The sequence below is a fragment of the Rhodococcus sp. IEGM 1406 genome (genome assembly GCF_030056745.1).
In the GTDB taxonomy this organism is placed as follows: Bacteria; Actinomycetota; Actinomycetes; order Mycobacteriales; family Mycobacteriaceae; genus Rhodococcus_F; species Rhodococcus_F erythropolis.
In genome coordinates this window covers 1-115,343 of the sequence record NZ_JASHKO010000002.1, presented here as the reverse complement: position 1 = coordinate 115,343, position 115,343 = coordinate 1, and the positions used below count along the sequence as shown (strand labels likewise).

Below are 115,343 nucleotides of genomic sequence, written 5' to 3'. Positions count from 1 at the left end.
CCGCTTCGAGCGCAACGCATGCCTTCACCTGGAATGGATCGAGTTCGAACTTCAGGCTGGACGCAAACGTGCTCAGTTCACTCTTGTTCATAACCACCTCGTCAGGGTTTCACACGCCGCCGACGTGGTGGCACGGCGCTCAGAGGGTGTCAGTGAAATCCTGACCGGGCGCGTTGTCGCCGCCGGTGTCGGATTTCTCCGCAACCGGAGCCTTGGACTTGGACTTACGTCCGAACAATCCACTCGATTCGGCCTTGGGTTTGGTCGGATTGTCGAAAGCCTCGTTCAGATCGGACGGAGACGAGATGGAGGACGCTTCCTCGTCGGACAGTGCGCCCCAGTCTTCACCGGCTCGCTTGGCCTTACGTTTGTCGTTGAGGCGAGCGATCTGAACAGCGACCTCGAAGAGAAGCGTCAGGGCCAGCGCGAGCGCCAGCATCGAGAACGGATCCGAACCCGGCGTGGCGACTGCAGCAAATACGAAAAGCCCGAAGATCAATCCTCGACGCCAGGCCTTCAAACGCTCGTACGTCAGAATGCCGGCAAAGTTCAGCACGACGACGAGCAGTGGAATTTCGAAGCTGACACCGAAGATGAGCAGCAGGTTGATGATGAAGCCGAAGTACTCCGAACCACTGAGCGCGGTGATCTGGACGTTGTCACCGATGGTCAGGAGGAAGTGCAAAGCCTTCGCCACGACGAGGTACGCCAGGATCGCGCCGAGAATGAAGAGTGCGGCACCGGCGGTGACGAATCCGACCGCGTATCGACGTTCTTTGGCGTAGAGGCCCGGGGTGATGAATGCCCACAATTGGTAAAGCCACACTGGGCAGGCAAGAACGATGCCGGCGGTGAGCGCCACTTTGAATCGCAGCATGAACTGCTCGAACGGCCCGGTCGCCAGCAATCGGCACGCGTCGTCGGTGCTGAGGTTGGCGCGACTCTCGGACGGAAGCTCGCAGTACGGTCCACGAAGCAGATCGCCCAGACTCTCGAGACCGAGTATCGAGTGTGAGTACCAGAAGAAGCCGAACGCCGTGGTGATGATCACGCCGAGGAATGCGAACAACAAACGAGTCCGCAATTCGTACAGGTGGTCGACCAACGACATGGTGCCGTCTGGGTTGACCTTCCGCTTGCGGTTACGCGGATCTAACGGAATACGCACTGTGCATCCTGGTCTTGGTCAGCAGACAACCGGGGTGAACGAATATTTCACCCCGGCTAGAACGCAGTGTGTACTAGAGCGGCTTGACTTCGGTCGGCTGCGCAACAGGTGCTGCTGCACCGTTTGCGACCACCGCGGTGTTGGCCGTCGGCAACTGTGCCGGAGCAGGCTGTGCGACCGGCGCGCTTGCGGGCGCCGCATCGTCGTTCTGCATTTCCTTGACTTCGCTCTTGAAGATGCGGAGTGAACGACCCAGACCGCGTGCTGCATCGGGAAGCTTCTTCGACCCGAACAGAATTACGACGACAACAGCGACAATCAGCCAATGCATCGGCTGCATTGCACCCATAACGACCTCCCATGATCAGATTCCTCGATGCTACCGGACACAACCGGCGCTCGGAGGTGTCAAAGCACTTACTTCAGCTACCTTTTACCTGTTTGTTTCCTGCGAACCCACTGAACGCGGAGTTTCCCCAACTTTTACGAACCGATTACGTCGTAGGCGTCGAGTGCCGCAACGGCCCGATCATGGACTTCAGAGACCAGTTCCGGCGGATGAAGGACCCGAACTCCCTCACCGAATCCCAACACCAGCCTTGCCATCCATTCGAGTGTTCCGAAACTCATCGTCGCCTCGACCGACCCGTCACCGTTCACGTGCTCGACGTCCATCGGGTAGTAGTCGAGCATCCACACCCACTCTTTGGTGATGAACAACCGTGCTTCCGGAAGGGAACCGTCGCCGCTGAACAACTCGAGATTCGAATCCTCCTCGAGGGCCTGCGGCGGCGGGTCGGCCGGCTCGTCGAGTTGGACGGCGGCATCGATCCGATCGAATCGGAACAACCGCACACCCTCGGCCTGACGGCACCAGGCCTGGAGGTAGCTGTAGTTGTCGACCAACACGATACGAACGGGATCGACGATGCGCTCGGAGACCGCGTCACGCGAGGCCGAGTAATACGTCAATCGCAGGGCGGTCTTGTCTGCGAGCGCGGCTCTGACCGTCGCGGCGATCGGGTCTTCGGCGATGTCCGGCGCCGGCGATGTATCCCGGTCCTGACCGATAGCTCGTGCCGCGGCCGAGCCTGCTGCGTCCTCGATCTTCGCGATAGCGCGCTGGGCCGACGACGGATCGACCATGCCCGGCATTTCCACCAACGACCGAAGGGCGATCAGCAATGCCGTCGCTTCGGTAGAGGTGAGGCGCAGCGGGCGATCGATCCCGGCCGAGAACGTGACCTCGATACTTTCCTCGGAGAAGGACAGGTCGATGAGATCGCCGGGACCGTACCCGGGCAGTCCGCACACCCACAGCTGATTCAGATCGGTCATCAGTTGAGTCGTGCTGACGCCGAGTTCCTCGGCCGCCTCGGCGGGACTGATGCCCGGATTCGCGATGAAGTACGGCACGAGGTTGAGCAGCCGTGCCAACCGCGATGACAGTCGATTGCTCATCAGTTGTCCCCCTGTCCGTCATTGCTGGTGGCCGGGCTCGCCGCGGCGGCGCGAAGCTTCGCGACGACCTCAGCACGCAAATCCGGTGGGTCCAACACCAGTGCATCCAAACCGTGACCGGCGATCAACCGAGCGGTCCATTCCCAGGATCGGACGGGAATGGCCAGCACGCTGCCATCACGATCGGTCAGCCGCCGATCGGACGACGACGTCGCAAGCCGCCGAAGCTCATGTGCGCGGCCGTCTGCGACCCAGACCGTGGCGATTCCGGTGACGACTCCCGATCCGGTCACGCGGTCGACGACCTCGCGAAGATCAACACCTTCGGGTTTGTGAACCGAACCGGCCGGGCCGAACTCCCTGACATCGTCACCGATCCGGGAAAGCCGGAAGGTCCTCACCGCATCACGGTCGACGTCGTGCCCGACCAGATACCACTTGCCGTTGTGCGTGACTACGCCCCACGGCTCGACGGTGCGCTCGGTGAACGGTTCGTTCAACGCGCCGCGGTGCTGAAAATGAACTGCTCGTCCGGCGTCGACGGCTGCAAGCAGCTTGCCGAGCGCGGGCTCCGAACCGCGGGTGCGCGCGGGAATCGCCGTGACCGGCGCGGCACTGACTTCTGAGTCGACCTGGACGCCGGCCGCTCGGAGTTTGAGTAGTGCACTCTGGGCTGCCGAAATCAGTTCCGGCGACTCCCACAACTGCACGGCGACAGCAACCGCAGCAGATTCCTCGCTGGTGAGGTCAACGTCCGGAAGCTCATAAGCGTTGCGATTGATCCGATAACCCTCGACCGTCGAGAACCGTCCTGCCAGACCGGTTTCCAACGGGACACCCAGGTCACGAAGTTCGTTCTTGTCGCGTTCGAACATGCGACTGAACGCTTCGTAGTTCGCGGAATCGTTGTACCCGGCCACACTGTCGCGGATTTTCTCCGCCGTGAGGAACTGTCTGGTGGACAGCAATGCGATCACCAGGTTCATCAACCGCTCGATTTTTGATGTCGCCACGCCGAAATCCTAGTGGCTATCCGATAACCGAACGCGCGCCGGACACTTTCGTGCCCGGCGCGTCGCCGCAAAACAGACCTGCCGTGTTGTCAATCGTGAAAATGGGTGACCTACATCGAAGCGATCAACCGCTCGACACGCTCGTCGACGGAACGGAACGGATCCTTGCACAGCACCGTTCTCTGCGCCTGGTCGTTGAGCTTGAGGTGAACCCAGTCGACCGTGAAGTCCCTGCCTGCGGCCTGGGCTGCAGTGATGAAGTCGCCTCGCAATTTGGCGCGCGTGGTCTGCGGCGGATTCTCGACGGCATCGTCGATCGTCTCGTCCTCGGTGACCCGCTTGACCAAGCCCTTGCGCTGCAGCACGTCGAAGACACCCCGGCCGCGTTTGATGTCGTGGTACGCCAAGTCGAGCTGCGCGATCTTGGGATCGGAGAGGTCGAAACCGTGACGGTCCTGGTAACGCTGGAACAGCTTGCGCTTGATGACCCAGTCGATCTCCGTGTCGACCTTCGCAAAATCCTGAGCTTCGACGGCATCGAGGGTGCGACCCCACAGGTCGACTACCTGCTCGACCTGCGGGTCCGGTTCGCGGTTACGCAGGTGTTCGACTGCCTTGGCGTGGTATTCGCGTTGAATGTCGAGGGCACTGGCCTGACGACCACCAGCTAGACGGACAGGCTTTTTACCCGTCACGTCGTGACTCACCTCGCGGATGGCACGAATCGGGTTGTCCAAAGCGAAATCGCGGAACGAAACCCCGGCTTCGATCATCTCGAGCACGAGTGCTGCAGAACCGACCTTGAGCATCGTCGTTGTTTCGGCCATGTTCGAATCGCCGACGATCACGTGCAGTCGGCGGTACTTCTCGGCGTCGGCATGCGGTTCGTCGCGGGTGTTGATGATCGGGCGCGAGCGAGTGGTCGCCGACGAGACACCTTCCCAGATGTGTTCCGCACGCTGCGAGAGGCAGAACGTCGCGGCCTTGGGTGTCTGCAGCACCTTGCCGGCGCCGCAGATCAACTGGCGCGTGACGAGGAACGGCAACAAGACATCCGAAATGCGGGAAAACTCACCGGCGCGCGCGACGAGAAAGTTCTCGTGGCATCCGTACGAGTTTCCGGCCGAGTCGGTGTTGTTCTTGAAGAGGTAGATGTCGCCACCGATCCCCTCCTCGGCGAGTCTCGCCTCGGCGTCGATCAGCAGTTCTTCGAGCACTCGCTCACCGGCACGGTCGTGATTGACCAACTGGATGAGGCTGTCGCACTCTGCGGTCGCGTACTCCGGGTGCGAACCCACATCCAGGTACAAGCGGGCTCCGTTACGGAGGAAGACATTGGAGCTGCGACCCCACGACACGACACGACGGAAGAGGTAACGAGCAACCTCGTCGGGGCTCAGTCGCCTGTGCCCGTGAAAGGTGCAGGTAACGCCGAATTCTGTCTCGATACCCATGATTCGTCTCTGCACACTTCGACACTACAACCAGAATGCGAGGTTCACCCGTGTACTTCGATCGCGTCGTAAGTCACGACTCGACAACGTCGGGCGGCGGCATAGTGTGACGGTGTGAGCCTTATTCGCCGAAAAGTTGTCCGAAGCGACGTCAAAGTCATGGAAAGCACTGGAGCACTGCGCCCTTCCGTGCTCGACCCGACCATGCGGTTTCTCTCCAGAGCTGCCGATCACGGCGTTTTGTGGATGGTTGTCGCAGCCTTGCTCGCGATGATCGGTGGCCGCCCCAGGAGGGCAGCGGCACGTGGGATGCTCGCGCTGGCAGGTTCGAGCGCGCTGGCCAACGGCATACTCAAGCCCCTCTTCCCCCGCCGGCGCCCACCGGCGCGTGTCTGGCTGAGCCCGAAGCGAGGCGTCGACATTCCGACGTCGTCCTCGTTCCCCTCCGGGCATTCGTCTTCGGCCGCGGCATTCACCGCGGCAGTGGCCATGGAGTCCCCGGCGGCGGGCGCCGCACTCGCACCACTGGCCGCAGCAGTGGCGTACTCACGCGTTCACAACGGAGTGCACTGGCCGTCCGACGTCTTCGCAGGCCTCGCGGTCGGCGGCGCAATCGCTGCCGGCACGCGTCGTTGGTGGGCGGTGCGGGACGAAGAACCCGCCGAACTCGGACCCGAGTGCGTGGTTCCCGCGCTCGCGCGCGGAGAAGGCTTGTTGGTCTTCACCAATCCTGGTTCAGGCTCCGAGGACGACGGGATCGTGGAATCGATTCGAGAACTGCTACCGGAGGCCATCGTCTACGAGTTCGACGCGGACATCGACTTCGACATGCAGATCGATGCCAAGATCCCCGAACTCTCGCCGAAAGCGTTAGGAGTATGCGGCGGCGACGGAACAGTGGTCACGGTCGCGACCGCGGCGACAAAGCACGAGCTACCACTTGCCGTCTTTCCCGGCGGAACGTTGAACCATTTCGCCCGCGACGTCGGGGCGGTGAATGTCGAGGAGACCGCACAGGCAGTCGAGTCCGGTCAGGCGGCATTTGTCGACCACGCGGTGGTGCGCACGGATTCCGGAGTGACTGCACGGTTTCTCAACACAGCCAGCCTGGGCGGATACCCGGACGCTGTGCGTCTGAGGGAAAAGTGGGAACCGCGTTTCGGTAAGTGGCCGGCCGCTGGTGCTGCAATGATCCGGGTTCTCGCAGCGGCAGAGCCGATGACTGTCACCATCGACGGGAAGCGGACCACCATCTGGATGCTGTTCGTCGGAAACGGGCGATACTCCCCCGCTGATCAGGTGCCGATGTCGCGTCCGGAGATGAACCGTGGACTGCTGGACGTCCGCTACTTGCGCGCGGACAAGAAGTTCTCGCGTTCACGCCTGCTGTTTGCTGCTGCCACAGGAACATTGGGCAGCTCGCGGGTCTACGTTCGCGAACTCGTATCCTCGATGTCGGTTCGAGTGGCCGATTCACCGGTAGCCATCGCCACCGACGGTGAAGTGGTGGCAGACGCGCGCCGGTTCGATTTCGACACCGAACCGGGCGCGGTGGCCGTCTACAGAATCACGCAGTAACTCCCAGACCGACGCAGCAACTACGAGGGTGCGTCGCCGTTTGCCGGCGGCGCGTCCTCAGTTGCTGCCGGAGTTGGAAGCATCTCTTCCAATGCCGAACCAGCGATTCTTTTGAACGCACGGCGTGGACGGTTGCTGTCGAGAACGGCAACCTCGAGTGCACTCACATCGAGTGTTCGCGGTTCCGCCTCAGTAGTTCCGGCCGGCGCCGGACCGCCCTTTTGAAGCGCCCCAACCGCGAGCCGCACCGCGGATTCGAGGTCGAGGTCTCGCTGGTAGGACTCGCGCATCGCCGTCACGATCGGTTCGGTTGTACCGCCCATGACCACGAATTCCTGCTCGTCCGCGATGGAACCGTCGTACGTGATCCGGTAGAGCTGAGCCGGCGTACTACTCCCGAAACGGCCGATCTCGGCAACGCAGATCTCGACCTCGTACGGCTTGGGCTGCTCGGTGAAGATCGTTCCCAAGGTCTGCGCGTACGCATTGGCGAGGGAACGCCCCGTGACGTCCCGACGGTCGTACGAGTACCCACGCATGTCGGCGTGGACGATGCCCGCGCGGCGCAGATTCTCGAACTCGTTGTACTTGCCCACTGCCGCAAATCCGAGACGGTCGTACAGTTCACTGACCTTGTGCAGCGCCCTCGACGGGTTCTCGGCGACAAAGAGCACTCCGTCGCGGTAGGTGAGAACGACGACGCTGCGTCCGCGGGCAATTCCCTTGCGCGCCAATTCCGAACGATCGCGCATGATCTGTTCGGCTGATGCGTAGTACGGCATCGTCATAGCGCAGACTCCCCTTCCGGACTCGCTGTCGCAGTACGAGCCGCGACGATCTCCCTTGCGATCTCGGCCGCCTTGGCCGTCGACAACTCCACGGCACCGGCCGAGGTGATGGTGACCGCTGTCGGATAGATCCCGCGTGTCAGATCAGGACCACCGGTAGCCGAATCGTCATCTGCCGCGTCGTACAGCGCCTCGACTGCGAACCGAAGCGCGGTGTCCTCGTCGATTCCCGGGGAATACAGCTTCTTGAGCGCCGATTTCGCGAACAGGGAACCGGATCCGACTGCGTGATAGCCCGCGCGCTCCTCGTATCGCCCACCGACGACGTCGTAGGAGACGATGCGACCTGCCCTCGACGGATCGACCGCGTCCAGGTCGTAACCCACGAGCAATGGCACGACCGCCAAACCTTGCATCGCTGCTCCGAGATTTCCTCGAACCATCGACGAAAGTCGATTAGCCTTGCCGTCGAACGTGAGTGGGACGCCTTCGATCTTCTCGTAATGTTCGAGCTCGACCGCGAAGAGCCGGACCAGTTCGATTGCGATCCCGGCCGTACCGGCGATACCCGCAGCCGAGTAGTCGTCCGTGACGTACACCTTCTGCACGTCACGGCTGGCGATGAGGTTGCCCATCGTCGCTCGGCGATCACCCGCGAGCAGAACTCCACCCGCATAGCTGATCGCGACGATGGTGGTGCCGTGCGGAGCTACGTCTCCCCCGCCCATGACAACACCTCCTGTGTCGGCGAAGCGGTTCTGCGGAAGATGCTCCGGTGCATGCACCCGAAGGTATTCCGAGAATGACGACAGATTCGAGCCGAAGCTCAACCGTGTGTCCCCGTCGGTGATCCGGGGCGCGCGATCCACCGTCACTGGCCGCCCTTCTGGACATAGGCACGGACGAAGTCCTCGGCGTTCTCTTCCAACACGTCGTCGATCTCGTCGAGCAGGTCGTCGGTTTCTGCAGCGAGCTTCTCACGACGTTCCTGGCCGGCACTGCCGTCGCCACCAGTGGTTTCGTCGTCTTCGCCGCCACCGGCACGCTGCGTCTGTTCTTGAGCCATCGCCGTCGACCTCCTTGTGTGAAGGGAGCTCTCGCGAGCATCCTGTTCGGCCCAGCAGAGTCGGTAACTGATCCCGCTCGGACCTTCACCCTACCGAGCGGCACCGTCAGGTGTGGAGAGACGCGACGGCGAGCCGCATCAGCTGTTTCAGTGAGTGAGCTGATCAACCAGTTCCGCGGCGCTGTCAACGGAGTCGAGCAACGCTCCGACGTGCGCTTTGGTACCTCGAAGCGGCTCGAGGGTGGGGATGCGGATCAACGACTCGCCGCCGAGATCGAAGATGACCGAATCCCAGCTCGCGGCCGCGATATCGGCACCGAATCGGCGTAAGCACTCGCCACGGAAGTATGCGCGAGTGTCGGTGGGAGGGTTCGTGACCGCGTCGAGAACCTGCTGTTCGGTGACAAGCCGCTCCATGGAGCCGCGAGCAACCAGACGGTTGTAGAGGCCCTTGTCGAGTCGCACGTCGGAGTACTGCAGATCCACCAGATGCAATCGCGGAGCCGACCACGCGAGTCCCTCACGATTGCGGAAACCTTCGAGCAGGCGCAGTTTGGCCGGCCAGTCGAGGATGTTCGCGCACTCCATGGGATCGCGCTCGAGGAGATCGAGAACCATCGCCCACTTGGCGACGATATCGTCCGCTCGCGGATCACGATCCGCCTCGCGATCGAGGAACTTCGAGACACGTTCGAGGTAAATACGTTGCAGCGCAAGCCCCGTCAGTTCGCGACCGTCGGCCAGCGCAACGGTCTTGCGAAGGGTGGGGTCGTGGCTGATGTGGTGGACGGCGGTGACCGGACGTGCCAGTTGCAGATCGGTGAGGTCGACGCCCGCCTCGATCAGGTCGAGTACCAGCGCGGTTGTTCCCACCTTGAGGTAGGTCGACATCTCCGCGAGGTTCGCGTCACCGATGATGACGTGCAGCCGGCGGTACTTGTCCGCATCCGCGTGCGGTTCGTCGCGGGTGTTGATGATTCCGCGCTTGAGCGTGGTCTCGAGGCCTACTTCGACCTCGATGTAGTCGGATCGCTGCGAAAGCTGGAATCCGGCCTCGTCGCCGGACTGACCGAGACCCACACGACCGGAACCGCAGATCACCTGCCGCGACGCGAAGAACGGCGTCAAGCCGGTCACGATCGAGGCGAACGGGGTGTCACGCGAGCAGAGGTAGTTCTCGTGCGTGCCGTACGACGCACCCTTGCCGTCGACGTTGTTCTTGTACAACTGCAACCGTGGGGCACCCGGCACGCTGGAGGCGTGCCGCGCAGCTGCCTCCATCACTCGTTCGCCGGCCTTGTCCCAGATCACGGCATCGAGCGGGTCGGCGACCTCGGGGGCCGAATACTCCGGATGGGCGTGGTCGACGTACAACCGTGCCCCGTTGGTGAGAATCATGTTCGCGGCGCCGATCTCGTCCGCGTCGATGACCGGTGCGGGCCCGCTCATTCGCCCCAGATCGAAGCCTCGGGCATCTCGCAGCGGAGATTCGACCTCGTAATCCCAGCGTGTGCGCTTGGCCCGTGGCACGCCCGCTGCGGCGGCGTAGGCAAGCACCGCCTGGGTTGAAGTGAGAATCGGATTCGCCGACGGCTCACTGGGTGAAGATATTCCGTATTCGACCTCGACACCGATGATCCGCTGCATGACACAAGAGCCTATGTGATTGCGGCGCGGCACCCACAGGCGTGGCACAGTTGGAGGAATGCACCAACCTCTCACCGCAGACCTGAATCCCGCGGACGAGGTAGTCGCCGTGTACGACCGGACGGGTAATCCGATCGGCCGAGCACCACGTTCCGTCGTCTACTCGGGTGGGCTCTGGCACGCGAGTGCGGGGGTCCTGGTTCGCACCGGGGACGGCTCCCGCATCTACGTCCATCGCCGAACTGATACAAAAGCGGTGTTCGGGGGCTATCACGACTGTCTTGCCGGAGGTGTCGTTGATCCAGGTGAGACGCCGCAGGAAACCGCGATCCGTGAAGTCGGTGAAGAACTCGGAATCTTCGGAACAGCAGATCAGCCACTCCAACTGACGGAGATCGCTCGAATCTCCTGGGACGGCGAGTGGAACAACTCTCCGTTGCGCTGTCACCTGTTTGCGTTCGAACTCAGATACGACGGGCCGATGGCACATCAACCCAGCGAGATCGCCGAAGGTTGGTGGTGGACGCCGAAAGAACTCGGCGCCCACCTGCAGGACCCGTCGTGGCCGTTCGTTCCGGACTCACGCGCGCTGCTGGCCGACTATTGCTGGAGCTGAACACCGCTGGAGTTGAACACCGCTGGAGTTGAACACCGCTGCGACTGAACACTGCCGCGACCGTGATCAGCCCGGGGTGATCGCCGAGAGCCAAGCAGCAAACGCGCTGGGGTTGCGGGTCTGCGCGAGAACGCGTCCTGGGCCGGTGAAGTCGAAGACAAATCCTTCACCGGACTTCATCGACTGAATGGTGCGCCCCTGAACGGCGCGCCGCATGTTGAAGTTCATCCCGAGGTCGTAGGCGACCACGTGACCGGTATCGATCGTGACCGTCTCGCCTGGCTGCAAGTCGATGACGTCGATCGCGCCGTAGACGGCCAGCACTACTTCACCGTCGCCACTTGCCCGCAAACCGAATCCACCCTCACCGCCGAAGAGGTTGGACATGCCTCCCCATTTGGACTCGACGGTCACGCCGTAGGAGTTGGCCAACCAGGTTCCACGGTTGAGGAAGAACGGGCGATCGGACGTGATGGTCAGTGGGATCAGATCGCCGGGAAGCACGCCGGTCACGTCGACCCAACCACCTTGCGGCGGAGCGGTATACGTCGTGACGAAAAACGACTCCCCACTGAGCATCGACCGCTTGAGTCCCTGCAGGACGCCGCCCTGCGCCTTCGCTTCGAGAACTACGCCGGCGGAATGCGCGAGCATTGCCCCGCTCTCCACGCGCAGCGGTTCGCCGGGCGCGAGGTAGCAGCGAGCGACAGTGGACGACGGATTGTGTCGAAGATGTATCTGCACGGCGGGACTCTAAACCAGCGCGACCGACCGGTCCAATCGCAACGGAGGGAACGGCAGCGACGCACAGATCGGGCCGACGACTCCCGTGGAGTGGCCGGCCCGATCGGTGTTCGTTTCGCTACAGGTACTGGCCCGTGTTCGACTCTGTGTCGATCGCGCGGCTGGCACTGGCGTTCTTACCGGTGACGAGAGTGCGGATGTAGACGATCCGTTCACCCTTCTTGCCCGAAATACGTGCCCAGTCATCAGGATTGGTGGTGTTGGGCAGATCCTCGTTCTCGGCGAACTCGTCGACGATGGAATCGAAGAGGTGCTGCACACGCAAGCCAGGAGCACCGGTGTCGAGTACCGACTTGATCGCGTACTTCTTGGCGCGGTCGACGATGTTCTGGATCATCGCACCCGAGTTGAAGTCCTTGAAGAACAGAACTTCCTTGTCGCCGTTGGCGTAGGTGACCTCGAGGAAACGATTCTCTTCGCTCTCCGCGTACATGCGATCGACGACGCGAACGATCATCGCCTTCAGGCATGCGGTGCGATCGCCACCGAACTCGGCGAGGTCGTCCGCATTGATCGGCAGACCGTCCACCAGGTACTTCGAGAAGATGTCCTGAGCGGATTCCGCGTCGGGGCGCTCGATCTTGATCTTCACGTCCAGTCGGCCCGGACGCAGGATGGCCGGGTCGATCATGTCCTCACGGTTGGAGGCGCCGATGACGATGACGTTCTCGAGCCCTTCCACGCCGTCGATCTCGCTGAGCAGCTGCGGAACGACCGTTGTCTCCACGTCGGAAGAGACTCCCGAACCACGGGTACGGAAGATCGAGTCCATCTCGTCGAAGAAGACGATCACCGGTGTCCCCTCGGACGCCTTCTCACGAGCACGCTGGAAGATCATCCGGATGTGACGCTCGGTTTCGCCGACGAACTTGTTGAGAAGTTCCGGGCCCTTGATGTTCAGGAAGTAGGACTTGGCGTCCTTGCTGTCCTGACCGCGAGCTTCGGCGATCTTCTTCGCCAACGAGTTGGCGACGGCCTTGGCGATGAGCGTCTTACCGCAACCAGGCGGACCGTAGAGCAGTACGCCCTTCGGCGGCCTCAGCGAGTACTCGTGGAACAGGTCCTTGTGGAGGAACGGGAGTTCGACGGCATCACGGATCTGTTCGATCTGACGCCCGAGACCACCGATGTCGTCGTAGTGAACATCCGGAACTTCCTCGAGAACCAGATCTTCGACCTCGGCCTTCGGGATGCGCTCGAAGGCGTACCCGGCCTTGGTGTCGACGAGCAACGAGTCGCCCGGACGCAGTTTCCTGGTCGGAGAATCGGCGTCGTACGCGATGATGTCGGCTTCGGGGTCGGCGAAGACGGCTGCCAACGGCGCTGCGAGCCAGACGATGCGCTCTTCGTCGGCATGACCGACCACCAGTGCGCGCAGTCCGTCGTCGAGTACCTCACGGAGCGTGCTGATCTCGCCGACCTGCTCGTAGGTGCCGGCCTCGACGATGGTGAGTGCCTCGTTGAGGCGCACCGTCTGTCCGAGGGCGAGGGTGTCCGTGTCGATGTTCGGTGAGCACGTCAATCGCATCTTGCGACCCGACGTGAACACGTCGACGGTCTTGTCCTCGTGTACCGAGAGAAGGACTCCGTAACCGCTCGGCGGCTGACCGAGTCTGTCGACTTCTTCACGAAGTGCGATGAGCTGCTGACGGGCCTCCTTGAGGGTGTCCATCAACTTGCTGTTTCGGATGGACAGCGAGTCCACCTTCGACTCCAGCTCACGCACCTGCTCCGGCGATTGTGCAAGTTGTCGGCGCAGTACTTGTGCTTCCACTCGTAGCGCGTGGAGTTCTTCTGCTGCCGCAACCGAATCCGGGTTCTCTGTCGAGCTCATGTGCGTCTCCTCCCAGTGCGATCCATCAACGCTACCGGCATAAGGCCCCAAGTGTCGCCAGACACGGTGCGCGAGTGCGAATTCACACCGGCGTACGGACCGTGCCGACTGGTCTCGAGCCAGGTTTTGGTCATGTTAGCCTTGCCTACAAGATGGAGACAGCGCCTGTCTCTCTTTACAACGAAAGGTAACGCTGTGATCATCCGCAAGACTCTCATCAGCGCTTGTGCCGTCGCTGCCGTCCTGACCATGGGCGCATGCAGCTCGGACGACAACAAGGATTCGACGGCTGCCAGCTCGACTTCGGTCGCCGCCTCGAGCACCACGGCCAAGGCTTCGGCTTCCGCTACGACGCCTGCTGCCGCTGCCGCAACGGCTCCGACGGCCGAGGAGCTCAACGCTTCGCTCGTCGCTCTGATCGATCCGGCCAAGCCGATCGAGGAGAAGACCGCTCTGGTGGTCGACGGAACCAAGCGTCAGGCCAACATCGAGACGATGAGTGCTGCGCTGGGCGGTAACCCGGCCTACGCGATCACGTTCAACGTGGACAACGTCAAGGTCGACGGTCAGACCGCAACCGCCGACGTCGCCGTCGTCAGCCCGCACGGCGCCGCACCGGCCACCCCGTGGACCTGGGAGCTCGAAGACGGCTCCTGGAAGCTGTCCGACACCTCGGCATGCGTGCTCCTGGAAATGGGCCGCGCTTCCTGCACCGCATAACTTCCAGCTACGACAAGAGCGGCGATCCGGAATCCGGATCGCCGCTCTTGTCGTTTTCGTGTGACTACTTGGCTGCCGTGTTCGAGCCCTTGCCCGCGCGCCGCTGCGGCTTCGGGGTGACCGTTCCTTCGGCCAGACGACGAGCGCTCACGAGGAACGCGGTGTGGCCCTGCATCCGATGCTCGGGACGCACCGCCAAACCGACGACGTGCCAACCACGCACGATCGATTCCCACGACCGTGGCTCGGTCCAGCATTCCTGCTCACGCATCGCTTCGACGACTTTCGAGAGCTGAGTAACGGTCGCGACGTAGACGATCAACACGCCGCCTGGCACGAGCGCCTTCGAGACGGCGGGCAGGACGTCCCATGGAGCCAGCATGTCGAGTACGACGCGATCGACCTTGCCGCCGTGCGCTTCCGGATCGAACTCCGCCAGATCGGCGATGGTCAGTTCCCAGTTCGGCGGACGTTCACCGAAGAAGGTCTCGACGTTGCGAACCGCGTGTTCGGCATGATCGTCGCGGACCTCGTAGGAGATGACCTTGCCCTCGGGTCCGACGGCACGCAGTAGTGAACACGTCAGTGCGCCGGAGCCGGCTCCGGCTTCGAGCACGCGTGCTCCTGGAAACACGTCGCCTTCGTGGACGATCTGAGCTGCGTCCTTCGGGTAGATGACCTGTGCACCGCGCGGCATGGACAGCACGTAGTCGACCAGTAGCGGGCGCAGGGCGAGGTAGGGCGTGCCGTTGACCGACTTGACGACGCTGCCCTCGTCGGCACCGATCAGATCGTTGTGAACGATTCCGCCCTTGTGGGTGTGGTACTCGCGGTTCGCCTCGAGAACGATCGTGTAGTGGCGTCCCTTGCCGTCGGTCAGCTGGACTCGGTCGCCGACGCGAAACGGCCCCGACGGCCGCTTGCCCGGCGCAGTGAGATCAGCTTCTGGAAGCTCTTGTTCGGGAATCTCGGCGACAGCGGACTGCACAACCTCATCCACTTCGGTCGTGCCTTCTTCTGGTTGCAGCTCGTTCGCCATGCGCAGATGATCCCTGTTCGCTTGTTTCCGGTGTCCTCGCCACCGGCTCCGACGGAGTTGTCGGACCAACCGCATAGCCTGCCAGGTGTGAGCTCTGTCGAATTGCCAACCCCCACTCCAACGGGTGCAACATCACAGGAGCGCCCGCGTAGTCGGCCGGCGCTCTCTCCGTCGCGTGCGGGTGACTACAAGCAATGCCCCCTGCTCTACCGGTTCCGAGCGGTCGACAGAATTCCGGAAACACCTACCAGAGCCCAGGTCAGAGGCACCGTCGTCCACGCGGCCTTGGAAGCGCTGTTTGCACTCCCGACCGGTCACCGGGTTCCCGATCGCGCAGCCGAACTCGTCCGTCCCGCGTGGGAACGTGTCAGTGCCGAGTCTCCCGAGGCAGCTGATCTGATTCCGGAAGACGAGCTGGACGCGTTTCTCGGCGAAGTCGGCAAGCTCGTCGCGACGTACTACACGCTCGAAGATCCCACTCGATTCGATGCCGAGGCGTGCGAGGTCTACGTCGAGACCGAGTTGGAGAACGGCGTTCGACTCCGCGGCTTCGTCGACCGGATAGACGTTGCACCGACCGGTGAGGTGCGGGTGGTCGACTACAAGACCGGAAAGGCACCCCGCGAGTTCACCGAGTCCAAAGCGCTCTTCCAGATGAAGTTCTACGCGCTCGTACTACTGCGCACTCGCGGAATCGTTCCCGCGCAACTGCGCCTGATCTATCTGGCCTCCGGCTCGATTCTCACGTACGCCCCGGATCACGACGAGCTCATTCGATTCGAGCGGACCCTCTCCGCCATTTGGAAGGCGATCCTCGCGGCAGGTGCGACCGGAGACTTCAGACCCAAGCCTGGCAAACTGTGCGACTGGTGCGATCACAAGTCACTGTGCCCCTCGTTCGGCGGAACACCACCGCCGTATCCAGGTTGGCCGGACCTGCTGAGCACCGAACCTGTTGCTGCAAAGGAGAATTCATAACATGACGGACAGTTCGTACTACCGCTACCTCGGAACCACGGAGGAAGGGCACGAGCGGTTCGCGAGCACGCAGGCGACTGTCAGCATCTGGGGCCCGACACTGCAGCACGGTGCTCCCCCGTCGGCGCTGTTGGTACGAGCCCTCGAGCGGTGCGGTGCGCGCGACGAAACCCGTCTGACGCGCGTCGTCGTCGAGATTCTCGGGCCCATTCCGATTGCCGACCTCGAAGTCCGGTCGTGGATCGAACGCCCCGGTCGCCGAATCGAATTGATCGTCGCCGAGCTGTGGGCAACCACCGCCGACGGATCTGCCCGCGCGGTTGCGCGCGGTACGGCATGGCGGATGGAGACCGTCGATACCGGCGAGGTCGTCCACGTAGTCGATCCCCCGCTCGAACCCCGTGACAGCGGCACCCCGGGCGTTCTCGAGGGTCTCTGGAGCGTCGGCTACCTCAAGACCCTCGACTGGTCCTGGATTGCTCCGATCGGGTGCGCGGGAACCGGGAAGGTATGGGCGCGCCCCAAGCCCGAGCTGGTCGAGGGCGAGAAGATGTCTGCCCTCGAGCGTTTGTTCGCGGTGGCCGACATCTCCAACGGCGTCGGCGCCAAGCTCGACCCGGAGCACTGGACGTTCCTCAACACCGATCTCACGGTGCATATCTTCCGTGTGCCCGAGGGCGAGTGGGTCGGTGTTGCCGCCGAAACCACGACCGGTCCGGATGGCGTCGGCATGTGTGCGGGAGTGCTCTACGACGAGCAGGGCGCCGTCGGCCGAATCGCCCAGACTTTGCAGATTCGCGCCCGTTCCTGATTTCCGGGAACGGGCGCGAATGCGCGTAAATCTATTCAGACAGTGATCAGAAAGCGCGTACCGAGCGGATGTTCGACGCGAGGATGGCCTTGGCGCCGAGTTCCGCCAAGGCATCCATCACCTGGTTGTGTCCCTTGATCGGTACCATCGCGCGAACCGCGACCCAGTCGGGGTCAGCCAACGGCGAGAGGGTCGGCGACTCCATACCCGGAGTCATCTTGATGGCGTCGTCGAGGATGGTGCGCGGGCAGTCGTAGTCGATCATCAGATTCTGCTGCGCGAAGACAATTCCGCGTACGCGTTCGATGAGCTGATTGCGTGCCGGATCGTCTTGCGGAGCGCCGGTGCGCTCGATCAGGACACCTTCGGAATCGCAGAGCGATTCACCGAAAGCAACGAGGTTGTGTTGGCGGAGAGTACGACCCGACCCGACCACGTCGGCGATCGCATCGGCGACACCGAGCTGAATCGAAATCTCCACTGCTCCGTCGAGACGGATGACGGTGGCGTCGAGTCCACGATCGGTGAGGTCCTTGCGGACAAGGTTCGGGTACGACGTCGCAATGCGCAGGCCGGACAGATCCTCAACGGCCCAGTCCTTGCCTGCCGGTGCTGCGTAGCGGAACGACGAACGGCCGAAGCCCAGTGACAGACGCTCGGATACGGGAGCGCCCGAGTCGCCGGCGAGATCACGACCAGTGATGCCGAGATCCAGCTCACCGGAGCCGACGTAGATCGCAATGTCCTTGGGACGCAAGAAGAAGAACTCGACCTGGTTGGCAGGATCGAGGACCGTCAGATCACGGGAATCGGTGCGTCGACGGTAGCCGGCCTCGCTGAGAATTTCGGCGGCGGACTCGGACAGTGAGCCTTTGTTGGGAACTGCTACGCGCAGCATGGTGGATGTCCTTTCGGAAGGTGTGGGTGACGGGAGACGACATGAATCGGAAGCCCTGGACGAGCGAGATGGCGAACATCTCGCTGGTCAGCTCCGATCACAGATGTCGGTACACGTCCTCGAGGGTCAGTCCGCGACCGACCATCAACACCTGCGTCCAGTACAGCAGCTGGGAAATTTCCTCGGCTAGCTGCTCATCGCTCTGGTATTCCGCAGCGATCCACACTTCACCGGCTTCCTCGATGACCTTTTTGCCCTGAGCATGCACACCGGCGTCGAGGGCGGCGACAGTGCCGGACCCCTCGGGGCGAGTAGCAGCACGCTCGGTCAATTCGGCGAACAAGGATTCGAAGGTCTTCACGGGTACACATTCTTTCACGAGGACGGAAGCGGTTTGCACACGCCCACTAACAGCGGTGTTCACAGGCCTGCGTCGAGGCTGCGCGAACTCACGAACCTGCGAGTCTGCCCGGTGATCGGATCCGGGTATTCCAACGCCCGCGCCAACAATCGCAACGGAGTCGAGAAGTCGCCGGGCACCGCGGGAAGGTACTCGGGGTAGTAATTGTCACCGATGATCGGGACGCCCAGCGAGTTGAGGTGCAGCCGAAGCTGATGGGTACGGCCGGTCCGTGGGAGCAACCTGTATCGACCGAGAGTCCGGCCGGCCGAGTCGGTGATCGTCTCGATCAGTTCGATCGAAGTCTCACTGTTCGGCTCGCCATCGATCTCGGTAGCCGTCATCTCGCCGTGAACTTTGTTGATGCGGCTACGCACCGTGCGAGGGAAAGTCAGTTCCGGATCGAACCCTGCAATCGCCTCGTATTCCTTGACGATCCGCTGCTCGGCAAAAAGTTCCTGGTACGGCCGTCGTAGGTCCGGTGTCACCGTGAACACGATGACACCCGCCGTCATTCGGTCGAGGCGATGAACGGGCGCAAGGTCCGGAAGATCCAGATCACGACGCAGTCGCACGACGGCGCTTTCGACGATGTGCGCTCCCCGTGGAATGGTCGCCAGGAAGTGCGGTTTGTCGATCACGAGAATGGAGTCGTCGCGGTACAAGATCTCGATCTCGTGCGGAACCGGAATCTCGGGGGCCGGTTCGCGGTAGAAGTACACGAAGCGGGTCGGCTGATAGGGCGTTCGGCTCGTGATCTTCCGCCCGTGCTCGTCGACGACGTCTCCGGCATTCACGAGGTCCGCCCACAGGTCCCGCTCCCCCGGGTGCTCGCCGATCAGATGCTCGAGGACGGTATGCGCCGACGACTCCGCCGGCATCCGCAGCCGGTCGGGTCCGAGACCGTTTCGGATCGGCAACGGAGCCTTGGGCACTGCTCAGTCCTGCTCGAGGTCTGGTGAACAACTCTCGCAGAGCAATTCGAGGGTGCGGCCGTCGCCGTCGATCCGATTGCGGTACCGCGGTGTCGGAGTACCACAATCGACACACACGCCGAGTGTCTTGGCTTCGGATGAGAACTCGATGTTCATCCGCTTGTCGAACACGTACAGGGAGCCGTCCCAGAGGCCCCGGTCGCCGAAAGTCTCGCCGTAACGGACGATTCCGCCGTCCAACTGGTAGACCTCGTCGAAGCCACGTGAGCGCATCAGCGAAGACAACACCTCACACCGCACTCCGCCAGTACAGTACGTGACTACGGCTTTGCCCTTGAGATGGTCGTATTTTCCACTGTCGAGTTCGTCGACGAAATCGCGGGTGGTGGCGACGTCCGGAACTACCGCATCCCGGAAGCGGCCGATCTCGGCTTCGAAGGCGTTGCGGCCGTCGAAAAACACGACGTCGTCACCGCGACTGTCGACGAGTTCGTGTAGTTCCTTGGGCGCCAAGTGAACTCCGCCACCGACAACACCGTTCTCGTCGACTTTCAGCTCGTCGGGGGCTCCGAACGTCACGATCTCCGAGCGAGCCTTGACGCTGAGTCGAGGGAAGTCGTTTCCGAGTCCGTCCGACCACTTGATGTCAGCGGTACGGAACGGCTCGTAGCCACGCGTTCCGCGGACGTATCGCTTGACATCCTCGATGTCTCCGCCGACCGTCGCATTGATTCCGTGAGGCGAGACGATGATTCGGCCCGTCAGGTTGTTGGACTCGGCCAGGCTGTGCTGCCACAGCTTGATAGCTTCCGGGTCCGCCAATGGCGTGAACTGGTAGAACAGAACAATTTTCGGAATAGCCACAGCAAATCCCGCCTAACGTGCCGCGCTCGAGTGAACGTCGTGAAGATCGTGAATGGACAAGTCCACCAGAGACTCTCGAAACACGCGTCCAGGCCCCTCCGGGACATCGACCTCACACGGAACGACGAGCACCGCGCAACCCGCGGCGCTTGCCGACGCAGTACCGGTCGGCGAGTCCTCGATGGCGAGGCACTGCGCCGGCTCGAGTCCGAGCAGATGCGCTCCGCGCAGGTACGGATCCGCCGCCGGTTTTCCGTTGGGAACCTCGTCGCCGCACACCGAGTGGTCGAAGAATTCACGGCCGAGCATGCCGAGTGCCCGATCGACCAGTACTCGCTCGGTGTTGGTGACCAGTGCAGAACGCAGACCACCGTCACGCACGGTCGCCAGTGCATCGCGAGCACCCGGCCGCCAGGTCACGCCGTCCTCGAACAGATCGCCGACGCGAGTGTACATCCAGTCCTTCGCCTCGGCGACGGCATCGGGATGCTTCTCCAGGCCGAGCGCGTCGAACACCGTCGCCAGAGCGAAGGGGCTCGACGCACCGATGACGGCGATGCGTGTCGCTTCCGTCATCGGTCCGCCCAGGCGTAGGGACAACTCACGAAGCGCGATGTCCCACAGCTTCTCCGAATCGAGCAGGGTGCCGTCCATGTCCCACAGGACACCACCGAGGGTCGATTCGGATACCTCGGTCAACAACTCAGACATTGAAATACTTTGCTTCCGGGTGGTGCAGGACAAAAGCGTCCGTGGACTGCTCGGGATGCAGCTGCAGTTCTTCGGACAATTCGACGCCGATTCGCTCGGGTTCGAGCAACGCCACCAACTTGGCACGATCCTCGAGGTCCGGGCACGCGCCGTATCCGAACGAGTAACGAGCGCCCCGGTACTCGAGATCGAAGTAGCCGGCAACCTCGGTCGGGTCCTGCTCCGCGACGGTATGCCCCTCGGGAAGCACAAGCTCTTCACGAACGCGTCGATGCCAGTACTCGGCCAGAGATTCCGTGAGCTGGACGCCGATTCCGTGAACTTCGAGGTAATCACGGTACGAGTTCGACGCGAACAATTCGTTTGCGAAGTCCGCGATCGGCTGACCCATCGTCACCAACTGGAACGGAAGAACGTCCACCTGGCCGGTCGCTTCTGCTTTCTTACGCGAGCGCACGAAGTCAGCGATGCACAGGAAACGGTCGCGATGCTGACGCGGGTAGGTGAACCGGAACCGTTCAGGTGCATCCGGTTTCGGTTCGGTGAGCACGATGACGTCATCGCCCTCCGAGATCGCCGGGAAGTAGCCGTACACAACCGCGGCGTGCGCGAGAATGCCCTCGGACGTCAGCCGATCGAGCCAGTACCGGAGCCGCGGACGGCCTTCCGACTCGACCAGTTCCTCGTACGTCGGACCGTCGCCCTTGCGCTGACCGCGAAGGCCCCACTGGCCGAGGAAGAGAGCGCGCTCGTCGAGCAGCCCCGAGTACTCGGACAGAGAGATTCCCTTGACGATGCGCGAGCCCCAGAACGGCGGTGTCGGCACCGCAATGTCGGTAGCGACATCGGAACGCTCCGGCAGGACGACGGGAACCGCTGCAGCTTTACGCTTTTCGGCGATGCGCTTGGAACGCTCGTGACGAGCCTTACGCTCGGCAGCCTTCTCGCGAGCAGCGATGGCCTCCGGGCTGTCCGGCGCCGGGCCGCCGCCGCGCTTGGTCGTCATGATCTGGTCCATCAAGTTCAGACCCTCGAAAGCGTCGCGGGCATAGCTGACGTCGCCCTCGTACACCTCCTGCAGATCGTTCTCGACGTACGAACGCGTCAGCGCGGCACCACCCAGCAAAACCGGGAACTGTTCCGAGACACCGCGAGAGTTCAGTTCCTTGAGGTTGTCCTTCATGACCACTGTCGACTTCACGAGCAGTCCGGACATGCCGATGACATCGGCCTTGTGCTCGATCGCAGCATCGAGAATGGTCGCGATGGGCTGCTTGATGCCGAGGTTCACGACGTCGTAACCGTTGTTACTCAAGATGATGTCGACAAGGTTCTTGCCGATATCGTGGACGTCGCCCTTGACCGTCGCAATGACGAGGCGGCCCTTGCCGTCGTCGTCCGTCGCTTCCATGTGCGGCTCGAGGAACGCAACTGCTGCCTTCATGACCTCGGCGGACTGCAGAACGAACGGCAACTGCATCTGTCCGGAACCGAACAATTCACCGACGGTCTTCATGCCCGAAAGCAGTGTCTCGTTGATGATTTCGATCGGGGACTTGACCGTCATTGCTTCGGTGAGATCGTCGTCGAGGCCGTTGCGCTCGCCGTCGACGATGCGACGCTCGAGCCGGTCGAACAACGGAAGTCCGGCGAGTTCCTGCGCACGGGACTCGCGCGCCGACGCAGCCGAGACACCCTCGAACAGAGCCATCAGCTTCTGCAGCGGGTCGTAGCCCTCGCTACGACGGTCGTAGACCAGGTCGAGTGCGGTTTCACGCTGCTCGTCCGGAATTCGCGCCATCGGCAAAATCTTGGACGCGTGAACGATCGCCGTGTCCAGACCGGCCTCGGTGCACTCGTGCAGGAACACCGAGTTGAGGACCTGACGTGCCGCCGGGTTCAAACCGAACGAAATGTTCGAGATACCCAGGGTGAAGTGCAGTTCCGGGTACGCAGCCTTGAGCTGACGGATGGCTTCGATGGTCTCGATGCCGTCGCGTCGCACCTCTTCCTGACCGGTGGAGATGGGGAAGGTCAAGGCGTCGACGATGATGTCGGACTCGGCGAGTCCCCAGTTTCCCTTGATGTCCTCGATCAGACGCTTGGCGATGGCGACCTTGGTCTCGGCGGTGCGAGCCTGGCCCTCTTCGTCGATGGTCAGGGCGACGACTGCCGCGCCGTGCTCCTTGACCAACGTCATGATCTTGTGAAAACGCGATTCGGGGCCGGCGCCGTCCTCGTAGTTGACGGAGTTGACAGCGCAGCGGCCACCGAGGTGTTCGAGACCGGCCTGCAACACGGCAGGCTCGGTGGAGTCGAGCATGATCGGCAGCGTCGAGGACGTCGCCAGACGGCTGGCCAGTTCCGACATGTCGGCGGCACCGTCGCGGCCCACGTAGTCGACGTTGAGGTCGAGCATGTGTGCGCCGTCGCGGGTCTGGTCCTTGGCGATGTCCAGGCACTTCTGGTAGTCCGCGGAGAGCATTGCCTCGCGGAAAGCCTTGGAGCCGTTGGAGTTCGTGCGTTCACCGATCATCAGGATGCTGGCGTCCTGCTCGAACGGCACCGCCGAGTACAGCGAAGAGGTACTCGGCTCGTGGATCGGGGTGCGCTGGGCCTTCTCGACCTGACGGACCGCGTCGGCGACCGCGCTGATGTGCTCGGGTGTCGTACCGCAGCAGCCGCCTACGAGGCCGAGTCCGAACTCGGAAACGAAACCACTGAGGGCTTCGGCCAATTCGTCGGCGGTCAGCGGGTACTCGGCGCCCTTGGGGCCGAGCTGCGGCAGACCGGCATTGGGCATGACCGACACCGGCAGCGTCGAGTACTTGGACAGGTGCCGGAGATGTTCGCTCATCTCGGCCGGCCCGGTGGCACAGTTCAGGCCGATCATGTCGATACCGAGTGGCTCGAGTGCCGTCAGCGCCGCACCGATCTCACTGCCCAGGAGCATCGTTCCAGTTGTCTCTACCGTCACGTGCGTGATGATCGGCAACCGCAGTCCGAGTTGCTCCATCGCGCGCTGACTGCCGAGAATGGCCGCCTTCACCTGAAGCAGGTCCTGGCAGGTTTCGACGAGGATGGCGTCGGCGCCACCGTCGATCATGCCGAGCGCAGCTTCGGTGTACGCGTCACGAAGGACTGCGTACGGTGCGTGCCCGAGGCTGGGGAGCTTGGTTCCCGGTCCCATCGAGCCGAGTACGAATCGGGCCATGCCGTCGCGGCCTGGTCCCATCTCGTCCGCTACTTCACGGGCGAGAGCAGTGCCTTTTTCCGCGAGTTCGCGGATCCGGTGAGAGATGTCGTAGTCGGCGAGGTTGGGCAGGTTGCAACCGAAGGTGTTGGTCTCGACGGCATCGGCACCAGCGGCGAAGTACGCACGGTGGATGTCTTTGAGCACGTCGGGACGGGTGTCGTTGAGGATCTCATTGCACCCCTCGAGGCCGAGGAAGTCGTCCAGGGTGAGGTCCGCGGCCTGCAACATGGTGCCCATCGCTCCGTCGCCGATGACAACGCGCTGTTTCAGCGCATCAAGCAGGGCAGAGTTAAATGGGGCAGACATGCCGTCCAGAGTAGTGGGCGCACCGACAAGCTCTGGCCGTAGGCTGGGTGGGTGAGTCCAAGTGAGTTCCCCGTCACTCCCGACGGCCCGGTCGATTTCGACGATTCCGCGGCCTTCGAGAGCCCTGACGGCTTTGCCGTCGACAGCAGCGACCGCCTCGAGGGCGACATCCCTGTCCTACGTGATCCCATCCTCGTTGCAGCTTTCGAGGGCTGGAACGACGCCGGTGACGCAGCCAGCGGTGCGGTCGAACATCTCGAGCTGATCTGGGATGCCCAGCCGCTCGCCGAACTCGATTCCGAGGACTACTACGACTACCAGGTCAACCGTCCCACGGTCCGTCAGGTCGACGGTGTCACTCGCGAAATCGTTTGGCCGGCAACACGTTTGTCGGTCTGTTCGCCTCCCGGCAGTGAGAGCGACATCGTCCTTCTTCGCGGGATCGAACCCAACATGCGGTGGCGCAGTTTCTGCGAGGATCTGCTCGAGTTGATCGACCAACTGAACGTCAAGACCGTGGTCATCCTCGGAGCCCTGCTCGCCGATACTCCGCACACCCGCCCGGTGCCGGTCACGGGCACGGCGTACAGCAGCGAATCCGCGGCACGATTCAACCTCGAACAGACCCGATACGAAGGCCCGACAGGCATCACCGGAGTTCTTCAGGACGAGTGCGTTCGTGCTGGTGTACCCGCTATTTCGTTCTGGGCAGCGGTTCCGCACTACGTCTCGCAGCCACCCAACCCGAAGGCCACAGTGGCCCTCCTTCAACGAGTCGAGGATGTTCTCGACATCGAGGTCCCCCTCGGTGAACTCCCAGCTCAGTCGGAGGATTGGGAGGAAGCGGTCAACGAAATGACCGCGGACGACGAGGAAATCGGCGAATACGTGCGCACCCTGGAAGAGCGGGGAGACGCCGAAACCGACATCAGCGAAGCAATCTCCAAGATCGACGGCGACGCCATCGCGGCGGAATTCGAGCGCTACCTCAGACGGCGAGGCCCCGGCAGCTTCGGACTGTGAGCAAGAACACTCCAGAAGAAGGTGGAAGTACGCAGCGCCCACTGCGCCTCCGGCTTCAACTGATCGCGCTGTACGCCGGCGGGTTCCTCGGCCCGTTCGGCGGCGGCGTGGTTGCTTCGATCCTCCCCGAGATCGGTGACGATCTAGGGGTCGGACCGTCGGCGGCCGCCTCCTCCCTCACCGCGTACCTGCTCCCCTTCGCCGCACTGATGTTGGTGTCGGGGACGCTCGGGACACGGTGGGGCAAGGTCCGGACGGTGCGGATCGCATACGGCGTCTACGTCTTCGCGTCGTTGGCATGCTTCCTCGCCCCGACACTCGAGATCTTCCTGGCCGCCCGGGTACTGCAGGGATCCGCGAACGCATTCACCACGCCGCTGCTGCTTGCTTCGTTGGCGGCCGCAACTCCGCAGGCTCGATTGGGTCGAGCCCTTGGCGCCTTCGGCGCATTCCAGGCTGCAGGGCAGTCGTCGGCTCCGTTGATCGGCGGACTGGCGGCCGAATTCGACTGGCGTCTGGCCTTTCTCGTCATCGCAGTGGTCGCGGGCATCCTGGGAGCCGTCGGACTCCCGAAGTCCGAAGCACCGGCAGCGACCACTCCCGCCCGTCTCCGCGATGCATTACGCCCCGAAGTGCTCCGCATCGGTATCGCTGCATTGCTCGGCTGGGGCGCCCTCGGTGGACTGAGCTTCCTGCTCGCCTTCCGCTTCGAAGACGAGTTCGGGCTGTCCCCCACCGTCCGCGGCCTACTGCTCACCGTCTTCGGCGTGGCCGGCATCCTCTCGGCCCGGCGCATCGGAATCCTCATCGATCGCATCGGCGCACGCTCCTCCGTGATGATCGGTGCACTGGGCGGAGCAGTTCTGGTCTCCGTCGTCGGCCTTGCCGGCTTGGTGCCGGTGATCGCGATCGCATGGTTTGTCGCAGGTGTCGCGAGCCAGTTCGTCCTTGTCGGCGTCAACGCGGCGGTGCTCGGATCCGCGGGGCCCAATCGCGGAGGCGCCGTGTCGGTCGTCCAAGCGATGCGCTTCGGCGGCGCCGCTCTTGCTCCCCTGGCCCTGACACCGATCTACGACTCTTCGCCTGCCGCGAGCTTCCTGATCCCCGCAGTATTGCTCGCCGTCGTCGCTCCCCTGATCATGCCGAAGCAACGCTGATCGGTCTCGGCAGTTTCGAATTTGAAGTTGTGTAGGTAGTGAGTTTGTCGGCGAAAGCGACCACCGTTGTCGCGAGGCTGTCAGGGCGAATATTATTCGGAAAATCTTGTGTTTCCGTCGTCGACAGATATTGATACCATTGGAACATGAGCGAATCTGAGTCGGAACCGGAACGGCCGATCGACATTTTTCGGCGATCAGTTGCCGTCATCGAAGAAAATTTGCCTCCTACCTGGTCTTTGTCGACACAGCGCTCCCCCGACCTGTCCGAGGCGCCACTCCGACTCGACCTCCGCTCCCCTGACGGCGCGGTGGCCAAATTCGGCGTCTACGCCGCTCACGGTGTCCTGAGCAGCGACGTTCCCGGTATCGCCGATCGCTTCCCCACCGGTCAACCCGGCTTCGTGTGCGCAAAATATCTGTCCGAGCCGGTCCGCCGGCAGCTCGATTCCCACGCGATCTCGTACGCAGACGCCACGGGCAATGTGTCGTTGACCGCTGATCGACCCGCCGTCTGGGTGCGTGGACGCGGAGCCGACGCCGATCCGTGGCGGGGGCCCGGACGTCCTTCCGGACAACTGACGGGCGATCCGTCAGCTCGGGTCGTGCGTGCACTTGCCGATTTCGCGGCGCCACTGGCGATCACTGCCTTGGTGCGCCTGGCCGGTGCGTCGACGGGAGCAACCTATCGGGTGGTTCAGACACTGTCGGATCGTGAATTGGTGACCAGGCTCCCCCGCGGCGGGATCGGTGACGTCCGCTGGCCGAAGATGCTTCGTGAATGGGCGGCTGAAGCCGGCGCCAAAGCGCCGACGCCTCACGGCTTTCACGCGCCGGACGGGTTGGAAGCACTCTTCGATCAACTGCGTCAGCTCAGCGGTCACATCTACGCCGGTACCGCATCGGTAGCGGCGGCACCCTTTGCTCGGTACGCGCCCACTCGACGTGCCCACTTCCATGCCGACAACGTCGATCAGTTCGCCGACGCTCTCGGACTACGGCGTGTGGAATCCGGCGGTGACGTGTGGATCACCGCTCCCCTCTCACCGTCTGCCTTCGACCGATTGCTCACCCGCGACGGCATCCGCATCGTCGCCCCCAGCCAAGCGTTCGCCGATCTGCTGGTCGGCCCGGACTCCGACGAGGCGGCGGCCGAGCACCTGCTCACATGGATGATCGAGAACGAATCGCAGTGGCGACGCGCCGCATCCCCTGCTACGGATCGCCCGTAGGAAAAAGAGGGGGCGTCTCTCGCCTACCCTGTCATGGTGGAAGAAACGAGTGCGCCCGATTACGCCGCGTACGCCGACACCAATCGACTGAAGCTGTTTTCGTTCACGATCGCGGAAAAACGGGCCGAGTACCTCTGGGTACTTCGTGCCTTCGACCATGCTCGCGCCAACTACACCGTCCTGCTGCATGCCGGAGCCGTCGCGCAAATCCTCGAGAAGATCGGTGGATCGGATCCGGCGGCCGATCTGTCGGCAGCAGAGGTCACTCCCCTGTTGGATCAGCTCCATGTGTGGGAGATCCTCGAGCGCAGCTACGACGGCACCCGCGCGGCCACGCTGGCCGAGTACCGCAATCGCCACTTCGTCTACCAGTTCGGTCAGGCCGGATACCAGGTCTATCGATCAGTCGAGGACGTTCTCGCCGCACGCCTGGACTCGGCCTCGCTCTCGCGTCTCGCTCTGCCGGACCTGCTCGCAGACATGTCCGAACTCGCCGAGGCCAACCGAAGCTCCGACGGCGACCTGATCTTCCGCAAGCTCAAGCGCCTCGACTCGACACTCTCCGACATGGCCGATCGAGCCGCGCACTTCTATCTGACCCTCGGGGACCTCGTACGGACCACGGAGATCACTCCGCAGGCTTTCCTCACGCACAAGGACGCTCTGCTCACGCACATGCGGGAGTTCAGCTCCGATCTGGCGCGCTACGCCCCCAAGCTCAAGGAAGCGATCGAGCACGTCGAATCCACCGGGGTCGATCGCATGATCCGCCTCGCCGCCGCCAGTGACGAACGGGTGTTCGTCCCGATCACCGAACGCGAAGACGACTGGGCTGCGCGTTGGCGAGGATTGACCGCCTGGTTCGTCTCCGCGGAATCGGGGATCAGCGAGTCCGAGCGTCTACGTGAGGGCACGATGAGCGCGATCGCCGCGGTTCTGGCGCTCCTTCGCCGCGTCACGGAAACCCGTCGCGGCGGCGTCAGCCGCGAGAGCCAGCTCCGGCACCTCGCCGGCTGGTTCGCCGCCACGCCGTCCGAAGACGCAGCTCATGCTCTGTTCCAGGCAGTGTTCGACCTCGGCCGTCCACGCCACCTCTCGATGGTGCATCCGGACGCCGACATCATTTCTCACTCACGTTCGTGGTGGGAGGCACCGCCGGTCGAAATCGCGCGAACACTCGCCGAAACCGGCCGCCCACCCTCACCAGGATTGCCGAGCAAGGTCGCCCGCAACGACGGCAGCATCCGCCGCCTACGCGAAGAGCAGTTGGCAGCGCAACGTACCCGCAGCGCCGCGGCGCAATCACTCGCGTCGAACGGCGTCTATCAGCGTGAACTCAACGAGCAGGAGACCGAAGTTTTGCTGAGTCTGCTCAATGCAGCACTGACCGCGCGCGTTCCGGTAGTGGGACGCGTCAAGAGTTCCACCGGTAGTGAGAACGGGGTGAAGCTGACGCTCAGTCCCTCGGACGGTTCGACCACCATCAAGACCGCCCGCGGGCGTATGCACCTCGACGGCATCGAGGTCAGTGTTCGATGAGAGCTCGCGAGATCACGCCCCTTGCCCTCGACTCGTATCAACGCGCGGCGCGAGTGATCCTGTCCAACCACCTGATCACCTCGACGTACCCGGATCGAATTGCATTGCCGCTCTTGCGCCGTTGGGCCACCGAGCTGCGTGACGACCTACTCGAACTGTTCGGCTACCGCCTCGAGGTGACGGAGACCACCGCGCGCCTGTTCACGGTGTCGGATCGACTCAACCCGTCGGCACCGGCCCGAACTGCCTCCGAGCGAACCTTCGATCGCACGCGTTACGCCTACCTGGCACTGTGCCTGGCCGCGTTGGGCCGCGCCGGGAACCAGATCACGTTGTCGGAGTTGGCCGATCACGTCGCGGCCGACGCTGCACAAGTCGACGGCGTCGAACTCTCCACCGATCGTGCGTCGGACCGCGACGCCTTCGTCGACGCAGTGGGCTGGCTCGGCGTCAGAGGCGCCATCGCACTCGCCGACGGTGACGCAAACGGCTGGGCGTCCAATCCCGAAGCGGGAGAAGCGCTCTACGACATCGACCGTTCCGTCGTCGTAGCCCTGTTCCGTCCGCCGCGCGCACTGCAGCACCTGCACTCCATCCGCGGACTCCTGGCCACGGAGACCTCGAGCGCTGCCGAGGACGACGGAATTCCTGTGGACGCGAAAGAGATCGGACGCCGAGTGCGTCGGGCTCTGGTCGAGCGGCCGGTCGTACTGGCGGGTGAACTCGATCAGCACGAATTGATCGCCTTGGCGCAGCCCAAGACCGCGTCGGAAGTCGAACTACTGACGGGGTTGGTGGCCGAGCGTCGCGCCGAGGGAATCGCGATGATCGATCCCACCGGTCGCCTCTCCGACGTCCGCTTCCCGAGCACCGGAACGATCGCCCAGGTAGCGCTACTCCTCGCCGGCGAGATTGCCGACCGCGTACTCGACGTCGACGCGACGGAGCTGCCGAAACTTCCGATCCCGCACGTGTCGGACGATCACCTGATCGAACAACTCGATGCCGCCATCCCCGAGGCCGGGATCTTCGAGGACCTCGCCGACGAGGACGACGATTTCGTGCTGCCCGCCGGCGAACCGGCCGAGCCCCCGGAACCCGTCACGTACCCGATGATCGGCGACGACTGGCTCGCCGACAAGGTCACCGAGTTGGTGGACCAGTTCGGTCGCACGTTTGCAGCGCAATGGCAGGCCGATCACAACGGGCTGCGCAAGCAGGCGCTCGGGTTGCTGCAACGTCTGCGCCTGACGCATGCGGTCGACGGCGGCGTACTGGTGTTGCCCGTCCTTGCCCGGTACCGCGACGTCGTGGTCTCCGTACGCGAACGCGATCCTCAGATCGACTTCGCGGTAGACAACTCCGCACCGGATCCGGTCGACGAATTCGGCCCCGAATCTTCCACCAACGGCGAACTATCAGAGGTAGAGAACGTATGAGCAACGCCCGCTTCCGACCTACTCGGGCTGGAATCATCAACCTCTGGGATTACCGAGACCAGGAGTTCTCGTTCGCCGACGGTCGACTGGTCCTACGAGGGCCAAACGGATCCGGTAAGACCAAGGCCCTCGAGGTCTTGTTCCCGTTCGTTTTCGACGGCCGCATCGAACCGCGGCGCCTCAACCCCTTCGCCGGTGAAGAGCGCACGATGAAGTCCAACCTGCTCTACCGGGGCCAGGACAGCGCGCACTCCTACGTGTGGATGGAGTTCTGCCGCGGCTCCCTCGAAGATCCCGAGTCGGTGACCGTGGGCATCGGCATGCGGGCAACCCGCACCAACGACAAGGTCACCCGCTGGTACTTCGTCGCCGACGGCCGCGTCGGAGTCGACTTCTCGCTGATCGGCAACGACGATCGTCCTCTCACCAAGAAGCAGTTGGCCGAACAACTCGGCAGCGATTCCATCACCGACCGTCCCCTCGACTACCGCACCGCGATCGACGCGCGAATGTTCGGTCTCGGAGTGCAGCGCTACGACCAGCTGATCAATCTCATTCTCACGCTTCGCCGTCCCCAGCTCGCGAAGAACCTTGATCCGAAGGGCCTTTCGCAAGCGCTCACCGACGGCCTCCGTCCACTCGACGACCAACTCGTCCTCGAAGCTGCGCGTTCGTTCAGCGATATGGAAGAGGTCGGCCGCGCGCTCGAGGGGCTCGCAGCCGCCGATCAGGCAGCGCAGAGTTTCATCGGCGTCTACACCAAGTACCTGCGTCAGCAGTCGCGCGGAGAGATCGAACAGGTCAGCACCCGCCTCGCAGCGGTCACCAGAGGCGTTGCCGCCATGGACGAGTCGTCGCTAGCCCAGACCCGCAGCCGTGAAGCCCGGGCAGCAGCCGAGGAGCGCTTCAACCAGGCCGAGCAGGCACTCGAGAACGCGCGCGCCAATGTCGAGGCGTTGCAACGCTCGAGCGCCTACGAAGGCAAACAGCAGCTCGACGATCTCGCCCAGGCCGTCTCGACGCTCAAGCTCTCGACCGAGCAACAGGCAGACAAGTCGAGGAAGGCGCAGGCTGCACTCGCGCAGCGCGGCGACGAAGCCGACAAGGCTGCATCGTCGGTCAAGCGTGCAGCCGAGGCACTCTCACGTGCCGAGGACGAACTGCAGGCAGCCGCCGAGGACGCCGGCATCGTCTGGACTCCCCTGCCCGACGGCTCACGCAGCGACCAGATCACCGCAGCAGTGCGTGGCCATGCCGAGGAGCGTGACGGCGACGTACGCGTCGTCCGCACTGCGCTCGCGACCGTCGAGAAGGCCGCTACCGAACGAACCCGGGCCGAAAACAGCTCGCGCCGTGGACAAGAGCTGCTCGAAGCGTCCAAGGCCGCTGTGCTCGAGGGCGAAGCTGCCGTGGAACTCGCACGCAGTCAGTGCGCCAGTGGGCTGCGCGCGTGGTGGACCGATCACTCCTCCCTGTTTTCGGCTGTCGGCGCGGACACGTCGCTGTTCGAGGCTCTCGACGCGGCGCTCGCCGAGGTCGGCGACGAGGACGCTCCGGCGCTGTCCGCAGTTCTCACCGAGCACACCGAGGCAGGCACCGAGACGCTGCGCGAGCGACGTCGTGAGGCCGAAGCTGAAATATCTGCATCACACGCCTCCATCGCAGCTCTGAAATCCGAGCGCAAGGCCGTCTCGGCGGAACACGACGACGCTCCGCCGGCCTTCCACGCACGCACCGACAACCGCAGCGATCTGGGTGGGGCACCGCTGTGGCAGCTGGTGCGCTTCGCCGATTCCGTCGAACCAGACGTGGCCACGGGAATCGAATCCGCACTCCAGGCGGCAAATCTGCTGGACGGCTGGGTCTGCCCCGACGAAACGATTCCCGATCACGTCAGTGAGCAGTTCCTGACCGCTCTGCCGGTCAAGCAGCGCCCGAAGGGACGAACGCTGGCCGACGTCCTCGAGGTCGAAGGCAATGCCGACGTACCCGACGCTCGGGTACAGGACATTCTCGCGTCGATCAGTCTCGTCGAGGCACCGGGCGACTCCGATGCCAGCGTCGCGATCAGCGTCGACGGGCGCTTCTGGCAGGGCGTCGCGCGTGGCCGGCACGTCAAGGCCGACGCCGAGTACATCGGCACGACAGCGCGGGCGCGTCGACGCGAAGCTCGGATCACCGAGATCGACGCGGCTCTGGAAGAACTTGCCGCGGCAGTCGATGCAGCCAAGGCACTGGTGACGCAGACCAACGAGCAGCTGAGCCGAATCAACTCTGCGGCAAAGGAATTGCCGAAGACAGGGTCGATCCTCCGCGCACTCAAAACTGTCACCGAATCCGCCGGTGCACTCCGCACTCGCTCGGAGGCCACGGAAACGGCACAACGCGAACTCGATGCGGCGATCGCCGATCTCGCGGCGAAGGAAAAGCAACTCCGGGCGACGGCGTCGCAGCACCGGACCCCGCACGTCGGCCGTGAACTCGACTCCCTCGCGGCGGCGATCCGTCATTTCGAGAAGCAGGGCGAACTGGCGCTGCGCTGCCGACGCGAACATGCCAAGGAAGTCGAACTCGAACGCGAGTCTCGCGACCGTCTCGACGAATCACGCGCCAATGCGGAGGAATTCGCTGAGGAAGCCGCCATCGCCGAGGAGAGTCTGCTTCAGCAGGTCCAGCGCCTCGAGACACTGCGCGATACCCTCGGGGCCAGCGCCGAGCAGATCGACCTCGACCTGGCAAAAGCCCGCGCGAAGATCGAAGAATGCAAGGTCGAACAGCGTGCTGCGCGAAAGGCGTACGACGCTGCGGTCCTCCAGATCGGCACGGCAGAGGGTGCGTACAACACCGCCGTCGAGACGTTGCGTCACACCCTGACCGAAACCCGCAGTGATGCAGAGCGACTCGCACCCTATGCTCGCCGGGACCTTCTCGAGTTGTTGGGCGTCAAGGAACATCTGAGCTGGCCGGCAAGTTCAGCGGCGTGGATGAGCCCCGATCAGTTGGTCTACCGCATCCAGAACGAAGACCGCAGCGAGGACGCGGCCCACCCGCCCGTCCTCCCCGAAGACGTCGACAAGTTGTACCGAGCGCTCGAGGCTGCGACCTCGGCGGTACGCGTCACCGACGGTGCCCGCAAGGCAACCCGCACGGCACTGACCTCGGCGTTGCAGGACTTCGACGCCCAACTCGCAGCGGCCGGGCAGGACTACCGCCTGCAGTGGGATGCACCGGACGGACTGACCGTCGTACGAGTGCAGGACGATCAGGGCTATTCGTCGATCGGTGAATTCGCAACGCGGATCCACGATGCTCGCGGCGATCAGGAGCAGTTGCTCACCGAATCCGAGCGTCGCATTCTCGAAGATGCCCTGCTGACCGGATTGGCTCAGCAGATCCACGAGCGCACGGTCGACGCACGCGTGTTGATCGCACAGATGGGCACAGAGATGCGTGAGCGTCGGATGTCCTCGGGCAACACCATCGGCGTTCACTGGGTGCTCGCCGACAACCTCGACGACAGCTCGCGAGCGATCTCCAAGCTGCTGGATCGAGATGCGTCGGCCCTCGGCGTCGATGAACTCGCTACTCTGCGAGCTCATTTCGCGACCCAGATCCGTACTGCCCGTGCGGCGCACCCCGAACGCTCGTACCCGGAAATCCTGTCCTCGGCGCTCGACTACAGGCAGTGGCGCGTGTTCTCGTTCACCCTCATCAGCGGTGAGGGCAAGGAAGACCGCCTTACCGTCGCGCGGCACAGCGCACTGTCCGGTGGCGAGCAGTCGGTTTCGCTGCACCTTCCTTTGTTCGCCGCGGCGCACGTCATGTTGGACTCGGCCGACCCGCACGCCCCACGTCTGCTGGCACTGGACGAGGCCTTCGCCGGTGTCGACGACAACGGTCGCAGCGAGCTACTCGGCTTGAGCGTTCAATTCGACCTGGATCTCTTCATGACCGGCTACGACCTGTGGATCACGTACGCAGACGTCCCCGGCTGTGCGCACTACGACCTCGCGCACTCCACGGCCGAACAAGCGGTCAGCGCCGCGCTGCTGGTGTGGTCGAACGGTGAGCTGCTCGCCGAGCATGACGGAACGGATCTGGCGCGGGCATTGGGCTCGCCGCTACGGCGCCGGGTGCCGACACCAGCCGAAGGTGCGTTGGACTACGCCTAGAAACCACTGTGCGCCTTTATTAACCGCCCGGGGTTAATAAAGGCGCACAGCAGGGGTTCAGCGAAGCGAAATACCCAGCAGAGCGTCGACGGCATCGGCGAACTCGCCGGGTGCCTGCGTGTCGGATCCGCCGCCCTCGATGGCGCGGCGTGCCCAACCGTCGAGCGCGTCGAGCGCCTTCGGAGTGTCGAGATCGTCGGCCAAATGCTGACGCAAACGCGCAACAGTGTCGGTGGCTGACGGCGCGGAATCGAGAGCCGCTGCCTCGCGCCATACCTTCAGACGCGACTGAGCATCCTCGAGGACCTGATCGGTCCACGCGCGATCCTGGCGGTAGTGGCCGGAGAGCAATCCGAGACGAATTGCTGCGGGATCGATCCCTTCACCGCGCAGTTTCGAGACGAAGACGAGGTTTCCGCGACTCTTCGACATCTTCTCGCCGTCGAGGCCGATCATGCCGGTGTGCACGTAGTGCCGCGCGAAACGGCGATCACCCGTTGCCGATTCGGCATGTGCTGCCGAGAACTCGTGGTGCGGGAAGATCAGGTCGCTGCCACCGCCCTGGACGTCGAAGCCGGAGCCGATGCGGTTGAGCGCAATGGCCGCGCACTCGATGTGCCAACCGGGGCGTCCCGGTCCGAAGGGCGACGGCCAAGAAGGCTCGCCCGCACGCTCCGCCCGCCAGACGAGTGCGTCGAGCGGATTGCGCTTTCCGACGCGATCGGGATCTCCGCCACGTTCGGCAAAGAACTTCTCCATCGTCGCGCGGTCGTAGCCCGACTCGTAGCCGAACTGCTCGGTCGCGTCGGCGCGGAAGTAGACGTCGGGGAACTCCGCGTCGTCGACGATGTACGCGGCGCCGGACGCCACGAATTTCTCCACCAACTCGACTACTTCGTTCACCGATTCGACGGCGCCGATGTAGTCCTTCGGCGGAAGCACGCGCAGCGCTTCCATGTCCTCCCGGAAGAGCGCGGTCTCACGCATGCCGAGGACGATCCAGTCCTCGCCGTCGCGATTGGCGCGCTCGAACAGCGGGTCGTCCACGTCGGTCACGTTCTGGACGTAATGGACGTCGTGTCCGGCGTCGCGCCAGATGCGGTTCACGAGGTCGAACGTGAGGTAGGTGGCCGCGTGACCGAGGTGGGTGGCGTCGTACGGGGTGATGCCGCAGACGTACATCGTCGCTTTCTTGCCCGGGGTGACGGGGCGAACCTGACGGTCGGCTGTGTCGTACAGCCGCAACGGCGGCCCCTGACCGGGAACGGACGGGAGTGCGGTATCGGACCAAGACTGCATGCTGCCGAGCCTAGTGGAGACTGCTCTGAGGCTGGGAAGGTGCTGGCTGATCCTGCTCCGGTTCGGGCATCGACGCGAGCTTGCTCGGCCACCAGATCTTCTGACCGATGTCGTAGGTCAGGGCCGGGACCAGCAAGGATCGGACGATCAGAGCGTCGAGCAGGACACCGAACGCCACGATGAACGCGATCTGCGCGAGGAACAACAGCGGGATCACCGCCAACGCCGAGAAGGTTGCTGCCAGAACAACTCCGGCAGACGTGATCACCCCGCCGGTCACGGTGAGTCCCCGCAGCGCACCCGCCCGAGTGCCGATCTTCAGCGCTTCCTCACGCACCCTCGTCATGAGGAAGATGTTGTAGTCGATTCCCAGAGCCACGAGGAACACGAACGCAAACAGCGGGACCACTGGATCCGCGCCGGGGAACCCGAAGACGTGGTCGAACACCAGCGACGAAATGCCCAGTGTCGCAGCAAACGAGAGCACAACGGTGCCCATGAGAAGCAGCGGTGCGAGAAGCGAACGCAGCAACAGGGAGAGAATCACGAACACCACGATGATCACCACGGGAATGATGAGTGTCCGGTCCCGTGTCGAGGTGGTCTTCGTGTCGAGGTCGGTCGCAGTGACGCCACCGACCAACGCGTCGGCGCCGTCCACGGAGTGAACTGCATCACGTAGTCGCACGATGGTGTCTTCGGCCTCGAGTGAGTCGGCAGCGTCAGTCAACGTCGCCTGCAGGGAGACTCGTCCGTCGACAACCAGTGGGGCTCCCCCGTTCTGTACGACGCTTACGTCGCTGACGCCCTCCACGCGACTGGCTGCCGCAACGGCGTCCACCTGGTCCGCATTCGCGATGACCACGGCCGGTGAACCCGAACCCGCGTCGAAGTGCTCGCCGAGAATCTCCTGGCCTGCAACCGAATCGACGTCGAGCAAGAAGATGTCGGACGAAGAGACGCCGCTGGCTTTGAACTGCGGCATCATCAGCGCGAAGATCACAAGCACCAGCGTCGACGCCACCCAGAAGCGGCGCGGGTGCCGTCCGATTCGAGCAGCGAGCCCGGCCCAGAACCGGTGATCGTTCGCCTCGTCGTGGTGCTCGCGGTCGGCGTCGAACTTCGGCTTGGTCGGCCAGTACGCAGTCCGCCCGAACAGAACGAGGACTGCAGGTAGGAACGTCATCGATGCGAGGAAGGACGCGGCGATACCGATGGCGGCCACCGGGCCCAGCCCGCGGTTCGAGTTCAGGTCGGAGAGCAACAGGCACAGAACGCCCGCGATGACCGTTCCGGCAGACGCCGCGACGGGTTCGAGCGTCGCGCGCCACGCAGTCCGCATTGCTGCGTACTTGTCCTTCTCGATCCGCAATTCCTCACGGTAGCGAGAGACCAGAAGCAGCGCGTAGTCGGTGGCGGCACCGAACACGAGGATGAACAGGATGCCCTGGCTCTGACCGTTCAGTGCGATGACGTCCGCGTCGGCGAGCAGATACACGAGCAAGCTCGACAATCCGAGTGCGAAGATCGCCGAAAAGATCACCACGAACGGCAGGATCGGGCTCCGGTAGACGATGATCAGGATCAGGATCACGACGGATCCGGCTACCAACAACAGCAGTCCGTCGATACCGGCGAATGCTGCCGACAGATCCGCAACCTGCCCAGCGGGGCCGGTGACCTTGACTGTCAGTCCGTCAGGGCTCGACTCCAGCGCCGCGCGCAGCGCTTTCACGCTGTCCTTGACCTCGAGGGTGCTGTCGACCGGCAGGAACATCTGCAACGCCTGGCCGTCGGCCGACGGGATCGGCGGCGATGACGCGTCACCGAATCCCTCGGTACCGACAAACGAATCGACGGTCTGGGACAGGAAGGTGGAGTCGGTGGGCTCGAGGCCACCTGGTCGTTCCGCCACGACGATGGCCGGCACGAAGCGGGTGTCCGTGAAGCTCTCTTGAAGCTTTGCCACCTCGGTGGCTTCGGCCGACGCCGGCAGGAACGACGTGTTGTCGTTCTGCTGCACCGTGCTGAGCTTTCCGGCGAACGGGCCGCCGAATCCTCCGATTGCCAGCCAGCCGATCACAAGGAGAGCTGGCACAATCCATCGAAGGCGACGAACAGGACGATTTTGTACTGGTGTGCTCACTGGGTCTCCAGGGATCGGCAGCAGAGAGGACTTGCCGACTATTTTGTTCAGCATGCTGAGTAATTGCAAACGGAAGGCAAAAACATGAGCAGCGACGGCCTGGACGACTGGCCAACCGGCCGGCTGTTGTCCACCGCTGCGCGCCTGGTAGAGCACTCGTGGGAGAAGGTTCTGCGGTCTCAGGACATGACGCACGCGGGCCTGATCGTGCTCCACTCGATCGCCGGTGGGGCGGCGTCTCAACGCGACATCGCGAAGAACGCCCGCGTCACCGATCAGACGATGAGCCGCACGATCGACCGTCTCGAACGAGCGGGTTACGTCACGCGTGACACCGATCCGCGGGACGAGCGTCGGCGCGTGATCGCGATAACCGACGCCGGAAGACTGACGTACGAGCGACTACTGACGCTCGAGAAGGAAGATGCGGCGTTGACCGTCGGGGTCGGGGACGTCGCCGCGCTGCGCGAACAACTACTGCGATTGGTTCGCTCACCCGGATTGAAGACGGCAACTCGCGAACAGCAGGAAACGTCTCGAGACTAGAAAGCCGGCCAGGGAATCGTTCGATGGCCGTTCGGTTCGGGCATCACGGCCGACTCTGCGAACTGCATCGCCCGGACCGCCAAGGCCACGATTTCCTCTTCCGTGATCAGTTCGGACAACTCGTCCCCGAGATCTCCATCGAGCGTTGTCGCGAATTCGGCGACGTCGGCGATCAAGGCACCGGGTACGGGCTGCCCCGCCCACCCCCACAACACGGTCCGCAGCTTGTTCTCCGAATGAAGACAGATTCCGTGATCAACGCCGTACACCGAGCCGTCGACGCCTTCGAGGGCGTGACCACCTTTGCGGTCGGCGTTGTTGATGAGGACGTCCAGAACGGCCATTCGCTGCAGCCGTGGATCGTCCGCATGGATCAGAGAGACTGGTTCGCCCTCCGAGTCGAAGGCCTGCAGGACCTCGAACCACCCTGGCGGAACATTGCCGGGACTGCACAGGTCGACCATCTCGAGTCCGCCGGATCCATCCGCGCGGCGATCGACGGTGTCAATCCAGCGCTGCACCATGCCTGTCCCGAAAGGGCCGTCCCGCAACACTGTTCGCGGAATCACTCCCCAGCCCAGCGCCTCGGACACGCGGTACGACGCAACCTCACGCCCGGCCAGAGTGCCGTCCGGGAAATCCCACAGTGGGCGTTCACCCCGCACCGGTTTGTAGACCACACGGGTGGACTGCTCCCCCAGAGTCGACTCGCACACCAGCGTGGCGTTGCTTGCCGTGGTGATCTGGCCGATCAGGGTCAGATCTCCCTCGAGCAGAACGTCCGGCACTCCAGGTTCGGACACGACGTCAGACCTCGTCGTCGTCTGCGTCGTCGATCGCAAAACCGAAGGACTCGCCGCGCCGGTATCCGTTGGTTCGGATGCACACGTGCCCCTCGGGCGCCAGCGGCTCACCACACAGAGGGCATGGCGCGCGTCCCGCCGCGATGACGCGTTCGGATCGGAGCGAGAATTCGCGCGCTTGTTCCGGGGTCAGGAACACACGGACCGCGTCCGGACCGTCGTCGGCGTCGTCGAGGACAACCGATTCGTCGAACTCCGTCTCGCTGACGGCAAGCAACTCCACGACGACCGCACCGGCATCGGCGTCCCAACCGAGCCCCATCGTGCCGACCCGGAACTCCGCGTCGAGCGGTGTGACCAGCGGGCTGAGATCGGATACATCGTCGGCCTGCGGCGGAACCTCGGTTCCGAAGCGTCGATGTACCTCTTCGAGGAGAAGGCCCATGCGATCGGCGAGGACCTGAACCTGCTGCTTCTCGAGCAGCACACTCACCACCCGTGAATCGTGCACGGCTTGGAGATAGAAAGACCTGTCACCGGGCTCGCCCACCGTTCCTGCGACAAATCGGTCAGGAGTGCGAAATACGTGAATCGCGCGCGACATTGCACCTCCTCGAGTTCGAGCAGAACATCACTGAATACCCATTATCCGTCACAGCTCACGCACCGACCTCTCCACCGGGGACGGACTCCTGCGCGGGAGCCGAACCGTTGGTCGCGGTCTTCGCTGCACTGATCGCTGCGAGCACGTCTCCGGTGTCGTTGACTCGAAGAACGAACGGCAGTGTGGCCGTGTAGCGAATCACGCTGACCGAGGCCGGCTCGGCGACGATCCGCTGGAACGAATCGAGGTGCATCGCAAACGCGTCGGCGAGAACCGATTTGATGACGTCACCGTGTGTGCAGGCGATCCAGACGACGTCCTTGCCGTGCTCTTCGGCCAGCCGTGCATCGTGCTCTCGGATCGCGGCAACGGCTCGCGCCTGTACCTGGGCCAGCCCTTCACCGCCGGGAAAGACCGCGCCGGAAGCGTGGCGCTGCACCACTTTCCAGAGTGGTTCTTCCAACAGCTCCTTGAGCGGGCGACCCGTCCAGTCGCCGTAATCGACCTCGATCAGGCGATCCTCGACCACCGGCGTCAGACCACGGTCGACGGCAATGGGGCCGACCGTCTGCTCGCACCGCAACAGCGGCGAGCGGACGATCTCCGCGATGTCCAGACCGACCAGCCGATCGACGACGCCTTCGGCCTGTTTCCGGCCGTGGTCGTCGAGTTCCACACCCGGCGTTCGACCGGCCAGGGTATGGGCAGTGTTGGACGTCGACCGCCCGTGCCGCAGTAGGACAACTGTCATTCCACAACCCTAATGGGGCGGTGGCCGCACGGACGGGTGGTCGACGTCGAAACGGGCTCTATGTCGCGGACACGACCCCTGTGGCCAGCAGCGCAAGGACGACTACGCCGAGAGCGATTCTGTATCCCACGAACCAGTACATGGAGTGATCTACAACAAATCGAAGCAGCCAGGCGATCGCTGCGTAACCGACCGCGAAGGCGATGACGGTTGCCACCAGCAACTGCGGACCGCTCGCGTTCAGACCCTCACCGGCCGGCTCGAAGGCATCCGGGAGGCTGAACAAACCGGAGGCGAGAACCGCCGGGATCGCCAGCAGGAACGAGTAACGAGCTGCGGCCTCACGGGTGAGTCCGAGGAAAAGACCTGCACTGATCGTGCCACCCGAACGTGAGACACCCGGGATGAGCGCGAGCGCCTGAGCCGAACCCATGATGATGCCGTCGCGCGCTGTGAGCGATTCGATCGGGCGCGTCTTGCGTCCGTAGTACTCGGCAGCGGCGATGACGAGCGCGAACACGATCAACATCGTGGCAATCAGCCACAGATTGCGTGCGCCGGTACGGATCTGGTCTTTGAACAGAAACCCGAGGATGCCGACCGGAATGGTACCGATGATGACGTACCAGCCCATCCGGTAATCGAGATCGCCCCGGTGCTCGGCATTGAACACACCCCGGAACCAGGCAGTGATGATCCTCACGATGTCGCGCGCGAAGTAGATCAACACAGCCAGTTCGGTGCCGAGCTGCGTCACCGCGGTGAACGACGCACCGGCGTCACTGCCGAAGAATATCTCCGACACGATTCGCAAATGTCCGGAAGACGAGATGGGCAAGAACTCGGTCAATCCCTGCACGAGGCCCAGGATCACGGCCTGGAGCCAGGTCATCGCTTCGCCCATCACTCACCGATCCCGGCTGATTCGAATGGGGTTACTGCACACAGGTTTCGTGTGTCGGGTTCACGTTTCACCGGCGCCACGCTACCGGGGCCCACGACGCCGCGCCGCGCCCGGCACGTCCGTGTCCGAATACCCCGACTCGAGGCGAGCGCCTACTAGTCTGCACGTGGTGAGATCTCTCGGGTGCCGCACTTGCGCACACGAGTCGGGCGCGAGATGCAGGCGGTTATGAAGCACAGATCTGTCGGAACGAGCGGACTTCGGGTCTCGCGACTGGGGCTCGGCACACTGACATGGGGGCGCGACACGGACGGCGACGAGGCTGCGGCGCAGCTGCTCGCCTTCGCCGAGGCCGGCGGAACCTTGGTCGACACCTCGCCCGCATACGGCGCCGGTGCGGCGCAACGGATCCTCGCCGAGTTGCTCGACGACGTCGTTCCACGTGACGAACTCATCATCAGCTCGAGCGCCGGCATCGATCCCACTCCGATCGGCACCGACCGCGTCGACTGCTCGCGGCGCGGATTGCTTCGCCAGCTCGACGCGACTCTTCGTGAACTCGGAACCGACTTCCTCGACATGTGGCAGGTCGCAACCTGGGATCCGCTCACGCCCGTCGACGAGGTTGCAGCAACCCTCGACTACGCGGTCTCGAGCGGCAAGGTGCGGTATGTGGGCGTGCGCGGCTACCTCGGCTGGCAGCTCGCGACGGCCGTCGGAGCCGGTGGCGCAACAACACTCGCCGCGACGCAGGCCGAGTACTCGTTGCTCGCGCGCGGCGTCGAGGAAGAATTGTTCGCAGCGGCGGCCCACCACGGCGTCGGAGTGTTCGCCGCAGTACCCCTGGCGGGCGGTGTTCTGACCGGCAAGTACCGCGACGGCATTCCCGTCGATTCCCGCGGCGCCGACGAAGCACATTCGCAAGATGTACAGAGCTATCTGACCGATTCCTCGATCCGGGTGGTCGACGCCGTCGTTACCGCCGCCGACGGTCTGGGTACTTCCCCACTGGCGGTGGCACTGGCCTGGGCGCGCGATCGCGCCGGGGTGGCCAGCGCCGTCGTCGGCACGCGGGATCTCGCCCAGTTGACAGGAGTACTGGCAACCGAAGAATTGGAACTTCCGAAAGCGATTGCCGCGGCTCTCGACGATGTGAGCGCTTGATCTGTCCCGCTGATCGAAATACCGAAGGTATCGTGTTGGCGAGGGCAGGCTAACCTAGTAGGCAACGCTTGACTACAGCCTCAGGAGAATCAATGACCACGCTCGACGTAGACAGCCTTTCCGCAGACGCAGGCCCCGCCTTCTCCGAACGAATCAAGACCGAGACGGACGCAGCACACCGCGAGACGGAGCAGTCCCGATTCGTAGGCGCGCTTCTCGGCGGTGAGCTGACCACGGCTGGCTACGCCGCTCTTCTGGGACAGACGTACCTCGTCTACACGAGCCTCGAAGAGGCCGGCCGCACACACGCCGACAACGAGTTGGTCGCTCCGTTCCTGTCCGAGGATCTGTTGCGGGTGGCTTCGCTCGAAGCCGATCTCGAGTTCCTCGGCGGACCGAACTGGCGCGACGAACTCGTGGCCTTGCCGGCAACCGAGCGTTACATCGCCCGCCTGAAGGAAGTGGCGTTCGACTGGCCCGCCGGCTTCGTCGCACATCACTACCTGCGATACATGGGTGACCTCTCGGGCGGACAGATCATCCGCCGGATGCTCGAGCGCGCCTACGGATTCGAGACCGACGGACTTCGCTTCTACATCTTCGAAGGCATCCCCAAGCCGAAGCCTTTCAAGGACGACTACCGCTCGAATCTGGATGCGCTGCAGATTCCGGCCGAAGAACAGCAGCGTTTCATCGACGAGGTGAATCTGGCGTACCGCCTCAACGGTGACCTGTTCGCCGACCTCGAAGGCGACATCGAGAGCTACCTCGTCAAATGAAGAAGCGCTTGGCCGCGGCGGCACTGGTCGCAGCAGCCGGTTTCGGTCTGGTGGCTTGCGGATCCAGCGACAACTCCACGACATCTCAGGGTGCCCGGACCGCAGTACTCGAAGATTCCAGCCCGGTTCCCGTGTCCGACAACCCGACCGCAACGCTGCCCGTGACGGTGAAGAGCTTCGACGGCGTCGACGTGACCATCACCGACAACAGCCGGATCGTTGCGGCCGACCGCTACGGGACGCTCGCAACGACAACGGTGGCGCTCGGCCTCGGTGACAACCTTGTCGGCCGCGACACCGCCGCCAAGTTCCCCGCGGTCGCGGACGTACCGGTTGTCACGGTCGGCGGCCAATCGCTCAATACCGAAGCCATCCTCGATTTGAATCCCACCGTGGTTCTCACTGACACGAGCATCGGGCCCAAGAGCGTCCAGGATCAGTTGCGCGCCGCCGGTGTTCCCGTGGTGTTCTTCGACCCGACCCGAACCCTCGAAGGTGTGCCGGGGCAGATCCAAGCAGTCGCCGACGCGCTCGGCGTTCCGGCCCAGGGCGCAGCGCTGATCGATCGAACCGAATCGGAGATCGCTGCTGCGCGCGATCTGGTTCCCAACGACGGCGATCCACTGAAGATCGCGTTCCTCTACATGCGCGGATCGGCCATCACCATGATCGGCGGTGAAGGTTCGGGTGCCGATTCCTTGATCGAGGCCCTCGGCGCCACAGATGCGGGTACCGCCTCGGGCATCACACAACAGTTCGTACCCATCACCAGCGAAGCGCTCATCGCCGCAGCGCCTGACGCCCTGCTGATGATGACGGACGGATTGGCATCGATCGGCGGAATCGACGGCCTCGAAAAGGTCCCTGGCATCGCTCAGACGCCGGCCGGAAAGAACAAACGAGTAGTCGACATGGAGGACGGTGTCCTGCTCAGCTTCGGGCCGAACACCGGACGCGTCATGGCGGCACTCGCCGAAGCGATCTACGAGCCCGGTGGATCGTGAGCAAAGATTTGTGAGTGCTGATTCGTGAGTACAGAAACAGGTAGTTCCGAAGCAGGTAAGTCTGTGTCCGCAGCCGAGGATTCACATGACGTCGGGGGCGCCGACAAGTCGGCGTCTGGCCCCGCGTCGCGGTCGCGGGTGAGTGCGGTACTGGTCAGCTTGACTCTCGCCCTGGTGATCGTCGCAGTGCTGTCGGCGTGCATCGGTCAAGTTCCGACATCGCCTCTCGAGGTTTTGGGCAGCATCCTGCACCGCATCGGGCTCGATCTCGGTCCGATGCCCGCCCATCCCAGCGGTGAAGTAACTTTGTGGGAGGTTCGCTTCCCCCGCGTCGTGCTCGCCATCTGTGTCGGCGCGGCGTTGGGATGTTCCGGTGCGCTCCTGCAGGGTGTGTTCTCCAATCCACTCGCGGAGCCCGGGGTGATCGGAGTGTCCGCGGGCGCTGCAGTTGGCGCGAGCGCTGTCATCGTCGTCGGCGGCACGTTCGTGGCCGGCTGGGCCGTTGCTGCGGCAGCGTTCGTCGCCGGGCTGTTCACCACCGCGGCGGTCTACCTGCTTGCGCGCCACGAAGGCCGAACCGAAGTAGTGACATTGGTGCTGACCGGCGTCGCGATCAATGCGTTCGCCGGCGGACTCATCGCGTTCTTCACCTTCGTCGCCAGCCCGTCCGCTCGCGATCAGATCGTGTTCTGGCAACTCGGCTCACTCAACGGAGCGTCGTGGAATGCCGTCATGATCGTGGCGCCGATGACCGTTGTCGGAATTGCCGCGACGGTCATGATCGCTCCGCGTCTGGACCTTCTCGCACTCGGTGAACATGCAGCTCGTCACCTGGGTGTCAACGTCGAACGGCTGCGCCAGTTCGCGGTTCTGATCGTCGCTCTCCTGGTCTCGGCGAGTGTTGCCTTCACCGGCATCATCCTCTTCGTCGGACTGATCGTTCCGCACCTGATGCGCATTCTTGTCGGCCCCGGCCACCGCGCGCTGATTCCGGCGAGCGCCCTTGCCGGCGCACTGGTTCTGCTTGTCGCAGATCTCGGCTCGCGGTCGCTGATCGACAACGCAGACCTGCCCCTCGGAATGCTGACCGCTCTGGTTGGCGGCCCCTTCTTCTTCTGGCTTCTCCGACGAACACGCGCGCAACAGGGCGGGTGGGCATGAGCAGCCTCGTAAGAAACTGGCGCGAACTGTTCGGCCGCGTCACCCCCGAACCGGAAAGCCCTGGCGTCGGTGATGTCACCCTCGAAGCGCGCGACATCACCGTCGAACGCGGTGGTCGACACATTCTCGAAGGCGTATCCATCGAAGTCCGGGCAGGCGAGCTCGTCGTCCTCGTCGGACCGAACGGCGCCGGTAAGTCGACTCTTCTTGCGGCGTTGGCCGGTGATCAGCCAGTCATCGCTGGGCGGGTGGACGTCGAAGGCACCGACCTCACTCAGTGGGCGCCGATCGACATGGCGCGCCGACGCGCGGTTCTCCCCCAGAAACACACGATCGGATTTTCGTTCAGCGCTCGCCAGGTCGTTCGCATGGGACGTGCGCCATGGGCCGGAACGCGCCGAGAAGACCGCGACGGCGCTGCTATCACCGCGGCGATGAAGACCTGCGATGTCGAGGGGTTCGCCAATCGGCCGTTCGCCGTGCTGTCCGGTGGCGAGCAGGCGCGGGTCGCTCTTGCCCGGGTACTGGCACAGGAAACGTCGACCATCCTGCTGGACGAGCCGACTGCAGCACTCGATCTCGGACACCAGGAAGCGGTGATGTCCGTGGCGCGCGCTCGCGCTGCGGACGGCGATGCCGTCGTCGTCGTTTTGCACGATCTCGCGTTGGCAGCGGCGTATGCCGACCGAATCGTCGTACTCGAGAATGGACGCATCGCCGCCGACGGTCCCCCGGAATCGGTGCTACACGAAGAGCTTCTGACCCGCGTCTACGGTTATCCGGTCGAGGTGTTCCCGCATCCGACAACCGGAGCAACGCTGGTTATCCCGCGCCGAGAATTCACCGAACAGAATCGATGATCGATCCCAGCCTGTTCAGGACTGCTCTCACCGTCGGCAGGCTGCGACCCTCGCCCTGACGAACGCCGTCACCGACGTCCGGATGTGACCAATCAGTCTCGGTCGAGAGAACTGCGTCGCGCACCACACCGGCGATGCTTCGCTCGTCGGTCAGATCGATGTCGGTGACCGATCGCTCCGCCGTGGCGACAACGTCCGAAGGGGTCGGCACACTGTGCTCGCAGTATTCGCCGTATACCTCGGCGAACAGCACGCTCTTGCGTACGCGGAACGCGAAAGTTCGACCGTCGGACCTGCCGAAACCGTGTGCATGAGCGCCGACGGTGAGGTCCTCGATCTCGAAGCCCGGCCGCGCCGGTTCGGGCGGCTGTGCGCCGGAATCGGTGGGTTCTGTGGGAATCACAATGATCTCCTCGGTGATTGCAGCGTCAACCGCAACCGCTGTTCGTACGGTATCGCGTCAAGGGTGTGAGCGGAATGGTCGGTAGTTCCTCGACGCGATGAACGGCGCCCGACTGCGATCAGGGATGATCGATGACAGTCGCACTGCGTGAAGAACAGATGACAAGAAAAAGAGGAACTACACATGGCTCGCCTAGGGATCCGCACCACTGCAGCAGCAATGGGGGCGGCGGTTCTGCTGGTCACAGGATGTTCTTCCGGAGATGGCGGAGACGACCTCATCACGATCGATCCCGCTACGGCAGCGGTCTCACCGGCCACCACCAGTACCCCGGACGGCGTGGTTCACCCGTATTCAGGTCTGATCGATTCCATCACATTCGACCCGATCACGCGCAGCGCTGTTCTGGTTGCCAACGACCCACGATCGGTGCTGGTCGTTCCTTCGGACAGTTTGGCCGGCGCCGACCCCGCCTCCGCAGGTCGTCCGATAGCTCTGGATTCAGACGTACGCGACGTTTCGATCGGCTCCGACGGTAGCGCTCTGCTGGCGATGGATCGCCAGGTAGTGAAGCTGAATCTGACATCGGGCGAACAGACGTCCATACCGGTCGACGGCCAGGCGAACTCCGCGGTCGAGCTGACCGACGGCCGCATCGCGATCGGCACGGACAATGGTTCAGTTCACATCGTCGACCCGAAGACCGATCAGTCACAGACGGTTTCGGGGTTTGCATCCGTCGACGAACTTGCGGTGACCGGCGACAACCTGAGCGCCCTCGATCACCGTCAGACCTCGCTGACGGCGATCAATCTCGAAGACGGCAAACTCGGCGTCGCTCTTCGCGCCGGTGAGGGCGCAACTCATCTGGCCACCGATCGCTTCGGACGCATCCTTGTCACCGACACCACCGGCAACGAACTGCTCGTCTTCACGGCCGATCCGCTCCTGATGCACCAGCGCTACCCCGTCGGCGAATCGCCTTACGCCGTCGCCTACGACGAGACCGCGGATCGGGTGTGGGTGACACTGACGGCGACCAACGAAGTGGTCGGCTTCGATCTGTCGTCCGGCATCCCCGTGGAGACCGGGCGGTTCAAGACGGTGCGACAGCCGAATTCGTTGGCCGTAGACTCTTCCAACGGCAATCTGATCGTCGGATCGGCAACCGGTGACGGGCTGCAGGTCATCCCGTCACGGGAGAACTGATGGAAAAGCGTACGCGCGGGATCCCCGCGCAGTGGGAGACGTCGGACGACAAGTTCGACTACGTGCCGCTCCGGCTACCGCCGAACGTTTCGCGGGTCACGGCGTCGATGCGCCTGGCGATCTCGGCCGAGTTCGGCGGGTGGGAACTCTCCCGAGTCCGTCTCTACCCCGACGGCAGTCGTCGCGTGCTGCTCAAGCGAAAGAAGACGCCGCTGCACGTGACCGATCCGGACGGCATTCAGCACTGATCGTTCAACAGACGACCAGAACCCGCCGCCATCGAAACCGCTGACAAAATCACACCATCGAAGAGCTGGAGAATCGTGTACCAACTGCTGCTGAGCCTGATGTTCCGGGTCCCACCGGAACGCATCCACCACATTGCCTTCACCGCGATGAAACTGGTGACACGGTTCGCTCCCCTTCGCTGGCTGGTCGCAAAAGTCCTTGTCGTCGACGACCCGGTTCTGCGCGGTCAGGCTTTCGGTCTGACGTTCCCGGCACCTCTCGGCCTGGCCGCAGGATTCGACAAGGACGCCACCGGAGTCGACGCCTGGGGCCCGTTGGGATTCGGTTTCGCCGAAGTCGGAACAGTGACAGCCCAAGCTCAGCCCGGTAACCCCGCGCCGCGTCTCTTCCGACTTCCGGCCGACCGCGCTCTGATCAACCGAATGGGCTTCAACAACCACGGCGCTGGTCACGCGGCGAATTTCCTGCGACAGCGCCGCGTCACGGTGCCGATCGGTGCCAACATCGGCAAGACCAAGATCGTCGAAGCTGTCGACGCCGCTGCCGACTACACGGCCAGCGCACAGCTTCTGGGTCCGCTGGCCGACTTCATGGTCGTGAATGTCAGCTCGCCGAACACGCCCGGACTCCGTGATCTGCAGGCCGTCGAATCTCTGCGCCCGATCCTGCAGGCCGTGCTCGACACCGTCAGCGTGCCGGTACTGGTGAAGATCGCGCCCGATCTCTCGGACGAGGACGTCGACGCTGTCGCCGATCTGGCAGTCGAACTCGGGCTTGCCGGAATCGTCGCGACCAACACCACGATCCGCCGCGACGGTTTGAAGACCCCGGATGCCGAGGTAGCTGCACTCGGCGCTGGCGGGCTGTCGGGTGCACCGGTGGCCGACCGCTCGCTCGAGGTGCTCCGGCGCCTGTACGCCCGAGTCGGCGACAAGCTGACCATCATCTCGGTCGGCGGTATCGAAACAGCCGACCAGGCGTGGGAGCGCATCCTCGCCGGCGCGACGCTGGTGCAGGGGTACACCGGCTTCATCTACGGCGGACCGTTCTGGGCTCGCAGCATCCACAAGGGCATAGCCAAGCGGGTCCGCGCAGCCGGTTTCTCGTCAATTGCCCAGGCTGTGGGAGCTGAGAACCCTCGCTAGAAACTGCTGTGCGCCTTTATTAACCGCCCGCGGTTAATAAAGGCGCACAGCAAAGTGATTACTCGACCTCGAACGTCCCGGTCAGGGTTGCACGCGCAATCGCGTGATGGAACACGTTGAAACCGAGGAACGCCGGCGACGAGTCAGGGGTGACTCCGTCGAGCGTCTCCACGTCGAGGGCATGCACCGCCACGATGTAGCGATGCGGACCGTGCCCGGGAGGCGGGCCTGCGCCGATGAAACCGAACCCGCCACCGTCGTGGCGGAGGGTGAGGGTTCCCGCAGGCAGGACATCGCTGTCCGCCGCGCCGGCACCGGCCGGGAGTTCGGTGACGGAAGCGGGGATGTTCGCCACGGCCCAGTGCCAGAATCCTGACGCCGTCGGTGCGTCCGGATCGAACACCGTCACCACGAAGCTCTTCGTCTCGGCCGGAAAGCCGGACCACGAGAGCTGCGGTGAGATGTCTTCGCCACCGGGAACTCCGAAGGCTCCACTGGCCTGAGCAAGCTTCAGCGGCTGGCCCGCAGTGATGTCGTCACTGGTCAGCTCGAAACTCGGCAACTTCGGCAATGGTTCGTACGGATCGTGCGCCATGCGAATCCTTTCTGTGACAAGAGAGCTCGATGTGCGTCGAGCTCACGGATCTATCTACGTGCTCGTCAGGAATTGAGCAGGAAATGTTCCAGAACACGTGTCCCGAACAGTAGTGCGTCCACCGGAACTCGCTCGTCGACGCCGTGGAACAGCGCACTGAAATCGAGCTCGGGCGGCAACTGCAACGGCGCGAAGCCGAAGCAGCGAATGCCCAGTTTCGCGAATGCCTTCGCGTCGGTTCCGCCGGAGAGCATGTACGGAACTGTGCGAGCCTCCGGATCGTGGGCGAGGATCGCCTCGTTCATGGCGTCGACGAGGTGGCCGTCGAACGTTGTTTCGTACGAATCCAGCTTGGTGATCCACTCGCGGGTCACGTCGGGGCCGATCAGCTGGTCCACCGTGCGCTCGAATTCGGCCTGACGTCCCGGCAGCACGCGGCAGTCGAAGACTGCCTCGGCAGTCTGCGGAATGACGTTCGCCTTGTATCCAGCCTTGAGCATCGTCGGGTTCGCCGTGTCACGGAACGTCGCCCCGATGATGTTGGCGATCGTCCCCAGCTTCGCGAGAGTCCCGTCGATGTCGGGTGATCCCGGATCGAAGTCCAATCCGGTCTCTTCGCCGACGGCGGTGAGGAACTCGGCAACCGAATCCGAGATCACGATCGGGAACTGATGAGCAGCGAGTCTCGAGACCGCGCCGGCGAGTGTCGCGACTGCGTTGTCGTCGTGGAGGAAGGAGCCGTGCCCGGCACGTCCCTTGGCCGTCAGACGCATCCAACCGAGGCCCTTTTCCGCAGTCTCCACGAGGTAGAGCCTGCGGTCGGTTCCGTCGGGCCGCGGAACCGTCAGCGAGAAACCGCCCACCTCACCGACGGCTTCGGTCACTCCCTCGAACAAATCCGGGCGGTGCTCGACCAGCCACTGGCATCCGTACTTTCCGCCAGCTTCCTCGTCCGCCACGAAGGCGAACACCAGATCACGCGGCGGTACGACGCCTTCCGCCTTGAACTGTCTGGCGATGGCCAGGATCATCCCGACCATGTCCTTCATGTCCACGGCGCCGCGCCCCCAGACGTAACCGTCCTGGACGGTGCCGGCAAAGGGATGGACGCTCCAGTCGGCGGGCTCGGCCGGAACGACGTCGAGGTGACCGTGAAGCATCAATGCACCTCGACCCGACTCAGCTCCCTTCAAGCGAGCAAAGACGTTCCCGCGTCCGGGTGCACCGGACTCGACGTATTCCGTCTCGTAGCCGACTTCTTGAAGCTGCGCGGCAACCCACTCCGCGCACGCACGCTCACCCTTGGTGGTTTCGAGTTCTCCCGTGTTCGAGGTGTCGAAGCGGATGAGAGAACTGACCAGTTCGACTACTTCTGCTTCGGCTCTGCTCGGATTCGGATTATTCGGGGTTGTGGTCATTCCACTTTCCTACCATCGAATCAAACGACGCGGGCGACCGGAATGCCCCGCAACCTGGCGATTTGGGGCAGCACACCTAATCGGATACTCTTTCCCAGCACCGAGAAATCGGGGCCGAGTCCGAGTGGCGGAATGGCAGACGCGCTAGCTTGAGGTGCTAGTGTCCTATTAACGGACGTGGGGGTTCAAGTCCCCCCTCGGACACTCGAATACAGCAGAAAGACCCCAGCCTGATCAGGTTGGGGTCTTTTTGCTGTGCGCCTTTATTAACCCCCGGCGGTTAATAAAGGCGCACAGCAGAGGGGCGATTTGGGACCTGGCGATGGCATCGGATACTCTTTCCCAGCACCGAGAAATCGGGGCCGAGTCCGAGTGGCGGAATGGCAGACGCGCTAGCTTGAGGTGCTAGTGTCCTATTAACGGACGTGGGGGTTCAAGTCCCCCCTCGGACACTCTGTGTTGAGACAGACAGGAAAAGCTCCGGTTCATCGAACCGGAGCTTTTCTCGTAATTGGCGAAGTTCCCGCACCAGGGAACAGTCCGCGCGAGCGGCGATCGAGATGGAACAGAAGTTCGAAGTGGATACAGACACCAAGAAGTCGGATGCACTGCAGGCAGATTCGCTGGAAACAGCCGATTCAGAATCTGCTCGAGCCGAACTCACCGGCCTCGACCCCGCAGAACTCGAAATCTGCCTGAAGGTCCTTTCCGAAGCCGCCGAACTCGACGACGAGCATCCCGATTCGATCACCATGCAGCGCGCTGTCGGCCATCTGTTCAAGCGACTCAAGAAGAAGCGCCGCCTCGCCTCGCGCGCAGCCGTCAACGAAGCGGACCGCCAAGTAGTCGCCGCGACTGCCACAGGTTCACCCGATCGCATCGACGACGAGACCGCAGGCATTCCGATCAAGTCGAACACCGCGGGCGCTTCCGCCGGCACACTCATCAAGGCGCGACCGTGCTACATCTGCAAGCAGCGCTACACCGCAGTCGACGCCTTCTACCACCAACTGTGCCCCGATTGCGCTGCCACCAGCCGCAGCAAACGTGATGCGAGCACTGATCTGACCGGCCGACGCGCACTTCTGACCGGCGGCCGCGCGAAGATCGGTATGTACATCGCGCTGCGCCTGCTGCGTGACGGCGCGCATCTGACCATCACGACGCGATTCCCCAACGACGCGATCCGCCGATTCAAGGCGATGGAAGACAGCAACGACTGGATTCACCGTCTGCGCATCGTCGGCATCGACCTCCGCGACCCCGCCCAGGTTGTTGCACTCGCGGATTCCGTTGCCGCACAGGGTCCGCTCGACATCCTGATCAACAACGCCGCGCAGACCGTCCGACGCTCCCCCGGTGCCTACGGCGCTCTGGTTGATGCCGAGTCCGGAGCACTGCCCTCCGGTGAACTCCCTGATGTCCTGACCTTCGGCAAGACGAGCGACGCCCACCCCGCGGCTCTGGCCGGATCGCTGTCGGACGTCGCAAGCATCACCTCCGGAAATCTGTCCGCCGACGCGGTCAGTTCACTCGCACTCGTCGCCAAGTCGGCTTCACCCGATCGCATCGAGCAAGGCATCGCCATCGACGCCGGCGGGCTGCTGCCGGACCTCGCGCACACCAACAGTTGGGTCCAGACCGTCGAGGAAGTCGATCCGATCGAGCTTCTCGAAGTCCAGCTCTGCAACTCGGTAGCGCCATTCATCCTCGTTTCACGCCTGCGCCCGTCGATGGCCGCGGCAGCTGCGCGACGCAAGTACGTCGTGAATGTCTCCGCCATGGAAGGCCAGTTCAGCCGCGCATACAAGGGCCCTGGCCACCCGCACACCAACATGGCCAAGGCAGCACTGAACATGCTGACCCGCACCAGCTCCAAGGAAATGCTCGACGACGGCATCCTCATGACCGCCGTCGACACCGGCTGGATCACCGACGAACGCCCGCACTTCACCAAGATGCGGTTGGCCGACGAAGGTTTCCACGCGCCGCTCGACCTCGTCGACGGTGCAGCCCGCGTCTACGACCCAATCGTTCAGGGCGAACTGGGTATCGACCTGCACGGCTGCTTCCTCAAGGATTACAAACCCTCGCCGTGGTGATGGGCGGCACCCCGCAGTGGTGACAGGCAGCACCTAGGCGCCCCGATGTGGCGATCTCGTCACCGCCAAACTCCCGTGTCGAGTAGCTCAATTCAGGTAGGGCACAGCATTGCAGGCGATAATGGACTGCGAACCTGCTCACCGACTCGGAGGAACCATGACGATCGCCGTCGTACACAAGGACAGCCCGGAAGGCCGCGCCGCAATCGTGGCCGCCGCACGGGAATCCGTGGGTCGAAGCGAGGAACTGCTGGTTCTGCACGTCCTGGACGATGTCAACATCGGGGACACGGCCGACACCGGAGACACCGAGGACGATCGGGCCGCTCTTCGCGGCGAGATTCAGTCAGCGCTCGACGCCGGTGGATTCTCGGAGACGAAGTGGGATCTGCGCACCACCGAGCACGACGGCGATCCGGTGACCGCGCTCGTGAACCTGGTCCACGGCGCGGGTGTCGATCTCCTGATCGTCGGAACACGCCGGATGTCCCCCATCGGCAAGTTCCTCCTCGAACGCCCACTGCAGCGTCTCCTGCTCGAAGTGGAGGCTCCGATCCTCGTCGTCAAGGAACCCCTCCCCGCCGAGTGACCTCGGTCACATCACTTTGGAGTGCGCGTTTGTAGGCTGGCTCCATGACTGGAACCTCGCCCGCCCGAGAACTCGACATCATCGTCTACGGAGCGAGCGGCTTCGTCGGAAAGCTACTCGCCGACTACCTCGTCAAACACGCTCCCGAAGGCACGAAGATCGGCCTCGGTGGCCGCTCCCTCGAGAAGTTGGCAGCCACTCGCGCCGATCTGGGTACCGCCGCTGCCGATCTCCCCTTGATCATCGCCGACGCCGACGACGCCACCGCATTGAAGGCGCTCGCGCAGCGAACTCGGGTCGTCGCCACCACGGTCGGCCCGTACGCCAAGTACGGTCACACCCTTGTTCACGAATGCGCCTCCGCCGGAACTCATTACGTCGACCTGACCGGTGAGGTGCTGTTCCACCGCGAGAGCATCGACGCCAACCATGAGCTGGCGGTCTCGACCGGCGCAAAGATCATCCATTCCTGCGGATTCGATTCCATCCCTTCCGATCTCGGAGTTCACGTCCTCCACGAGAAGGTCACTGCCGACGGCGCCGGTGAGCTCACCGACACAACGCTGGTGGTCACGGCGCTGCGCGGCGGCGTGAGCGGCGGCACGATCGATTCTCTTCGCAATCAGATCGACGTGTCGAAAGACGATGCGCGCCTAAGGAAACTCGCGGCCTCGCCGTATTCACTGAGCCCCGATCGTGACCGGGAGCCCGACCTCGGACGACAGAGCGACGTGAGCGTGGTCGACGGCAAGAAGATCGATCCGTCGTTGAAGGGTTGGAAGGCACCGTTCGTGATGGCGTCGTACAACACACGAGTCGTCCGTCGCAGCAATGCGCTCCGAGAGTGGGCGTACGGCAAGAAGTTCAAGTACAGCGAGGTGATGAGCGTCGGCTCCTCGGTGGTGTCACCGGTAATCGCGGGCGGTGTCGCAGTCGGCCTCGGCGCGCTGGTCGCCGGACTCGCTCTACCTCCGACGCGTTTCCTTCTCGACAAGGTATTGCCTGCTCCCGGCGAGGGCCCGAGCGAGAGCACCCAGAAGAAGGGGCACTTCACGCTCGATGTGTTCACCACGACCACGACCGGCGCTCGATACACCTCACGAGTGAAGGCGAAGGGCGACCCGGGATACAGTGCGACAGCGGTAATGCTCGGCGAATCTGCGTTGTCATTGGCGAAAGACCACAAGGATCTCCCCCCGGCCACCGGCGTTTTGACTCCAGCGACAGCGCTCGGCGACGTCCTGGTCGAGCGTCTACGCAAGGCCGGTTTCGAGATTTCCGCGCGCAAACTCTAGACAGAACGAATTTCACTTGATCGTTTCAGCTCTTCGCGCCCGATTATCGCAGCTCAGGGCGCGGACAGCGGTGGGAATACTCCCAGGTAACATTGATGTTGGTTCATGGCATCCATATGTGGTGCTCCGCTTTCGGAAAAGTGAGGCTATTCATGACTGAGCGCGTTCAGGTCGGCAGTCTTCAGGTTGCCAAGGTTCTCTACGACTTCGTGGTCGAGGAGGCTCTTCCCGGCACCGGTGTAGACGCCGAGACGTTCTGGGCCGGCGCCGACAAGGTCATCACCGAGCTCGCACCGAAGAACCGCGATTTGCTTGCCAAGCGTGACGATCTGCAGGCTCAGATCGATCAGTGGCATCGCGATCATGCCGGCGCTCCCATCGACGCTGCCGCATACAAGGCGTTCCTGCAGGAGATCGGCTACCTCTTGCCGACGCCTGCCGAGTTCTCGGTCACCACCGCGAACGTCGACACTGAGATCACCTCGACGGCCGGCCCGCAGTTGGTCGTGCCGATCCTCAACGCGCGCTTCGCTCTCAACGCGTCCAACGCCCGCTGGGGTTCGTTGTACGACGCGCTGTACGGCACCAACGCCATCTCGGAGGAGAACGGCGCCGAGAAGGGTTCCGGCTACAACAAGGTCCGCGGCGACAAGGTCATCGCCTGGGCGCGTGAATTCCTCGACGCGGCAGCACCTCTCGCGTCGGGGTCGCATGCAGATTCGACCAAGTACGTGATCGACGGCAGTGAACTGAAGATCACGTTGGCAGACGGTACGGTCACCACCCTCGCGCAGCCGGAGAAGTTCGTCGGCTACCTCGGCCAGAAGGACGCACCGACGAGCATCCTGCTGCTCAACAACGGATTGCACGCCGAGATCCAGATCGACGCGTCCTCCCCGATCGGCAGCACCGACGCCGCCGGTGTCAAGGACGTCGTTCTCGAATCGGCCGTCACCACGATCATGGACTTCGAGGACTCGGTCGCCGCTGTCGACGCCGACGACAAGGTTGTCGGTTACCGGAACTGGTTGGGCCTCAATCGCGGTGATCTGTCCGAGGAGATCAAGAAGGGCGCCAAGTCCTTCACTCGTACGCTCAACGGCGACCGTAAGTACACCGCCGTCGACGGCAGCGAACTCAGCCTGCACGGTCGTTCGCTCCTGTTCGTCCGCAACGTCGGTCACCTCATGACCAATCCCGCGATCCTCGATGCCGACGGCAACGAGGTCCCCGAGGGCATTCTCGACGCTTTGATCACGAGCACCTGTGCAGTGCACGGCCTCTCGATCAGTGACGCCACCGGCCCGCTCGACAACAGCCGCACCGGCTCGATCTACATCGTCAAGCCCAAGCAGCACGGCCCCGAGGAAGTTGCCTTCACCACCGAACTGTTCGGCCGCGTCGAGCAGGTCCTCGGGCTTCCCGAGAACACGCTCAAGGTCGGCATCATGGACGAGGAGCGTCGCACGACAGTCAACCTCGCTGCCTGCATCAAGGAAGCCGTCGACCGCGTCGTGTTCATCAACACCGGCTTCCTCGACCGCACCGGCGACGAGATCCACACCTCCATGGAAGCCGGCGCGATGGTGCGCAAGGCCGAGATGAAGAAGCAGAAGTGGATCGGTGCCTACGAGGACTGGAACGTCGACACCGGACTGGCCTGCGGCCTGCAGGGCAAGGCGCAGATCGGCAAGGGCATGTGGGCCATGACCGAGCTGATGGCAGACATGCTCGAGCAGAAGATCGGCCACCCCAAGGCCGGCGCCAACACCGCGTGGGTTCCTTCGCCGACCGGCGCAACGCTGCACGCGACGCACTACCACCGCGTCGACGTGTTCGCTGTTCAGGACAGCCTGAAGGGCAAGCCGCGTGCGAGCGTCGACGACATCCTGACCATCCCGCTCGCTCCCAGCACCGACTGGACGGACGCGGAGAAGAAGGAAGAGCTCGACAACAACTGCCAGTCCATCCTCGGCTACGTCGTCCGCTGGATCGACGCGGGTGTCGGCTGCTCCAAGGTTCCCGACATCCACGATGTCGCGCTCATGGAGGACCGCGCCACCCTGCGCATCTCGAGCCAGCTGCTCGCCAACTGGCTGCGTCACGGCATCGTCAGCGAGAGCGACGTTGTCAGTGCACTCGAGCGCATGGCCCCGGTTGTCGACCGTCAGAACGAGGGCGACGCCGAGTACCGCAACATGGCACCTGATTTCGATTCCAACATCGCGTTCCAGGCTGCCAAGGAACTCATCCTCGAAGGCGCGAAGCAGCCCAGCGGATACACGGAGCCGATCCTGCATCGCCGCCGCCGCGAGTACAAGGCTGCCAACGCCTGATTTCACCTTCTTCGAACTCGAAGCTGAACCCGAACAGCCTCGGCACCGCTACCGGTGTCGAGGCTGTTCGCGTAGGCCCCGAAGATTCGTCACTAGACTGGCCGAGGACACAGTCCGTTCAGCAGACATTCTTCGAGTGACCAAGGTAGGGCAAGGTACGTGGGCGAACATCGCGGCGGGTCAGGCGCCAGAGGTATCAGCAAGGGGCCGATTCTCGTCGTCGTGCTGATCGTCTTGATCGTTGCAGGCTTCTTCGGGTGGAAGGCCCTCAGCAACCGGATCGACGATCAGGGCCAGCAGGCAGCAGGTACGTGCGTCGAAGGCAACAAGACACTCGACGTCACCGCGGATCCGTCCATCGCCCCACAGATCGAGGAACTGGCCAAGCGGTACACCCAGACCTCTCCGGTCGTGCGCGATCACTGCATCACCGTCGTGGTGCACGGTGCGCCGTCCGCGTCGGTCTCGACGGCACTCGAAGCCGGTCCGGCGGCATCCTGGGACGACGCAGCATTGGGACCGCGTCCCTCCCTGTGGATCCCGACGAGCTCGTTCGAACTCGCGCCGCTGGCGGGCAAGGCCGTGATCAACGGTGATCCTCGCTCGCTCGCGAGTTCCCCGATCGTTCTGGCAACCGGCCCCGAGACCGCGGCAGCATTGGCCGGCGCAGCATCGAGTTGGAAGTCATTGCCTTCGGATCTGACAGTCGCCCTGCCGGTCGGAAGTACCGAAACCTCGATGGCCGCACAGGCAATCGCTGCCGACGTCGCCGATGCGGGTGCCGGTCCGGTCACGACGGATCAGGCGAAGTCCGCGCAGGTCAACGCTGCGCTCAGTGCGCGGGCATTGCAGTTCCAATCCTTGCCGACTCCCCCGACGTCCACCGCCGAAGCCCTCGGAGCACTGAGCGCCGGAACACCGGATTCGGTGAAAGCCGTTCCGGCCACGGAACAGTCGATAGCGCAGAGCGCGAACGCGGCGATGACGACGTACTCCCCCGCCGGCGCAACGCCAGTCGCGGACTATCCGGCGGTCATCGTCTCAGGCAGCGGGATCGACGAAACCGCCTCGCGCGCAGCGGCACAGTTTGCCGATTTCATGCGTGAGCCGAATCAGTCACAGTTGTTCGTCGGCGCCGGTTTCCGGGTCGAGGGTCAAGATCTTCCCGATCTCGGTGCGGTGTCTCCGGCCAAGATCTCGTCCACGTTGAAACCGGCTTCGGCCGAAACCGCAGCTGCGCTCGGTGACATCGTCGCCAATCCGGTCTCTCCGCGTAGTGCCACCATCCTGATGGACACGTCGGCGTCGATGGGGACCGACGACGGTGGCACTACCCGCTTGGCGAACGTTGCCGCGGCAGTGAACACGCAATTGGGTCGCAGCCCTGACGCTTCGGACATCGGCCTTCGCGAGTTCAGCACGGGCACCGACGGAAAACCGTCCGAGCGCATCCTGGTTCCGGGCGGTTCACTGTCCGAGCCGAATCGGCGTGCCACCATCACCGATTTCCTCAACGGGCTTCGAGCCGGCGGAAAGACCTCCAAGTACCCGGCGCTTGCCAGTTCGTACAAAGCCGCGGTTGACGGTTTCGACGCGGGACGAGTCAACTCGGTGCTGCTGATCACCTCGAGTACACCTGACGAATCCACCACGACGCGAGCCGAACTGCTCAGCGCGATCGCCGCTGCGGGCAATCCGTCGCGTCCGGTACAGGTCGACGTGATCGTCGTCGGTGCGGGCGACGACGTCTCCACACTCCAAGACGTCTCGGATCGGACCGGCGGAACCTTGGTTCGCGTCGATTCGACGTCCGACCCCGCTCTCGCGGCCACAGTGACCAAGATGCTGTCCTGATGGGGCGCGTCGCGGTTTTTGCAGTCCTTCTCGCCCTTCTGACCTGGTTCCTGCACCGCCGACTCGTTCGCGCCACCGGCATCCCGAGGCGATGGGCTCGTCTTGCCGACACTGCGCTTGTCGTCTTGGCGGTCTCGACGCTCATCGGGGTCGGCAGCGGCGAAATCTTCCCGACGTCCTGGGCGCGACCGATCGGATTTCTCGGATGGGTCTGGCTGGCTTCGTGGCTGTACCTGATTCCCGGACTGCTCGTGATCGGCCTGTTTGCCGGGATCAGTCGACTACGTGCACGCCGCACGGATACCATGACCGAAGTCGACCCGGCGAAGCGTCGTACGTTGCAGTTGGCTACAGCAGCAGTCACTCTCGCGGCGATCGGCACCGCCGGCTACGGCGTCTACGAGGCGTCGGGCCCCAAGATTTCACGCGTCCGCGTGCCGCTCGCTCGCCTGCCCGAGGGCTTCAACGGATACCGGATCGCCTTGATCACCGACCTGCACGTGGGACCGGCCCGCGGGGTCGACTTCACCCGCAAGGTGGTCGAAATCGTCAACGCGCAGAATGTCGATCTGATCGCGATCGGCGGCGATCTCGTGGACGGCACCGTCGCAAAAGTTGCTCCCGATCTTGCTCCGCTCGCCGATCTTCAGGCGCCGGACGGAATCTTCGGAGTCAGCGGAAACCACGAGTTCTACGCGGACGACGGTGGCAAATGGCTCGACGTGTGGGAAACATTGGGGATCACCACACTTCGCAACAGTCGCGCCTCGATCCAGCATGACGGCGACACCATCGACATCGTGGGCATCCACGACTACACGTCGCCGGCCCCGTACGAGCCGAACCTTACTGCCGCGCTCGCAGGTCGCGATCCGAATACTTTCGCCTTGCTTCTCGCGCACGAACCGCGTCAAGCGATCGAGGCGTCCGAGATGGGTATCGATCTGCAACTGTCCGGGCACACTCACGGCGGTCAGATGTGGCCGCTGAGGTATCTCGTTCCGCTGCAGCAGCCCTCGGTGCAAGGCTTGGACAAGGTCGGAAACACAGTGCTCTACACGACGCGTGGCGCCGGGGCTTGGGGCCCGCCGGTACGCGTCGGCGCACCGCCGGAGATCACCGTTCTCGAACTCGTACGCGAGAGGTGATGATCTCCGGCGGGCACACGCCTTAGTTGCCTGCGAACGCTTCGATCGGCGGGCACGAGCAGACCAGGTTGCGGTCGCCATGTGCACCGTCGATACGACGCACGGACGGCCACACCTTCGGGCGAGCCTTGCCTCGCGGGAAGACGGCGATCTCACGCGAGTACGGGTGATCCCACTGCGCTGCAATGCTTCCGGCAGTGTGGGGAGCACCGCGTAGCGGGTTGTCCTCCACCGTCCACTCGCCGGCGCCGACGCGATCGATTTCGCCGCGAATGGCGATCATCGCCTCGCAGAACTCGTCGATCTCTTCGAGGTTCTCGCTCTCGGTGGGCTCGACCATCAGTGTGCCGACCACGGGGAAGCTCATGGTCGGTGCATGGAAACCGTAGTCGGCCAGACGCTTTGCCACGTCGTCGACGGTGACGCCAGTGTCCTTGGTCAACCCACGGAGGTCGAGGATGCACTCGTGCGCGACCATGCCGTTCTCGCCGGTGTAGAGAACCGGGAAGTACTCGTCGAGTCGACGCGCGATGTAGTTGGCCGACGCGATGGCGGTCAGGCTGGCCCGGCGCAGGCCCTGAGCACCCATCATCCGGATGTAGGTCCAGGTGATGGGCAGAATGGACGCACTGCCGTACGGCGCTGCCGAGATCGTTCCTCTACCACCGAGTTCGGGGGCCATCGGATGTCCGGGCAAGAACGGCGTCAAGTGTGAGCGCACACCGATCGGGCCGACGCCGGGTCCGCCGCCGCCGTGCGGGATGCAGAAGGTCTTGTGCAGATTCAGGTGGCTGACGTCGCCGCCGAATCGGCCCGGACGGGCAAGGCCGACAAGCGCATTGAGGTTGGCCCCGTCGACGTACACCTGGCCACCGGCGTCGTGTACCGCTGCGCAGATGTCGGAGATCTCGTGCTCGTAAACACCGTGCGTTGAAGGATAGGTGATCATGATCGCGGCGAGACGCTCGGCGTGATCGGCGATCTTCGCGCGCAGATCGTCGACGTCGACGTCACCGTTGGGACGGCAGGCGACAACCTCGACGCGCATCCCGGCCATGACGGCAGACGCCGCGTTGGTGCCGTGAGCGCTCGACGGGATGAGGCAGGTGTCGCGATGGTCGTCGCCCCGGCTGAGGTGGTAGTTGCGGATCGCGAGCAGGCCCGCGTATTCCCCCTGGCTGCCGGCGTTGGGTTGCAGGCTGACGTTGTCGTAGCCGGTGACCGCGACCAGCCAGTCTTCGAGATCCTTGATGATCTTCAGCAGACCGGGCGCATCCGATGTCGGCGCGAACGGATGGATCGCGTTGAACGCGGGCCAGGTGATGGATTCCATCTCGGCGGTGGCGTTCAGCTTCATGGTGCACGAGCCCAGCGGGATCATGCTGCGATCGAGGGCGATGTCCTTGTCGGAGAGCGCACGCAGGTAGCGAAGCATTGCCGTTTCCGTACGGTAACGGGTGAAGGCTTCGTGCTGCAGGTAGTCGGACGTGCGCTCCTGAGCAGTCGGAACCGAGTTGCCCTCGGCTTCGATGGCGACAACAGCATCCTCGATCCCGAACGCGTCGAGCACGGCAAGGACGTGGTCGGCGGTGGTGGCCTCGTCGCAGGAGATACCGACATGATCGGCATCGACCAGACGCAGGTTGATCCCGGATTCCTTGGCCGCAGCGACAACGCTGGCCGCCTTACCCGGAACCTGAGCCAGCACAGTGTCGAAGAACGAATCGTGGACTACGGTCACGCCGCCCTCGCGCAGGCCGTTTGCCAACGCGTGTGCGCGGGCAGCGACGCGCAACGCAATCGCCTTGAGCCCCTCGGCGCCGTGGTAACTCGCGTACATCGCAGCGAGGATCGCGAGGAGCACCTGCGCGGTACAGATGTTGGACGTCGCCTTCTCGCGGCGAATGTGCTGCTCACGTGTCTGCAGCGCGAGGCGGTATGCCTTGTCTCCGTCGGCGTCGATCGAGACGCCGACCAAACGGCCGGGCAGCTGACGCGCGTGCTTGGAGTGCACGGCCAGGTAACCGGCGTGCGGTCCGCCGTACCCCATGGGAACACCGAAGCGCTGGGTGGTCCCGAAGCACGCGTCCGCACCGAGTTCACCCGGCGAGGTGATGAGCGTCATCGCAAGAAGGTCGGCGCCGACGGCAACCAGTGCGCCGCGCTCGTGAGCTTCCGCGATGATCGAGGTGTAGTCCATGACGCGTCCCGAAGCGCCCGGGATCTGGGCGATGACACCGAAGAAATCACCCTCGGGCAGTCCGGCAGTGAGATCTGCGGAGACGATCTCGATGCCGAGCGGCTCGGCGCGTGTCTCGATGACGGCGAGGGTCTGCGGATACAGGTCCGCGTCGACGACAAAGCGTGGGGACTTGCTGCGGTTCGCGCGGCGCAGGAGCGTCATGGCTTCGGCAGCGGCGGTGGCCTCGTCGAGCATCGACGAGTTGGCCAGTTCCATGCCGGAGAGATCGGCGACCATGGTCTGGAAGTTGAGGAGGGCTTCGAGGCGGCCCTGGCTGATCTCCGGCTGATACGGGGTGTACGCGGTGTACCAGGCCGGGTTCTCGATGATGTTGCGCAACAACACCGGCGGCGTCAACGTGTCGAAGTAGCCGAGGCCGATCATCGACGTCGCGACAGTGTTCTGGGCTGCAAGTGCAGTCAGTTCGGCAAGTGCCTCGTGCTCTCCGACCGGAAGCGGCAGAGCGTCGAGTCCGGCCGCGATGCCGTTGGGGGCAGCATCGAGGATGACGGAGGGAACGGCCTTGGTTGCCAGTTCGTCGAGTGAATCGACACCGACGAGTTCGAGGATGCGCGCGAGTTCCGCGGCGTTCGGACCGACATGGCGGTCGGCAAATATACGGCTTGCAGCGTCGATCACGACAACTCCCAGACAGATCGGAGGATCAGGACACACACCGAACTGCGGTGCGTTCCTCCCCCTCTGTCGCATGCTCGATTCCCGAGCGCCTGAGAGATTCGGTAGTGATCCGCCGATAGACGGAAGCCACAGCCTTTCCCCGTCGGCGGGTGGGTTGTCCCACCGCTTTCCAGAGGCGTCGGAGCCCGTACGGTCCTTGGTGCCTGAGAGATTGACGGGGAGGTATTGCTCCTTCGGCGCCCTGATCCCGCTCACGACTGACCTTTGAGACAAAGACTGAAACAAAGACAAGTTCGGTGAATCGGTATCCGAGGCTCTCCCGTACGCCGGCGACGCAGGCCCAGTCTAGTTGACCGAAACGCCTACCTGCACCGTGGCATCCTCCAAAGAGATGTGACGTGCGTTATCCGGTTTTGCGGCTGGCGCGATTCTTGCGTCGCGAAGCCAACTCGTCTTCCGGGTTGGGATCGCTTTCGCCGCCGTCAGCCCGCTCGGCTGGGAAGTCGGCGATTGTTCCGGTGAGTTCACGCATCGCTCCACTGACTGCGATGCCGAATACGCCCTGCCCACCCTGGAGGAGGTCGACGACCTCTTCGGGAGACGTGCATTCGTACACGGTGGTGCCGTCGGAGAACAGGGTGATGTTGGCAAGATCGCGGACGCCACGCTTACGGAGGTGATCGACGGCAACGCGGATGTTCTGCAGTGAGATGCCGGTGTCGAGCAGACGCTTCACGATCTTCAGAACGAGGATGTCCTTGAAGGAGTACAGACGTTGGCTACCGGATCCGGCAGCGCCACGGATTGACGGAACAACCAACGACGTCCGTGCCCAGTAGTCGAGTTGGCGGTACGTGATCCCGGCGATCTGGCACGCACTGGGTACTCGATATCCGACGAGGTCGTCGGGGATGGAATCGTCCGGGAACAGGCCTGGCTGCAGCTCTTCGGAAGACATTTCTGCAGTCGGCTCGGCACTATCGGCTATGCCCGTTCCGCGCTCATTCGACTGTTCTTCCACTGCCGTCTCCCTCTCGCTTCGCCATCATGTAACCAACCTGTGCTATCAGCAGTCACGAGAATCCCGTGCCGACCGAACTTTCAGATGTGAATCCAAGGCAGGTAATTCCATGAGTGGACTTACCCAGAGTACGCCTCGATCGACAAGGCGAGAAGATCTCCACCGCACGCAACGGTAAGACCACGAGGGTGCTCGGTCAACGCAACACGCCGACCGAGACTCAACCTCTACTTGAGAGTTGAAGACTAAAGCCTGATTACGGGCAAACAGGACTAACCGTCAGTGGCCTTGAAGTCGTCCGGCGAGATGGTGTCAAGGAATTCCTTGAACTTCTCGACCTCGTCTTCGCGCTCGTCGGGAATGACCAGACCGGCCTCGGCGAGAACAGCCTCCGACGCGAAGATCGGAACGCCGATGCGCAGGGCCAATGCAATCGAGTCCGACGGACGTGCCGAGACGGTGGTCTGCTCGTCGAAGACGAGATCCGCGTAGAAAGTGCCCTCTTGCAGGTCCACGATCCGCACTTCCTTGAGGCTCCGACCGAATGATTCGATCAAGATCTTGATCAGGTCATGAGTCAGCGGCCGCGCCGGCTCGACTCCCTGTTGTTCGAGAACAATCGCGGTAGCTTCGGTTTGCCCGATCCAGATCGGCAGGTACCGATCGCCGTCGGACTCTCGCAGCAACAGGACCGGCTGATTCTGAGGCTGCTCGACACGAACTCCGATCACACGCATTTCGCCCATCGAGCTTGCCTCCAACCTGACGTGATCCAGCCGACCGACTCCGATGCGGTCGTACTGAAATTCTATTCGAGTGTGCCCCGCTGATCGAGGAACTCAGCGATCGAGACTTCCCCGAACCGCCGACTTGACCAGACATGTGTGCAAAGTCAGCGACAGCGCAGCCAGTTCCCGGACCATTTCCTCGGCACGATCACGTGCTCCGGCGTCACGACCCTTGGCAACCGGTCCGGCGATCTGGGTCACGAGTCCTGCTTCACGATCAGCAGCCAACTTGAACGCCCGCAGATGACGAACCTCCAAGCCGTACTCGGACATCGCCTTCGCGGTGCGCGCCAGCGTCACGGCGTCCTCGTCGAAGAAGCCCGCTGCGCCGGGAACGACCAAACCGGTGCGGATCAGATCGGTCAGAAACCGATCGTCGATGTCGGCGCGAGCGAGAAGGTCCTGACGACCGACTCGAACTTCGCGATCGACCCGGAAAGCCTCGGGTGAGACATCGCCCGTAGCGATCGACAGGACGCGAGCACGACGAGGCGCAGGAACTTCTGCACTCACCGTCGCTGCGCCGCTGTCGATCGCTTCGAGTTGTTCTTTGATCACTTTGAGCGGCAGGTACTGATCGCGTTGAGCGGTCAGCACGAAGCGAAGACGCTCGCAGTCCTCGACAGAGAATCTGCGGTATCCCGACGGTGTCCGTTGTGGGCTGATCAAGCCCTCGGACTCGAGGAAACGGATCTTCGAAATCGTCACGTCGGGAAAATCTGGACGCAACCGATCCAGCACGGAACCAATCGACATTCCGGGCTGGCTCTGCTGCCGCACTGCCGTCATTAGCTACCCGCACCTGCTGACGACTCGCCGACCTGCGAACCGCCGGCACGAGGGCCGGTGAGGAACACCAGACGGAACTTGCCGATCTGAACCTCGTCACCGTTCGCGAGAACTGCCGAATCGACAGGCTCACGGTTGACGTAGGTGCCGTTGAGGCTTCCGACGTCGACGACGTGGAAATCTGCATCTTCCTGACGGAACTCGGCGTGACGACGGCTGACGGTCACGTCGTCGAGGAAGATGTCGCTGTCCGGGTGCCGACCTGCCGACGTCGTCGGCTGATCGAGCAAAAAGCGGGATCCTGCATTCGGTCCCCGCTTGACCACCAGAAGGGCGGCTCCGGCGGGAAGGCCTTCCACGCCCGAAACCGGCTGCTCGGCGGCCGGTGCTGCAGAGGAGGTGTTGTCGAGCTCATTGAGGAAGTCCGCACGGAAAACCGAAGTGGTCTCCGCCGGCGACTCCCCATAGCCCGCGTCGTTACCGTTCTCGCTCACTGTTTCTCCTCCTGGGTCAATCATCCAGATCATGAATCACTGGACTACGCAGTGCACTTTCTTCACGAGCATCTTTCACAGTCACGTTCGATACGGCCCTGCGCCCCGACTCGGCACATGCGTACCTAACGACCGTACCCTGCGCAGACCGCCGCGTGCAGCGAGACAGGCCGCGACACAACACGAGTTGGCCGGTCCACGCGCAGGTTTTCTACTCGGACGTGAGTCCCTTGTATGCCTCCGCGTCCAGCGTTGCCGCGAGTGCGGCGTCGAGTGTGGCCTCGTCGGCGACCTCGAGCTCGACCAACCAACCCGTGTTGTACGGATCGGTGTTGACGAGGTCAGGCTGTCCGTCCAATTCACCGTTGGCTGCAAGAACTTTCGCAGTGAACGGAGCAAAGATGTCGGAGACGCTCTTGGTCGACTCGACCTCACCGAGCGATTCACCGGCGGTCACGTCTTCGTCGACAGCGGGAAGCTGGACGAACACGACGTCACCGAGCTGCGACTGAGCAAAGTCGGTGATACCGACTCGAACTGAGGTCGGGCCGGTCCGCTTCACCCACTCGTGCTCCGCGGTGTAGCGCAGATCGGTAGGTGTATCGAGCTCACTCACAGTGGCTTCCTTTCACAGGCCGTCCGAAAGTCGGACGCAAAAGATCAATTTCCGGGTTGAGCGTATTGGCGCGGATTCAATTGTCGCAAGACGGAGATCGTGACCTGCTGCGATTGGTCGACTGAGGAAGTTCCGCCGTTGCGTGCGACGTTGTCGAAAACGCCTCCGGGAATGTTCAACGCTGCTGCCAACGTCGGCGGATCCCCGATCGCGGTCACAGTGTACGGCTGCTCGATCCGGATTCCGTCCAATTCGATCTCGCCGCCGCGCCCACTCACCCACGAGTTCACGCCGATACGAATGGGTTCGCCGTTCGCACCTGCGATCGAGATGGCTTCGGCCCCGGCAGCACGTAGTTCCTGGATGAGATCGAGAATCACTTCGGAGCCGACGCCCCCTGCTGGATCCGTCAGGGTCATCGTCACACCCGGTCCGGTAGCAGGAGCGGTCCCCACCTGAATGGAGAGCGAGGTCAGCCGCGCCCGCGCCTCGTCGAGCGCTGCTCCGGTGTTGCCGCCGGCTTCCAAAGTGGCAAGCGATTCCTGAAGATTCGCGACTTCCTGCCTCAACGCGGCTTCACGCCGATTCAAGTTGTCGAGAACCACCAGGAGGTCGGCAGGGCGCGCGGCGTCGAGTGAATCTCCGGCCACGGTGCTGCGTACCTGTGTGGCAATCGCGACACCGAGCACACCCAGAAGCACGGCGGCGAGGATCGCGAACACCACGTTCGTGCGATGTTTCGACGGCGAACGCAACTCGTGACGACCTTCACCCGTAGTCGTCACCGGTGGTTCTTCGGGGTCAGTCGTGGCGTGGTCGGACATGGCTCACGCTCCGAACAGTCGTCGTCGCAATGCCGCTGCGTTGCCGAAGATCCGGATACCCAACACGACGACGATTGCCGTCGAGAGTTGAGTACCCACACCCAACTGATCGCCGAGCCAGACGATCAACGACGCGACGAGCACGTTGAAGACGAAGGAGACCACGAACACCTTTGCGTCGAATATCTCGTCCAGATACGCGCGTAGCCCGCCGAAGACGGCGTCGAGTGCCGCAACGACAGCGATCGGAAGATAGGGCTGGATGACGTCGGGCACCTGCGGGCTGAAAACGACGCCCAAGACGATGCCGACGACCAGTGCTGCGAGTCCGTACAGGGCGGAACCGGCCTTCATCGAACTCCTTCTGTCACTTGGGTTCTGTGGGTTCTGTTGCCACCCGGACCGCACGAGGCGTCGCGGGCGGCAGTGTCAACGAGTCGTCCTCGGCCACTGCGAAACCGACTCCGTACAGTTGCGAGACGCTCGACATTCTCACGTAGGCGTCGCTGACGACGAACTCTCGCTGCAGCGCGCGCGTGTCGCCGATCGCCTCGACGCGGTACGGCGAGAAGACAGGTTGGTTGTCGACGAGCATCGCGCCGCCCGCCTGACGGATGGTCACCGTCGGCCCGATTCGCACGCCGCCGACGGCGATTGCCTCCGCTCCGCCAGCCCACAGGGCGTTGACGACGGTCTGCAGATCGCGATCGAGGACAACTGTCTTACCGCCGACGCTGCGCTGGGACGCATCCGAGAGGTTCGGGCGCCCGGCCGGGTCCGTCAACGTCACCACCAGCCCCTCCCCGTGAACAGCTTCGGCTCCTGCGCCGGATTCGACCGCTCGCAATTGATCGAGGACCGCGCTGCCTCTGGCATCACCTTCGAGCGCCAAGCCACGGGCGGCGTCGACGTCGCCGCCGAGTGAATCGCGGGACGCGGCCAGCGAATCGATTCGATCCTCCGCGTCACGGACCTTGGCGACCAACTCGCTTCGAACCTCCTCGGTGCCGGTCACCTGCTTGGTGGCCTGAACTGCAGAGACCGTGACGATGAACCCGATCAGCAGTGCACCGAGGGCCAGCCACGGCCCCGTCTTCGAGGATCTGTTCGTCGTGTGCTCGTGTTGGCGTTCGAATGCCGTCGCTTCGTAGCCCGGATCGAGATGTTCGGTCATGAGCGACCGAAGCAGCGACGGTACCGGGTTACGACGGACGTCCTCCCCGGTCGACTTCATCGAGGCACGACCTCGTGCGTTCGCGCAACGTCAACGGCTTTGAGCACGTAGATCGCGGCAGTCCACACGTACAGGACGGTTCCCCAGATCAGGAAAGCGAAACCGAAGGCATGGGTGAACGGTCCGATGGCCCAGTCTCCGTGTCCGGCAAGAATCAAAGGCAGCGCGAACATCAGGAGGAAGGTCGCAGCCTTGCCGAGGTAGATGACCTCGGGCGGCGGCAGTCCACGCCGGCGGTAGATCGGCAGCGTCAACGCGAGTAGAAGATCACGGCCGATCAAAATCGCCGCGACCCACCAGGGAATGAAATCGCGGGCAACGAAGGTGACCAGTGTCGTCACGACGTACAGGCGATCGACCAACGGGTCGAGAAGCGCTCCCAGACGCGAGGTCTGCCCGAGCACCCTGGCCAACTTGCCGTCGAGCCAGTCGGTGAACCCGCTGAGCATCAGCAGCGCCAATGCCCAGCCGTCCGAGTGCGTGACGAGCAGCAGGTAGGCGAACAGCGGCAGAGCGAGTAGACGCACGATACTGAGCACGTTGGGAACAGTGAGAATCCGATCCGTGGGGACCAGTTCTTGTTCGCCAGAGTTCACTGCACACACCTCGCGTCTTTCGATTGCCGTGCGGCCAGCTTTCCACAGCACGACGGACTATTCGCCGAGGCGCCGTAGCCCGAACTGTCCCGAACGTGTCGAGCTGACCTTATCGCCAGGCGAACACCGGCTGCTCGAGGTTGTCGATGCGCGTGTTCCGTCCGTTCAGCACTTCGCGGAACTGATAGATGACGGCTCCGGTCGGCGCATGGATCAGGCTCGTCCGGAAAGGCCATTGGATCACCGGGTTCGGTGATTCCTCGATGGTGACGAATCGCGAGTCCACGTCGAGTTCCTCCGACGTCACGGCATACACCTGGGCCACCTCGTCGGGATTGGGTACCAGTCCCCCGATGTCCTCACCGGACCAGACGACGAACGGTCGGATCACAAATCCCGAACGGGTGACGTAGTCGTCGAGCCGGCCGATGATGTTCGACTCAGGGACGTCGACGCCCAACTCTTCGGACAGCTCCCGAACCGCTGCTTGTTCGGAAGACTCACCCGGGTCGACGCTTCCGCCTGGCAACGCGAACTGACCGGGGTGAGCGCGCATCTTGCTCGGCCGCTTCGTCACCGGGAACACGGGTGTTCCGTCCGCAGTCCGCATGACGACGATGACCACCGACGCCGAGCGCCTTCCGTCCAATTCGACCGACCGAGGTTCGAAAGCGGCAAGTGAGGCGACCAGGTGGTCCCGATTCAGTAAATCTCCGTTCACCATGGCTCGACAGTAGCGCCACGAGACTGAGACCCCCAGCCAGTCTCGTCCATTTTGACCGCTTCGCCTGATTATCGGTCTGTATTCCTGTCATGCTGAACAGGCAGAATCCACCGTGCGGCATGGCGAGAAGAGAACCTCGATGGCTGAGCAGTCCCAGACCCCCACCCCGCAGACCGACCAGAGCGCGCCAGGCGCGCCGAATCGGGCCTCTCGCTTTGCCTCCGACGCGCTGAGCGTCCTGCGGCGCGTGCCGTTCACCTCGATCGTCGTGCTCACCATCACCGTCGTCGGGATCGCGACCGGCGCCTTGTGGAATCACGTCCGTACCTACTCGTGGTTCGACGACATCGCCTACGGAGTCCCTGCCTTGCAGGAAGGTAAGTGGTGGACTCTCGTCACGGGTTGGTTCTTCGGCTTGACGCCGGGTCAGTATGTTTCGATCATCGTCGTTTTTGCCTTCGCGGTCGGCTGGTGCGAGTGGCGCCTGGGAACCAAGAATGCGGCCATCGTCACGATCAGCGGTCAGTTGGCGGGCGAACTGGGTGCATCGCTCCTCCTCTGGGCGGGCAGCCACACCGATTGGGATTGGGCTCGCAACCTCGCCACCCACCGCGACGTCGGTGTCACCACCGCCATCATCGCCGCACTCGCCGCGACCACCGCAACTCTGCGCTCGCCCTGGCGAATGCGAGTGCGCGCCATCCTGTGCGCGTACATCGCGATCGCCTTTCTCTTCGAAGGTCGCCTCGCCGACGTACAGCACCTCATCGCGGTTGCGATCTTCCTTCCGGTCGGCGAAAAGTTCTTCGGCGACGGAGAGCGCGGCTTCATCCCCCGAACGCGACGCGAGATCCGTCTGCTCGGATTCATCGGCCTGCTCCTGATCGGAGTGGTCGAGATCGCCGTGTGGTTGTTCCCCGGCAGTGGACCCTTCGGGCCGACGGAAGCCGAAACCGGTTCGGGCTGGACCGCATTGGTCGACGTGATCATCGTTGCACTGATCGCGGATCAGTTGCGACGAGGTCGCCGCTGGGCCTGGTGGGTTGCCGTGGTGTTCGGCTCTCTGACGGTCTTGGCCACCGCCCTCGTCCTCGGTTCGGTCATCTTCTTCGACTACGAAAGCGCCGGAGCCGTCACGGTCGGTACCGCGCTGCTCTGGCTTCTCGAACTCATCTTGCTGATCAAGGGCCGTCACGCTTTTCACGTGCCGATGCGGCGCAAGATTCGAGGCGGACCGCTGTCCGGGAACGATCCTCGCGCCACTGCTCGGGAACTGCTCAAACAGCACGGCGGCGGAACCATGTCGTGGATGACGACGTGGGACGGCAACAGTTACTACTTCGGCGAGTCGGGTGAGAGCGTCGTTGCATTCCAACGGCATGTCGGTGTCGTCGTAGTGCTGGCCGATCCGATAGCGAGCCCCGACCGACTTGCCGCGGCGGTCGACGAATTCACGACGATGTCCGAAGCCAACGGCCTCACTCCCTGCTTGTTCTCCGTACGGAAGGAAACAGCCGATGCCGCCACACGGCGCGGGTGGCGCACCGTTCAGGTCGCCGAGGACACGATCGTCGACCTGCCGGAATTGCAGTTCACCGGAAAGTCCTGGCAGGACATCCGCTCGGCGCTCAACAAGGCCAAGAAGGACGACATCACCTTCCGGATGACAACACTGGCAGACGAGCCGTTTTCCGTCTTGGCTCAAGTGCGCGCTATATCCGAGGAATGGGTGGGCGACAAGGGACTCCCCGAGATGGGGTTCACCCTCGGCAGCGTCGAAGAGGCGCTCGATCGCGACGTCCGGGTCGGTTTGGCCGTCGACCCGACGGGAAGTATTCACGGCGTCACCTCGTGGTTGCCGGTGTACGGCGAAGGCGGCGTGGTCCGGGGTTGGACGCTCGACGTCATGCGTCGACGCCCGGACGGCTTCCGGCCGGTGGTCGAGTTCCTCATCGCATCGTCGGCCCTCGAATTCAAAGAACAAGGTGCCCAATTCGTCTCACTGTCCGGCGCGCCGCTGGCCCGCAGCGACGACGGCGCCGACGCCGCATCGATGGACCGCCTGCTCGACATGCTCGGAGCCGCGATGGAACCGCTCTACGGCTTCCGGTCTCTTCACGCATTCAAGAAGAAGTTCAAGCCGAGATACGAACCCGTTTTCCTGTGTTTCCGCGACGAGGCCGACCTGCCTCGAATCGGAATCGCGCTCACGCGTGCTTACCTTCCGGACGCGACAGCTCCTCAGCTGATCAAGCTCGCCACCAGCAAGAGCTGACGCCGTGCGGTCCTGGTTCGAGCACACGGTCGTCGACACCGGCAGACTCCCACTGTTCTTCCTTCTGCTCGCCTTTGTCCTGACGTTCCTGTTCATTCGGTTCAGCGTTCGAATGATCCGAGCTGAGGTCTCGTGGTGGCCAGGCAATGTCACGCCCGGTGGAATGCACATCCACCACATGGTTTTCGGTTTGATGATGATGCTCGTGTCCGGCTTTGCCTTCATCGCTCTGGCCGACTATCACACCCCGATCGCCAACTGTGTTCTTGCGTCGGTGTTCGGTATCGGCAGCGCGCTGGTCCTCGACGAGTACGCACTCGTGCTACATCTGCGCGACGTCTACTGGGCCGAAGAGGGTCGCTCGTCCATCGACGCGGTGTTCGTTGCCATCGCGATCTCGTTCCTTTTCCTTCTCGGAGTCCACCCGATCGGATTCGCGGGAGAGTTCGACCCGTATGAGCAGGACCGTAGCCTGGCGACGTTGATCGGCGTTGTCGTCGCGATCGTGATCCAACTCGGACTCGCCGTGATCACGTTGATGAAGGGCAAACTCTGGACCGGCTTGATCGGACTGTTCTTCACCCCGCTTCTGTTGGTCGGAGCAATTCGGTTGAGTCGCCCGGGTGCGCCGTGGGCGCGTTCGCGTTACCGCGACAAGCCCGCGAAGATGAGCCGGGCAGTCGCCCGTGAGCAGCGGTATCGCGAGCCGATGATCCACGCGAAGATCTACGTTCAGGAGACGGTGTCAGGAAGTTTCGGTTCCACTCCTCCGACCCCACCACCACTCCCAGTCGTCGACACCACGACGCCTACGACGAAAGTCGGACTATCACGGCGGCTTTCGGACAGAATTCGCTGGCGCCGAACTCGCCGACGATTACGAACAGTCCCGGTCTGGCGCCTCCCCGTGATCCTCGTCGTGCTGTCCGTCGTCACCGCGAACATCCTCGTCGGAATCGACGGAGACCTGGTGAGCGACGGCGACGTCGGTACCATTTCCGAGGGCGTGGACGCCGGGGCCACCGCAACGCTGCTCAGCGTCATCGCCGGCGGGATGATCACTCTCACCGGTCTGGTGTTCACCGCCATCACCCTCGCAATGCAGTTCGGCGCCTCGCAGATTTCGGTGCGGGTGGTCCCGATGCTTGCGCAACAGCGAGTGATGCGGTGGTCGATCGGCATGTTTCTGGCCACGTTCGTCTTCTCCTTGATCATTGCGCTCGATCTGGCGCTCGATTCGGAGAATTCCTCACCGACCATCTCCACGGCGATCGCACTCCTTCTGGCATTGGCCAGTGCGATCCTGTTCATCGCGTTGGTGGCGAAGGTCGGGTCGATCCTCAATTCCAGTCGGTTGCTGCGTTGGATAGCGGCCCAGGGTCGCAGCGCGACGATTCGTGCCTATCCGCTGTACGAGGACTTACCTTCCGGCGCACCGAAACCCAGTCAGCCGCTCCCCCTCCCCCAACCGCGCGAGTCCGAAACCTCCGAGAGCGCCGACGCACTGGTGATTCGCCTGCGCCACCTCTCACCCGACGGCCGGATTCTGCTGGCGATCGATCTCGCACGACTGCAGCGGTTGGCGAGCCGCTGGGACGTCTCGGTCGAGGTCGTCCCCAGCATCGGCGAGTTCGTCGCCCAGAACGCGCCCCTCTTCGAGGTACGCGGACCGTCGCTGAAGGTACGCCCGGACACCTTGATGTCGTGCTTGATCTTCGGTGACACGCACAGCCCGGTCGTCAGCCCCGGTGCAGCGCTTCAGTCGATCGTGGACATCGCGCTCAAGGCGCTGTCACCCGCCATCAACGACCCGGGCCGAGCCGTGCAGGCTCTCGACCACATCGAAGATCTTCTGGTACTTCTCGCCCCGCGTGTCCGCTTCGACACGTCAACCTCGGATCTCACGCTGATCCGAGGGCAGCAACGCACCTGGACCGATTACGTGTCCGTCGCCACCGACGAGATCCGGCACTTCAGTACCAATTCCGCGCAGGTCCAGCGTCGTCTACGCGCGGTATTCGCGACCTTGCTCGAAGCCTGCCCGCCGGACCAGCACCCTCCGCTACTCGAGCGCGTCGACGCACTCGATGCGCAATTGACCCGAGAATGGACCGGCGCACTCGACCTTCGGCTCGCGAGTGTGGCAGATCCGCAGGGATTGGGCTCCGAAGCCGGGGCGACCGGAAGAATTCACCCGCTGATCATCGGGTCTTCGGAACTTCCAGACGATCGTTCATCCGGGCAGACCGAGTCGCGTTCCCAGCCAACCTAATTGACTCGCCAACCCAGCCGACCACACCTGGAAGCTGTGTCCTCCATCGACCTCGGCGTATTGGACGTCCATCCCTGCGGCCTTTGCGGCTTCGTAGAGCGTTTGAAGACCTGGGCGGTAGTCGTTGTCCTGTTTGCCGACCACGAACACGCCGGCGCTGTCGGGGAACTTCTTCTCCCGGAGCAGATCCTGCGGATTCACTGCCACGAACGCGGCTTCATTGCCGCCGAACGCTGCATCGACCGTCTGCTTGCGATCGCCGAGTGTGGGTTCGATCTGACCGGACAGATCCAGGAACGTCGGATATACCGCGGGGAAGTTCGTTGCCATCTGGAACGCGCAGGTACCGCCGTAGGAAAGTCCCCCGATCGCCCACTTCCTCGGGTCGGGATCCACCTGGAGGTTCCCGCGCACCCAGTCGGGAACATCGCGCGAAAGGTACGTTGCGACGTTCCCGAGTTGAGAATCGACGCAGAGCGGATTCGCCAGTTCCGACCCGGTCCCGTCAGCAACGACGACAACGGGAGCCAAGCCCGAATGCGCAGCGGCGTAGGTGTCCATGGTCTGGACGAGACGTCCGCCCTGTAGCCAGTCCTCGGGCGCGCCTGGTTGGCCGGCAAGCAGGACCAACACCGGCAACTCCGGTCGTGGGTTGGTGAAATACGCGGGCGGTAAGTAGATCTCGGCGTCGCGGGCGCTGAATCCGGAGACCGTCCCCGCAATCGTGACCGTGCTGACCTTGCCGGCCGACGGCATGTCCGCGGGAGCCTTCCATTGCGAAACCGGTACCGCCCCGTCCTTGCCGTCGTCCAGGTCGGCGAGTGAAACCTTCTCCGCGTCCGAGAGTCCCAGCGCTGTTCCCAACGTCGGATACGACTGGAACTGCAGATTCACGTGAGCCGCGCTCGACACGACCACCAGGAGCACGGAGACCACGGTGAGCACGCGACCGTCGATCCGCGTCGCCGCAAATACCCGCGAAACACCCAGCAGCACGCCGAGAATGCCCAACCCGATCCACACGTAGACCGGACGGGCAATCGGATCGGGGAACGGGTGCCACACCTTCTCGATCAGCCAGTACAGCACGAGAGCGATCGCGATTGCCGCGACGATGCAGACCGGAATCGAGATCAGCACGTGACGCCTCGATCTCGAGAAGATCAGCCAAAGAAGTGCCAGAATTCCGAGCACCGTCACCACGGGCGGAACCGGGCCCGTGACCAGCGACAGATCCGTGATCGTGTGCACGTCGTCTCCCGTCGCAGCCCTGTTTAGACAATATCCAAGAACAGGACATTTCGGAGCTGATGGCGTCAGATCACCGCGTTCGACGCCTGGGCACGTAGGTCTCGGGCCAGGTGATCCCGACGCTCGAGAACAAGCCTCCGCAGCGACGCGGGCGCCTCAGCATTGGCCTGGATCCAGGAATCGACAGCAGAGGTGTCTTCAGCTGCCGGGAAGAGTCCGTTCACCAACCGTCGGGCGATCTCGATGCTGCGTTCGGACCACCACTTCCCCAGGGACGAGAAGTACTCTGCCGCATATCCCTCGATCAACGACGGGTCCGTGCCCGAACGGAATCCGGCGATCGTCGCATCCAGGCGGTCGTTCGATAGTGAGCCGTCAGTGGTCGCCGACGCCCAGGCAGCCGCCTTGGTCTCGGCATCGGGAATCGACGCCACAGCGCGGACGTACGCCGTTCGACCCGCTGACGTGCTGTCCTTGCTCAGCTCACCGTCGAAGTCGCTCACACTCGCATGCCCGGTCGCGGACAGGGCGATCCACAATGCCCACCGCAGATCAGGATCGAGAGCCAGTCCGACCGGCCCCGGGCAGGTGCCGTCGAGTATCGACCGCACCTCGTCGGCGCGAGCATCGTTGACCGCTGCAGCGGCCGACAGAGCCCGTGCCCATGCCAGCTGTCTTCCGGACTCCGGTTCGGCTTCGAACACCGCCTTCCAGGTCGTTTCCAACCAGCCTGCACTTACATTGGGCCGCAAACTTTTCGGAACGTAGTGAAGAACCGCGTATTGGGCATCGGTCAGGATCGAGCTGAGAATCGCAAGATCTGTCTCCGCGGGAGCGAATCGTTCCACCATGTCGAGGTACCGGAACACCGAGAGCTGCGCATCACGCACCGAGTTCCACAGCGACGACCAGATCACCCCGCGCGCAAGCGGATCGCTCACGCGGTCCAGGGATGCCTCGACAGTGGACAGAGATTCCGCGTCCAATCGCACCTTGGCGTAGGTGAGGTCTTCGTCGTTGAGCAGTGTGAGTGCTCCGGGCGGAAGGTCGACCGACGTGCGTGATTCGGTGATGTCGAGTTCGACGCGTTCGGTGCGAACAAGATCTCCGGACTCGTTGTAGTCGTAGATTCCGACTGCGAGCCGATGCGGCCTCGGGTCCGTCTGGACCAGGTCTGTTCCGTCGAGCGACAGCGTGGACACTCCGGTGGTCTGCAACCAGATTCGGGCCCATTCGCGCACATCACGTCCGGAAGTCTCCGCGAGCACGTCGAGCAGATCAACAAGCGTGGTGTTTCCGTACGCGTGAGCCTTGAAGTACCGGCGTGCCGCTTCGAAGAACGCGTCACGCCCGACGAACGCCACAAGTTGTTTGAGGACACTGGCGCCCTTGGCATAGGTGATTCCGTCGAAGTTCAGCTTCGCAGCTTCGAGATCGACGATGTCGGCGACGATAGGATGCGTGGTCGGCAGCTGATCTTGGAGGTACGCCCACGCCTTCCGCTTGATGGCAAATGCCACCCAGGCATCGGTGAAGCGAGTAGCTTCGGCGCTGACCAGCGATCCCATGAAGTCGGCGAAGGATTCCTTGAGCCACAAGTCATCCCACCAGACCATGGTCACGAGATCGCCGAACCACATGTGCGCCATTTCGTGCAGGATCGTGTTGGCGCGGCGCTGATGCTGCTCGTCGGTTGCGGTGCCGCGGAACACGTATGCCTCGGTGAAGGTCACCAGTCCCGGGTTCTCCATGGCGCCGAGGTTGTACTCGGGGACAAAGATCTGGTCGTACTTGCCGAACGGATACGGATAGTCGAAGTACTCGGCGTAGAAGTCCAGCCCCTGACGGGTGATGTCGAAAACGTTGTCTGCATCAAGGTGTGGAGCCAACGACGCCCGGCACAGCGCACCCAACTCGACAGTGAGTTCGCCGCGACTCCACGACGACGCCACGCGGTGATACGGCCCGGCCGCGATCGCGGTGATGTAGGTCGAGATCGGCAGCGTCGGGGCGAAAGTGACGCGTTGTGCACCGTCCACGGAGAGAGTCTGGGTCGCGGGCTGATTCGACAGGACTTCCCAGCCGTCAGGTGCTGTCACCTCGAATGTGAAGGGCGCCTTGAGGTCCGGCTGCTCGAAGCAGGCGAAAACACGCCTGGCATCGGCAGGCTCGTATTGCGTGTACAGATACGTCTGATCGTCAGCGTCGTCGACAAATCGGTGCAGCCCTTCGCCGGAACGGCTGTAGTGGCCGTGAGCTGCCACTCGCACGACGTTCGATCCGCCGAGTCCGCGCAGCACGATCCGGGACCCGTCGTACTTCACCGGAATCGACGCACCGTCGACGTCCACGGAATCGACTGCAGCACCGATGAAATCGAGCCACGTGGACTCCACCGAGGACGTCAGATCAATTGTCGTGACCGTCGAAAAGGTCTTCACGGCGGAGTCGACCGCCGATCGCAGATCCAACTCCACCCGGTAACCGGCGACGGAGATGGCTCGAGATCGTTCGGCGACTTCGCTTCGATTCAGGTTCGCAGTACTCACGCACTCGATCCTGCCAGGCCGCGCGCGGCGATGTGAGCCGCCGTGCGCCTATCCCTTGAACGCGCCCTGCCAGACGGTGTCGAACGGCGTGTGTGCCGAGACGCGGCCTTCGATGCCCGCCGTGACGAACTTCTTGGCCAGAGCGACGGCTTCTCCCACGTCGGCGCCCTTTGCCAGTTCGGCGGTCACTGCGGCGGCCAGCGTGCAACCGGCACCCGAGACGCGCTCTTCGCCGACCTTGGGGGCGGAGAGAACCGTCACGTCGGTCCCGTCGAACAACACGTCGACGGCGTCGCCACCGGCGAGTTCGACACCGCCCTTTGCGAGCACGTACTTGGGTCCGAGGTCATGGATACGACGTGCGGCCTCGATGAGGTCGTCGACGCTTTCGATGCTGTCCATTCCGGCAAGGGTGCGTGCCTCGAACAGGTTGGGTGTGATGACTGTGGCGAGCGGAAGAATCGAATCACGAAGTGCTGTATCGGTATCGAGAGCCGCGCCGGGCTCCTGGCCCTTGCAGATCAGGACCGGGTCGAGGACGACGTGGCGCCAGGACTGCCGACGCAGACCCTCTGCCACAACCTCGATCGTGGCAGGAGTTCCCAACATTCCGATCTTGACGACGTCCAGATCGTGAGCTGCCGTGGCAGCCTCGATCTGATCAGCGATCACGTCAGGAGCGATCGGCACGAAGCGATGACCCCAGTTGTTCTTGGGATCGAACGAGACGATGCACGTGGTGGTCGCTACGCCGTAGACGTCCAATGCCTGGAACGTCTTCAGGTCGACCTGCAGGCCGGCACCGCCAGTCGCTTCGGACCCAGCGATGACATAGGCGAGGTCAACCACAGCACAATCTCCTTCTTCGGACTTTCGAAACGTGCGTGGATGGCCACGAACGCGGGACCCAGTTTATCAACCGTTCCGACGTATGGTTTTCGGCTATGCGGGCACCGGAGTTCCCCACGCGACGTCGTTGTCCTCGTATCCGAACGGCGGACCGACGAACTCGCCGCCGCAGGTGATCAGCGCGAGGGTTTCGGGTCCGTCGAGGCTGTTCAATCGCTCGACCGGCAGCTCGCCGTCCTTGCTGTAGTGATCGACTGCATCAATGCGGTAGTTCCAGACCTGTCCCCCGCCGCCCGTAACGGTCACGATCGAGCCGATGTCCAAGGTGGAGAACTTCTTTCCGAAACCGTCGCCTTGATAGATGTCGTTGATGTGGCCGGTGATCACCACGGTGCCCGCGCCGGAGCCGGGAAAGGCCGAGTCCGCCCACCACCCGATCTCGCTGACGTCCTCTGGCGGAACGAGCGAGCCGCCCGTCGTCGTTTTGATCGGCAGGATGTCAGCAGTGCTGTCGCCTGTGCGCAGCGTGCTCGGGACATCCGGACTGTCGACTGCGGCGCGAGCTGCCGGCGGCAAATCTTCCTGGCCGGTCGCGAGGACTCGAGTTGGCGAGTTCCCGTCGTCGGAGCATCCGCCGATCAAGAGCATTGTCGCCACTACTGCAGCGGCCCACGTTCGGCTGGCCGTGGATCCAGGTGCCGCTGTCACGGACGAGAAGTCGGGCCGGAAGGGACATGGGAAATCGGAACGCGGTTTCCGACGTCGCGACCGGGAAGCGCGCCGCCGTTGTCCCCGACGCCACCACCGGCACCGTTGTCGCCGTCACTACCGCCGTTCCCGCCACCGCCATTCCCGCCACCGCCTGGGCCTGGGCCGGGACCAGGGCATTCACCTTCCGAATCGGTAGTGTCGCCGCTCAAAACGATCTTGACCGCAGAAAGGTTGACTGTCCGATTCTGGGCTACCTGGCCCGGAGTGGCGACATCGAAGGCGAGCTTGGCACGTACGGGGATGACCGAACCGTCGTCAGCGTCGGTGACCGTTGACCCTGACCGGCCGAGATCTTGGGTCAACGTCATTCTGGAGATCAAATCCTGATCTCCGGTCAAGCCGGCGCCGTCGATCCGAAGGGTCCCTCGGACGGGACTTCCGTGGGCTCTGATCGTCACCGATGCGCGAAACTCGAGGATGTCTCCCGGCACTGTCCGCCACGCCTCGATCGAGTTGATTTTCGTTCCAGGCGATCCAGTCGAGATGTCGTACCAACCGTCGATCACGGCCGGATCGAGTGACATCGAATTTTCGTTGATTTCGGGAGTGCACGCGTGGGTGAGTGCGACTGGTGCTGCCGATCCCACCGCGGGAAGTGCCGTCGATACAACAGCTGCCAAGACGAAGGCCGTCGCGGAGATGCCCGCGGAACGCCTGCCGAAGATCGTCATTCTCTCGCTACTCTTTTCCGCGGACCGTAGCTTCCGGTCAATTCAGTCAAAATACCAGTACAGCTGGACAAATAGGTCGAAATCCGTGCCGAATTCTTCTTGTTCTCTGTGAACTTCGGTTACGAGCAATTCCTCCGCACACGCATTCCGGCAAGGGGTACATCGCATCAACAGGGGCCAGAAGTTACATTTCGTCCGCACATCGGAGCAGAACGCACTGATTTCTCACCGAACCGGACCGGCATTTCCGTTTCACGGCAGTCGGCCGGTGGAACAACGATCGGTACAACGTGCCGGGCACGTGTCCGGTCACCCCACCGAATCAAGGGAAACCGCCATGTCGGATACAACGTCAGTCAAGCAGGGTTTCGCGGTAGGAACATCAATCGGGGCAGCAGTCATCCTGGTGACGGTCGGCATCGTGCAGTTCTTTCAAGGACTCGCTGCCGTCGCCGAAAACGAAGTGTTCGTAGTCGGGATCGACTACGTCTATCAGTTCGACCTGACGACGTGGGGTTGGATCCATCTCGTGCTGGGCGCGCTCGTCGCTCTCGTCGGGCTTGCACTGTTCACCGGAGCGGCCTGGGCGCGGGTGTCGGCAGTGGTGATCTGCGCGATCTCGATCATCGCGAACTTCTTGTGGCTGCCGTACTACCCCTGGTGGTCGACTCTCATCATCGCGCTGAACATCGTCGTGATCTGGGCTGTGTCGACATGGAAGCCCACCCAGACGACGCACGCCGCTGCGCATGCACCGTCAACGCCGACTCGATCTGCTTGAGTTGAAAGCATGTGTAGGTGGATGGCGTATTCGGGAGAACCGATACTCGCCCATGACCTGCTGTTCCGACCACAGCACTCGCTGATCGACCAGAGCCTGCATTCTCAACTCGGGGCCACGACGACAAATGGTGACGGCTTCGGAATCGGCTGGTACGGGGAAGGCCCACAACCGGCAGTGTTCAAGAGCATCGAACCCGCGTGGAACGACTCGAACCTGCGCGAGGTCACCTCCCAATTGCGTACCCCTCTGCTGTTCGCCCACATCCGCGCCTCGACGGGAACTGCAGTGCAGCGCAGCAACTGCCACCCGTTCCGGCACCGGCGGTGGTTGTGGATGCACAACGGTTCACTACACGGATTCCACGACATGAAACGGGAATTGGTGACTGCCATTGATCCGTCGCTCTTTCCGGATCTCGAAGGATCGACGGACTCGGAAACCTTGTTCTTCCTCGCGCTGACGTTCGGCCTGACCGACGATCCGTTCGAAGGTGTCGCGAGGGCCGTCGGATTCGTCGAGCACACGGCCCGCTCGCAGGGAATCGACAATCCGGTTCAGATGACCGTCGCCACGTCGGATGGCGTCTCCACCTGGATCTTTCGCTATTCCAGCGAGCACCAGTCGAGGTCACTGTTCTTCTCCACCGAGATCTCCACGTTGCGCAAGCTCCATCCTGAGGTGGATGCCCTGCACCATCTGAGTGAGGAGACCCGAATCGTCGTATCCGAGCCTCTGCGCGACCTTCCTGGCGCCTGGAACGAGGTTCCCGAATCCGCCGCAGGCGTCGTCCGGCCCGGACGGGACGAGATGCGGAACTTTGAGCCGATCCCACCAGCCTGATTGGGTCATACATCCAGGCATATCTATGAAATAGCTTGCATTCGAAGCGCTTTCACGAAAACTGAGAAAACGGAAACTCGGCACACTAGTCACGCGAGAGGATGAGCCGGAACGCCAAGCGAGCCTTCTCCGTATCCGGAGTGCCACCGGTGAGCAAATCGTTGGTCTGCGGGCAAGATCAAGCTAAATGGGATCCTCTTCGGGTCCGGCGCAGGGCTTGCGGGGCCCGGATTCTTCGATAGCACGTACCTCGGACCTCTCTTGGCAAGTCGAGCACCAGATGTCTGGGCAATCCACTGCCAGCGTTCAATGGGCACGATCGTCTTCACTCTGGGAAGCACGATACGTGGCGTGGATCCAGTTCCAGCCGAACCGCTTCAGTTGTGGCCGAGGCAGACCCGGACAGCGTGGCCGGAATCAATTATTCCAAAGTCAGAGAGAGCATGGGGTGAGACCGTTGAGTGGTGGGCGATGAAACTAAACCAAATGTTCGCCTACCTCACAGATCCCACCTTGTATCGAGATGCGCACGGCCAGTACCTACCGTCTCACCACCTGAACTGGATGATGAACGGCGAAGAACTCTTCAAACGCGTGACGTCAGTGCTTTCTTCCTGGCGTGATCAGTACGCCGCGAGGGTCCTGTCTTACAGTGCATTGGATTTAGTTGGCGAAGCATTCCTCGGACCAAAGATGCATGAGTTGTGCGGTCCGGGATTCGCCGAAAAGACATTAGTCGAAATTCGAAAGCGAATGCCCATCCCGGTACAAGAAGTGCTTCTTCCCCACGCAGAAGCCGCAGTCGATGCCCTACCCAAAGTTGCCGACGGATTCTTCATCCGGACCGCACACGGCACGGCCACACTAGATGTGATCGCTGCCGACGGCACTGTCGACCACATGACTTTGAACTCGGCAATCAAAGAAGTAATGCGTGGCTATCGCAACGCGACACATGGCTTCGGAGGAAGGTCCAATGAAACCAAGATGACACGTCTCCTGGCGCAGCATAACGGCTCCCTGCCGCCTGAACTGGTCAATCTTCCGTACATGTACCTTCTGGCCGTCCTGTCCGATCCCGAAAGGATCAGGAGACGAATCGTGGGTCAGTGCAGTGCGGTCAATCGCACGTAACTGCCTGGATTTGCGCACTAGTCGGACCCGAGAACCGTTCCTCTAAAATAGAATTGACGAAACTGCAATACTGGAAAATCTCGCCAGCCATATGGTTGAAGCAACCTAAGAAAAGACCATCGGATGAGCATGACTAACCCGGCACTTCACTCCTCACGTCACCCGAGGATGTAGTCGACGCCCCGCAATGCGGGCAAGCGAAGCGTCGAATACCGAGTCACCGACATCGTCACGTCCCACGTACGCTTTACTAACCCTGATGACTGACACCGACTTGCTACGGACCTCGCGTGATGGCGACCAATTCCATTACTACTGGGCTGCACGCCAATGCCTGGAAATGCTCCGTCCTGGAACCGATCTCGTAGCTGTATCCATCGAAGGCGTGTCCAAATTCGAGGTCGCCGATAGCGCCCCCCTCGATGAAGGGCTGGAGGTCATCGACATCGCAGAATATCGAGGCTCTGAAGAGTTGTCGGATGCCACCTCTATCGTCTATCGACAGCTCAAACACTCCACCGTGCGCGGCGACCAAGAGATCACGATGTCCGAACTCAAGAAGACCCTTGCCGGCTTCGCAAAGCGGTTTCACCAAATCAGAGCTAGCCACCCGGGCGACATAGCGAAAATTCGATTCGAACTTGTCACTAACCGGGTGCCGACCTCGAAAGTCCTTGAGGCGATTGACGATGTGGCTCAGTCGAGTGAGGTACCACGTAATCCCGCACAAGTATCACGGCTGAAGAGGTACCTCGACCTCGATGACGAAGAGTGCACACTTTTCTGCAGAGTGTTCCAGTTCGACGACCGTGCTCCGAGTCTCCTGCCACTAATTGAGAGCTTTCACTCCGATATCGCGAGCGTACTTCCTGGGTCCCCGGTCGATGGACCGTTGCGCCTGAAAGAAATCGTGTCGATGCGAGCTACTTCGAGACTCGAGTCAATGCCGGAAATACGCCTTGCCGACGTTCTCATCGCACTCGGAACAGACACGCACTCGTTGTTTCCCGCACCCTCACGGTTCGAGGCGCCACCGACCCGGATTGACCGAGCCGAATTCGCTGCGATCACCGAGCGAATCGTCGCTAACGGTGAGAACGTCATTGTGCACGCCTCCGGTGGAGTCGGGAAGACAGTCTTCGCCACCTCGATCGCAACTTACCTTCCACCCGGTTCACAGTGCATCACGTATGACTGCTTCGGTGCCGGCGGCTACCGCAGATCAAGTGAGCCTCGGCATGAGTTTCGGCAGGGTCTGATTCAGATCTGCAATGAGTTGGCCAGTCGTGGACTGTGCAACATCGTGCTACCCAGTCACAGTGCTTCTGCCGCCGACTACTCCCGCTTATTTCTGACTCGGATTCGTGAGGCCGCGCGCGCGTTGGAGGCCGCGGCACCGGGCGGTCTTCTCGTGATCGCCGTTGACGCCGCGGACAATGCGGTGATGGCGGCGCAAGAATTCGGTGGCGCCGAATCGTTTGTTGTAGGCATACTTCGTGAAACTGTTCCTGAGAATGTGCGACTGGTACTGCTGTGCCGAACGGAACGCATCGACTACCTCAAGCCGCCTCCGGATGTTCTACGTCTCGAATTACACGGATTCACTGTTGCCGAATCCGAAGCCCACCTCGCGAGCAAATACGTCGGAGTCAGTGCCTCCCACGCCAGCGAATTTCACGACCGCACGGCGGCGAATCCACGAGTGCAAGCACTAGTCATGAGCGAGTCAGACACGCTCGAGGAGAGCTTGCTCCTACTCGGGGAGAGACCACTGGCTGCTGCCGAAGCGTTGGACAAACTGATCGGACTATCGATCGAAAGGATCCGGGACAAGCATCCCACCACATCGGTTCACGAGATCGATGCCATCTGTGAGGCCCTCGCATCACTTCGACCTCGGCTCCCGGTGCGTGTGATCTCCCACTTGTACGACATCGAACCAGCCACGATCCGTAGTTTCGTGGCCGACCTGGGTCGACCGCTATTGCTCCATTCCGACGTCCTGCAGTTTCGCGATGAACCGACGGAAACGTGGTTCAGGAATCAATACAAACCAGCCGACTCGGCACTTGACTCCTTCGTCGATCGACTCCGCCCGTTGGCGGATACTGATCCCTACGTTGCGGCATCGCTTCCTCAAATTCTCTGGGATGCCGGACAATTCGATGAACTAGTTGCCCTTGCCCTCTCCAGCGACGCCCTTCCTGACTCCAATGCGATCGAGCGCTCGGAGATCGAGTTTCAGCGACTTCGTTTCGCCCTAAATTCGGCATTGAGGACAAACAGTAAATTCGATGCCACACGTCTGGCGCTGAAGGCCGGGACATTGTCGGCCGGACAATCACGTCGCCTGAAACTGATCACTGCCAACACCGACTTGGCGGGCGCGTATCTCGACGGTCAGTCGATCGAGGACATCGTTGCGAACCGCTCGCTGCGACCCGAGTGGCCAGGAGCGAACCTCGCCTACGAAGGCGCCCTGTTGTCTGCGCAACCCGCCACCCAGACTGCCTCCCGCAACCGACTTCGCAGCGCACTCAGTTGGATGCAAGGCTGGACACGGCTCCCTGTGGAACTACGGGGCAACCATCACATCGAGCCCGATGACATCGCGGAAAGCGCCCTCGGCGTGCTCAACACCGAGGGCTCTCAACAATGTGTTGACTATTTCGCCCGCTGGCGACCTGCAGACGGCGTATTCCACCCCGGTCGCATCGTCGCCCAACGTTTGATCGACAGCGGTCGAAACGATGAGCTGAACTGTCTGCTCGAAGCATCCGGAGACCTCGAGTATCTCCAACTAGCCATCACCGCCGAAGCCGCTCACGCCGATGTTCTCCTCAACAGTTCGGGAACATCAGTGGCCATCACAACGCTACGACACCAGATCGAACCGCTGGAATTTCCTTCGCGCGGCTACGGGGAACCGAACCAGGGAATTGCTGCGATCGTAGGTGCTCTAGTCTCAGCGAAACGGCACCAGTTGATTGACGATGCGAGTGCTCTCAAGATTCTCAACCTCTACTTGCCCATCGACGCTCCGCGTGGAATCGAATCGCGGACCGGCAATTCCCGCCTGATAACCCTGAAGGGCTGGGCGTTGCGAGCACTGCTGCAAGGTACCGAACTCGACGCGTCCGAACTAGCTCACGAGGATCTCGCCAAGGTGCTCCGCGGAGAGAAGCCCAGCCGAACAGGCGAGCACTCAGAATTCCGGGACAACATTGTCCCACTGGTGCCGTGGCTTCAGGCGTGGGCAGCTTCCTCATGCGGCCACAGCACCGACCTGGGACCGCTGTTCAAGCACCTTGCCGCTCCGCAGCATTGGTCGCGGGACCGCACACCATACGTTTACCTCCGCGAAGTAAGCCGGTTAGGCGCGCAACTTCTCAGCGAGCACCCCCACCAAGCGGCCCTCGCTTTATACAAAAGATGGCTGAACGAGGCCCGCAGCTTCCTGCCGATCGACACGCTCGTGGACGTGGTGCGCTTCTGTGGGCGAGCCGAACATATGGAATCGCTGTTCTACGCTACGGCGAGCCTGGCCGCCGAGAAGATCGGCACATCGCAACTGAGCGCCGACGAAAGCACCGAGCACTTCGTCAGGCTTGCCCGTGCACTTCGTGCAGCAGACGAAGCGGAGGCTGAACAGTACTGGGCGAAGGCACTCGATACCGCCGACCTGATCGGCGACGACGCATACAGCAGATGGCACACGATCTCGACTCTCAGCGCATCCGCATCACACGCGGCACAGTCAGGCGACTCCGACGAACGCGCCTACAGAATGACCCAGTTGATCGAGGCACTCTATCCGTACACCGGTGACGCGCTTGACTTCAGTGACGCCATTCGCGTCATTTCTCGTCTCAGTAAGCAGTCCGCAATCGCGACCGCGGCGAGATGGCGGGACCGCCATGTTGGACACGAATCAAGAATCATGGACGGCCTCCTCAACCACCCCGACAGTCCCCTGCACAAGGCCCCTGTCGCAGCACTGGCCCTGATACCGCTCGCTCCGAGCACACCACTGATACCCGTACTCAGCCGCGCCCTGCGATCATCAGCATTTCCCCAGCAAATAGTCGATGCGATCAGCGACCACGACCGCCCGTCGCAGCATCCGCCGGCCTTCTTCAACGAGCTGGACGCACTAGCGAAAGAACTTCGACTAGACCTGCGGCACACCGCGTATGCCGCAGAGATACGCAACCCCTACACACCCCCACCCAGCGCTGCTCCGACTGGTTCGACCCTGTTCAGTGCCGGCAATCAGGACGTCGACCGACGACACGACACCGCCCTCGCCGAAATCCGCACTCTCGACCTAGCGGATCCAGCAGGGATGGAACGTGCTCGCACGCTGTGCGAGCAATCGCGGCGCGCTTGCACCACCGGCCACCTCGCCACGGAAATACTGTCTCGGCCACAACGCACCTGGGCAGCAGCGATTGCCACCTTCGCCGCGAACACCCATTTCAACTGGTACGCCCACCGGCAATTCGTCGACGAACTGCTGAAGGTCACCGATCTGACTGCCGCAGCCCTCGCCGCGAGCGAAAAACTCGTGGACACCGCCGTTCGTCGATTCTCTGCAGAGATCGCCACTCAGTCTTGGGGGCCGTCCGCACTACAACCACTGTCCGCGCTCTCCGGTCACACGGAGGAAGAACTCCTCGACCTGGCCTTCCACGACCTCGGGACCCGCGATGGTCATCTATCCAGCGAAGAATGTTTCGCGTTAGCCGGCAACCTCGCCGAACAACTGACGCCCGAACAAGCACTACAGGCCTTCGACTTAGCCGTTGAAGACCTCGCCTACCTCATCGGCGACAACACCGCCGACGGAAGCTGGACCGAAACGCTCCGACCACCCCCAGATCTCGGAACATGCGTTGCCGGATATCTCTGGGCGGCGCTCAGTAGTCCGGACGACAAGATCGGCTGGCTCGCAGCACATTCAGTGAAACTGATGGGAACGCTCGGACTCGACGACGAACTCACTGCACTACGTGATTTCACGTCATCATCGACGGTAGGTGCGTTCGTCGATCAACGGTTCACCTTCTACGCCATGCACGCCCGGCATCGCCTTCTTCTGGCGATCGAGCGTGTCGCGAACACGCACCCCACTCATGCCTATCCCTTCGAGCAGCTACTGCGTACCACCGCTCTCGGCGGTGAACGCCACGTCCTGTTCCGCGAGTCCGCACGCCGCGCTTTGCTGAGCATGAACGACCAGGGCGTCATCGAATTGCTCGAATCGGAGCGGACAGACCTCGAACGTCTCAACAAGCCGTCCAGAGAGCCGATCCTCCTACCAAGGTACGAACGGCCGAACGCCAATCTCGACGACACGGACGCACCGGATGTCGAATTCCACTTCAGGATGGATTTCAGCGAGTATTGGATCGCGCCATTAGCGCGGTGTTTCGGTGCCAACCCGCACGAGATCGAGCGACGGTGCAACGATTTCATCACCAATCACTGGACCGAGCATCAGAGTGGTCGGGCCAGTGAGGATCTGCGGCACACCCTCGGTGTCTTCGCCGAGGACAAGACGTCCTTTTACAAGTACGAGCGTCCCGAGGTGCAGGATCTCAACTTCTATCTCTCCGTGCACGCCTTGATGACCATCGCAGGCGAACTCATCGATACCTCAGACGTGTACCAAGATTCCTACCAAGAGGTGGACGACTTCACCGACTGGTTGAGCGGCCATCTGCCCACCCGAACCGATGGCCGGTGGCTGGCCGATCGCCGCGATGCCACCCCGCCCGATCAGCACTCCGTTACTGAACTCGCCGCAGCCGAGATCAACTGGGAATGGCAAGTACACGCGGGAACCTTCGTCGAACTGCTCACGCCCTGCGGATCCGATCTGATCACGGTATGGCAGTACGCGGCCCAAACTGTAGAGGGCGCTGGCGAGACGACCACCATCCACAGCGCGCTCGTCAACCGGGATCGGTGCAGGTCACTTCTCGTAGCCATGCAAACTGCTAACTCATCTTTCGACCACGGAATCCCCGCGCATGGTGATGTCTACAGGGACGAGTTGGGCGCCGAGGAGTATCAACTAAAAGGATGGATCGACGACAATTCACACGACACGAAAGCTGACCGGTCCGATCCGCTCCACGGCAAGATTACGTTCCCGACCCCCAAGCCAGCTGACTATATCCGTGACCTGCTCGACCTGACCAGCGATGCCGACGCCCGAATCTGGGCGACCACCGCGACAACCCAGGCGTTCGTGAGCACGGTGTGGAACGACCAGATCGACCAAGGACGCGGCCGGGAAACCGGCACGGTCGGGAACCGGCTGGCCGCTGACCCGAAGGTGCTGTCGACGATCCTGGATGAGACGGCGATGAATCTCGTCGTCAAGGTGACTATCGACCGATACCGCTACGACTCCTCCGGAAAGAGGCTTCACACCGATGACGAAGACGAACACGACATCCAATTCGATCGTTACTTCAAAGTATTCATCCTCGACAACCACGGAAGCTGGTTCGAGCTTTGAACGCACAGCCGCACTAGGCCAAGAGTTGGCAACGGAACTGGAAACGCACGATCTCCTCGGAAGGTGGATGGCGCACTACATTGCCGAACTCATCGCCGAGATCGAAACTGTTGAACCTGCCGATCGTCCTCACCTACAACAAAGATGCGCCCACGAGATCGAACGACTGTGGGCACATCACACCCGCTACCCGTCACGACGGCCCCCGATGGCTTCGTTCGAGCCGCTGTATCGAACCCTCGACAGACTTTCCCCAGACAAACCGGCGTGGGACTTCTACAACCATTTCGACGACGCCGATCGACCCGATCGAGAAGAAACAATGTCCAACAACCTTCTTCGAGCTGCGTCCGAACTCGAATCGACAGCTCGCAACGTCGTCCGAACCGTCATCGTCGAAGCGGCATCCATCGCCGAGCAGCAAGAGAGCAAATGGATCGAGGCCGCCTCACACCTGAAAGACGAAGAACACGACTTTCTTTCGGTCATACGAAGGATGCGCCGAAATACACCCGCCGAACCTACCGAAGATACGATCGACGAAGACGACTCACCAACCGACAGCGCCATCCAAGCTCTCGACGAAATGATCAACGTCTGCACAAAGGCAAAAGCGGCTCTCCGAGAACGCAAATAACGCGCGTGTGAGATTTGAGCTACGCAAGAACGGACAAGGTTCGCCACACACGCCGCTCATAGTCGTGTGTGCTTCTGCGCACCACGCATTCGCTTCTTTGTGTCAGCGCGGACTCGCTCGAAGAGTCGATTGAACCAATTCACGCCTTCCCATGCCTCATTACGATGCGACGGTGTTCCAGCTATGAATCGACGCTGCTGGTGAATAAGACCGAACGACTGTGCATTCCCCTTCCTGATCAGCCCTACGAGCTGCGGAGGGCCTCCGCTGTCCGGATCTTCTCCGGCCTCCAATGAGTCACAAAATGCACTGAATACCGCGCGACTCGTTCCCCGAGCCACCGATTCTTCCCAACGAAGGTGCGAATTTTTCATACTCTCTGTGCCGCTTCCCGCATATCGAAGAACCGACGATTCCGTCGGCATGGGCATGCTCGTCGTTACCCACTCGTCCGTCTCTGGCCTATACGTCAACACGGTCAGCAAGAAGCGACACGGCATGAACTCCCCCGCCCTACTGCCGATCAGGATTCCCAGGGTACGCCGCTCGGTCTTTGGATAATCACGCCACATCGTTCGAATAGTGTGCGCAATCGCGTCGTGTGCCCGCTGACCCGGCATGCTCGAAACGAAACCGCGATCAACTTTCTCCTGCACGACCGGCAATGCCAGTGCAGGGAACAAAACATCACCCCAATATCCGAAAATGAAGGGGGCGTTATTCGCGGCAAAGGCTTTTCGTCCTTGGTCCCAGTGCGCACCGCCCGGCCACGTCAACCGGCTGTCCGATGCGATATACAGTGACGCGACCTTCCGGTCATCTACGCCAACCCAGCAGACTAAAGATGTCATAGATGAATCTTGACATTTAGCTGCATGATGACCGAAACTAGCCAGGCAAATCCTGAGGCCGGTGCCCATGCCGGAGCAAGGTGCAGCGAGCGGTCCGCCGCTCGCGCTCAGGTCTTGGAAGGTGCCAGGCACTGCGCCTGGCACCTTTATTTTTATGCCTTGATGCTGCTCGTTCATCGCCTAGCGTGTCGACACCGCATCTGCAGGGACTGTCTCTAAAACCGTGTTTCGGCCCGAGAAGCTGAGTGAATGTTCGGCGAGGAGGTGCCGAGATGACGACACGGGAAGATGTGACGAAGTAGAGGGCCGAGCCCTCCGCGGAAGCTGCGGCGACTGCGGAGTTGGTCAGATTGGCGAGGAGCAGGGCCTGTCGCTGACCGGTCCGGACGGTTTGCTCAAGCAGTTCACCAAGACCTTTCTGGAAACTGCACTAAACGAGGAGATGTTCCCCGGGGACTTCGTCCAGGGAGACCCCCTCGCACCTCGGGCACGACAAGAACCAAGCTCCGCCGGATCGGGAGTCGACGAATATTCGCAACGGGACCCGTCCGAAGACGGTGTTGACCAAGGCCCAGTGGGCATGTCCCGATCGAGGTCCCTCGTGATCGGGAAGGGACGTTCGAGCCGCAGATCGTCAAGAAGCGCAAACGTCGATTGAACGGAGTCGATGAGATCGTGTTGTCGTTGTACGCCAAAGGAACTGCGGTGAAATCGGATGGACACCGCATGGCCGATCAGTTTGTTTGCTGATCATCGGGGCTCAAGGAATCGGCACAAACTGCTTTCCGTGTTATCGGAACAACGCACCGACTTTGCGGCGAAATCCTGCGACGCGGAGTCGTACCTCAGGGGTTCGGAGGAACACCTTCTTCCGCAGTAGGTTGCGGCCGCGAACTCGTCGAACATATCGAACAACTCGGCGAGACCGATCAACGCACGTTCGCACGCTGGTGCGTGCACCGCGCCTTCGAACACGCCGAAATCTCCCACATCGACTGGATCGCCGAGGGATTGGACGCCATGGACAAAGGCCGCAGCCGACCAGATGCCTTCGAAAACGGTGCTGTTTCCCGCGCCCGCCCACCGCCGACCCACGAATCATCCGCACGATCAACACCGGAATCCCCGGCACCGCCGACGTCATCCCGTAGTGCAGCGCGATCTGACCTATGTGCACGGGACCGCAGAAGAACTCCCCTCTCGACGCCGAAACGAAATCACTTCAACATGCCGCTTGGACCTACGGAGTGAATCACCGCGACCTACTTCGAGAGACTGGCACCAACTTCTTCGACAGACCTTGCGGATGAAAAAACTTACGATTGTAGGTGCTGCCTCTCGTCCAACATTCGGGTACGAATCGCCCAGACCTTTGGTTGACTACGATTGAAACGAGTTCAGAAACGACGGGACGAAATGACATCGAGCCGGCGCGAGTGGTCAACAATCTTGGTGTCGCAACTGGCCCAAACACCGTTATCGAGACCCAGATCGTGCTCCGGTCAATCAATTTGAGGCACGAGGAACTTCCTCCACGACCCATTGCGGATCGGATTGGTGGCATCAAGTAGTTCGCCAACTTGTCAGGGTGCTCCGGTAGAAAGAATCCATGGCAAAGAGTGAAGGTAGAAAGGTCACTGCCCGACTGGCTGACACCGGACGTCTAGTCCAGGCCGCCGACGACCGCGACTGGGCACTCGTCCGTGGCCCCGACAAACCCGCTCTCTACTGCCCTGAGCGTCCCGCAGGCTGCACAGGCCAGGTACACCCGGTCCAACGAACGAACAAATCTCACGGGACCATTTCGCGGTTCTTTCGCTTCAACCCAGGCTCCCCTGTCAAATGCGGTCATGCTGAAGCCGACCCCGTAGTTCTTCCCACAGGCGGCGGTGGTCGCGAAACCCGAGAACACAAGTGGCTCAAGGAATATGTCCGTGACCTGGCTATCGAACTGGGGCACCAAGCGCATACCGAGAAAACACTTCCCTCAGGCGTCATCGCGGACGTTTGGGTACCAACCGCAGAACAATGTCCCCGCGTCGAGATCCAACGAGTCAAGACCGACATCCCCACCCGGACCAAACAAGACCCCGACGTGGTCTGGCTACTTCGATCGGTGCACGGCAAATCGATGACTAACTTCTTGTTCCACAAGCCATGTGTTCGGGTGCTTGCAGGGGTTTCCAATTCAATCCCTGACCGCCCCTGGGACGAACCCGACCGGGAGTTCACGCTCCGCGCAGGCGCGACAATCCTGCGGCCTGCGGCAGTACCAGAGTGGCCTCGCGGGTACTTCGAGACTCACCCAATAGAACTGCGCCTTTTCCTGCAACAGGTGTGGGCCGGAAACCGCATCTGGGTCGATAACACGCAAGTGCACAAGTTCGGCGGTTGGATCCTCATCGCGGACCTGGAACGGCACAACCAGTGGCGTGCCGAAGAAAAGTCTCGTCGCAACGCCCCGTGCCTCCCGGAAACGAGGCCACAGCCACTCCAGCCCGAAACAACACACGGCGCCGTCGCAGCCGATGTCAACAATGAAATTCATCAGATCGATGTCAGCCTACCGCCGGACGACCTGACGCAAATACCGTTCATTCACACAACACCAGCGGCCAAACCACCACAGCGCAACATCGAGCCACCAACCATCCGCCCACTGCCCCTCAACGAGGCAGTCACACCGCCGATTCACCAACCGAACTCGCCGAACGACCGACCCAGAAACCGGTGGCAACGATTCACGAAATGGCTCATCCGGAAATAGTGCAGTGTCCTCAAAGCCGAGGCGACGTCGTGGATTGGCGCGTGATGAGAACGGGGCCACGACCTCCAGATATATCGGACCCTAACGCCACTCTGACGCTGCCGGAGTTTGCCGTCCTGTCGATTCGTCTTACTGCCTGCACACCGCCGCATTCCTCGCGCAGATTGCTGGCGCCTTTCTCGTCATCAAGGAAGCGCGCCACACACTGACAAATATCCAGGCGCTCAAATCCGGCCTCGACGTTGCCGAGACCGAGAAGGCTAAACATCGGCGGGCCCTGAGATCACTGCGACCCCAATCAATCGCCGACTTCAGCGGTGGGACCATTCAACTACCGCATCCACCCTGCTGCACACGAAGGCTTCGTGCAGCAGGCCGGCAGACTCGGGTTTCGGGGCGATTCGTAGGTTGAGGATGGTGTTGAGTCGGGTCTGTAAATGATCTCTTCCGAAGCTGCCTACCGCCAGTACGGCAGTTGGTCCTCGCATTTAGACCGCCGCATTGTCACGACCATCGCCGACAACACATTCAACCGCCGCCGCGCTAGAGCAATGGACGGGTTGGGTGTGACGTTTCTATTGGGATCGTTTCCAGGCTTGGTAGGTCTGCGATACGCAGACAACTTGGGGGCGCAACTGGGCGGCGAGGTAGAACGCCCGAAACAGGCGCCGGTCGTATCGCCTCTGCCGCTAAAGGTTTCCGCTCACCCGACCCGAATCAGAAGGTTCTGGCGCCAGACCCGCGATGCGCGCCAACTGATCTGGGTTCCGAACGCAGTGAGATCACCACCAATTACAGCGAGGACTTCCGCTCCGAGCACCGGACTGAAGCCGGCCATTGACTCGACCACCGCCGTACCGCCTCCAGCGTCTGATGACCGGACAGCAAGGTCAATGTCGACTTGACATTGGTAACGTCCAGCGCCCGCTCCATCGCCGGGAAATACGAGCAAAATCGCCAGACGGTGGATAAGCGCCGCAGAAATACTCGGTTTATCGGCCGGTCGACACCACGAACTTTGCAAGCTCTTGTGCTCGTGCTGCTAACCTTCCGCCCATGCCGGTTTCTGCGGATGTTCGCGAGCGCCTTCGGTCTTACTTGGATCCAGATGACGAGATCCGGTACGTATTTCCAGCGGACGTTCTGATGAGCGCGAAACCGAGTGTGATTGTCGTAGTGAGCCGAAAGGCGATCACCGTCTTCTCGACGAGCTTTCGGTCCAGAAAAGTGCCGAGGTCGATCCTCACCCAGTTTCCGAGAATGACCGTTCTCAGCCCGGTCGATACTGCATCCACACCGCACTTCACTGCGGCGGGCATTACGTACGAGATCAACGAAGAATATGTTGCAGTCGTGAATGCTGCCGACGCGGAGCTCACGTCACCGCAGGACTTCCCACGAGATCCGTTGCCGAACCTGTGAGGCACATACAAAAAAGGCAGTTTCTCATTTCTGAGAAACTGCCTTTTTGATCTAACTTCGGTCGGGCTGACAGGATTTGAACCTGCGACCACTTGACCCCCAGTCAAGTGCGCTACCAAGCTGCGCCACAGCCCGTCCCACGCCCTTGTTTCGGGCGCTTGGAAAGATTACATCAGGGACGGGCCGAAGTACCAATCGGCTGGTCAGAGCCTTTTCGGTACCGAATTGGACGCAGAATCAGCGGCCCTTACGGTCACGCTTCTCTCGCACTCGTACGGATACGCGGATCGGACTGCCGTCGAAGTTGAACTCTTCACGCAGACGCCGCTCGATGAAGCGGCGGTAGCCGGCCTCGAGGAAGCCCGTGGTGAAGAGAACGAATGTCGGCGGGCGTGTGCTTGCCTGAGTCGCGAACATGATGCGAGGCAGGCGACCACCACGCATTGGCGGCGGTGTTGCTGCCACAACTTCCTTGAGCCAGGTGTTCAGGCGACCCGTGGGGATGCGCTTGTCCCAGGACTCCAGAGCCGTGTCGAGAGCCGGCACGAGCTTCGCCACGGCGCGACCGGTGTGGGCGGAGATGTTGACTCGCTGAGCCCACGGAACGCGGACCAGATCGCGGTCCACTTCCTTGTCCAGCATGAGTCGACGGTCCTCGTCCACGAGGTCCCACTTGTTGAATGCGATCACCAATGCACGACCCGTGTCGGCCACCATGCTCAGAACACGGAGGTCCTGCTCGGTGATCGGCTCGTGTGCGTCGATGAGCAGGATCGCGACCTCAGCGGCCTCGATTGCACTCTTCGTACGCAGCGACGCATAGAACTCCGCGCCGCTGGCATGGCTGACGCGCTTGCGCAGACCAGCCGTGTCGACGAAACGCCAAGGGCGCCCGCCGAGTTCGACGATCGAGTCGACCGGGTCGACGGTGGTGCCGGCAACATTGTGCACGACGGACCGCTCGTCACCGGACAGCTTGTTGAGCAAGCTGGACTTTCCGACGTTCGGCTTTCCGACGAGAGCAACACGACGCGGACCGCCGCCGGGAATACCTTCACGCGGGGTCTCCGGCAGCTTCTCCAGAACCTCGTCGAGCAGGTCGCCGGTACCGCGGCCGTGCGTCGCACTCACTGAGTACGGCTGACCGAGGCCCAAAGACCACAGCGCTGCAACCTCGGACTCGGTGCGTCCGTCGTCCACCTTGTTGGCAACGAGGATGACCGGAGTCTTCGAGCGGCGAAGCACTCGAGCGACAGCTTCGTCCGTCGTCGTAGCGCCGACAACGGCGTCGACCACCAGGAGAATGGCGTCAGCCGTTCCCATGGCCAATTCGGCCTGACGGGCAACGGCCTGCTGAAGACCCTTTGCGTCGGGTTCCCATCCGCCGGTGTCCTGGACGAGGAAGCGTCGTCCGGCCCAGTTCGCCTCGTACGAGACGCGGTCACGGGTAACGCCGGGGATGTCCTCGACTACCGCTTCACGACGGCCGATGATGCGGTTGACGAGCGTCGACTTGCCGACGTTCGGTCGACCGACAACAGCCAAGGTCGGGACGGCAATGTGCGCTTCGCCTTCGCCGTCCGCTTCGAGATCGGCGTAATCCCACTCCGATTCCTCGGACCAAGTTCCGTCACCGGCATATTCGGTTACCAGATCGTCGCTCACTGCACTGCTCCAGTTCTGTCGCTGACCACCAACAGCAACTTGGCGATCACATCTTCAATTCCCAATTCGCTCGTATCCACCAGGATGGAATCCTCGGCAGGGCGCAACGGCGACACTGCCCGAGTCGAATCGAGATGGTCACGGCGCTGCACATCAGCCAGCACCGCTTCGTAATTGTCTTCACGGCCTTGGCCGACGTTCTGCGTATTGCGCCGTGCCGCACGGGTTTCCGCCGATGCGGTCAAGAAGATCTTGACGTCTGCATCGGGGAGTACGACGGTTCCGATGTCGCGACCTTCCACGACGATCCGCTCCGCACCGGCCGCCAACTCACGCTGAGTGGCGACCAGCAGGTCGCGAACCTCGGGCACAGCCGAGACCGCGGAGACAGCCTTGGTGACCGCGTCGCCGCGGATCTCCTCACTGACGTCCGCGCCGTCGAGATGCACCTGCTCACTGCTTGGATCGGTACCGATGGACCACGGCAATGCCGCAACGGCAGCGGTGATCGCGGCGGAATCAGCCAGATCGATTCCCTGACGAAGCACGTGCAGGGTCGCGATCCGGTAGATGGCTCCAGTGTCGAGGTAGCGAGCACCCAAACGCTGCGCCAACGCGCGAGAGACGCTGGACTTGCCGGTTCCGGACGGTCCGTCCATAGCGACTACCAGCGGCATGGACGAATCGGTCACAGGCCGACCGCCTCGTACAGTCCACCGACCTCGCTACGTCCGAGGACGCGCTGCGTTCCCGGACGCTGATCGCCGAGAGCGACAACTCCGACGTTGGTGCGAACCAGACGGACAACGGGGTGACCGACGGCATCGAGGAGGCGACGCACGATGTGCTTACGGCCCTCGTGCAGTACGAGCTTGACGAGCGTCTTGCCCTCGTTGATCTCGAGCACGGTGAAGGCGTCCACCTTGGCCGGACCGTCATCGAGAGTGACACCGTCACGCAGCTGCTTGCCGGTGCTGCGCTCGACAACGCCGTGAACCGTGGCGAGGTACGTCTTCGGAACCTCGAACGACGGGTGCATCAGGCGGTGAGCCAAGTCGCCGTCGTTGGTGAAGAGGAGCAAGCCTTCGGTGTCGGCGTCGAGACGGCCGACGTGGAAGAGCCGCTGACCCGACTGAACGCGCTCGGAGACGATGTCACCGACGCACGGACGACCGAGATCGTCGGACATGGTGCACTGCCAGCCACGCGGCTTGTTCATCGCGAGGTAGACGAGGTCCTTCTGCACGACGACGCGGACGCCGTCGACACGAACCACTGCGTTCTCGGGGTCGACACGCAGACCCTGTTCGACCACGATGCGGCCGTCGACCTCGACGCGACCCTGGTCGATCAGTTCTTCAGCTGCACGGCGTGATGCGACGCCGGCCTGAGCCAGTACCTTCTGCAAGCGGACGCCGTCGCCCTTCGGCGGGCCGTCGTGCTTGGTGATCTCGGCGTGCTGATGACGTGCCGGCTTGGCGTTGGACACCAACGGGTTCTGAGAGACCACGCGCTGCGGCTTCTCGGTCTTCGGCTTGCCACGCTTGTTGGTCGCCGGCGGTGTGGGAGCTGCCGGGCGCTTGCGCGGAGGTCCGTCGAACTTGGATCCACGAGGTGCGTTCGACCATGCGCCGCCACGAGGAGCGTCGGGGCGTGCGCCTCGCTGATCGTCACTGCGACGGTCGGCGCCACCGCGCGGTGCCCGACGGGCGTCTACGTGGGGGGTCCGGCGGTCATCGCTGCGGGGTCCGCGGCGGTCGTCAGTGCGCGGTCCGCGCCGATCGTCGTTGTAGCCACCACGACGGTCGTCCGTACGTGCGGGGCGACGGTCGTCGCTGCGCGGCGGGCGACGGTCATCGCTGCGCGGCGGGCGACGGTCATCGCTGCGCGGCGGGCGACGGTCATCATTGAATCCACCGCGACGGTCGTCCGTGCGGGGACGGTCGGATCCGGCGTTGCGGTCGTATCCGGAGGTACTGCGGGAAGTGTTGCTGCGTCCACCACGGGGCGCTTCGCTACGTGCGCCGCGGGGGGCGTCGCTGCGACCACCACGGGGTGCATCGCTGCGTGCGCCGCGGTTGTCGCGGGAGTTGTTACGGTCCGGTGTGCCATCTCGGCGAGCGGGATTGTTCACTTTTTTCCTGTCAGTTTTCTACTGTTTCCCGAGCGTGGTCGGGTCTTTCTCGGTGCTGACGAGCGCCGGAATTCCGGTCAGTCGTCGACTTCGGTGTCCACTACGTCAGCGGGCACGTCTGCCTTGTTCATTCTCGCAAATCGCGGATCGGATTCCAGGCTTTCGCTGATGTCGTCGATGAGATCGACATCAGGCAAGAGCGGGGCCAACTCCGGGAGCTCGCTGAGCGAGGCCAGGCCGAGCCGTTCGAGGAACAGTTCGGTCGTGGAGTACCGTGTCGCGTTGGTGTCCGGGTCAGGCCCGGCTTCCGCGATCAGTCCGCGGGCAAGGAGGGTGCGTACCACCCCGTCCACGTTGACGCCTCGTACCGCACTGATCCGCGCACGAGTCAACGGTTGACGGTATGCGACTACGGCCAAAGTTTCCAATGCCGCCCTGGTCAATTTGGTGCGTGCGCCGTCCAATAGCAGCTTTTCCACGTACGGGGCAAACTCTTGTCGCGTGTACAGACGCCATCCGTCGCCCGCGTAGCGAAGGTCCATTCCGCTGCCGCGAGCGGTCAATGCGGCCGACATCGACGTCAGGCGTTCTTCGACGCGCTCCGGCGCGGTTCCGGTGACAGATGCGAGTTGGTTCACTTCCGCCGGCGAATCCACGACAAGCAGAAGCGACTCCAGCACTGCGTCGAGTTGATCGTCGTCGAGGTCGAAATCGGGTGCAGACTCTTCGGACTCCGAGGCGTCGTCGGTAGGCTCGATAATCTCGTCTAGCTGCGAAGACTCTGATTCCGTCGGTTCGGCATTCATCCGTAGTCCTCCTCTGTGACCGGCGCGGCCGGGTCGTCTCCGGTCCAACTCACCATCAGCGGTCCGAGGGCCTCGGGTTGCTCGAACACGATGACCTGCCGGCGATACAGCTCGAGCAATGCGAGAAACCTTGCCACTATCTCGACAGTGATTTCGCACTCGGCAACGAGGTCCCCGAATGGTGTCCACTCCCCGATGCCTCGCTCGCGCAGCAACTCGAGAATTCGCTCGGCCTGTTCGGGTATCGAGATATTGGACACATGGAGGTGATCGAGGCCCACTGTCGGCACCGGACGCGGTGTGAACACCGTCGCCGCGATCTCCGCAAAACGCTGAGGGTCGACGCCCAACAACACCTCGGGCAGGAGTTCGGTGAACTGATCCTCGACGGCAACAGAGCGCGGATAGCGCCGCAGCGCTGCTTCCTCCAACTCACCGAACAGCGCCGCAACCTGTTTGTACGCCCGGTACTGCAGCAGTCTCGCGAAGAGAAGATCACGTGCTTCGAGAAGCGCCAGATCCTCCGCGTCCTCGACCTGCCCGGCGGGCAACAACCTGGCCGCTTTCAGATCCAGAAGCGTAGCTGCGACAACCAGGAATTCCGTCGTCTGATCAAGGCCCATCGCACTGCCGAGTTCCTTGGTGTACGCGATGAAATCGTCCGTGACGGTGTGAAGGGCGACTTCGGTGACGTCGAGCTGCCGTTGATTGATCAGGTTCAACAGCAGATCGAACGGGCCTTCGAAGTTCCGGAGAGTGACTCGGAAACCGGCAGCCTTGGCTGCGGTCTGAGCGTCGGTCGGGACGTTCGGATCGATCGAATCCGGCTCGACTTCGACCGGATCTTCTTGCGATGCAATCAGTTCCACTAACGACCAGACCGGTGAATGACCTCGCGGGCCAAGGCTCGATATGCCTCGGCGCCAGCCGATTTCGGCGCCCACGTCGTGATCGGCTCACCGGCGACGCTGGTTTCGGGGAATCGAACGGTGCGGTTGATCACCGTGTCGTAGACGACGTCGCCGAACACCTCGACCACTCGCGCCATCACCTCCCGAGCGTGCAGGGTCCGGGCGTCGAACATCGTGACGACGATGCCGGCCAACTCGAGCTTCGGATTGAGACGGTCGTGCACCTTTTCGACGGTGTCGTTGAGAAGTGCCAGGCCGCGCAGGCTGAAGTACTCGCATTCCATCGGAATGATGACCGAATCGGCGCACGCCAGCGCATTCACCGTGAGCAGGCCAAGCGACGGCTGGCAGTCGATGAGCACGTAGTCGTACCGATCGAGAACCGGGTGCAGCACGCGCCCCAAAGTCTGCTCACGCCCGACCTCGGTGACCAATTGAATCTCGGCGGCCGAAAGGTCGATGTTGCTGGGGAGCAGGTCCAGACCGTCCACCCGAGTGCGCATCAACACGTCGTCGATGGATACACGCGGTTCGACCAGGAGATTGTGGACGGTCAGTTCCAGGTCGTGATGCTGAACGCCCAGACCAGCAGACAACGCTCCTTGGGGATCGAGATCCACCAAGAGCACTCGGCGACCGTATTCGGCCAACGACGCGCCCAGGTTGATGGTCGACGTCGTCTTGCCGACGCCGCCCTTCTGGTTGCACATCGCGATGATCATCGCGGGTCCGTGGTGCGCCAACGGTGTCGGTTGGGGTACCTCGCGGACCGGCCGGCCCGTCGGACCGAGTTCTTCCGTGGAAACAGCAGGGGTTTCCGCAGGTGGCGAGGCTACTGGCGTCGTATCTATTTCGAACATCGCCTCTGGTTCGGAGGGTACAGCTGGTGCTGATTCGTTCACGCGCTCGAAGAGTTGGGCATTGACATGCGGCGGCGCGGACTCCGCCGCTGGTGGCTGCGATGTCGACACGGTCCGATGCTCCCCTACTCTTTCGGCGGTTGCTCTCGGCGCCGGCAAACCCCCGAAACTGCGGTGGAGGCCGCTCGCGCTCCTTGAACGCTACCGCTTACATCACCGAATGGTCTCGCAGACACGCATGAGCCAACCAACGCCTAACGGGCGCGTGGGTGTGCCTGAGCCCACACTTCGCGCAGCGCTGTGACGGTGACCAGTGTGTAGATCTGCGTCGTGGTTACCGAAGCGTGACCGAGAAGTTCCTGCACGACGCGTACGTCCGCGCCGCCGTCGAGCAGGTGTGTGGCAAACGAGTGCCTGAGCGTATGGGGTGAGACGTCCGCCTTGATCCCGGCCGACGCGGCCGCGTCCTGAAGAATCTGCCATGCACTCTGACGCGAGAGGCGTCCCCCGCGAGCGTTGAGAAAGAGGGCAGGAACACCACGCGTCGCGAGGCTGGGGCGCCCGCGGACGAGATACGCGTCTACGGCGGCGATCGCCGGCCTGCCGACGGGGACGATCCGCTGCTTGCCGCCCTTGCCCTTGAGCAGCACGGAACGGGTTTCGGTGTCGATGTCGTCGACGTCCAGATCGATCGCCTCGGTGATGCGTGCTCCGGTCGAGTACAGAAGCTCGAGCAGAGCGCGATCCCTCAGGTCGCGGGGCCCGTCACCGGCCGCCCCGCCACCCGAAGCGTCGAGTAGGGCGATCACGTCGTCGAGCGGCAGAGCCTTGGGCAGCTTGCGTCCGGGCGTCGGCGGCTTGACCGTACGAGCCACATCGACACCGACCAGGCCCTCGGCGGCGGAGAACTTGTGGAATCCGCGGACCGCGATCAGGGTCCTCGCAGCCGAACTGGCCGCCAACGGTAGGACTCCGGCATCTTTGTCACCCAGGCGCAAATGTGTCACGAATTCGGTGACGTCGTTCTCCGTCACGCCCGCGACGTCGTCGATGCCGCGACCGTCCAGGTACTCCGCGTACCGATTCAGGTCGCGGCGATACGAAAGCAGAGTGTTGCGCGCAGATCCTCGCTCGACCGCTAGATGGTCGAGATACGAGTCCACCTGTCGGGCAAGCACTTCAGGCTCGCGACTTGCGTTCTCCGAATGCGCGAGGACGATCGGGCCACGGTGCGTCGGCGGGGCGTAGCGGCTTTCCCGTCGAGCGTGCGGTAGCGATCGCGAGAATGCCCGATACCGCGGTAGCGTTGACGATGTCACCGCGCAGCGCCATGTCGACGGCGTCGGCGAGCGGAACTCGCGAAATCTCGAGATCGGCTTCTTCGTGTTCGGGATCGTCGCGCTCCACCTCGTGCAGCCCCTCGGCGAGGAAGACGCGAACCGCCTCGTCCGTGAACCCGGGTGAGAGAGCTACATCGACCAGCACCGACCATCGATCGGCGCCGAGTCCGGTTTCTTCGCCCAGCTCACGCGCTGCCGCCTCGACCGGGCTCTCCCCCGGAGCGTCGAGCAGACCGGCAGGAATTTCCCACAACCGGTGCCCGAGCGGGTGACGGTACTGGTGAATCAGCACAAGATTGTCGCGCTCGTCCAGTGCCACGACGGCAACGGCGCCGTGATGCTCGACGACTTCCCGATCGGCACGCTGACCACCAGGCATCGCAACGGTGTCGACGCGCAACGCGATGATCGCGCCGGTGTAGACCGTCTTGGAGCCGAGGGTGTCGAATTCGTGCCGACCGGGATCGCTCATGTGTGGCTAGACCTTTTCCACGTTCTCGGCTGCAGCGTCGAGTGCCGTCTCGGTGGCGGCGGTGTCGATCTTCTCGTCACCGTGGACGTCGACGGGCAGGCGCTCTTCGAGCTTGTACGTCAACGCTGCTTCGACGAAGGCGGCGAACAGCGGATGCGGGCGCGTCGGGCGGCTCTTGAGCTCCGGGTGTGCCTGGGTGGCAACGAAGAACGGATGCTGCTCACGCGGGTACTCGACGAACTCGACCAGGTGACCGTCCGGCGAGGTTCCGCTGAACTGCAAGCCGGACTTGGCAATCCGGTCGCGGTACGTGTTGTTGACCTCGTAGCGGTGACGGTGACGCTCGGAGACGTCCTCGGTTCCGTAGGCCTGAGCGACGACGGAACCCTTGGTCAGCACGGCCGGGTAAGCACCCAGACGCATTGTGCCACCGAGGTCGGCGTCACCGGCGATGACGTCTTCCTGATCAGCCATCGTGGAGATGACCGGGTGCTTGGTGTCCGGCTCGAACTCGGCCGAGTTGGCATCGTCGAGGCCGACGCTGCGAGCAGCTTCGATGACGACGCACTGCAGACCCAGACACAGACCCAGCAGCGGCAGCTTGCGTGCACGTGCGAAACGGATCGCGCCGAGCTTGCCCTCGATGCCGCGGATGCCGAAGCCGCCCGGGATCAGAACACCGTCGACGTCACCGAGAGCGGCCTGCGCTCCGGCTTCGGTCTCACAGGCGTCCGACGGAACCCAGGAGATCTCGACCTTGGACCGGTTGGCAAATCCACCGGCGCGCAGAGCCTCGGTGACGGAGAGGTATGCGTCGGGCAGGTCGACGTACTTGCCGACCAACGCGACCCGCACGGTCTCACGCGGCTGGTGAACACGATCGAGGAGGTTGCCCCACACGGTCCAGTCGACGTCGCGGAACGGGAGACCGAGCTGGCGAACGACGTAGGCGTCGAGGCCCTCACGGTGCAGAACCTTCGGGATGTCGTAGATCGAGGGAGCGTCGGGCGTCGAAATGCAGGCGTCGACGTCCACGTCGCACATCAGCGCGATCTTGTTCTTGAGGCCCTGCGGAACGTCACGATCGCAACGAAGGATCAGCGCGTCGGGCTGAATGCCGATGCTGCGCAACGACGCAACCGAGTGCTGCGTGGGCTTGGTCTTGAGTTCTCCGGAGGGGCCGAGGTACGGCACGAGGGAGACGTGCAGGAAGAAGACGTTGTCGCGGCCGACGTCGTGGCGGACCTGGCGAGCGGCTTCGAGGAAGGGCTGCGATTCGATGTCGCCGACGGTTCCACCGATTTCGGTGATCACGACATCCGGGCGGTGTCCCTGCAGATCCGGGCCGCTCATCTCGAGGATGCGACGCTTGATCTCATCGGTGATGTGCGGGATGACCTGAACGGTGTCACCGAGGTACTCGCCACGACGTTCCTTGGCGATGACCGTCGAGTACACCTGGCCGGTGGTGACGTTCGCCTGACCGGATAGGTCACGGTCGAGGAACCGCTCGTAGTGCCCGACGTCGAGGTCGGTCTCGGCACCGTCTTCGGTGACGAAGACCTCGCCGTGCTGGAAGGGGTTCATGGTGCCCGGATCCACATTGAGATAGGGATCGAGCTTCTGCATGGTCACGCGCATTCCCCGCGCGGTCAACAACTGTCCCAGGCTCGAGGCGGTCAAACCTTTGCCGAGCGAGGAAGCTACACCTCCGCTGACGAAGATGTGCTTGGTGGCGGTACGCGTGTTAGTGCGTGACTGTGGCAAAGGGGCTCCCGTGACGACTGTGCAGGGCTTGGTCTGATGAAGCATGCTGGGGCCTGCCGACCCACGGGATTTCACGGTAACACCTATCGGGGGTCGGTGCCTACAACGCGCCGACTTTCCGCCCCCGATGTGACCGGCGTATCAATACCGGGGTGTTCAGTTGGTGGGTGCGCCGACGGTAACCGCCGCCGCTCCCGGTCCCGTGCCGTAGCGGCCGGCGCCGCCGTTCAACTGTTCCTGAAGTGCCAACGGCGTCGTGATCTTGCCCGATTCCCGGTCGATGTTGTCGATGGTCGTCAAGCCCGCTGAGAGCGCCGCGTCCGCACGCGCGACGGCAACCGGACCACTGCCCTCGGCCGAGCCAGGCCGGCCCGCGAGAATCGTTCCTGCGCCGCGTCCGTCGAGAGCACCGGCAAACCGGGCGATGACGGCGCCGCGGTTACCCGTGGCTGCGTCGGATTCACTCTTGTTGTCGCCGGTAAGAACCACCGCGAGCTGAGCCGGCTTGACCGCTCCGTCGTCGTAGCTGATGAAACCGGCGCTACGCAACGAGTCGAGCGCGAGATTCATCTCGTCCGGAGTGCTCTGCGGTTCGCTGTTCTGCCCGTTGAGAAGCAGAACCGAACCGAGCAGATCACCTGCGAGACTGCCCTGATCGACCGCACCGGTCTTGAGGGTGATCCCCGCAGGGATGACATTGGTGACGACGGTCCGCAAACGGTCACCACCGGTGGCGTCGACAAACGAATCGGTGAGCGAGACGCGTCCGGTCACGGCGCCGCCGGCGGCAGTGACGAGTCGGTTGACACCGTCGAGATCACTGGGATCCGCGTCCGGTGCTGTAATGACGACGACGGTGCGACCAGCGAGATTGTCACGCACGACGCGACCGCCGACAGCGGCATCGAAGCCGTCCGCGGAATTGAGTTGCTGCTGAAGCTGATTGGACTGTTGATTGAGGTCTTCGATCTCGTTCTGCAGGTCCGCCTTGTCGTCACGCAGACCGGACAGCAATCCACTCGACAGCATTCCGGAACCGAGCACCACGCCGATCGCGAGTGCCAGGAAGATTGCCGCTATGGAAATTGCATGTTGACGCATCGAAATCACTTGAAGAGCCCCTGAACCCACAGCGCGAAGCTGTTCCACGTTGCGATTGCCCAGTCGAGAACTTCACTACCGGCATTGGACACGACCAGGGCGACGATCACTGCCACCAGGGCGGCGAGCACTAGGAGCGCGATCGCGCCGCCGGACACTCGACTTCGATACAGAGTTGCGACGGCCTTGGCGTCGACCAGTTTCGGTCCAACCTTGAGCCGTGTCATGAACGCCGACGGATTGCTTTCACGACGCCCACGGTCGAAGAACTCGTCCAAGGACACCACGTTGCCGACCGTCACGATCAGTGAAGCTCCGTGGTGATCGGCAAGCAGCAGCGCAAGGTCGGTCGGTGAGCAGGTCGCCGGGAACGTCATCGCCCCGATACCGAGATCCTGGATTCGGGAAAGCCCCGCCGCATGACCGTCCTGGTCTGCAGGCAGAACAACTTCCGCGCCGGACTTGAGCGTGGAACTGGTGATTTCCTCCGGGTCGCCCACGATCAGATCGGGGCGGTATCCGGCCTTGCTCAACACGTCCGCACCTGCGCCGACACCGATCAGGATCGGCGAATACTCCTTGATGAAGGGCTTGAGGTTCTTCAGATCGGTCTCGCGTTCGGGGCCGTCGGAGACGACCACGACATGGCGGTCCTTCAAGTCGATATCGATGTCCGGAACACCGATTCCGTCGATGAGCAACGGGCTTTCGGTGCGGATGAACTCGATGGTGTTACCCGAGAACGCTTCCAAGTGATCGACCAGGCCGGTCTTGGCCTCGATCATCCGGTCGGATATTTCGGCCTCGGTCTGCTCTTCACCCTTGACGAGGCTCTTCTCGCCGTTGAAGATCTCGCCCTCGTGCAGGCGGATCTTGCTGCCGTCCTTGATGTTCTTGAAGACATCACCGTCGACGGCATCGATCAGAACGATGTCGTTGGCGACGATCACTTCCGGTCCGAGGTTGGGGTACCGCCCCGAAATCGACGGCGACGCGTTGACCACGGCCATGACTCCGGCTTTCACCAGAGCATCGGCGGTCCGGCGATCGATGTCGATTTCGTCGAGGATCACGATGTCTCCAGGACCGACACGGCGCAGAAGCTTCGCCGTGTTCCGATCGGCCCTGGCGATGCCACTGATCCCAGGCAAGGATTCGGTGTTACGTGAGAGCAATCCGGGCATCTTCATGGCTTCGATGATGAACCTGAAACCGCGTTGACCGGTGGAGGCGCGCCGACAACTACCACATCAGTCACACCAACACCACAGAACCTTCAATCTGTGACGCGGGCCGCATTCGCGATCTCGAGCAGTTCTTCGGCGTGCGCACGACCGGTTTCGGTGTCGTCCAGCCCTGCCAACATACGGGCCAATTCGACCACCCGATCCGAATCCGACAAGGTCCGCACGCCACTGCTCACCACTCCGCCTTTGTCGTCGACCTTGTCCACCACGAGGTGGGTGTCGGCAAACGCAGCAACCTGCGGAAGGTGGGTGACAACGATAACCTGATGCGTGCGAGCAAGTTTCGCCAATCGGCGGCCGATCTCGACAGCAGCGCGGCCACCGACCCCCGCGTCCACCTCGTCGAAAACCATCGTCGCACCGGTGTCGCTACCAGCGAGAACAACCTCGAGCGCCAGCATGACGCGTGACAGCTCGCCACCGGAAGCGCTCTTGCTGATCGGAAGTGAAGGTGCCCCACTGTGCGCGGACAGGCGAAATTCCACCTCGTCGACGCCGGCAGACCCGGCATGCAGGTCTACTCCCCCGACACTGAGCGGCGCCGAGTCCTGCGGGCCGGCAGGCTGCGAACGCACAGTCACTTCGAGGCCCGCACGTCCCATCGCCAGACCGGCGAGTTCCGCGCTGACGGCTTTGGCGAGCTTTGCCGCCGCCTTGACTCGCGCGGCGCTCAGCTTGGTAGCGGCTTCCGCGGTCAGGCCAGCCGTCTCCTCGACCTGCTTGGCCAACAGTGACAACGCATCCGAGGACACGTCGAGTTTGGATAGACGAGCGCGAGCAGTATCTGCCCATTCGAGAACACCGTCGACATCGGCGGCGTACTTGCGAGTCAGAGTCTTCAGTTCCGATTGCCGCGACAACAAAGAGTCCAGAGCACCCGGGTCTGCGGGCAGCCCGGACAGGTAGGTGTTCAGGTCACCGGCAACGTCGGTGACGACGGCAATAGCGTCGGCCAACCGGGAACCGAGGCCATCCAGATCGGCGTCGGTGACCGACTCGATGCGCGCCCTCGCTTCGGACATCAGGTCTAGCGCCGGCATGACACCGACGTCGCCGCTTGCCATGTCGTCATTACCGGCGAGCGCAGCGTGCGCCTCTTCGGCAGCGGAGCGGAGCGAATCGAGTTCACTGAGTCGACGAACTTCGGCAACGATCGCCGTGTCCTCGCCGGGCTCGGGTGCCACGCTGTCGATTTCGTTGAGCGCGAAGGTCAACTGATCTGCTTCTTGCGCCAGTTCACGAGCCTTCGACGTGCGCTCGATCAATTCCGAACGAGCATCGAGCCACTCACGACGGTGTTTGCGGTACCTCGTCAGCAGCGTTCCGATTGCCTTGTCCCCGAAGCGGTCCAGCGCGTTGCGTTGCTGGTCGGGACGAAGCAATCGCAGCTGATCGTTCTGTCCGTGGACAGTCAGAAGTGGGTCCGTGAATTCGGAGAGAACTCCCGCCGGCACGCTTCGTCCGCCGAGATGAGCCCGTGACCGCCCATCGCTGCCGACTGTCCGAACAGCGATGATGGTCCCGTCCTCGTCGCGCTCGGCGCCGGACGATTCCAGGATTCGGACGATCTCACGCTCGGTGGCCGGCGAGACGTCGTCGGCGATGAATCGTCCTTCGACAACGGCCCGCGACGCGCCCAACCGCACTCGACCGGCATCCGCTCGCGCTCCGCTGAGGAGGTGCAAGCTGGTGACGACCATCGTTTTACCTGCGCCGGTTTCACCGGTCAGGACGGTCAGGCCCTCGTGAAACTGGGCGCTGGCCTCGGAGATCACACCAAGACTGTCGATTCGGATCTCTGCGAGCACGATTAAGGCTTCCTTCCTCGCCATCCGGTAACCGGAAGCTCGAACTTGCGAACCATCCGATCAGCGAAAGGCGCAGAGTCCAACCGGACCCACTTGACGGGAGTAGCGCCGCGAACGATCTCGACGCGAGCGCCGGCAGGCAGTTCCAAGGTACGACGGCCGTCGCAGAAGACCAGGCCGTCGTGGCTACCGGCGACGGTCTCCACCGCGATGATCGAATTAGGGCTGGTGACCAACGGCCGCGCGAACAGCGCGTGCGCGTTGCTGGGTACGACGAGCAACGCTTCGAGTTCGGGCCACACGACGGGGCCGCCTGCGGAAAATGCATAAGCGGTCGAGCCTGTGGGAGTGGACACGAGAACACCGTCGCAACCGAACGCGGACACCGGTCTGCCGTCGACTTCGAGGACAACTTCGAGAACTCCCAGACGCGAACGGTTCTCGATACTGGCCTCGTTGAGCGCCCACCCGCGGTCGATGATCTCGTCGTCCACCCGAATCACGACGTCGAGTGTCATACGGGACTCGACGCGATATTCCTTGCGAACTACCTGTGCGAGAGCCTCGTCGAGATGCTCGGCCTCGGTCTCTGCCAGAAATCCGATCCGTCCGAGGTTGATGCCCAGTACCGGAATGGACGCTTCTTGAGCGAGTTCGGCGGCGCGCAGAAACGTGCCGTCGCCACCGAGAACAAGTACCAACTCGCATCCAACGGCAGCATCAGGGCCGGGATGAACAACCGTGACGTCGAGACCCGGCGCAGAGAAACCCTCGGGTTCCGTCATTGCTTCGATGCGCGAGCTGTCTGCTTCGTCGACGAGGACTCGCAGTCCGATTCCCGCGCGCTCGAAGATCTTCCCGACCCGCTTGGCAGTTTCCGTGATGTCACGTCGACCAGGGTGTGCGACAAGAAGGATCTCGCGCGACTCGCCGTTCGTGACCGCGTTCACTGGGGCCCTTCCTCTACAGCCTTGCGAATCATGTCCTCCACCGTAGGAATTCCCTCGGTGTTCGTCTCGGCGTCGGTATCCGTCTCTTCGTCGCCGGATGTACCCGTCTTTCGAAGCCACAGGAAATACTCGACATTTCCCGACGGACCGGGCAATGGGCTGGCCACGACACCTAACGTCCGCAGACCCACCTTTGCAGCAGCCTCCGACACGTCGAGCACAGCGGAGATTCGCAATTCCGGATCTCGTACGACGCCACCGGCACCGACGCGGTCCTTGCCCACCTCGAACTGAGGCTTGACCATCGGAACCAGGTCCGCGCCGTCAGCGGTACAGGCGACAAACGCCCCGAGTACCAGTTTGAGAGAGATAAACGACAGGTCCGCGACAACGAGATCGACAGTTCCGCCGATCGTCTCGGCATCGATAGCGCGAACATTGGTTCGGTCGATGACATGCACTCGGTCGTCGGACTGCAGGCGCCACACCAATTGGCCGTAACCGACGTCGACGGCGACAACTTCCTTCGCACCGCGTGTCAGCAGAACGTCCGTGAACCCGCCGGTGGAAGCGCCGGCGTCGAGGCACCGGCGACCTTCGACCGTCAATCCTTCGGTACCGAAGGCGTCAAGGGCACCGATCAGTTTGTGAGCACCGCGCGACGCCCACGAGACTTCCTGCTCCACCTCGACGACCCGAAGCGGCGTTCCGGCTTCGATCGCCGTCGCGGGCTTGGTCGCAACGGCTCCGGAAATGAGAACTCGGCCCGCGGAGATCAGTTCTTGCGCATGATCTCTCGATCGTGCCAGACCGCGACGGACCAATTCGGCGTCCACCCGTGCTCTACGTGCCACGTCAAGCCCTGTCCACAGAGGCGAGTGCCTGGACGAGCACCTCGTGTGCCTGTTCCAAAATATGTGCCTTCTGCGGAATCACACCTGCTCCGTGATGATCGTTCGGATCGTGTTCGATGCCGCCGAGGCGTGCCAGCAAACCGTCGACGTCAGAACGTATTCGTTCCGGATCGACGGTAGGGCGTGACCCGGGCAGCGGTGATCCGTTGCTCGAGTTTCCGGGGTGCGGTGTCGGCGTGCTCATCGGGCACAACGTTAGTGCATGACTCTCGGTTGCGCATACACCCGCACCCCCGCGAGTCGAACACATATGCGAGAAATTAGACCAGCCAGGAAGCAAACAGATCCGCCACGACGGCATCCGACGCTTCCAGCGTCTGGAACGACGGATTAGCCCATGCGACAGGCGCAACCGCACGTAGAAGTGACATTTCGTCCCCGACAACCGGGCCATCGACGACCAGTGCCGACCCGTTCACGGATACAGACCACTTGGAGTCCGCACCGACCAGCGATTCGACGGCCGGCTGATTGAGCGAATCCAGAGTTGCTGCAATGTAGGTGGGGCGCTGCTCAATCGGAGCCCGCAGTACGTCGCCCGGCGTGCTCACACCGGTTAGTACCAACAGTGAGTCGATCGAAACAGCATGTGCGCCTTCGATATCAGTGTCCAAGCGATCACCGACGACCAGTGGACTCGAGCACCCACTGCGTGCAAGCGCATCCTCCATCAGCGGAGCAGCAGGCTTGCCTGCCACCAAGGGTTCCTGCCTCGTGGCGGCGCGCAGAGCCGCCACCATCGAGCCGTTGCCGAGCACCAAACCTCGTTCCGACGGCAGTGTGGTGTCCAGGTTTGCAGCCACCCACAGCGCCCCGGCCCTGATCGCCAAGCATGCCTCGGCGAGGATCGACCAGTTGGTCTCCGTCGAATGTCCTTGGACGACTGCAACCGGGGAATCCGCGAATTCGCGCACCGGAAGCAACCCGACGCGCGTCACCTCGTCGGCCAATGCATCGGTACCGACGACGAGTACAGCGGCACCGGGTTCGAGACGCTCAGCCAACAGACGCACCGCCGTCTGAGAACTGGTGACCACGCGATCGTCTTCGGAATCGAAACCGAGTTCGGTCAGATGCGCGGACACTGCCGAAGGCGAGCGACTCGCATTGTTGGTCACGTAGTACAAAGCCTGCGTACCCTGACCCAACGCAGCCTGGGTGCCGGGAATCGCATGAGCTCCGGCGTACAGCGTGCCGTCGAGATCGAGCAAAAGTACGTCGTACTGAGTACGAAGCACGGTCACTGATCTTCTCCGGTCAACTCGGCCACCCGTTCTTCAGCATCCGTGTCACCCTCGAGGTCTGCAGCTGCAGCATTGAGGAACCACTTCAATCCGTCTTCGACACGACCTGCTGCAACGAGGGCATCAGCGTACGCATAGAAAAGCCGAGCCGCCGCTTCACCGGTACGCGCTGCGTCCAGATCCTTGGTCTGCAGTGTGACAACTGCCTGATCGAACTGACCGAGATCCATGCGGGCGCCGGCGACCACGATCCTCAACTCCGAAGCCTCGTCGCCGGAAAGCAGGGCAGCCTCGTCGCTACGGCCGAGCTCGATGGCGCGTTCGGGTCGACCCAAACCGCGTTCGCAGTCGGCCATGACAGCGATCAGACCCGGTCCACCAGCCATTCGACGGGCAGCACGAAGCTCGGAGAGAGCTTCAGCCCATTCACCGGCGTGGTACGCGGTGATTCCAGCAGCTTCACGAACGACCGCAATTCGGCCGGCGCGCTGACGAGCAGCACGAGCGTGGAGCAGTGCAAGTTCCGGGTCTTCGTCGACAAGCTTGCCTGCCATGACCAGGTGACGCGCAACTGTGTTGGCGTTGTCCTTGTCGAGGCTGAGCAGATCCCGACGAACGGCCGGATCCAACTCGGTGGGCTCTACGTTGTCGGGCAAATCCGGTTCGTCAGGTCGTGCTTGCTGACGGTTGCGGTCACCGTCGCGTCCACGAGGGGTGAACCCACCCTCGCCGCCGCGACGCTGTCCGCCGTTGAATCCGCCGCCACGGTTACTGTTTCCAGCACCGCCACGGTTGTTGTCTCCGGCACCACCGCGGCGGTCTCCGCCTGCAGCGCCGCGTGATCCACGCCCGTCGTTGTCACGACGGGGGCCACCTGATCGAGGCGCTCCTCCCCCACGGAAGGACCGACGCTCGTCGCCATTCTCCGACACAGTCATTCCTCTCATACAACGCACGAAAGGGGACCCAATATGTTGGGTCCCCTTTCGGTTAACGGGTGTTCGGCGGTGTCCTACTCTCCCACACCCTGTCGAGTGCAGTACCATCGGCGCTGAAGGGCTTAGCTTCCGGGTTCGGAATGGGACCGGGCGTTTCCCCTTCGCTATGACCGCCGTAACTCTATGAAACTGTCACAGTAACCAACTTCTGATCACCTGGTTTCACCGTGCACCAACCCGAACCCGTTACCGGGTGGATGGATGACGGAGAAAACAGAGTTTCTCATCAGTATCTGTGTGTTGTTTCAGATACCGCACAGTGGACGCGTAGCTTCTTTGTGGTA

95 protein-coding genes, 3 tRNA genes, 1 rRNA gene, 1 pseudogene and 1 riboswitch (1 of these 101 running past the window's edge) are annotated in these 115,343 nt (G+C 62.7%); of the genes and pseudogenes, 37 read left to right on the top strand and 63 right to left on the bottom strand.

What is annotated here, in order from left to right; translation table 11 throughout:
• From QM596_RS09990 to pafA, 6 genes are all read right to left on the bottom strand, one after another.
• Positions 1 to 91 carry the 5' portion of a DEAD/DEAH box helicase gene (locus QM596_RS09990; protein ID WP_021344319.1) on the bottom strand. The gene continues 2,621 nt to the left of window position 1, outside the view, so 91 of the gene's 2,712 nt are visible here — the first part of the coding sequence; its start codon is at positions 89 to 91; its stop codon lies beyond the left edge, outside the window.
• Positions 92 to 139: 48 nt separating this feature from the next.
• Entirely contained in the window at positions 140 to 1,168 is a 1,029-nt protein-coding gene (gene tatC / locus QM596_RS09985; RefSeq protein WP_019748510.1) for a twin-arginine translocase subunit TatC, read from the bottom strand.
• A gap of 73 nt (positions 1,169 to 1,241) precedes the next feature.
• Positions 1,242 to 1,517, bottom strand: coding sequence for a Sec-independent protein translocase subunit TatA (gene tatA / locus QM596_RS09980; protein ID WP_003944836.1), 276 nt, complete (start codon positions 1,515 to 1,517; stop codon positions 1,242 to 1,244).
• A gap of 134 nt (positions 1,518 to 1,651) precedes the next feature.
• Positions 1,652 to 2,629, bottom strand: coding sequence for a helix-turn-helix transcriptional regulator (locus QM596_RS09975; RefSeq protein WP_020907807.1), 978 nt, complete (start codon positions 2,627 to 2,629; stop codon positions 1,652 to 1,654).
• Positions 2,629 to 3,642, bottom strand: a complete 1,014-nt coding sequence (locus tag QM596_RS09970; RefSeq protein WP_020907808.1) for a helix-turn-helix transcriptional regulator — start codon at positions 3,640 to 3,642, stop codon at positions 2,629 to 2,631. The genes QM596_RS09975 and QM596_RS09970 overlap by 1 nt, the downstream gene beginning before the upstream one ends.
• Before the next feature lie 110 nt (positions 3,643 to 3,752).
• Positions 3,753 to 5,111, bottom strand: a complete 1,359-nt coding sequence (gene pafA, locus QM596_RS09965) for a Pup--protein ligase (RefSeq protein ID WP_007729869.1) — start codon at positions 5,109 to 5,111, stop codon at positions 3,753 to 3,755.
• A 144-nt stretch (positions 5,112 to 5,255) separates the two neighbouring features.
• On the opposite strand from pafA, the gene QM596_RS09960 reads away from it, so the two are divergent.
• On the top strand, positions 5,256 to 6,674 hold the full coding sequence (locus QM596_RS09960; RefSeq protein ID WP_021344323.1) for a phosphatase PAP2 family protein: 1,419 nt from the start codon (positions 5,256 to 5,258) through the stop codon (positions 6,672 to 6,674).
• 20 nt (positions 6,675 to 6,694) lie between these two features.
• Here QM596_RS09960 and prcA read toward each other — a convergent pair whose 3' ends face one another.
• The 4 genes from prcA to dop all read right to left on the bottom strand — a co-directional run bounded on the left by prcA (position 6,695) and on the right by dop (position 10,175).
• Positions 6,695 to 7,462 carry a proteasome subunit alpha gene (gene prcA, locus QM596_RS09955; RefSeq protein WP_019748514.1) on the bottom strand — a complete coding sequence of 256 codons (768 nt, stop codon included), beginning with the start codon at positions 7,460 to 7,462 and terminating at the stop codon, positions 6,695 to 6,697.
• A complete protein-coding gene (gene prcB / locus QM596_RS09950) occupies positions 7,459 to 8,337 on the bottom strand; it encodes a proteasome subunit beta (RefSeq protein ID WP_019748515.1) in 879 nt (292 codons plus the stop codon). The genes prcA and prcB overlap by 4 nt, the downstream gene beginning before the upstream one ends.
• A complete protein-coding gene (locus tag QM596_RS09945) occupies positions 8,334 to 8,528 on the bottom strand; it encodes a ubiquitin-like protein Pup (RefSeq protein WP_003944925.1) in 195 nt (64 codons plus the stop codon). The genes prcB and QM596_RS09945 overlap by 4 nt, the downstream gene beginning before the upstream one ends.
• 147 nt (positions 8,529 to 8,675) lie before the next feature.
• The gene (gene dop, locus QM596_RS09940) at positions 8,676 to 10,175 is read right to left on the bottom strand and encodes a depupylase/deamidase Dop (RefSeq protein WP_019748516.1); all 1,500 of its coding nucleotides are present in this window, start codon (positions 10,173 to 10,175) and stop codon (positions 8,676 to 8,678) included.
• A gap of 58 nt (positions 10,176 to 10,233) precedes the next feature.
• Between dop and QM596_RS09935 the strand changes: the two genes are divergently transcribed.
• The gene (locus tag QM596_RS09935) at positions 10,234 to 10,791 is read left to right on the top strand and encodes an NUDIX hydrolase (protein ID WP_020969670.1); all 558 of its coding nucleotides are present in this window, start codon (positions 10,234 to 10,236) and stop codon (positions 10,789 to 10,791) included.
• Between the two features lie 66 nt (positions 10,792 to 10,857).
• Here QM596_RS09935 and QM596_RS09930 read toward each other — a convergent pair whose 3' ends face one another.
• Both QM596_RS09930 and arc read right to left on the bottom strand, forming a co-directional pair.
• Positions 10,858 to 11,535 carry a TIGR00266 family protein gene (locus tag QM596_RS09930; RefSeq protein WP_003944961.1) on the bottom strand — a complete coding sequence of 226 codons (678 nt, stop codon included), beginning with the start codon at positions 11,533 to 11,535 and terminating at the stop codon, positions 10,858 to 10,860.
• Between the two features lie 118 nt (positions 11,536 to 11,653).
• Positions 11,654 to 13,429 carry a proteasome ATPase gene (gene arc / locus QM596_RS09925; protein WP_003944870.1) on the bottom strand — a complete coding sequence of 592 codons (1,776 nt, stop codon included), beginning with the start codon at positions 13,427 to 13,429 and terminating at the stop codon, positions 11,654 to 11,656.
• 195 nt (positions 13,430 to 13,624) lie between these two features.
• Between arc and QM596_RS09920 the strand changes: the two genes are divergently transcribed.
• The gene (locus tag QM596_RS09920) at positions 13,625 to 14,149 is read left to right on the top strand and encodes a WKL family lipoprotein (RefSeq protein WP_021344326.1); all 525 of its coding nucleotides are present in this window, start codon (positions 13,625 to 13,627) and stop codon (positions 14,147 to 14,149) included.
• Between the two features lie 64 nt (positions 14,150 to 14,213).
• On the opposite strand, the gene QM596_RS09915 is transcribed toward QM596_RS09920, so the two are convergent.
• Positions 14,214 to 15,137, bottom strand: coding sequence for a tRNA (adenine-N1)-methyltransferase (locus QM596_RS09915; protein ID WP_007729892.1), 924 nt, complete (start codon positions 15,135 to 15,137; stop codon positions 14,214 to 14,216).
• Positions 15,138 to 15,275: 138 nt separating this feature from the next.
• Here QM596_RS09915 and QM596_RS09910 point away from each other — a divergent pair, with 138 nt between their 5' ends.
• Both QM596_RS09910 and QM596_RS09905 read left to right on the top strand, forming a co-directional pair.
• Complete coding sequence (locus QM596_RS09910; RefSeq protein WP_370627683.1) at positions 15,276 to 16,166, top strand: RecB family exonuclease; 891 nt, start codon at positions 15,276 to 15,278, stop codon at positions 16,164 to 16,166.
• Between the two features lies 1 nt (position 16,167).
• A complete protein-coding gene (locus tag QM596_RS09905; RefSeq protein ID WP_097387355.1) occupies positions 16,168 to 16,977 on the top strand; it encodes a thioesterase family protein in 810 nt (269 codons plus the stop codon).
• 46 nt (positions 16,978 to 17,023) lie between these two features.
• On the opposite strand, the gene hisG is transcribed toward QM596_RS09905, so the two are convergent.
• From hisG to metH, 6 genes are all read right to left on the bottom strand, one after another.
• A complete protein-coding gene (gene hisG / locus QM596_RS09900) occupies positions 17,024 to 17,875 on the bottom strand; it encodes an ATP phosphoribosyltransferase (RefSeq protein WP_003944905.1) in 852 nt (283 codons plus the stop codon).
• A gap of 97 nt (positions 17,876 to 17,972) precedes the next feature.
• Positions 17,973 to 18,236 carry a phosphoribosyl-ATP diphosphatase gene (locus QM596_RS09895; protein ID WP_003944933.1) on the bottom strand — a complete coding sequence of 88 codons (264 nt, stop codon included), beginning with the start codon at positions 18,234 to 18,236 and terminating at the stop codon, positions 17,973 to 17,975.
• Positions 18,237 to 18,295: 59 nt separating this feature from the next.
• Positions 18,296 to 19,210, bottom strand: coding sequence for a pseudouridine synthase (locus tag QM596_RS09890; RefSeq protein WP_283308850.1), 915 nt, complete (start codon positions 19,208 to 19,210; stop codon positions 18,296 to 18,298).
• A 3-nt stretch (positions 19,211 to 19,213) separates the two neighbouring features.
• Positions 19,214 to 20,074, bottom strand: coding sequence for an oxygen-dependent tRNA uridine(34) hydroxylase TrhO (trhO, locus tag QM596_RS09885; protein ID WP_003944828.1), 861 nt, complete (start codon positions 20,072 to 20,074; stop codon positions 19,214 to 19,216).
• Between the two features lie 12 nt (positions 20,075 to 20,086).
• Positions 20,087 to 20,785 (bottom strand): HAD family hydrolase, encoded by a 699-nt coding sequence (locus QM596_RS09880; protein WP_020907815.1) that lies wholly within the window; start codon positions 20,783 to 20,785, stop codon positions 20,087 to 20,089.
• Positions 20,778 to 24,347: a methionine synthase gene (gene metH, locus QM596_RS09875; RefSeq protein ID WP_283308848.1), complete on the bottom strand. Its 3,570-nt coding sequence runs from the start codon at positions 24,345 to 24,347 to the stop codon at positions 20,778 to 20,780. Before metH ends, QM596_RS09880 begins: the two co-directional genes overlap by 8 nt.
• Positions 24,348 to 24,515: 168 nt before the next feature.
• On the opposite strand from metH, the gene QM596_RS09870 reads away from it, so the two are divergent.
• The 6 genes from QM596_RS09870 (at position 24,516) to QM596_RS09845 (ending at position 34,909) form a co-directional block, all read left to right on the top strand.
• Complete coding sequence (locus QM596_RS09870; protein ID WP_223257810.1) at positions 24,516 to 25,370, top strand: PAC2 family protein; 855 nt, start codon at positions 24,516 to 24,518, stop codon at positions 25,368 to 25,370.
• Entirely contained in the window at positions 25,367 to 26,527 is a 1,161-nt protein-coding gene (locus QM596_RS09865; RefSeq protein ID WP_070386257.1) for an MFS transporter, read from the top strand. Before QM596_RS09870 ends, QM596_RS09865 begins: the two co-directional genes overlap by 4 nt.
• Positions 26,528 to 26,673: 146 nt before the next feature.
• Positions 26,674 to 27,759, top strand: coding sequence for a helix-turn-helix domain-containing protein (locus tag QM596_RS09860; protein WP_019748530.1), 1,086 nt, complete (start codon positions 26,674 to 26,676; stop codon positions 27,757 to 27,759).
• A gap of 33 nt (positions 27,760 to 27,792) precedes the next feature.
• Complete coding sequence (locus QM596_RS09855; protein WP_019748531.1) at positions 27,793 to 29,298, top strand: TIGR02677 family protein; 1,506 nt, start codon at positions 27,793 to 27,795, stop codon at positions 29,296 to 29,298.
• The gene (locus QM596_RS09850) at positions 29,295 to 30,737 is read left to right on the top strand and encodes a TIGR02678 family protein (protein WP_283308847.1); all 1,443 of its coding nucleotides are present in this window, start codon (positions 29,295 to 29,297) and stop codon (positions 30,735 to 30,737) included. Before QM596_RS09855 ends, QM596_RS09850 begins: the two co-directional genes overlap by 4 nt.
• Entirely contained in the window at positions 30,734 to 34,909 is a 4,176-nt protein-coding gene (locus QM596_RS09845; RefSeq protein ID WP_283308845.1) for a TIGR02680 family protein, read from the top strand. Before QM596_RS09850 ends, QM596_RS09845 begins: the two co-directional genes overlap by 4 nt.
• 57 nt (positions 34,910 to 34,966) lie before the next feature.
• Here QM596_RS09845 and mshC read toward each other — a convergent pair whose 3' ends face one another.
• Together mshC and QM596_RS09835 are read right to left on the bottom strand one after the other, a co-directional pair.
• Positions 34,967 to 36,208: a cysteine--1-D-myo-inosityl 2-amino-2-deoxy-alpha-D-glucopyranoside ligase gene (mshC, locus tag QM596_RS09840; protein ID WP_283308844.1), complete on the bottom strand. Its 1,242-nt coding sequence runs from the start codon at positions 36,206 to 36,208 to the stop codon at positions 34,967 to 34,969.
• A 10-nt stretch (positions 36,209 to 36,218) separates the two neighbouring features.
• Positions 36,219 to 38,408 carry an MMPL family transporter gene (locus tag QM596_RS09835; protein WP_254664957.1) on the bottom strand — a complete coding sequence of 730 codons (2,190 nt, stop codon included), beginning with the start codon at positions 38,406 to 38,408 and terminating at the stop codon, positions 36,219 to 36,221.
• Between the two features lie 30 nt (positions 38,409 to 38,438).
• Between QM596_RS09835 and QM596_RS09830 the strand changes: the two genes are divergently transcribed.
• A complete protein-coding gene (locus tag QM596_RS09830) occupies positions 38,439 to 38,900 on the top strand; it encodes a MarR family winged helix-turn-helix transcriptional regulator (RefSeq protein WP_003946187.1) in 462 nt (153 codons plus the stop codon).
• Here the strand turns inward: QM596_RS09830 and QM596_RS09825 are convergent.
• From QM596_RS09825 to QM596_RS09810, 4 genes are read right to left on the bottom strand one after another with little or no spacing between them, the layout of a single operon-like run.
• Positions 38,897 to 39,703: an SCO1664 family protein gene (locus QM596_RS09825; protein ID WP_019748536.1), complete on the bottom strand. Its 807-nt coding sequence runs from the start codon at positions 39,701 to 39,703 to the stop codon at positions 38,897 to 38,899. The two genes, QM596_RS09830 and QM596_RS09825, sit on opposite strands and share 4 nt — an antisense overlap.
• Positions 39,704 to 39,707: 4 nt before the next feature.
• Complete coding sequence (locus QM596_RS09820; RefSeq protein ID WP_019748537.1) at positions 39,708 to 40,307, bottom strand: DUF3090 domain-containing protein; 600 nt, start codon at positions 40,305 to 40,307, stop codon at positions 39,708 to 39,710.
• A gap of 55 nt (positions 40,308 to 40,362) precedes the next feature.
• Positions 40,363 to 41,058: a histidine phosphatase family protein gene (locus QM596_RS09815; RefSeq protein ID WP_019748538.1), complete on the bottom strand. Its 696-nt coding sequence runs from the start codon at positions 41,056 to 41,058 to the stop codon at positions 40,363 to 40,365.
• 58 nt (positions 41,059 to 41,116) lie between these two features.
• Positions 41,117 to 41,962: an undecaprenyl-diphosphate phosphatase gene (locus QM596_RS09810; protein ID WP_019748539.1), complete on the bottom strand. Its 846-nt coding sequence runs from the start codon at positions 41,960 to 41,962 to the stop codon at positions 41,117 to 41,119.
• 228 nt (positions 41,963 to 42,190) lie between these two features.
• Between QM596_RS09810 and QM596_RS09805 the strand changes: the two genes are divergently transcribed.
• The 5 genes from QM596_RS09805 to QM596_RS09785 all read left to right on the top strand — a co-directional run bounded on the left by QM596_RS09805 (position 42,191) and on the right by QM596_RS09785 (position 46,930).
• Positions 42,191 to 43,126, top strand: coding sequence for an aldo/keto reductase (locus tag QM596_RS09805; protein WP_003946175.1), 936 nt, complete (start codon positions 42,191 to 42,193; stop codon positions 43,124 to 43,126).
• Between the two features lie 92 nt (positions 43,127 to 43,218).
• On the top strand, positions 43,219 to 43,905 hold the full coding sequence (locus tag QM596_RS09800; RefSeq protein ID WP_003946162.1) for a biliverdin-producing heme oxygenase: 687 nt from the start codon (positions 43,219 to 43,221) through the stop codon (positions 43,903 to 43,905).
• Positions 43,902 to 44,909 (top strand): heme/hemin ABC transporter substrate-binding protein, encoded by a 1,008-nt coding sequence (locus QM596_RS09795; protein ID WP_283308841.1) that lies wholly within the window; start codon positions 43,902 to 43,904, stop codon positions 44,907 to 44,909. The genes QM596_RS09800 and QM596_RS09795 overlap by 4 nt, the downstream gene beginning before the upstream one ends.
• A gap of 63 nt (positions 44,910 to 44,972) precedes the next feature.
• On the top strand, positions 44,973 to 46,070 hold the full coding sequence (locus QM596_RS09790; RefSeq protein ID WP_020907826.1) for a FecCD family ABC transporter permease: 1,098 nt from the start codon (positions 44,973 to 44,975) through the stop codon (positions 46,068 to 46,070).
• Positions 46,067 to 46,930 carry a heme ABC transporter ATP-binding protein gene (locus QM596_RS09785; RefSeq protein WP_080910962.1) on the top strand — a complete coding sequence of 288 codons (864 nt, stop codon included), beginning with the start codon at positions 46,067 to 46,069 and terminating at the stop codon, positions 46,928 to 46,930. The genes QM596_RS09790 and QM596_RS09785 overlap by 4 nt, the downstream gene beginning before the upstream one ends.
• Here QM596_RS09785 and QM596_RS09780 read toward each other — a convergent pair.
• Complete coding sequence (locus QM596_RS09780) at positions 46,911 to 47,333, bottom strand: hypothetical protein (protein ID WP_283308839.1); 423 nt, start codon at positions 47,331 to 47,333, stop codon at positions 46,911 to 46,913. The two genes, QM596_RS09785 and QM596_RS09780, sit on opposite strands and share 20 nt — an antisense overlap.
• 183 nt (positions 47,334 to 47,516) lie before the next feature.
• Between QM596_RS09780 and QM596_RS09775 the strand changes: the two genes are divergently transcribed.
• From QM596_RS09775 to QM596_RS09765, 3 genes are all read left to right on the top strand, one after another.
• The gene (locus tag QM596_RS09775) at positions 47,517 to 48,542 is read left to right on the top strand and encodes an NHL repeat-containing protein (protein ID WP_019748546.1); all 1,026 of its coding nucleotides are present in this window, start codon (positions 47,517 to 47,519) and stop codon (positions 48,540 to 48,542) included.
• Complete coding sequence (locus tag QM596_RS09770; RefSeq protein WP_003946171.1) at positions 48,542 to 48,790, top strand: DUF5703 family protein; 249 nt, start codon at positions 48,542 to 48,544, stop codon at positions 48,788 to 48,790. The genes QM596_RS09775 and QM596_RS09770 overlap by 1 nt, the downstream gene beginning before the upstream one ends.
• A gap of 75 nt (positions 48,791 to 48,865) precedes the next feature.
• Complete coding sequence (locus QM596_RS09765; protein ID WP_283308837.1) at positions 48,866 to 49,936, top strand: quinone-dependent dihydroorotate dehydrogenase; 1,071 nt, start codon at positions 48,866 to 48,868, stop codon at positions 49,934 to 49,936.
• Between the two features lie 58 nt (positions 49,937 to 49,994).
• Here the strand turns inward: QM596_RS09765 and QM596_RS09760 are convergent, their stop codons facing one another.
• Together QM596_RS09760 and QM596_RS09755 are read right to left on the bottom strand one after the other, a co-directional pair.
• Positions 49,995 to 50,531, bottom strand: a complete 537-nt coding sequence (locus QM596_RS09760; protein WP_283308835.1) for a YbhB/YbcL family Raf kinase inhibitor-like protein — start codon at positions 50,529 to 50,531, stop codon at positions 49,995 to 49,997.
• A 65-nt stretch (positions 50,532 to 50,596) separates the two neighbouring features.
• Positions 50,597 to 51,949 (bottom strand): M20/M25/M40 family metallo-hydrolase, encoded by a 1,353-nt coding sequence (locus tag QM596_RS09755; protein WP_069146601.1) that lies wholly within the window; start codon positions 51,947 to 51,949, stop codon positions 50,597 to 50,599.
• 118 nt (positions 51,950 to 52,067) lie between these two features.
• On the opposite strand from QM596_RS09755, the gene QM596_RS09750 reads away from it, so the two are divergent.
• The 8 genes from QM596_RS09750 (at position 52,068) to QM596_RS09715 (ending at position 61,273) form a co-directional block, all read left to right on the top strand.
• A tRNA-Leu gene (locus QM596_RS09750) sits at positions 52,068 to 52,153 on the top strand.
• Positions 52,154 to 52,315: 162 nt separating this feature from the next.
• A tRNA-Leu gene (locus tag QM596_RS09745) sits at positions 52,316 to 52,401 on the top strand.
• Positions 52,402 to 52,509: 108 nt separating this feature from the next.
• Positions 52,510 to 54,051 carry an SDR family NAD(P)-dependent oxidoreductase gene (locus tag QM596_RS09740; RefSeq protein ID WP_283308834.1) on the top strand — a complete coding sequence of 514 codons (1,542 nt, stop codon included), beginning with the start codon at positions 52,510 to 52,512 and terminating at the stop codon, positions 54,049 to 54,051.
• Between the two features lie 157 nt (positions 54,052 to 54,208).
• Entirely contained in the window at positions 54,209 to 54,640 is a 432-nt protein-coding gene (locus tag QM596_RS09735; protein WP_020723653.1) for a universal stress protein, read from the top strand.
• 44 nt (positions 54,641 to 54,684) lie between these two features.
• Positions 54,685 to 55,935, top strand: a complete 1,251-nt coding sequence (locus tag QM596_RS09730) for a saccharopine dehydrogenase family protein (protein WP_283308832.1) — start codon at positions 54,685 to 54,687, stop codon at positions 55,933 to 55,935.
• Positions 55,936 to 56,087: 152 nt separating this feature from the next.
• Positions 56,088 to 58,271: a malate synthase G gene (locus tag QM596_RS09725; RefSeq protein WP_283308830.1), complete on the top strand. Its 2,184-nt coding sequence runs from the start codon at positions 56,088 to 56,090 to the stop codon at positions 58,269 to 58,271.
• 159 nt (positions 58,272 to 58,430) lie between these two features.
• On the top strand, positions 58,431 to 60,125 hold the full coding sequence (locus QM596_RS09720) for a VWA domain-containing protein (protein WP_020969686.1): 1,695 nt from the start codon (positions 58,431 to 58,433) through the stop codon (positions 60,123 to 60,125).
• Complete coding sequence (locus QM596_RS09715) at positions 60,125 to 61,273, top strand: metallophosphoesterase (RefSeq protein WP_195791741.1); 1,149 nt, start codon at positions 60,125 to 60,127, stop codon at positions 61,271 to 61,273. The genes QM596_RS09720 and QM596_RS09715 overlap by 1 nt, the downstream gene beginning before the upstream one ends.
• A gap of 22 nt (positions 61,274 to 61,295) precedes the next feature.
• Here QM596_RS09715 and gcvP read toward each other — a convergent pair whose 3' ends face one another.
• From gcvP to QM596_RS09660, 11 genes are all read right to left on the bottom strand, one after another.
• Positions 61,296 to 64,154, bottom strand: a complete 2,859-nt coding sequence (gene gcvP / locus QM596_RS09710; RefSeq protein WP_283308828.1) for an aminomethyl-transferring glycine dehydrogenase — start codon at positions 64,152 to 64,154, stop codon at positions 61,296 to 61,298.
• 53 nt (positions 64,155 to 64,207) lie between these two features.
• Positions 64,208 to 64,337, bottom strand: a riboswitch (glycine riboswitch).
• A 220-nt stretch (positions 64,338 to 64,557) separates the two neighbouring features.
• Positions 64,558 to 65,112, bottom strand: a complete 555-nt coding sequence (locus QM596_RS09705) for a MerR family transcriptional regulator (RefSeq protein WP_021344354.1) — start codon at positions 65,110 to 65,112, stop codon at positions 64,558 to 64,560.
• Between the two features lie 335 nt (positions 65,113 to 65,447).
• Complete coding sequence (locus QM596_RS09700) at positions 65,448 to 65,921, bottom strand: bifunctional nuclease family protein (RefSeq protein WP_003946194.1); 474 nt, start codon at positions 65,919 to 65,921, stop codon at positions 65,448 to 65,450.
• Between the two features lie 93 nt (positions 65,922 to 66,014).
• Entirely contained in the window at positions 66,015 to 66,752 is a 738-nt protein-coding gene (gene ftsR / locus QM596_RS09695) for a transcriptional regulator FtsR (protein WP_003946161.1), read from the bottom strand.
• Positions 66,752 to 67,246 (bottom strand): glycogen accumulation regulator GarA, encoded by a 495-nt coding sequence (gene garA, locus QM596_RS09690; protein WP_003946166.1) that lies wholly within the window; start codon positions 67,244 to 67,246, stop codon positions 66,752 to 66,754. Before garA ends, ftsR begins: the two co-directional genes overlap by 1 nt.
• A gap of 211 nt (positions 67,247 to 67,457) precedes the next feature.
• On the bottom strand, positions 67,458 to 67,862 hold the full coding sequence (gene gcvH, locus QM596_RS09685; RefSeq protein ID WP_019748557.1) for a glycine cleavage system protein GcvH: 405 nt from the start codon (positions 67,860 to 67,862) through the stop codon (positions 67,458 to 67,460).
• Positions 67,863 to 67,906: 44 nt separating this feature from the next.
• Complete coding sequence (locus QM596_RS09680) at positions 67,907 to 68,686, bottom strand: DUF881 domain-containing protein (RefSeq protein WP_283308826.1); 780 nt, start codon at positions 68,684 to 68,686, stop codon at positions 67,907 to 67,909.
• A gap of 3 nt (positions 68,687 to 68,689) precedes the next feature.
• Complete coding sequence (locus tag QM596_RS09675) at positions 68,690 to 69,040, bottom strand: small basic family protein (protein ID WP_003946178.1); 351 nt, start codon at positions 69,038 to 69,040, stop codon at positions 68,690 to 68,692.
• Positions 69,041 to 69,053: 13 nt separating this feature from the next.
• Complete coding sequence (locus tag QM596_RS09670; RefSeq protein ID WP_019748559.1) at positions 69,054 to 69,920, bottom strand: DUF881 domain-containing protein; 867 nt, start codon at positions 69,918 to 69,920, stop codon at positions 69,054 to 69,056.
• Positions 69,917 to 70,516 (bottom strand): CDP-alcohol phosphatidyltransferase family protein, encoded by a 600-nt coding sequence (locus tag QM596_RS09665; RefSeq protein ID WP_020969691.1) that lies wholly within the window; start codon positions 70,514 to 70,516, stop codon positions 69,917 to 69,919. The genes QM596_RS09670 and QM596_RS09665 overlap by 4 nt, the downstream gene beginning before the upstream one ends.
• A 109-nt stretch (positions 70,517 to 70,625) precedes the next feature.
• Entirely contained in the window at positions 70,626 to 71,240 is a 615-nt protein-coding gene (locus QM596_RS09660) for an NUDIX hydrolase (protein ID WP_020969692.1), read from the bottom strand.
• 139 nt (positions 71,241 to 71,379) lie between these two features.
• On the opposite strand from QM596_RS09660, the gene QM596_RS09655 reads away from it, so the two are divergent.
• Complete coding sequence (locus QM596_RS09655) at positions 71,380 to 73,515, top strand: bifunctional lysylphosphatidylglycerol flippase/synthetase MprF (protein ID WP_283308825.1); 2,136 nt, start codon at positions 71,380 to 71,382, stop codon at positions 73,513 to 73,515.
• 4 nt (positions 73,516 to 73,519) lie between these two features.
• Positions 73,520 to 75,787 carry a DUF2254 family protein gene (locus QM596_RS09650; protein ID WP_046378597.1) on the top strand — a complete coding sequence of 756 codons (2,268 nt, stop codon included), beginning with the start codon at positions 73,520 to 73,522 and terminating at the stop codon, positions 75,785 to 75,787.
• Here the strand turns inward: QM596_RS09650 and QM596_RS09645 are convergent.
• From QM596_RS09645 to QM596_RS09625, 5 genes are all read right to left on the bottom strand, one after another.
• Positions 75,749 to 77,038 carry an alpha/beta hydrolase gene (locus tag QM596_RS09645; protein WP_283308822.1) on the bottom strand — a complete coding sequence of 430 codons (1,290 nt, stop codon included), beginning with the start codon at positions 77,036 to 77,038 and terminating at the stop codon, positions 75,749 to 75,751. The genes QM596_RS09650 and QM596_RS09645 overlap by 39 nt on opposite strands.
• Before the next feature lie 65 nt (positions 77,039 to 77,103).
• A complete protein-coding gene (pepN, locus tag QM596_RS09640; protein WP_283308820.1) occupies positions 77,104 to 79,587 on the bottom strand; it encodes an aminopeptidase N in 2,484 nt (827 codons plus the stop codon).
• 48 nt (positions 79,588 to 79,635) lie between these two features.
• On the bottom strand, positions 79,636 to 80,436 hold the full coding sequence (gene thiD / locus QM596_RS09635; RefSeq protein ID WP_020907843.1) for a bifunctional hydroxymethylpyrimidine kinase/phosphomethylpyrimidine kinase: 801 nt from the start codon (positions 80,434 to 80,436) through the stop codon (positions 79,636 to 79,638).
• A 93-nt stretch (positions 80,437 to 80,529) separates the two neighbouring features.
• On the bottom strand, positions 80,530 to 81,144 hold the full coding sequence (locus tag QM596_RS09630; RefSeq protein ID WP_283308817.1) for a class F sortase: 615 nt from the start codon (positions 81,142 to 81,144) through the stop codon (positions 80,530 to 80,532).
• Positions 81,141 to 81,878 (bottom strand): hypothetical protein, encoded by a 738-nt coding sequence (locus QM596_RS09625; RefSeq protein ID WP_283308815.1) that lies wholly within the window; start codon positions 81,876 to 81,878, stop codon positions 81,141 to 81,143. The genes QM596_RS09630 and QM596_RS09625 overlap by 4 nt, the downstream gene beginning before the upstream one ends.
• A gap of 337 nt (positions 81,879 to 82,215) precedes the next feature.
• On the opposite strand from QM596_RS09625, the gene QM596_RS09620 reads away from it, so the two are divergent.
• The 7 genes and pseudogenes from QM596_RS09620 to QM596_RS09590 all read left to right on the top strand — a co-directional run bounded on the left by QM596_RS09620 (position 82,216) and on the right by QM596_RS09590 (position 96,842).
• Positions 82,216 to 82,659, top strand: a complete 444-nt coding sequence (locus tag QM596_RS09620; protein ID WP_030537512.1) for a DUF7144 family membrane protein — start codon at positions 82,216 to 82,218, stop codon at positions 82,657 to 82,659.
• 21 nt (positions 82,660 to 82,680) lie between these two features.
• Entirely contained in the window at positions 82,681 to 83,502 is an 822-nt protein-coding gene (locus QM596_RS09615) for a class II glutamine amidotransferase (RefSeq protein WP_283308814.1), read from the top strand.
• Between the two features lie 486 nt (positions 83,503 to 83,988).
• Positions 83,989 to 84,636, top strand: coding sequence for a hypothetical protein (locus QM596_RS09610; RefSeq protein ID WP_283308813.1), 648 nt, complete (start codon positions 83,989 to 83,991; stop codon positions 84,634 to 84,636).
• A 943-nt stretch (positions 84,637 to 85,579) separates the two neighbouring features.
• The gene (locus tag QM596_RS09605) at positions 85,580 to 91,165 is read left to right on the top strand and encodes a hypothetical protein (protein WP_283308812.1); all 5,586 of its coding nucleotides are present in this window, start codon (positions 85,580 to 85,582) and stop codon (positions 91,163 to 91,165) included.
• A 67-nt stretch (positions 91,166 to 91,232) separates the two neighbouring features.
• The gene (locus tag QM596_RS09600; RefSeq protein ID WP_283308811.1) at positions 91,233 to 91,802 is read left to right on the top strand and encodes a hypothetical protein; all 570 of its coding nucleotides are present in this window, start codon (positions 91,233 to 91,235) and stop codon (positions 91,800 to 91,802) included.
• Positions 91,803 to 92,925: 1,123 nt separating this feature from the next.
• Positions 92,926 to 93,352, top strand: a pseudogene (locus QM596_RS09595) (transposase); the annotation flags it as partial.
• 3,328 nt (positions 93,353 to 96,680) lie between these two features.
• Positions 96,681 to 96,842: a hypothetical protein gene (locus QM596_RS09590; protein WP_283308809.1), complete on the top strand. Its 162-nt coding sequence runs from the start codon at positions 96,681 to 96,683 to the stop codon at positions 96,840 to 96,842.
• Between the two features lie 61 nt (positions 96,843 to 96,903).
• Here the strand turns inward: QM596_RS09590 and QM596_RS09585 are convergent.
• The 19 genes from QM596_RS09585 to rrf form a co-directional block, all read right to left on the bottom strand.
• Positions 96,904 to 96,977 (bottom strand) — tRNA-Pro (locus QM596_RS09585).
• A 102-nt stretch (positions 96,978 to 97,079) separates the two neighbouring features.
• A complete protein-coding gene (gene der / locus QM596_RS09580; RefSeq protein ID WP_019748583.1) occupies positions 97,080 to 98,507 on the bottom strand; it encodes a ribosome biogenesis GTPase Der in 1,428 nt (475 codons plus the stop codon).
• A complete protein-coding gene (gene cmk / locus QM596_RS09575) occupies positions 98,504 to 99,184 on the bottom strand; it encodes a (d)CMP kinase (RefSeq protein ID WP_029255443.1) in 681 nt (226 codons plus the stop codon). The genes der and cmk overlap by 4 nt, the downstream gene beginning before the upstream one ends.
• Positions 99,185 to 99,195: 11 nt before the next feature.
• The gene (locus QM596_RS09570; protein WP_080910933.1) at positions 99,196 to 100,641 is read right to left on the bottom strand and encodes a pseudouridine synthase; all 1,446 of its coding nucleotides are present in this window, start codon (positions 100,639 to 100,641) and stop codon (positions 99,196 to 99,198) included.
• Between the two features lie 77 nt (positions 100,642 to 100,718).
• Positions 100,719 to 101,447, bottom strand: a complete 729-nt coding sequence (gene scpB, locus QM596_RS09565) for an SMC-Scp complex subunit ScpB (RefSeq protein WP_229757153.1) — start codon at positions 101,445 to 101,447, stop codon at positions 100,719 to 100,721.
• Positions 101,444 to 102,316 carry a segregation and condensation protein A gene (locus QM596_RS09560; protein WP_019748586.1) on the bottom strand — a complete coding sequence of 291 codons (873 nt, stop codon included), beginning with the start codon at positions 102,314 to 102,316 and terminating at the stop codon, positions 101,444 to 101,446. Before QM596_RS09560 ends, scpB begins: the two co-directional genes overlap by 4 nt.
• Positions 102,316 to 103,329, bottom strand: coding sequence for a ParA family protein (locus QM596_RS09555; RefSeq protein WP_020969711.1), 1,014 nt, complete (start codon positions 103,327 to 103,329; stop codon positions 102,316 to 102,318). Before QM596_RS09555 ends, QM596_RS09560 begins: the two co-directional genes overlap by 1 nt.
• A gap of 143 nt (positions 103,330 to 103,472) precedes the next feature.
• Positions 103,473 to 104,396: a site-specific tyrosine recombinase XerD gene (gene xerD / locus QM596_RS09550; RefSeq protein ID WP_020907866.1), complete on the bottom strand. Its 924-nt coding sequence runs from the start codon at positions 104,394 to 104,396 to the stop codon at positions 103,473 to 103,475.
• Between the two features lies 1 nt (position 104,397).
• Positions 104,398 to 105,030 (bottom strand): NUDIX domain-containing protein, encoded by a 633-nt coding sequence (locus tag QM596_RS09545; RefSeq protein WP_283308806.1) that lies wholly within the window; start codon positions 105,028 to 105,030, stop codon positions 104,398 to 104,400.
• Between the two features lie 6 nt (positions 105,031 to 105,036).
• A complete protein-coding gene (pyrG, locus tag QM596_RS09540) occupies positions 105,037 to 106,797 on the bottom strand; it encodes a CTP synthase (RefSeq protein ID WP_283308805.1) in 1,761 nt (586 codons plus the stop codon).
• A 156-nt stretch (positions 106,798 to 106,953) separates the two neighbouring features.
• Complete coding sequence (locus QM596_RS09535) at positions 106,954 to 107,907, bottom strand: copper transporter (protein WP_283308804.1); 954 nt, start codon at positions 107,905 to 107,907, stop codon at positions 106,954 to 106,956.
• Positions 107,904 to 109,088 (bottom strand): putative cytokinetic ring protein SteA, encoded by a 1,185-nt coding sequence (steA, locus tag QM596_RS09530; protein WP_020907868.1) that lies wholly within the window; start codon positions 109,086 to 109,088, stop codon positions 107,904 to 107,906. Before steA ends, QM596_RS09535 begins: the two co-directional genes overlap by 4 nt.
• A gap of 86 nt (positions 109,089 to 109,174) precedes the next feature.
• Complete coding sequence (gene recN / locus QM596_RS09525; protein ID WP_283308802.1) at positions 109,175 to 110,953, bottom strand: DNA repair protein RecN; 1,779 nt, start codon at positions 110,951 to 110,953, stop codon at positions 109,175 to 109,177.
• A 2-nt stretch (positions 110,954 to 110,955) separates the two neighbouring features.
• Positions 110,956 to 111,903, bottom strand: coding sequence for an NAD kinase (locus QM596_RS09520; RefSeq protein WP_019748593.1), 948 nt, complete (start codon positions 111,901 to 111,903; stop codon positions 110,956 to 110,958).
• A complete protein-coding gene (locus QM596_RS09515; protein WP_020907870.1) occupies positions 111,900 to 112,757 on the bottom strand; it encodes a TlyA family RNA methyltransferase in 858 nt (285 codons plus the stop codon). Before QM596_RS09515 ends, QM596_RS09520 begins: the two co-directional genes overlap by 4 nt.
• Position 112,758: 1 nt before the next feature.
• Positions 112,759 to 113,001: a hypothetical protein gene (locus QM596_RS09510; RefSeq protein ID WP_019748595.1), complete on the bottom strand. Its 243-nt coding sequence runs from the start codon at positions 112,999 to 113,001 to the stop codon at positions 112,759 to 112,761.
• A 76-nt stretch (positions 113,002 to 113,077) separates the two neighbouring features.
• On the bottom strand, positions 113,078 to 114,061 hold the full coding sequence (locus QM596_RS09505) for an HAD-IIA family hydrolase (RefSeq protein WP_283308801.1): 984 nt from the start codon (positions 114,059 to 114,061) through the stop codon (positions 113,078 to 113,080).
• On the bottom strand, positions 114,058 to 114,999 hold the full coding sequence (locus QM596_RS09500) for a tetratricopeptide repeat protein (RefSeq protein ID WP_073513327.1): 942 nt from the start codon (positions 114,997 to 114,999) through the stop codon (positions 114,058 to 114,060). The genes QM596_RS09505 and QM596_RS09500 overlap by 4 nt, the downstream gene beginning before the upstream one ends.
• 61 nt (positions 115,000 to 115,060) lie before the next feature.
• Positions 115,061 to 115,177, bottom strand: a 5S ribosomal RNA gene (rrf, locus tag QM596_RS09495).
• Positions 115,178 to 115,343 lie beyond the last annotated feature (166 nt).

Bases quoted from the DNA above. Each gene is read 5' to 3' on its own strand.
- tatA (WP_003944836.1), bottom strand. From the start codon at position 1,517: ATGGGTGCAATGCAGCCGATGCATTGGCTGATTGTCGCTGTTGTCGTC.
- QM596_RS09975 (WP_020907807.1), bottom strand. From the start codon at position 2,629: ATGAGCAATCGACTGTCATCGCGGTTGGCACGGCTGCTCAACCTCGTG.
- QM596_RS09960 (WP_021344323.1), top strand. From the start codon at position 5,256: ATGGAAAGCACTGGAGCACTGCGCCCTTCCGTGCTCGACCCGACCATG.
- prcA (WP_019748514.1), bottom strand. From the start codon at position 7,462: ATGACGATGCCGTACTACGCATCAGCCGAACAGATCATGCGCGATCGT.
- QM596_RS09945 (WP_003944925.1), bottom strand. From the start codon at position 8,528: ATGGCTCAAGAACAGACGCAGCGTGCCGGTGGCGGCGAAGACGACGAA.
- dop (WP_019748516.1), bottom strand. From the start codon at position 10,175: ATGCAGCGGATCATCGGTGTCGAGGTCGAATACGGAATATCTTCACCC.
- QM596_RS09935 (WP_020969670.1), top strand. From the start codon at position 10,234: ATGCACCAACCTCTCACCGCAGACCTGAATCCCGCGGACGAGGTAGTC.
- arc (WP_003944870.1), bottom strand. From the start codon at position 13,429: ATGAGCTCGACAGAGAACCCGGATTCGGTTGCGGCAGCAGAAGAACTC.
- QM596_RS09905 (WP_097387355.1), top strand. From the start codon at position 16,168: ATGACGGACAGTTCGTACTACCGCTACCTCGGAACCACGGAGGAAGGG.
- hisG (WP_003944905.1), bottom strand. From the start codon at position 17,875: ATGCTGCGCGTAGCAGTTCCCAACAAAGGCTCACTGTCCGAGTCCGCC.
- QM596_RS09880 (WP_020907815.1), bottom strand. From the start codon at position 20,785: ATGTCTGAGTTGTTGACCGAGGTATCCGAATCGACCCTCGGTGGTGTC.
- metH (WP_283308848.1), bottom strand. From the start codon at position 24,347: ATGTCTGCCCCATTTAACTCTGCCCTGCTTGATGCGCTGAAACAGCGC.
- QM596_RS09860 (WP_019748530.1), top strand. From the start codon at position 26,674: ATGAGCGAATCTGAGTCGGAACCGGAACGGCCGATCGACATTTTTCGG.
- QM596_RS09855 (WP_019748531.1), top strand. From the start codon at position 27,793: ATGGTGGAAGAAACGAGTGCGCCCGATTACGCCGCGTACGCCGACACC.
- QM596_RS09850 (WP_283308847.1), top strand. From the start codon at position 29,295: ATGAGAGCTCGCGAGATCACGCCCCTTGCCCTCGACTCGTATCAACGC.
- QM596_RS09845 (WP_283308845.1), top strand. From the start codon at position 30,734: ATGAGCAACGCCCGCTTCCGACCTACTCGGGCTGGAATCATCAACCTC.
- mshC (WP_283308844.1), bottom strand. From the start codon at position 36,208: ATGCAGTCTTGGTCCGATACCGCACTCCCGTCCGTTCCCGGTCAGGGG.
- QM596_RS09835 (WP_254664957.1), bottom strand. From the start codon at position 38,408: ATGCTGAACAAAATAGTCGGCAAGTCCTCTCTGCTGCCGATCCCTGGA.
- QM596_RS09830 (WP_003946187.1), top strand. From the start codon at position 38,439: ATGAGCAGCGACGGCCTGGACGACTGGCCAACCGGCCGGCTGTTGTCC.
- QM596_RS09820 (WP_019748537.1), bottom strand. From the start codon at position 40,307: ATGTCGCGCGCGATTCACGTATTTCGCACTCCTGACCGATTTGTCGCA.
- QM596_RS09815 (WP_019748538.1), bottom strand. From the start codon at position 41,058: ATGACAGTTGTCCTACTGCGGCACGGGCGGTCGACGTCCAACACTGCC.
- QM596_RS09810 (WP_019748539.1), bottom strand. From the start codon at position 41,962: ATGGGCGAAGCGATGACCTGGCTCCAGGCCGTGATCCTGGGCCTCGTG.
- QM596_RS09805 (WP_003946175.1), top strand. From the start codon at position 42,191: ATGAAGCACAGATCTGTCGGAACGAGCGGACTTCGGGTCTCGCGACTG.
- QM596_RS09800 (WP_003946162.1), top strand. From the start codon at position 43,219: ATGACCACGCTCGACGTAGACAGCCTTTCCGCAGACGCAGGCCCCGCC.
- QM596_RS09795 (WP_283308841.1), top strand. From the start codon at position 43,902: ATGAAGAAGCGCTTGGCCGCGGCGGCACTGGTCGCAGCAGCCGGTTTC.
- QM596_RS09785 (WP_080910962.1), top strand. From the start codon at position 46,067: ATGAGCAGCCTCGTAAGAAACTGGCGCGAACTGTTCGGCCGCGTCACC.
- QM596_RS09775 (WP_019748546.1), top strand. From the start codon at position 47,517: ATGGCTCGCCTAGGGATCCGCACCACTGCAGCAGCAATGGGGGCGGCG.
- QM596_RS09770 (WP_003946171.1), top strand. From the start codon at position 48,542: ATGGAAAAGCGTACGCGCGGGATCCCCGCGCAGTGGGAGACGTCGGAC.
- QM596_RS09760 (WP_283308835.1), bottom strand. From the start codon at position 50,531: ATGGCGCACGATCCGTACGAACCATTGCCGAAGTTGCCGAGTTTCGAG.
- QM596_RS09755 (WP_069146601.1), bottom strand. From the start codon at position 51,949: ATGACCACAACCCCGAATAATCCGAATCCGAGCAGAGCCGAAGCAGAA.
- QM596_RS09740 (WP_283308834.1), top strand. From the start codon at position 52,510: ATGGAACAGAAGTTCGAAGTGGATACAGACACCAAGAAGTCGGATGCA.
- QM596_RS09735 (WP_020723653.1), top strand. From the start codon at position 54,209: ATGACGATCGCCGTCGTACACAAGGACAGCCCGGAAGGCCGCGCCGCA.
- QM596_RS09730 (WP_283308832.1), top strand. From the start codon at position 54,685: ATGACTGGAACCTCGCCCGCCCGAGAACTCGACATCATCGTCTACGGA.
- QM596_RS09725 (WP_283308830.1), top strand. From the start codon at position 56,088: ATGACTGAGCGCGTTCAGGTCGGCAGTCTTCAGGTTGCCAAGGTTCTC.
- QM596_RS09715 (WP_195791741.1), top strand. From the start codon at position 60,125: ATGGGGCGCGTCGCGGTTTTTGCAGTCCTTCTCGCCCTTCTGACCTGG.
- QM596_RS09705 (WP_021344354.1), bottom strand. From the start codon at position 65,112: ATGTCTTCCGAAGAGCTGCAGCCAGGCCTGTTCCCGGACGATTCCATC.
- QM596_RS09700 (WP_003946194.1), bottom strand. From the start codon at position 65,921: ATGGGCGAAATGCGTGTGATCGGAGTTCGTGTCGAGCAGCCTCAGAAT.
- ftsR (WP_003946161.1), bottom strand. From the start codon at position 66,752: ATGACGGCAGTGCGGCAGCAGAGCCAGCCCGGAATGTCGATTGGTTCC.
- QM596_RS09680 (WP_283308826.1), bottom strand. From the start codon at position 68,686: ATGTCCGACCACGCCACGACTGACCCCGAAGAACCACCGGTGACGACT.
- QM596_RS09675 (WP_003946178.1), bottom strand. From the start codon at position 69,040: ATGAAGGCCGGTTCCGCCCTGTACGGACTCGCAGCACTGGTCGTCGGC.
- QM596_RS09670 (WP_019748559.1), bottom strand. From the start codon at position 69,920: ATGAAGTCGACCGGGGAGGACGTCCGTCGTAACCCGGTACCGTCGCTG.
- QM596_RS09660 (WP_020969692.1), bottom strand. From the start codon at position 71,240: ATGGTGAACGGAGATTTACTGAATCGGGACCACCTGGTCGCCTCACTT.
- QM596_RS09655 (WP_283308825.1), top strand. From the start codon at position 71,380: ATGGCTGAGCAGTCCCAGACCCCCACCCCGCAGACCGACCAGAGCGCG.
- QM596_RS09625 (WP_283308815.1), bottom strand. From the start codon at position 81,878: ATGACGATCTTCGGCAGGCGTTCCGCGGGCATCTCCGCGACGGCCTTC.
- QM596_RS09620 (WP_030537512.1), top strand. From the start codon at position 82,216: ATGTCGGATACAACGTCAGTCAAGCAGGGTTTCGCGGTAGGAACATCA.
- QM596_RS09615 (WP_283308814.1), top strand. From the start codon at position 82,681: ATGGCGTATTCGGGAGAACCGATACTCGCCCATGACCTGCTGTTCCGA.
- QM596_RS09610 (WP_283308813.1), top strand. From the start codon at position 83,989: ATGTTCGCCTACCTCACAGATCCCACCTTGTATCGAGATGCGCACGGC.
- QM596_RS09605 (WP_283308812.1), top strand. From the start codon at position 85,580: ATGCCGGAAATACGCCTTGCCGACGTTCTCATCGCACTCGGAACAGAC.
- QM596_RS09600 (WP_283308811.1), top strand. From the start codon at position 91,233: ATGGCGCACTACATTGCCGAACTCATCGCCGAGATCGAAACTGTTGAA.
- QM596_RS09590 (WP_283308809.1), top strand. From the start codon at position 96,681: ATGACCGTTCTCAGCCCGGTCGATACTGCATCCACACCGCACTTCACT.
- cmk (WP_029255443.1), bottom strand. From the start codon at position 99,184: ATGCCGCTGGTAGTCGCTATGGACGGACCGTCCGGAACCGGCAAGTCC.
- scpB (WP_229757153.1), bottom strand. From the start codon at position 101,447: ATGAATGCCGAACCGACGGAATCAGAGTCTTCGCAGCTAGACGAGATT.
- QM596_RS09545 (WP_283308806.1), bottom strand. From the start codon at position 105,030: ATGAGCGATCCCGGTCGGCACGAATTCGACACCCTCGGCTCCAAGACG.
- steA (WP_020907868.1), bottom strand. From the start codon at position 109,088: ATGAAGATGCCCGGATTGCTCTCACGTAACACCGAATCCTTGCCTGGG.
- QM596_RS09510 (WP_019748595.1), bottom strand. From the start codon at position 113,001: ATGAGCACGCCGACACCGCACCCCGGAAACTCGAGCAACGGATCACCG.
- QM596_RS09500 (WP_073513327.1), bottom strand. From the start codon at position 114,999: ATGACTGTGTCGGAGAATGGCGACGAGCGTCGGTCCTTCCGTGGGGGA.